Raw genomic sequence first — 115343 nt, 5'->3', positions numbered from 1 at the left:
TGCATGAGCCAAAGCCCGGACGGCACGGTCTACGCCATTCCCAACGACAAGGACGGCCGTTTCATTCAGTACCGCCTGGATGGCAGCGACGGTAAGGTCAGCGCCAGCGCAGTTCGCCAGTTCCGCACCGACACCCAGCCCGAAGGCTGTGTTGCCGACGACGCCCGCCAGCAGTTGTTCATCGGTGAGGAAGCCGTCGGTATCTGGACGCTGTCTGCCGCTGAAGGTCAGCCCACAGAGTTGACCTCGGTGATCAGCGTCGGCGATCTGCTGCACGACGACGTCGAAGGCATGGCGATCTACCAGCACTCACAGAAGCCGTACCTGATCGTCTCCAGCCAAGGCAACGACAGCTACGTAGTGCTGGACGCCTTGCCGCCCTACCGCGCGCACGGCGCCTTCCGCATTGGCCTGAATGCACTCTCCGGCATTGACGGCGTCTCGGAAACCGACGGCCTGGAAGTCAGCTCGGCCGACTTCGGCGCCGCCTGGCCCGGCGGGCTGCTGGTGGTCCAGGACGGTCGCAAGCGCCTGCCCGAGGGCAATCAGAACTTCAAGCTGGTGCCCTGGCAGCCCATCGCCGACCTGCTGCAACTGCCCTGAACCTTTTCTTTCATCAGCACGACAAGACCGGCCTCACGGGGCCGGCAGTGAGGTAAATATGTCCACAACCGATCACACCATCTGGTCGCTGGTACTCGAAGCCAGCCTGCTGGTCAAAGGCGTCATGCTGACGCTGCTGCTGGCGTCGCTGGCCACCTGGTTTATCATCGCCCAGCGCGGCCGTCTGTTTGCCCAGGCGCAAAACGCGTTAAAGCAGTTTGAAGCCCGCTTCTGGTCCGGCACCGAGCTTGCGCAGCTTTACAACGCAGAAACCAGCGCACCCGGCGTAGAGCAGATCTTCCGCGCGGGCTACAACGAGTACCGCCAGCTCAACCAGCGCGGTGATGGCGAACCCGAGGCCGTCATGCAGGGCGTACAACGCGCGATGCGGGTCGCTATCTCGCGCGAAGAAGAACGTCTGGATCGACACCTGCCGTTCCTCGCCACCGTCGGATCGGTCAGCCCATACGTCGGCCTGTTCGGCACGGTCTGGGGCATCATGAACTCCTTCATCGGCCTGTCGCAGGTACAGCAGGCCACCCTCGCGACCGTTGCACCGGGCATTGCCGAGGCGCTGATTGCCACAGCGATCGGTCTGTTTGCGGCCATCCCCGCGGTGATTGCCTACAACCGCTTCAGTACCCGCAGCGAAAACCTGCTTGGGCACTACTACAACTTCGCCGATGAGTTCAGCGCCATCTTGCACCGTCGTCTGCACAGCCAACACGCGGGGTAAGCAGCCATGGAAATGCGAGCAGGCCGAATCAAGCGCAAGCCCAAAGCTGAAATGAATGTGGTGCCGTATATCGACGTCATGCTGGTATTGCTGGTGATCTTCATGGTCACCGCACCAATGATGACCCAAGGCGTACAGATCGAACTACCCAAGGTCGCCGCCGAAGCACTGGAGCCGGAAAACCCGTCGTCCGTCGTCACCCTGTCCATTGATGCCGAGGGCGGTTACCACTGGAACATGGGCGAGAGCGTGCGGACCGACGACTACCAGCACAGCAGCGCCAGCCTGGAAGATCTTACCCGCGAACTGAGCGCCGCAATCCAAGCCCAGCCGGACACTCAGGTATTCATCCGTGCCGACGCGGGTGCGGGGTACGGAGTCGTGGTCGCAGGCATGGCCGCGCTACAACAGGCAGGCATCAGCCAACTAGGTCTGATTACGGAAGCCCCATGAGCGCAGCAACTCCACCCCTCATGCTGCTGCAGGAACGCAGTTCGGTACCGAGCGAGTCAAACCGCGGCATTGCAGCACCACTGCTGACGACGCTGGCGCTGCACGCTGCCGTCGCGGGACTGTTGTGGGCCGGCTGGGAACCAACCCGCTCGCCGGTACCTGCAGAACAAACCAGCATACGAACGCAGTTGGTGACGTTGCCGGTGCCCGCCCCTGAACCAACCGTCGCCCCGGTTACAGCGCCCTCCCCGCCGGCACCGGAACCACCGACGCCAGTTGTAGAGGCGCCGCCACCCAAGCCGGTGGTCGACGAGGCAGCCATCGCTCGCAAGCGCCTGGCCGAGCGACAGGAGCGCGAACAACAGCAGCGCCGCGAAGCCCTTGAACGGGAACAGGAGCGCGCCGAACAGCAGAGGCTCGCCGCCCAAGCTGCTGCTGAACAGCAGCGGCTGGATGAGCTTGCGCGCCAACAGGCAGCCGCAGATGCTGCAGCCGCAGCGGCCGCCGAACGCGCCGCAGCGCAACGCCAATATCTGCCGTTAAGCAAGCCCGAGCCGGACTACCCCAGACGTGCACTAACCCAGCGGCTGGAAGGCGACTGCACCGTTGAATACGACGTCAACGCCAACGGCCGCGTCGACAACCCGCGACTGGTCAGCGGGGCATGCGACAACCCGCTGTTCGCTCGGCCTTCGCTTGCTGCTGCCAAGGATTTCATCTATCAACCAAGGCTGGTCAATGGCCAGCCTGTAGCGGTTACCGGGGTGCGCAACACCTTCCGCTACCGCCTGTCACAGTGAGTCAAATATGAGCTGGCAAAACCCCGAGTTTCACCGTCAATTGGAAGCGGTCGACGACCAACGCATCAACCCCAGCCGGGCAGCCGATCTCGCCAGCGTTGCGGTCAACAGGCGCACCCTGCTCAAAGGAATAGGCGCTGCGTCATTGGCCAGCCTGCTACCGTCGCTGCTCAGCGCCTGCACCTCTGAGCAGAAAGAAATACGTAACTCTTTACTTGGATTTCAAAGCGTTGCAGCACAAACCTCAAGCTCATTTGATAGTGTAATTGTCCCGTCCGGCTATCGCGCCACGCCCTTCTTCAGTTGGGGTGACGCCGTACTGCCGGGCGCTCCAGCCTGGCGGAGTGACGCCAGCGACAGCTGGGAGGATCAGTTGATGCAGGCTGGCGACAACAACGACGGCATGCATTACTTTCCCTTTGCCGACCAGCCCAACGAGCATGGCCTGCTGGTCGTTAATCACGAGTACGTCAACCCAACCCTGCACCCCAACGGCATGCAGTTCACACAGCGAGAGGACAATAGCCGAGACCGCCCGGCCGAGCAGGTGTACAAGGAGATGGCTGCCCACGGCCTGAGCATTATCGAGATCCGCCGCGACGCCAGCGGCCAGTGGCAGCGGGTCGCAGATTCGAAATTCAACCGGCGCATTACCGCCACCACTCCGATGACTATCAGCGGCCCCCTTGCCGGTCATACGGCAATGCGCACAGAGAGCGATCCATCAGGGCTGGAGGTACTAGGGACCATCAACAACTGTTCGATGGGCGCCACCCCGTGGCAAACCTATCTGGCCTGCGAAGAGAACTTTCACAACTACTTTGTGAACCGCGACGAGGCGGACTACAACACCCGATCGACCCACAAACGCTACGGTATCGGCCTGAGTGGCAGCAGCCGGTACTACGCATGGGAATCAGTGGACCCGCGCTTTAACGCCACACCGGGCGCAGATCGCCCGTATCAGGGGCACGTCAATGAGCCAAACCGCTTTGGCTGGGTGGTAGAAGTCGATCCGTTCAACCCCAACGACAAGCCACGCAAGCGCACAGCAATGGGACGCCTGGGCCGTGAGTGCGCCACCTGCGTCGTCGACGAGCGTGGTCATATGGCGGTCTATTCCGGTGATGATGCGCGCGGTGAGTACGTTTACAAGTTCCTCCCCGAGCAGCCTTATAAAGCGGGCGACATCGACCGCAACCGCGATCTGCTAGACAGTGGCACTCTGTACGCCGCCCGCTTTGATGCTGACGGCCGTGGCGAGTGGTTGCCTTTGCGCTGGGGCGCGCCGGGGCTGACACCAGAGAATGGCTTTGCTGACCAGCATGCCGTACTGCTGAACGCCCGTGGCGCGGCCGATGCGATAGGCGCGACCCCGATGGACCGGCCGGAGTGGGTCGCCGCCCATCCGCAAACGCGCGAAATGTATGTCAGCCTGACCAACAACACCGAGCGCGGTAAAACCGATCCAACCGATGCGGCCAACCCCCGCGAGGAAAACGTCCACGGCCAGATCCTGCGCTGGCGCGAAGCCGGAGCCGATCCATGGGCAACCGAGTTTGAATGGGATCTGTTTGTACTGGCTGGAGAGCGCCAGAAAAGCGATGGCAGTGTTCCCGCCAATCGCATCGGCAACATCGAGGGTGACTTGTTTTCATCGCCGGACGGCATGGCCTTCGACCCGGACGGTCGCCTGTGGATTCTGACCGACGCCGATGAAACCACGCACTATACCGCCGACATCGGCTGTAACCAGATGCTTTGCGCAGACCCAGTCAGCCGCGAAATACGGCGCTTCCTTGTCGGGCCGCGCGGCGCCGAGATCACCGGTATCACCTGGACGCCCGATGCCCGCACCCTGTGGGTTAACGTGCAGCACCCGGGCATCAGTTACCCGGCCAGCGATGGAATAACCCGCCCCCGCTCCACCACAGTGATGATCAGGCGGGAAGACGGCGGCGTCATCGGAGGCTGAACGATCAGGCAGCTAGCGAGTCAGAATTCATGAAACTCCTGGACAAAAGGAAACCAAAGCATGGATCTGATTCGCGTACTGATCGCCATTTTGCTGCCACCGCTGGGTGTCTTCCTGCAAGTCGGTTTTGGCGGCGCCTTCTGGCTGAACATCCTACTGACACTGCTCGGCTATATTCCCGGCATCGTGCATGCGGTGTGGATCATCGCCAAACGCGACTAACCCAAAGCATCATGGACTGGCGGCCGCTTCTGCGGCCTGCAGCCAGCCACGAATGGAGAAGTCATATTCCTTACGCGCAGGATTGCAGACCTTACTGAAACGGCAATAGTTGACCTGTGGCCGCCCAGCGGCAAGATAATTCAGGTATACCTCTGCCATCTGCGGGTCAAAGAGCGCAAACATACTGCGCTCCATCTCAAGCCCTTCTGATTCAGCAAAATCAACCCCGTGGTCATAGTCGTACAAGACTACTAGCGCCCAGGCTGCCGCCAGGTGGTGCCCTCCAGCCATAGACTGCAACTCACCGTCGAGCAACGATCTGGTGGCGCGCTCGGTCATGTTGACGGTTGATACCAGAAGGTCACGGGCGGGCTTGAGCCCCGCACCACGAATGGCCTCCAGCGCGCCGAAGGCCATCAGGTCGCTACCCGTCCAGAGCAGCCGGGTACGAGGGTAGCGTTTGAGTAGAATCGGCGTCTGATAGCGAGCGATATCTCGCTGCCAGTCAGCATAGACCGTCTGACGCAGTGCCACCTGCGGATACTCGGCAACCGCCAGCTCCATGCCGTAGGTACGTCGCCGGGAGCTGTCGGTTGCACGATCACCGGATATAGCCAGCATCTCCAGCATCGCTTCGTCTGGCGACTGAAATTGGGCTAGCCCCTGCCTGATCAGAGCCTGTGCAGTCAGATACCCCGCCTCTTGTGCGTTTGGCACCAAACTTCCCAACCAGTAGTGCAAGTGCTCTCGCGGATAACCGAGCATGCCCCGCTCAGCGTCCTGCACCCCGTTGTAGGCAGAAAAAACACGAACACCAGCGCGCTCGGCAATCTCAAGCTGGCCCGGTAATGTCTGCTTGTCTGCAGCAACCAACAGATAATCCGGCCGCCGCTCCGCCGGCCGCCCGACCACTTCACGGGCGAGGCTGAGCTGGGCCAAGTGATTGCGCTCGGCATAGAGGATTTCAAGTTCAATGCCGAGACTGCCTGCCGCGTGCTGCAACCCTTCCGCAGCATCGACCCAGAAGGGTTCGTTGGACTTACCCGGGCTGATGAAGACGACCTGCATCGCCACCGCCGGCTGTGCTAGCAGCAGACACAGCAAAGCCAGCGAGCCGCAACGGCGGTAATAGCGTTGGTAATACAGGTAATTAAACAGACTGGACACGCCAGGAAACATGGTGCAACGACCGCATGCAGGTTTGAACAGAACCTCAGGGTGACACCCAAGCGCCAAACGGATAGTCTCGAGCCTCCCCTTCAAGCGCCGCAATGGTACCAGAGCAGCTAGCCTGGCGCAGCGTCGCAAGTCAGAACGAGCAGGAGAACCTGAAATGAAAAAACTGTTTGCTGGCGGTCTGTTGCTGCTTTCCAGCGTCGCCCAGGCGGCCGAAATAGACGTGTACCGTGACCCATCATGCGGCTGCTGCCATGCCTGGATTGAGCACCTGGAAGAAAACGGCTTCGAAGTCACCGACCACGTAACTTCGCAGGTAGTCGCACTCAAGCAGGAACTGGGCGTTTCACCAGCCCTGCGCTCCTGCCATACCGCCGTTTACAAAGGGATTTTTATCGAGGGCCACGTGCCAGCCAGCGACATTCTGGCCCTGGACGACACCAGCGACCTGCGTGGACTTGCAGTGCCGGGCATGCCTGTCGGCTCACCAGGAATGGAGATGGGAGACCGACACGACGCCTACCACGTCATCGCGGTTGGCGCTGATGGCAGCCAGCGCGTTTACAGCGAGCATTGACGCTCAACGCGCCTCATCAACCTCTTCGATGAACGGGCCGAACCAGCTGTCTGCACGGCGTCGGGCATCGGCCTGCACATCGCTGTCGATGTACATCGCAACCATCGCCAGCGCACTGGCAAACACGCCCAGATCATCGGTGAAACCGAGCAGCGGCGTGAAGTCCGGGATCGCATCCAGCGGAGCAATGAAGTACGCCAGGACACTGACGATGACCGCTTTAGCCCACGCAGGTGTCTCCGGGCGACGCGCAGCATAATAGAGGCACAGCGCCTTCTCGACGACTTCACGTCCTGCCAGCCGCGCATGAGAACTCAGCTTTCTCCAGAACTCGCGATCAGTAAAGGTTGCTTTCATGGGGTTACCCTCCATACCACGTATATCAGCCGATAGTAGAGAGGCTGCCGATCAGCTGCAAGCTGATGAACATCAGCGACCCGCAATAACCACGCAGTCACGGCCGGCATCCTTTGCCGCATAGAGACATTCATCCGCCTCCTTTAGCCAGTGCTCGCGCTCCGCGTGGGCACCCAGCAAACAACCACCGATAGACACCGTGACAGGCTTACCATCGGGGCGTTTCAATCCTTCACGCACGCACTGCTGGATCTTCTTCGCGATCCCGGATAGCCCCGCATCGTCAACCTTCGGAACCAGCAGGACGAACTCTTCACCCCCGAGACGAAACAAGCGGTCTGAGGCCCTACAGGCATCGCTGACCAGGCGCACAAAGCGAACCAGCACATCGTCCCCGGCCGCATGGCCAAACTGGTCGTTGATCTGCTTGAAGTGGTCCAGATCCATCACCAGCAAGCCAAAACTCAGGTCATAGCGCTTGCTGTCAGCCAGTGCAATATCCAGCTCGCGATCCATGGTCCGGCGGTTCCCTATGCCGGTAAGCGGGTCTTCCGTCGCCAACTGGGAAAGCTGTTTGCGCTGCGCCCTGCCACGAAAGGCGAACACAAAGGCAAACAGACTGGCCAGTTCATAAGTCACGATAAACGAGCCCATCTGATAGCCGCTCGCAAACACCTGCCCCGGATGCAGCCAGCCAAACAGGCACACCGCGGCCAACGTCACCTGAGTAACGATGACGCTCTGCAGCGGCGGAACCACGAAGAAGTTGAACAGAATCAGGACGTACATCCAGAACACGCCGTTGGTACCCAGCTTGATGCTGACCAGAAATGCGCCCAGTGAGTAAATGGCAGCAAGAAATTGTCCGGGCCGAATGGTATCGCCGGTACGCCAGGCGTAGAGCACCGCCATCAGCGTGCTGCTGACGAGAAAGGTATCGGTAAGCCCCACCAGCCAATTGCGTTCACCCAACCGGTAGACGGCATAGGGAGTCACGCCCAGAACGGCGAGGACACCGACCAGGGTAATGATGGACAACTGAAAGTCATCCCTCAGTCTGGACCAGAAGGTGCGCATTCAGAAAACTCTTATGTTGTTATTTTTATAGTCTGCCGCACGACATCAAGCCTGCGGGACAGGTCGCGACGCGACCATAGCTGTTGTCTCAGTCAAGCACAACCGTCACGTAAGCGACAGGCATAACGCTCAGGCTGCAGCTGCAGCCTGGATACGCTGAACCATCGCCCGCAGGCCATTGCCACGGGTCACGCTGAGGTGCTTGAGCAGGTTCAGTTGAGTGAAGTAGGCTTCAACGTCGAAGGCACGAATCTCCTCGACACGCTTACCGTTATACGCTGCAAGGACAACAGCAAGCAGCCCCTTGACGATAAAGGCATCGCTGTCAGCGTCAAAATACAGCCTGTCACCGTCGCGGCGACTGACCAGCCAGACCTGGCTTTGGCATCCACGCACCAGGTTTTCTTCAGTACGCTGGCTCGGATCCAGCTCGGGTAATTCCCTGCCCAGATCAATGATGTACTTGTAGCGGTCTTCCCAGCTGTCGAAAAACGACAGGGTATCAACGATATCCTCACTGGTGATTTCCGTACCAAATCGACTCATGTGCTGCCGTCCTCAGAAAAACATGCCGGTTTCGAGCTGCGCTTCTTCGCTCATCATATGCCGCTGCCAGGGTGGATCGAACACCAGGTCAACCTTGACCTCGTCGACGTTAGGCACCAGCTTGACGCGATACTCGACGTCGCCAACCAGTACCGTTCCCATCCCGCAGCCGGGCGCGGTAAGCGTCATCTGGATGGTCACCTTGTGGGCAGACTGGTCGACGGCGACATCATAAATCAGCCCCAGATTGACCAGGTCGACCGGAATTTCCGGATCGTAGACAGTCTTGAGGGCGGCCCAGACTTGCTCCTCCCGAATCTGTTCATCGACTGGCTCCGGGAAGGACAGCAGCTCGGGCTCCAGCCCAAGCGCCTCGGCATCGGTGCCATCAACACGCACCATCTGACCGTTGTAGGTCACAGTGTAGTTGCCGCCAAGCGCCTGGGTGATAGTCACGAAGGTATCTTTGGGGATGGTCAGGGGTGTTCCATCGGGAACTCGGCGTGCCGGACAATCGGCCCGGGCTACCACCATGCGACGTTCCATCGGGTTTCCTCGAAAAGATAACGGCCCGCCCCCGCAGGCGAGCCGTGAACAGGACAGATGATCAGTTGACGCTGAAGCTCTCGCCGCAGCCGCATTCGTCCTTGACGTTAGGATTGATGAACTTGATCTGCTGGTTGATGCCCTCGCGGACCAGGTCAATCTCGGTACCGGAGAGTACCTGCAGGCTGTTGCCGTCCACCAGCAACTCGACCTGATCGTCAAGCTGGTAGTGCAGGTCGCTATCGCTCGCCTGCTCCACCAGATCAATGGCGTACATGAAGCCGGTACAACCGCTCTTTTTCACGCTAAGACGGACAGCCTTGCCCTGCTGACCACTCAGCTGACGACGGAAATGTGCCAATGCAGCCGGAGTAACCGTAACCGCCTGCTGTTTGGGATCAAAGGATTCAACGCTCATCTGCAGTACTCCTTAAATCAGAAACTGCCGTACTTTTTCCAGCGCTTCAAACAGCCTGTCTATATCTGCACGGGTGTTATAGAAAGCCAAACTGGCCCGCACCGTGCCCGGAATACCGAGCTGCTCCATGATTGGCTGCGCGCAGTGGTTACCGGTGCGAACCGCCACGCCCTGCTGATCCAGCAGCATACCGACATCATTAGGGTGCGCGCCTTCCAGCAGGAAGCTCATCACGCTGGTCTTGTGTGCAGAAGTGCCAACCAGGCGAACACCGGGGGTTGCCCGTGCGCGCTCTTCGGCATAGTCCAGCAGAGCCTGTTCATGGGCTGCAGCCCCGGCGCGATCCAGCTGGTTCAGATAGTCGATGGCGGCACCAAAGGCGATCACCCCCGCAATATCCGGAGTACCCGCCTCAAACTTGTAGGGCAGCTGGTTGAAGGATGTGCCGGCGAAACTCACGGTCTCGATCATCTCGCCACCACCCTGATAGGGCGGCATGGCCTCCAGTAGATCACGCTTGCCGTACAGCACGCCGAGGCCGGTCGGACCAAACAGCTTATGTGCAGAGAAAGCGTAGAAGTCACAATCCAGCGCCTGAACATCCACTGGCCAGTGACTGACGGCCTGCGCACCATCAATCAAGACCAGCGCGCCCACCGCGTGGGCCAGACGCACCACATCGGCAACCGGATTGACGGTGCCCAAGGCATTGGAAACGTGGCCACAGGCAACCATCCTGACACGCTCATCGAGCATTGTTTCCAGCGCCGCCAGGTCCAACGTGCCGTTGGCGTCCACTGGAATAGGTTCAACGCTGGCCCCCTTCTCCGCCGCCACCAGTTGCCACGGTACGATGTTGGAATGGTGTTCCATCGCCGAGACCAGCACCCGATCTCCCGCCTGGAGGTTGGCTCGCCCCCAACTGGCGGCCACGAGATTGATACTCTCGGTGGTGCCGCGAGTCCAGATCACCTGGCGCGCTTCAGGCGCGTTGATAAACTCGGCGACCTTGACTCGCGCAGCCTCAAACTTCTGCGTCGCCCGGTCCGCCAGCGCGTGCGCACCACGGTGGACGTTGCTGTTGTCCTGCTCGTAATAGTCAACCAGGGCCTGAATGACCGCGCGCGGTTTCTGGGTAGTCGCGGCGTTATCAAGATACACCAGCGGGTGGCCGTTGACCTCCTGATTCAGAATCGGGAAATCGGCACGCACACGCTCGGCGTCAAACGGTAGCCGCTTCGTGAGATCATTCATAGCCAAGCTGCCCTACCATCTCGCTGGGTTGACCGAACAGCGAGACCAGGCGAGGACGCAGGTAATCCTGCACAGCCTGTTCCGGTACCTGACTCAGCAGTTCGTTGATAAAGCCAAAGCTCAGCATAGTGATCGCATCGGCCTTGGATACACCGCGACTCTGCAGGTAATACAGCGACGTCTCATCCAGCTGGCTGATGGTTGCACCGTGGGCACAGCGCACGTCGTCTGCGTAGATTTCCAATTCGGGCTTGGTATTGATCTCGGCGGAGCGCGAAGTCAGCAAGTTTTTGTTGCTGAGTTCAGCGAGCGTCTTCTGCGCCTGCGGATGAATGTGAATGCGGCCATTGAATACGGCCTTCGCCGAGTCACCGATGATGCCGCGAAACACCTCGTTGCTGGTGCAATGTGGCACGCAATGCTCAACATTGGTGTGATAGTCGATGACTTGGCGGTTACGCGGCAGGTAGATGCCGTTCAGATCTAGGTGCGCACCTTCGCCCAGCATGTTGACCTGATAGTCGATGCGCTTTAGGCGACTGCCCTGAGCCAGCGTAAAGCCGTGGAAACGGGCATCACGCTGCAGGTTCACATGCACACCACCAACATGCAGCAGGTCTTCCTGCTCCAGGTTGATACGATAGTGCTGCACTTGCGCATTGTTGCCCACAACCACTTCAGTCAGGCTGTTTACAAAGCCGTTTTGCGCATGCACATCTGATGCGTAATGCTCGATCAGTTCAGCCTCGGCGTTGTCTTCCAGCACCAGCAGCAGGCGCTGACTGGCAGCGACCGGTGTACGCTGTGGCGTACTGATATTGACAACGTACAGCGGTTTTTCCAGGCGCTGATTACGCCCGACATGCACCAGCACACCGTCAGCAGCCCAGGCATTGCTGAGCGCTGCGAACAGGTGCCGATCACTGTCGACTACCTGCCCCAAGTGCTGCCGAATCAACGCCTGCTGGGCGCTGTCAGCCTCACCAAAACGGACAATCCCCGTCGGCAAGCTGCTTGAATGCTCGGCACTGAATCGGCCGTTGATAAACACCAGACGGGTCGCATCCAGCTCAAGCTGTTCGACATCAGCCAGCGCCTGCGCGTCCGAGGTAGAACCCCAATCGAGCTGCGAGTATTGCTGCAGCGGAGCCAGCGACAGGTACTTCCAGTTTTCGGTCTTGCGGCCCGGCCAGCTGGCCTCGGCCCAGGTGCTGGCGCCCTGCTTGCGCAGGTCAGCCAACCACTCGGGAGACTGTTGCTGTGCAGCGAGCTGCAAGGCCGTCTGTTGAAAATCACTCATCGGATCAGACCACCTCGCTTTCAAGCCAGCCGTAACCCTTGGCTTCCAGCTCCAGAGCCAGACTCTTGTCGCCGGATTTGACGATGCGGCCACCAGCCAGGACGTGCACGTAATCCGGCACGATGTAGTCCAGCAGACGCTGATAGTGGGTTACCACCAGGAAGCTGCGCTTGCCGTCACGCATCGCGTTAACGCCGTCGGCAACCACTTGCAGGGCATCGATATCCAAACCGGAGTCAGTCTCGTCGAGAATGCACAGATCCGGTTCCAGCAGCATCATCTGCATGATCTCATTGCGCTTCTTCTCGCCGCCGGAGAACCCTTCGTTGACGCCGCGCTTCAGGAAGCTGGCGTCCAGGTTGACGCGCTTGCAGGTCTCGCGTGCCAGCTTGAGAAAGTCGACCGAGGAAATCTCATCCAGCCCCCGGTGCTTGCGCTTGGCATCAACCGCCGCCTTGAGGAATTCCATGTTGCTGACGCCGGGAATCTCAACCGGGTACTGAAACGCCAGGAACAAACCTTCACGTGCACGCTCCTCGGTTTCCATCTCCAGCAGGTCGTGCCCCTTGAAGGTGACGCTGCCGGCAGTGGCTTCGTAACCGGGCCGACCAGAAAGCACGTTACCCATGGTGCTTTTGCCTGAGCCATTGGGGCCCATGATGGCGTGAACTTCGCCTGGCTTGACCTCGATGGACAGGCCTTTGAGGATATCTTTCTCTTCAACTTTCGCGTACAAGTCTTTGATATTTAGCATCATTTATGCCTGATAAATTACTTTAACCGTTTTGAGCTGCACCAACAGGCAATCAGCCCACAGAACCTTCGAGACTGACCTCAAGCAGCTTGCCGGCTTCCACCGCAAACTCCATTGGCAACTCTTTGAACACCTCGCGGCAGAAGCCGTTGACGATCATTGAGACCGCCTTCTCAGCGTCAAGGCCACGCTGCTGGCACAGGAACAACTGGTCATCACTGACCTTGGAGGTTGTTGCCTCGTGCTCCACGACGGCGCTCGGGTTCTTGCTTTCGATGTACGGGAAGGTGTGCGCACCGCAGCGATCGCCGATCAACAGCGAGTCACACTGGGTGTAGTTACGCGCCCCTTCGGCACCTGGGTTGATACGCACCAGGCCACGATAGGCGCTATCACTGCGCCCGGCAGAAATGCCTTTGGCGACGATGGTCGAACGGGTGTTCTTGCCAAGGTGAATCATCTTGGTCCCGGTATCGGCCTGCTGGAAATTATTGGTCAGCGCAACCGAGTAGAACTCGCCTACGCTGTTGTCGCCCTTGAGGATGCAGCTCGGATACTTCCAGGTGACGGCAGAACCGGTTTCGACCTGGGTCCAGGAGATCTTCGCGTTGGTGTGGGCAATGCCACGCTTGGTCACGAAGTTGTAGATACCGCCCTTACCCTCCGCGTTGCCCGGATACCAGTTCTGCACGGTAGAGTACTTGATCTGCGCGTTATCCAGCGCGACCAGCTCAACAACCGCGGCGTGCAGCTGGTTCTCGTCACGCATCGGCGCAGTACAGCCTTCCAGGTAGCTGACATAGGAGCCTTCGTCAGCGACGATCAAGGTGCGCTCGAACTGCCCTGTGTTCATCTCGTTGATGCGGAAGTAGGTCGACAGCTCCATCGGACAGCGAACCCCCTTGGGGATGTAGACGAAGGAGCCATCGGAGAACACTGCGGAGTTCAGTGCTGCATAGAAGTTGTCTTTCTGCGGTACAACGCTGCCAAGGTACTGTTTGATCAAGTCTGGGTACTTGTGCACGGCCTCACTGATCGGGCAGAAAATGACGCCTGCCTCGTAAAGCTTCTCGCGGAAAGTGGTAACCACGGAGACCGAGTCAAAGACTGCATCAACGGCAACACCCGCAAGCATTTCCTGCTCATGCAGCGGAATGCCCAGCTTTTCATAGGTCGCCAGCAGCTCAGGATCAACCTCGTCGAGGCTCTTGGGCTTGCTGTCCATGCTTTTCGGGGCCGAATAATAGGACACCGCCTGGAAGTCGATCTCCGGGTAATGCACGTGAGCCCAGGTCGGCTCATCCATTTCCAGCCAGGACTGGAATGCCTTGAGTCGCCACTCGAGCAACCATTCAGGCTCGCCCTTCTTGGCCGAAATGAAACGGATCACGTCTTCATTGAGCCCCGGAGGCAGGGTTTCAGACTCGATGGCCGAGTGGAACCCCGCCGCGTAGTCCTTCCTGATCAGGCTTTCGACTTCTTCAGTCACGGTATCACCTCAATATTACAGCCGACGCTGATAGCGCGACTGCCACTTCTTGATTCAGGCACGCGTCCACCCGGTGGCGCTGCATGCGTGGAGAGTTCTACGACTCTTTAGATAATTCGCTCGAGCGCGCTGATGCTGCTACGCACGTTGGTAGCGCAATGATCCTGCCGCGAGCTGACGCGCTGAATATCTTCGCGCGAAACCAGATCGGCCAGACTGATCTCATCGAGAAACTGGCGCAGCCTGGCGCTCAGGTCAGACCAAAGATGGTGGGTCAGGCAGACAGCGCCGTCCTGGCAGTCGCCCTTACCCAGACAGCGCGTCGCATCCATCGAGTCGTTCACTGCCTCGACGATCTGCGCAACACTGATTGCCGCCGCCCCGCCTGCCAGCTTGTAGCCGCCGCCGGGGCCGCGAACACTCTCGACCAGCTTGCCGCGACGCAGCTTGGCAAACAGCTGTTCAAGATAGGAAATGGATACGCCCTGACGCATGGAAATGTCAGCCAGCGTGATGGGGCCCTGGTCCTCGTGCAACGCCAGATCCAGCATAGCTGTAACGGCGTAACGACCCTTGGTGGTCAATCGCATAGACGCTCTCGAGCGGATAAATTCACCGCTGCACTATGCAATATCCAAGCATTTCAGTCAAGTATTACCCCTGGCCGGCCGCCGTATTATAGAGCGATGCGCACGGTATCGAAAGGCAACACCAAAACGTCAATTACACTGCTTCACAAGAAATCAGCTGAAGCGCCACCAGCGACAATGCTATCGTTGATCGCCTCAGGGAGGCTCGACTCAGTTCTGCGCGCTGCGCTCAGCGCTCAGCGCTCAGCCGACGTCACAGCTTCGGCACACTGCCGGAGAAACGCTGGACTCGATCAGCCTCCCTCGACACACCTATAACAAGGAGCCATGCAGAATGAGCCATCACCAGCAGTTCTACATCAACGGTCAATGGGTATCGCCCAAGGGCACCCAAACCCTGGATGTCATCAACCCGGCCACCGAAGAAGCCGTTGCCACCATCGCGCTTGGCAACAAGGAAGACGTTGATCTCGCGGTAGCCGCCGCCAAAGCCGCCTTCGACAGCTACTCCAACACGACCCGCGAAGAACGCATTGCTCTGCTGGAGCGCATCATCGAGGTGTTCAAAAAGCGCATGGGCGACGTTGCCGTTGCCATCTCCCAGGAAATGGGTGCCCCGGCAAAACTGGCGAAAGCTGCACAGGCGCCGTCCGGACTGGGACACTTCGTTACCGCTCTTGGCGCACTGAAGGAGTTCGAATTTGAAGAAACCATCGGTACCACTCTGGTAACCAAGGAACCGATTGGCGTATGCGGCCTGATCACTCCGTGGAACTGGCCCATGAACCAGCTCACGTGCAAAATCGCACCGGCGCTGGCAACTGGCTGCACCATGGTGCTCAAACCCTCTGAAGTCGCACCGCTGTCGGCACTGATTCTCGCCGAGATTCTGGAAGAAGCAGGCGTACCAGCCGGCGTGTTCAACCTGGTCAATGGCGATGGCCCGACTGTGGGTGCTGCCATGTCTGGTCACCCGGACATCGATATGATGTCGTTCACCGGCTCTACCGCTGCTGGTCGTCAGGTGATGACCAACGGCGCGCAAACCATCAAACGTGTTGCACTGGAACTGGGCGGCAAGTCGGCCAACATCCTACTCGACGACGTCAACTTCGAGAAGATGGTTGCCCACGGCGTCATGTCCTGCATGAACAACAGTGGCCAGTCCTGCAACGCACCGACCCGCATGCTGGTTCCTAACAGCCGTATGGACGAAGTCGCGGCGATTGCCCAGGCCGCTGTTGCCAAAGTCAAGGCAGGCGATCCAAATGCAGCCGACACCGTTATTGGCCCGGTCGTTTCCAAGGCCCAATGGACCAAGATTCAGGACCTGATCACCGCTGGTATCGAAGAAGGTGCCAAGGTAGTCGCAGGTGGTCCTGGCCGCCCGGAAGGTCTGGACAAAGGCTATTACGTCAAGCCGACTATCTTCAGTCACGTCACCAACGAGATGACCATCGCCCGCGAGGAAATCTTCGGCCCGGTGCTGTCGATCATTGGTTATGAAGACGAGGACGACGCGGTACGCATCGCCAACGACACCCGTTACGGCCTGTCCGGCTATGTTTCCTCCAGTGATCTGGACCGCGCTCGCAAGGTTGCCCGCCGTATTCGCACGGGCATGGTGCACCTGAACGGCGCTCAACTGGATCCGCGTGCGCCCTTTGGCGGTTACAAGGAATCCGGTGTCGGCCGCGAATGGGGTCACTATGGCTTCGAAGACTTCCTCGAGGTCAAGTCGATCTTCGGTTACAACCAGGCCTGATCCTGCGGTACCGATAGCAAAAAGCCTCTGCCCTTACGGGCAGAGGCTTTTTTATTGCCACTACGTGGGCGCCGCAGCGCCCACGCCTTCTGATTACCGACTGAGTTCAACCAACAACGCGTTGAGACGTCGCACATAAGCCGCCGGATCATTCAGCGACTCACCTGCCGCCAGCGCCGCCTGATCAAACAGGATACGACTCAGGTCACCAAAACGTTCCTCATCCTGCTCTCCGTCCAAACGATCGAGCAGCGGATGCGCTGGATTGATCTCCAGGATCGGCTTGCTTTCTGGCGCCTTCTGCCCGGTAGCCTCCAGGATGCGGCGCATTTGCAGTCCCATATCATCCTCGTTGATTACCAGTACCGCCGGCGAGTCGGTCAGACGATGGGAGACTCGCACTTCCTGCAGGTCGTCCTTCAACACCTCCTGGATGCGCTTGACCAGATCGGCCTTCTCTTGAGCGGCCTTTTCCTGCTCCTGCTTGTCCTCTTCACCCTCCAGCTTGCCGAGGTCGAGGTCACCGCGAGCCACATCGACAAACTGCTTACCCTTGTACTCGCTCAGGTGGCTCATCAGCCACTCGTCAATACGATCCGTCAGCAGCAGTACTTCGATACCCTTCTTGCGGAAGATCTCCAGGTGCGGGCTGTTCTTAACCTGCGCGTAACGCTCGCCAGTCAGGTAGTAAATCTTGTCCTGCCCCTCAACCATTCGCTCGAGGTAGGCGTCCAGACTGACCACTTCACTGTCGTCAGTCTGCGCGGTTGATGCAAAACGCAGCAGGCCAGCAATTTTCTCACGGTTGCCAAAGTCCTCTGCCGGACCCTCTTTCATCACGCTGCCAAAGGCTTTCCAGAAGGTGGCGTACTGCTCCGGTTCCTTCTTGGCCATTTTCTCCAGCATGTCGAGCACCCGCTTGGTCAGCGCCGACTTCATGCTATCAATGGCCGGATCCTTCTGCAGAATTTCACGCGATACGTTCAGCGACAGGTCGTTGGAGTCGACCACACCCTTGATGAATCGCAGGTACAGCGGCAGAAACTGTTCGGCGTCATCCATAATGAACACCCGCTGCACATACAGCTTCAGGCCACGCGGCGCCTCGCGCTGATACAGGTCAAACGGTGCGCGGCCCGGCACATACAGCAGACTGGTGTATTCAAGCTTGCCTTCAACCTTGTTGTGACTCCAACTCAGCGGATCCTCAAAGTCGTGGGCTACGTGCTTGTAGAACTCCTTGTACTCGTCATCCGAGACCTCAGTACGGCCGCGAGTCCAGAGCGCGCTGGCGCGATTGACACTCTCCCATTCCGGCTCAGTCGGTGCATCCTTCTCCTCACCGTGGTGCTGCTTAGGCAATTCAATCGGCAGGGAAATATGGTCCGAGTATTTGGTTACGACATTACGCAGACGGAAGCCATCAGCAAACTCACTCTCAGCGGCTTTCAGGTGCAGCACAATGCGGGTTCCGCGCTCGGGCTTCTCAATTGTGGCGATACTGAACTCGCCCTCACCGGCTGACTCCCAGTGCACCCCCTCTTCCGCCGGCAGACCCGCGCGACGGGTAAAGACTTCTACCTTGTCGGCAACAATGAATGCGCTGTAAAAACCGACCCCAAACTGACCAATCAGCTGGGAGTCCTTTTTCTGATCACCAGTCAACTGCTGCATGAATGCGGCGGTGCCGGATTTGGCAATGGTGCCCAGATGGTCAATGACTTCCTGACGGGACATGCCAATCCCGTTGTCTTCAATCGTCAGGGTGTTAGCTGCCGGATCCGCGCTGATACGAATACGCAAATCAGGCTGATTCTCCAGCAGCGCCGGAGTGGCTATCGCTTCGAAGCGCAGCTTGTCAGACGCGTCCGATGCGTTGGAAATCAGCTCACGCAGGAAGATTTCCTTGTTCGAGTACATCGAATGAATCATGAGGTGAAGCAGTTGCTTGACCTCAGTCTGAAATCCGAGTGTTTCCTTATGAGCGTCCACGGTCATAACGAAGTGTCTCCATTGATGCAGTTCAGGGCGAGCCGGTCAGGCCGGCGATGCATCTAGAGATGGGGACAATTTGAGTACTTTCAAGGCCCTGCAAAAAAACGGCAGTACACATCAGCGACGTGCGCGAGTCTCGATCAGGACAACATCTTCAGGATGAAACTGGAAGTCCACCTGATTGGCACCCTGTGGCAGCGACAAAACGATACGTCGATCACCGGTGACCTCCTTCAACACACCTTCGTAGCTGCGCCCCGTGACAGTGAGCACTCGAGCGGACCGGCCAATGAAGCGTGCCGGGCTATCCAGCAACGTTTGCAGGTTCAGCTCCCGCCATCCGGCAGGTTCAACCGCGACCGGAGGTGGTTCGACAGGCGCTGGCGCTGGCGCACTGAGTGACTTGCCCAGCCAGTCAGGCTGACCATCCAGTAGAACCCGCCCACCAAGGCGCGTTGCATGGTCTGCGGGCAAGTGCAGATAAACGGTCATCTCAGTTTTGCTAGCGCCTACCGGAGCCAGAGCAATACTCAGGCTGTAAGCGGATGGGATACGGCGCAGACCGGGGGCTGTCAGGGCACCGGTGTACCATTGAATAACCAACTCGGGCCAGGGACCATCGTCACCGGGCAACAGGTCAATCGCCGTGCCGTGCAACAGCGCAGGTGCCTTGTCAAAACGGACCACCAGCGAACGCAGAGTCCGGTTAGCCGCGGTCTCGGCGAAAATCAGTTGATCACCACGCCAGTAGACGTTGTCAGGCACAAAGGGTTGCCCCATGAGCGTCCCGCTAAGCGCCGCCGACGCAGGCGTTTCCGCCCAGTTACCACTCAACAGGCGGTCAAAGCGTTCGGGTTGATCACGATACAGCAAGCCCACCCCGGCCACGACCGAGACCAATGCGATAACCAGCAACACCCGCGGCAACACGGGATAACCGCGACCACGCAGCAACGGTGTAATCACTGGCAGCAAGGTTGCGACCATCAAAGGCCCCGGGCCCAGACTCAGGCTGGCAAATACCAACCACGCCCAGGATACGGCTAGCGCAACCATCCCCCCCAGAATCAACAAGGCTTCCATGTCGCCTGATCTTCTCCGATTAGCGATCTAGTCCAGTTTGAAGTGCGCACGCGCCGTCGCGATCGGTTCGCTGGAGTGCGTTTGCCAAGCAGTGATAGCGACGTTACCTACCCGCCGACCCTGACGCCAAACCTGGCAGGTAGCGTAGGTATCACGGTACAGCCCGGCGCGCAGGTAATCCACCGAGAAGTCGATGATTTTGGGAAACACCTCACTGTTCATAAACATCATCAGGTGAAGCATCGCTGACTGCTCCATGAATCCGGCGATTACGCCACCGTGCAGCGCAGGCAATACCGGGTTGCCGATGTTGAGCTCCTGACGCGGTAGCGTAAAAAAAGCCTCGCTGCCCAGCCGCGTCACTTGCATGCCAATCATCCGGGCATAGGGAATCAGCTCAACCAGCGCGCTGTAGTCGCCAGTCTCGTGGGACCGGGTAATAAGCTCCTGAACCTGCTGCTCACTCAGACTCATGCTTCCCCCTGATCAATCTGTTTGCCCAGTTCCGCCTGATCAACGGCCTTGCCCATGCGCATGAAGGTGCCGACCACATGGGCAATCGGCTGCTCGCGATCATCCTGGTAGGCCACGCCACGGGTAAAGATGACCGTCGGCGTTACCCGATAACATTCAGCGAAACCGAAGATCGGTTTACCCGGCTCCGCCGGGTGCATGTAGTCGATGCGCAGGTCCAGCGTCGGACAGATTTCGAACTCCGGCAGGTAGCAGACGGTCGAGATACCGCAGCAGGTGTCCATCAGCGTGGTAATGGCCCCGCCGTGGATGACGCCGGTAACCGGATTTCCAACGATCTGTTCGCTGTAGGGAAGGCGCAGAACAAGCCCGCTCTGGTCGGCGCTCTCCACCGTTATCTGCAAATGCTGACAGTGACGCAACACGGATAGAAAATTGCGCGCGCGCAGTTCAATTTCGCTCATGAACGCTGTGACCTTGGCGTAGCTAGTCAATAAGGCTGAGCATAGTACCCAGAACCTGAACTAGACTCCATAAGTTGGCCTCAGATTGAACTTTGCCGCCGGCGGTGAGCACTAACTCCTTGAATCCACTGATCTGCAGGAGTATTCAGATGAATCGTAAAGGATATGTTGCCGCAGCACTGGCATTAACTGCGAGTCTTTGGCTAACCGGGTGTCAGCAAGAGCCCGAAGACAAGATGGAAGACGCCAAGCAGGAAATGTCGGATGCCGTAAACAGCATGGGTGACGCTGTCGAAAGCACTGGCGAGGCCATCGAACAGAAAGCCCAAGAAGCACAATAAGAAGGGGCAAAGGTATCGCCCTGACTATCAAGGAGAGAGCAAATGAAGAAAGTAGCTGCCGCAATGGTACTGATGGCGGGCGTAGGTCTTATGGCCGGCTGCCAGGAAAGTGCAGAAGACAAGATGGACGACGCCCGCGAGTCAATGTCGGAAGCAGTGGAGAGCATGAACGATGCCGCTCATGACGTCGCCGACGCGACCGAGCAAAAGGCACGTGAGATGACCGGCAACGAGCAGACTGCTGGTGAAGTAGTGCAGGAGAAGGTCGAGGCGGCTGGCGAGCAGGTTGAGGAAGCCTACGATGCGACCAAGGAAAACGTAGAGCAGGCGTACGACGCCACCAAGGAAAATGTCGAGCAGGCGTACGAAACATCCTCCGACTATGTAGAGGAGAAGGCAGACGCTGTGCAGGAAGCGGCTACCGAATCCAAAAACGAGATGGAGAAAGCCGTAGAGGAATAAACTCTATGGCGCAGGCATGCCGCCCGGCATGCCTGCCTTCACTCCCTCTTTTCACCCCAGCGCAGGGATCAGCAGCAATCCCAGGCAGCAGACAAAACCGACAATCCACGCCAGACTGCGCAGCGTTGCCAGGTTCATCAAATACAGCACGCTATAAGCTATCCGGCAGGTAATAAACAGCAGGCACAGCACGTTGGCCAGGCTGCCGCCAGTACCTGTTACCAGAACCACCAGCACCCCTGCTGCGAACAACGGAAACCCCTCGATCATATTCTGATGAGATGCCAGAGCCCGTGCGCCCCACCCGGTCAGTGCCGCCTGTTGCGCCCGCGGGTGGGCGTTGTCATATCCCTTGCCTGAGCGGCCCTGAGCGATGGCGACAGGAACCTTGGTAAACACCAGCAGCAACGCTGCAATAAACAAACACCAAAGAGGCACACTCATTCCGTTTTCTCCATTTGTGCAGACGGGGGTATCGGCGCCGGGCTGAACATCATGATGTGCAGCACATCCGAATGAAACTCACGGCGATACAGTACCACCACCACACCGGCGACGGTCAGAATGAACAACAGCGGATTGATGAACCAGGTGAGCGTCCCCAAAGCAAAATAGTATGAGCGAAGGCCCAGGTTGAACTCATTGCCGGCCATGGACAACACCCGAGCCATACGCTCGGCATAAGCGTTGCGCTCTGTCTCGGTCACATTCTTCTCACCTAGCAGCGGCGCAGATCCCAGCAGTACCGAGGCAAAATTGTACTGGCGCATGCCCCAGGAGAAGGTGAAAAACGCATAGACAAAGATCGCGGTCAGCACCAGTAACTTGAGCTCGAATATCTCGCGCCCCACTTGGGCAACAAAGGGCAGTTCGTGCAGCAGCACAACTGCCTTGTCTGATGCCCCGATAACGGTGATCAGGCCGGCAAGAATCAGCAGCGTACTGGATGCGAAAAACGACGTGTTGCGCTCCAAATTGCCGATAACGCTGGCATCGGCCATACGCTGCTCGCGCATCAGCAAACGGTTCATCCAGTCTCGACGATACAGATGCAAAACACTGGCAAGGCAAGCAGTATCTCTGCCCTTGCGCAATGCATATAAGGTGTAGCCCACCCAGCAAAGCAAAAACCAGCTGACCGCCAGCAGGTTGATCCAAACACTTCCCGCATCCGGAATCGACAGCATTACCTCTCCTCAGATACCACCAGTACATCTGTAGCTGGGCACCCCATGGCACCCGGCCCGTTACCGTCGCAGACTACCGTAACGCAGATACTCGACGAGTATAGCTGCCAGCAGGGTCACAGCGACCGGCAGCAGCCATCCGAGACTTTTATCTGACAACGGTAATGCGTCAATCCATGCCCCGGCACTGCTGATCAGTCCCGCGGCCTTCAAACCATCAATCACACCAAACACCAAGGTAACCAGCATCGCCGGGCGCATCAGATTCTGCGGGCGAGCCATGGAGGCACACAACAGGCTCATGCTTACCAGCACGATCGCCAGCGGGTAAAGACCGACCAGCACCGGGATTGAAAAGCTGATCAAACTATCCAGCCCCTGGTTAGCCACGGCCATGCTGAACAAGCCAAACACCCACACTACCAACTGGTAGCTGACCGGCAGCAGGCGGCTGAAGTACTCACCACAGGCAGTTAGCAAGCCGACCGCTGTGGTCATGCACGCCAGGATGATCACCAGAGCCAGTAGCGCGCTGCCAGCAGTACCAAATCGGTGCTGCACGTAAGAGGCCAGAATCTGCCCACCATTTACCCCCGACTCGACCAGCGCACCGCTGGTGGCGCCAAGGTAGAACAGTGCCAGATACACCATCGACAGGCCCGCAGCAGCGATCACTGCGGCCAACACGGTGTAACGAGTAATCAGACGATTCTCGCTTACCTGACGGTCACGAATAGCGGTAGTAATAACGATGCCGAACACCAGCGCGCCGAGTGTGTCCATCGTCAAATAGCCCTGCAGAAAGCCCTGAATCAGAGGCGCAGAGCGGTACTGCTCGGTCGGTGCGTGCACCTCACCCGCAGGGAACAGCAACGCAGCGATGCCAAGCAAGAACAGTCCCGACAGCAGTACAGGGGTAATGTACTTACCGATTCGGTCGACCAACTGTCCTGGCTTCAGGGCGAGGAAGATAACCACTGAGAAATAGACAACCGAATAACCCAGCAAAGCTAGCCAGCTATCCTGAACAAAGGGCGCCACACCAATCTGGTAGGAGACCACCGCCGTGCGCGGCGTGGCAAACAGCGGCCCGATAGCGAGGTACACCAGAACGCTAAGCAGCACACCGGCAACCCGTCCAAGCGGTCCCGTCAGCTGTACAAGACCACCGCCGACGCGCGCAAGCGCAATCAAGGTCAGCAGCGGCAAACCGACGGCCGTAATCAGAAAGCCAAAAGCCGTCGGCCAGATATTCTCACCGGCAGCCAGGCCTGCACTCGGTGGAAAAATTACGTTGCCTGCACCAAGAAACAGGGCAAACGTCATGAAGCCGAGAGCCAGTACATCAATGGGAGTAAGTTGTTTGGTCATAGAATCTTGTTTGGGTGTTCGCTGTACGAGTGATTGCTCCCTGCACCCTCGAACATGGATAAAGGCAAAGGACGCTACCGGCAACCGCCGGCAGACCAGATAGTCGTGGGAATCCGGAACTGATCAAAAATCACGTCCCGTAATTTTTTGGCGGCAAATTCTACCTTGTTCTGTACAACCGCATCGAACAAAGCCGCCGGGCGGTAGTCCGCTGAACTGCATCCATCGAGCGATTGGGCTGCTCCGAGGCGGCCTCGCATCTGCCACTCGCCCTGCTCGTTAGTCAGCCAGATTCTTCCGAATGGCGGCACATCCTGCACGTCGCGGCTGAGCACAACGAACCCCTGCTCACCCTCTTCCTGCAACCTCACCGCCCATATCAGGCAACCGTTACCATCGGCCACCTGAGCGCGACAGCCAGCCATGGCAGGTTGCTCCAACAACTTGTCGAGCAGCGATTGCGGCACTACCTCGCCCCGGGGAAAAACCGGCAAGGACGCCAGCTTCTCTTCCAGATGGGTGCGAGTGTCACGCGTTCGGCCCAACGCCTGCAGCGCCATCGCTGCAAGCCTGGCAGAGGATCCACCACCATCAACCGGCTCTCTGGCCAGCTCCATCAGAGCAGCAACGCCGTACCCTGCCCCCTGCCTGGTGAGAAAGTTGATCAACGCCTGATCATCAACCTGCCCACGGTGCATGCGCTCCATCTGGCTATCAACACTCAGGCGCCGTGGATCAAGCGGCCCACCCAACAACAGAACCACCGCGAGCACCGTTGCTGCCGATGCCAGCACGTTGGTCGCCGGCATAAGCCTGCCAGGCAAACGGCCAAGCAACGTCGCCAGGGCGTCCAATGCATATCCGCCGACCAGCAAACCGATAATCAGCACCACCAGCACGGCCCAGATACGCTCCGGCGTCAGACCATACTGGTCGATACGCAGGCTTAGAGAGTAGCCCGCAACGATCACCATCGGGAGCAAGGCCAGCTTGCCAACCGCGGTGAGAAGGCGCATTGCCCGATGCCGTGAGGTCATTTGCGCGCCCCCACGGGAGGCAAGGTTGAGGAGCAACAAACTTAGCGCCGCAAACCACAGCAACAGCGTTGCCGCTCGCCCCGTCGACAGCAGGCGATCAATGCCCTGCACACCCCAGCTCGCAACAAAGCAAATCCCCAGCAACGCGGCCAAGGGATACAGCCAGCCACATAGCTGCTGCGAACGCTGATACACAAAGTCAGTCACCCGGTGCGTGCGCACAACAACCGACACGGCGTGGGAAAACACCAGGGTACTCAAAGGAATGGAGAACCAGGCCTGCTCTATCAGATCGGACAGAAAGCGCAACTCAATCAACTTGAACAGCCCGGCCGCCGAGGCCAGAACGCCCCAGAACAAAGCCAGCACCAGCGCGGATTGAGCGAGCAACAGCGCGTTGCGCAGCAACGCATCTACCCAGCGCGCATAATCAATACGCCACCTGCCCCGCTGCAAAAGGGCCAGCGCAGGCACCAGCAGAAAGGCAACGATCCCCAGAATCAGAGCTGGCGCGAGATAATCACCCACCTGCGCCGGCGTCCAGCCCGCGGCATCACTTCGTCGCCCCAGGCTGCTGGCTGTCAGCCCTTGATGCAGGCCAATCAGCGCGGTTACCAGCGCAACGCCAATACTCAGCAACCAACGCCGCACCGCCGTTGCCTCGCTGGCGCAGTAGAAACTCAGCGGCAGAAAGATCATGACCATGAACAGCGGAATATAGGCCGCAGCATGGGTGGCAGGCCAGACGTGCAACTCTGCCGACTGATACAAACCATAGGCCAACATGGCCTGCAAGCCGCCCACCATCAGATGCAACACACTGATCCGGTCAAAAGCTTTCATGTGAACTCTTCCTGCGCGCAACGCGTCCGTTCCTGCCAACGTGCATAAAAAGCATGGCAGATAAAACAAAACCCCGCCGAAGCGGGGTCTTGTCACTACCTGTGACCAATGACGCTTACTTCATGGTCCAGCCAGTCAGTTCTGCCAGCGCAGCGCCGATTTCGGCCAGCGAGCGAACAGTTTTAACGCCTGCGTCTTCCAGAGCAGCAAACTTCTCGTCTGCAGTGCCCTTACCGCCGGAGATGATCGCACCAGCGTGACCCATACGCTTGCCTGCCGGAGCAGTAACACCAGCGATGTAGGAAACAACCGGCTTGGTGACGTTGGCCTTGATGAACGCAGCCGCTTCTTCTTCAGCGCTACCGCCGATCTCACCGATCATGACAATCGCTTCGGTCGCCGGATCTTCCTGGAACATCTTCAGGATGTCGATGAAGTTGGAACCCGGGATCGGGTCACCACCGATACCAACGCAAGTGGACTGACCGAAGCCGGCGTCAGTGGTCTGCTTGACCGCTTCATAGGTCAGGGTGCCGGAGCGAGATACGATACCGACCTTGCCCGGCAGGTGGATGTGGCCCGGCATGATACCGATCTTGCACTCGCCGGGGGTGATAACACCCGGGCAGTTCGGGCCGATCAGACGTACACCTAGCTCGTCACACTTGACCTTGGCATCCAGCATGTCCAGCGTCGGGATGCCTTCGGTGATGCAGACAATCAGCTTGATGCCGCTGTTGGCCGCTTCAAGGATGGAGTCCTTGCAGAACGGAGCCGGAACGTAGATCACGCTGGCTTCGGCGCCAGTTACTTCAACTGCTTCGGCAACGGTGTTGAACACCGGCAGACCCAGGTGAGTGGTACCGCCCTTGCCCGGTGTTACGCCACCAACCATCTTGGTGCCGTAGGCAATCGCCTGCTCGGAGTGGAAAGTGCCCTGCGAGCCGGTGAAGCCCTGGCAGATGACCTTGGTGTCTTTGTTAATCAGGATGCTCATTATTTACCCTCCGCGGCCTTGACGACTTGCTGGGCAGCGTCGGTCAGACTGGTTGCAGCGATGATGTTCAGGCCACTCTCGGCCAGTACCTTGGCGCCGAGATCGGCGTTGTTGCCTTCCAGACGAACAACAACCGGTACCTTAACGCCTACTTCTTTAACGGCGCCGATGATGCCTTCAGCAATCATGTCGCAGCGTACGATACCGCCGAAGATGTTAACCAGAACGGCCTGTACGTTGGAGTCGGACAGAATGATCTTGAACGCTTCGGTAACGCGCTCTTTGGTCGCGCCGCCGCCCACGTCCAGGAAGTTGGCCGGCTTGCCGCCGTGCAGGTTGACGATGTCCATGGTGCCCATGGCCAGACCGGCACCGTTGACCATGCAGCCGATATTGCCTTCCAGAGCAACGTAGTTCAGTTCGAACTTGGCAGCGTGGGCTTCACGCGGATCGTCCTGAGACGGATCGTGCATGGCGCGCAGCTTGGGCTGACGATACATGGCGTTGCCATCGATGTTGATCTTGGCGTCCAGGCAATGCAGGTTGCCGTCTTCCTTGATCACCAGCGGGTTGATTTCCAGCAGAGCCAGGTCGTAGTCGGCAAACAGCTTGCCCAGGCCTACGAAAATGTTGGTGAACTGCTTGATCTGGTCGCCTTCGAGGCCCAGCTTGAATGCCAGCTCACGGCCCTGATAGGGCTGCGGGCCAACCAGCGGGTCGATGGTTGCCTTGAGGATCTTCTCGGGGGTTTCTTCCGCAACCTTCTCGATCTCGACACCACCTTCGGTGGAGGCCATGAAGACGATACGGCGAGTGGAACGATCAACTACCGCGCCCAGGTACAGTTCCTTGGCGATGTCGGTGCAGGACTCAACCAGAATCTTGCTGACCGGCTGACCATTGGCATCTGTCTGGTAAGTAACCAGACGCTGACCCAGCCACTTCTCGGCGAAGGCTTTTGCATCTTCCTTGCTCTTGACCAGCTTTACACCGCCGGCTTTACCGCGGCCACCAGCGTGAACCTGAGCCTTGACGACCCACATGTCGCCGCCAATCTTGTCACAGGCTTCAGCCGCTTCTTCCGGAGTGTCGACAGCAAAACCCTTGGATACTGGAAGGCCGTATTCAGCGAACAGCTGCTTCCCCTGATATTCGTGAAGATTCATGCTTTTCTACCGTTTTGATCGTGTAGGAATTACGTTTTATAGCCACTGTCCTAGGGGACCGTAACCACCAATGCCGTTCTGCCGGAGACCTGCTGACCCGCACATGTCTCATCCTTTACATGCCCTGCTACCTGCACTCGCCCTTTTCGACGGGCTCGTGACGGGCAAACCGGCATCCGGCAACACGGCTGACCACCCTATCGTGGCCTGGCCGATTGCTCGGCCAAAGTTGTCCTTTAAGCTGCGCCGTTGACCCGACTGTCGCACTGCGACCGCCGGGTCAGCGCGCTATATTAACGCTTCTTGCGGTTGGCGACATGAATTGCGTGGCCATTTACCGCCAGTGCCGCTTCATGCAGGGCCTCGGACAGCGTCGGGTGCGAGAAGACCATCATGCCCAGATCTTCAGCGCTGGTACCGAATTCCATCGCAATGGCGCCCTGCTGAACCAGTTCGGCAGCGCTTGGGCCAATAACGTGAACGCCCAGCACGCGGTCGGTCTTGGCATCGGCGATCATCTTGACGAAGCCACCGGTGTCGTTGGCAGCAACCGCGCGACCGCTGGCAGCAAACGGGAAGACACCAACGTTGAACTCGACGCCTTCGGCCTTGAGCTGCTTCTCGTTCTTGCCGACCCACGCGATTTCCGGGTGGGTGTAAATAACAGACGGGATCAGGTCGTAGTTCATCGCGGCCTTGTGGCCGGCAATGCGCTCGGCAACCATTACGCCCTCTTCCGACGACTTGTGGGCCAGCATTGGGCCGCGAACCATGTCACCGACTGCGTATACGCCCGGCACGCTGGTTGCGCAGTAGTCATCAACATACACCATGCCACGCTCGTCCAGATCGACACCACAATCGGACGCCAGCAGGTTTTCGGTGTACGGACGACGGCCAACGGCCACGATCAGCTTGTCAAAGGTCAGTTGCTGCTCGCCTTCGCTGTCGGTAAACGACACGGTGACCTGCTTGCGCTTGATCTCGGTACCGGTAACCCGAGCACCCAGGCGAACCTGCAGACCCTGCTTGGTGAAGGTCTTCAGCGCTTCCTTGGCAACCTGCTCATCGGCCAGGCTAAGGAACGAATCCAGTGCTTCGAATACGACCACTTCAGCGCCCAGACGGCGCCATACCGAACCCAGTTCCAGACCGATCACACCAGCGCCGATAACGCCCAGTTTCTTCGGTACAGAGGTGAAGTCCAGAGCACCAGTGGAATCAACGATAATATCGTCGGTCAGCGGTGCCGGCGGAATATTGATCGGCACGGAGCCGGAGGCCAGAATCACGTTCTCAGCATCCAGTACAGTCACGGTACCGTCGGGGGCGGTGACTTCAACCTTCTTGCCGGCCAGCAGCTTGCCGTGACCTTCGATGCTGGTCACGCCGTTGGCCTTGAACAGGGTGGCAACGCCGCCGCTGAACTGCTTGACGATCTTGTCCTTACGCTCGACCATCGCCGGGACATCCATGCTGATGCCCTTGACGTCGATACCATGGACCTTGTAACCCTCTTTGGCCTCATGGTACTTCCAAGTGCTGTCCAGCAGCGCCTTGGACGGAATGCAGCCAACATTCAGGCAGGTACCACCAAGGGCGTTCTTGCCGTCCTTGCCGACGTATTTTTCGATACAGGCGGTCTTCAGACCCAGCTGCGCCGCGCGGATGGCAGCGACATAACCGCCGGGGCCCGCGCCAATGACTACCACATCGTATTTCTGACTCATGAGCAAATCCTCTGTTGGCAGCAGAACTCAAAGCGGAGCCCGGCACTAGGTGCCGGGCGAGTAATCTACTGCGGAAAACCCGTGTTACCGATCAAACGTCCAGCAGCAGACGAGCCGGGTCTTCCAGCAGGTCCTTGATGGCAACCAGGAAGCTCACTGCTTCCTTGCCGTCGATCAGGCGGTGGTCGTAGGACAGCGCCAGATACATCATCGGCAGAATGACGACCTGACCGTTAACCGCCATCGGACGGTCCTGGATCTTGTGCATGCCCAGAATGGCAGCCTGCGGGGGGTTGACGATCGGGGTGGAAACCAGCGAGCCAAACACGCCACCGTTGGAGATGGTGAACGTACCGCCAGTCATCTCTTCCATGGTCAGCTTGCCATCACGTGCCTTGCGGCCGTAATCAGCGATGGTGCCTTCGATGTCCGCCAGGCCCATGCTCTCGGTGTTACGCAGAATCGGCACAACCAGACCGCGGTCGCTGGATACGGCTACGCCGATATCCTGATAACCGTGGTAGACAACATCGTTGCCGTCGATCGAGGCGTTGACCGCCGGATAGCGCTTGAGCGCTTCGGTAGCTGCCTTGACAAAGAAGGACATGAAGCCCAGACGTACGCCATTGTGCTTCTTCTCGAATAGATCCTTGTACTTGCTGCGCAGATCCATGATCGGCTTCATGTTGACCTCGTTAAAGGTGGTCAACATGGCCATGCTGGACTGGGCGTCAACCAGACGCTCAGCGATCCGGGCGCGCAGGCGAGTCATCGGCACGCGCTTCTCGACGCGATCACCTTCAGCTACGGCAACAGCCGCAGCCGGTGCAGCCGGTGCCGCAGCAGGCTTGGCAGCCGGCGCGTTCTTCTTGGCTTCGATGGCGTTCAGCACGTCTTCCTTGGTGACGCGCCCACCCTTACCGGAGCCGGTGATGTCGGCAGCGGCAAGGCCGTTCTCTTCGGCCAGTTTGCGTGCAGCCGGCGACAGCAGCGGTTCTTCACCGCCCGCCTCGGCTTCGGGGGCTGCCTCAGCCTTGCTTTCGGCAGGTTTGGCGGCCGGCGCAGCCGCTTTTTCGCCAGCTTTCAGGGTGCCCAGCACTTCGCCGCTGAGCACGGTATCCCCTTCAGCCTTGGCGATGTCACCCATTACGCCATCAGCTTCTGCCAGTACTTCCATTACAACTTTGTCGGTCTCGATATCAACCAGCAGTTCGTCGCGCTTTACCGCATCGCCAGGCTGTTTGTGCCAAGTGGCAACCGTGCCGTCAGCAACTGATTCCGGAAAAGTAGGGGCTTTGATTTCAATAGCCATTGTCGATCCTTATTAATCTCTGTTGTCTGGCGTAGCTCAGACGGTAAAGGCGTCTTGCAGGAGTTTTTCCTGCTGTTCGGCGTGCATGGAAGGATGGCCGCAGGCAGGCGCGGCAGAAGCCTCACGTCCAGCGTAGTCCAGATACAGATTCTTGGTCTTGTGCTGAGCAACGACCCGACGCATGTGATGCTGGCTGCAGTACCAGGCACCCTGGTTCATCGGCTCTTCCTGACACCAGACAACCTTCTTCAGGTTTTTGTAAGGTGCCAGTGCATCAGCCAAGTCATCTTCAGGGAACGGATACAGCTGCTCGATACGAATCACAACGGCGTTATCCAGCTCTTCGTTGCGACGCTTCTCCAGCAGGTCGTAGTACACCTTGCCGCTACACATGATCACGCGATCCACCTTCTTCGGATCGATTGCATCGATCTCGGGGATCACAGTCTGGAAGGAGCCTTCGGCCAGCTCTTCCAGCGTCGAGGTAGCGAGCTTGTGGCGCAGCAATGATTTCGGTGTCAGGGCGATCAGCGGCTTGCGCAGCGGACGAATGACCTGACGGCGCAGCATGTGATAAACCTGAGCAGGCGTTGAGGGTACACACACCTGAATGTTGTGCTCGGCGCTCAATTGCAGGAAGCGCTCAAGACGTGCAGACGAGTGCTCCGGGCCCTGCCCTTCGTACCCGTGTGGCAGCAGCATGGTCAGACCACACAGACGCCCCCATTTGTGCTCACCACTGGTAATGAACTGATCAACCACCACCTGAGCACCGTTGAAGAAGTCACCAAACTGGGCTTCCCAGATAACCAGTGCGTTCGGCGTGGTCGTCGCGTAGCCGTATTCGAACGCCAGCACGGCTTCTTCGGAGAGCAGCGAGTCGTAAATATCGAAACGCGGCTGGTTGTCGCTCAGCTTGCGCAGCGGCACATAGGCGCGGCCATCGTTCTGACTGTGCAGCACGGCATGACGGTGCGAGAAAGTACCACGACCGACGTCCTGACCGGTGATGCGCACCGGGTGACCTTCGTGCAGCAGCGTGGCGTACGCCATGGTCTCGGCGAAACCCCAGTTCAGAGCGAGCGCACCGGCAGCCATCTTGCGTCGGTCTTCAACAATCTTGCCAACCTGACGCTGCAATACTAGGCCATCCGGCAGATCAGTCAGGCGGTTAGCCAGTTCCTGCAGGGTTTTCAGGTCAAAGCTGGTGTCGTGACGCGCAGTCCATTTGTGGTTCAGATAAGGCGCCCAGTCAACAAACGAACTGCTGTCCGGCTCCTTGACCAAGCTCTTGACCACGTGGTCACCGTTATCCAGCGCGTTGCGGTATTCCTCGAAGTAATCCTGAACGTCTTCCTTGCTCAGCACACCCTCGGCGACCAGACGCTCGGCGTACAGCTCACGGGTAGTCGCGTGCTTGGTGATCACTTCGTACATCAGCGGCTGGGTACCGGACGGCTCGTCGGCCTCGTTGTGGCCGCGACGACGGTAGCAGACCATATCGATGACGACGTCACGCTTGAACTGCATGCGGTAATCAACGGCCAGTTGAGTGACGAACAGAACCGCTTCCGGGTCGTCGCCATTGACGTGGAAAATCGGCGCCTGAATCATCTTGGCGACGTCGGTACAGTACTCGGTGGAGCGCGCATCGTCCTGACGGCTGGTGGTAAAACCAACCTGGTTGTTAATGACGATGTGGATTGTGCCGCCGGTCTTGTAGGCACGGGTCTGGGACATCTGGAATGTCTCCATGACCACACCCTGCCCCGCAAACGCCGCGTCACCATGGATGCTGATCGGCAGTACCTTGTCACCGGTGACATCCAGGCGACGGTCCTGACGGGCACGCACGGAACCTTCCACCACCGGAGAGACAATCTCCAGGTGAGACGGGTTGAACGCCAGCGCAAGATGAACTTCGCCACCGGAGGTCATGACGTTAGAGGAGAAGCCCTGGTGATACTTCACGTCACCAGACCCCATATCGACCTTCTTCTTGCCTTCGAACTCGTCGAACAGGTCGCGGGGGTTCTTGCCGAGGGTATTGACCAGGACGTTCAGGCGACCACGGTGGGCCATGCCAAGCACAACTTCCTGAGTACCATAGGAGCCGGACCGCTGAATGATTTCGTCCAGCATCGGAATCAGGCTCTCGCCACCTTCCACACCAAAGCGTTTGGTGCCGGGGTACTTGGTGCCCAGATACTTTTCCAGACCTTCAGCAGCAGTCAGGCGCTCCAGCAAATGACGCTTGGTATCTGCGCCGAGCTGCGGCTTGCCACGTACACTCTCCATGCGCTGCTGGAACCAGCGACGCTGGGTTGAGTCGACGATGTGCATGTACTCGGCCCCGAAGGTCGAGCAGTACGTGGACTTCAGCGCATCCAGAATGTCGCGCAGCGTAGCCTCGTCCTTACCGATATGCATCTCGCCGGTACGGAACACGGTGTCCAGGTCGGCTTCAGTCAGGCCGTAGTCGGCCAGTGTCAGATCGACGATTTCTTCGCGTTTCCAGAGTCCCAGCGGATCCAGATTCGAGGCCTGATGGCCACGCATCCGGAAAGCCTGAATCAGGCGTAGGACATCAATCTGCTTCTTTTCGTGTTCGCTGCTGACGGCGCCGCCGCTGACAGCCTGCGGACGACGATTGCTCTTGGCGAGAAGGAGAAATTGGTCGCGAATCGCGGAGTGAGGAACGTCCGAACCGGCGTGACCGTTTACCTGGGGCAGCTTTTGGAAATAGCTACGCCACTCTTCGGAAACACTGTTCGGATCTTGCAGATAGAGCTCATAAAGCTCTTCAACATAGGACGCATTCCCACCGTCAAGGTGAGAGGTGCTCCACAGCTGCTGCATTACGCTGTCTGGCATGCTTGGTCACCCTCTATAAGGGGACACCACCTGGCGCAAAGACCATTAATTGGCGAGTAAAAACTCAGCCATCCGCGCGAAACTGCTGGCGTTGATTTGGGGGCAGTGTCGCTGCCTCAAATCCTGCCGCCACCTATTCCGTCAAACGGAAAATTGCCGGCCCCGACAGATAGTTCGGGTGTTACCCGAGTGCCCCTGCTGGTTTAGGTACATACAAATCGCTGCTTTTTGGGCTGCGATTCGTTAAAAAACTGTCCGGCTCCCTATGGCAGGAGCCGGCACAGGCCAACTTAATGCAATTTCAGCCGATCAGGTACCACTTTGCAGCAGCATGTTGCGGATGTGTCCAATAGCGCGGGTCGGATTCAGACCCTTCGGGCACACATTCACGCAGTTCATGATGCCGCGGCAGCGAAATACGCTGAACGGATCATCCAGGGACGCCAGACGCTCGTCGGTCTTTTCATCACGGCTGTCCGCCAGGAAGCGGTAAGCTTGCAGCAGACCAGCCGGGCCGATGAACTTGTCCGGGTTCCACCAGAAAGAAGGACAGGCAGTAGAGCAGCATGCACAGAGAATACACTCGTACAGGCCGTCCAGCTTTTCCCGCTCTTCGGGTGACTGCAGACGCTCGATAGCAGGCGCCGGCGTGTCGTTTTGCAGATACGGCTGAATTTTTTCGTACTGCTTGTAGAAGATGCTCATATCTACAACCAAGTCACGAATTACCGGCAAACCAGGCAGCGGACGCAGAACAAGCTTGTTGTTCTTGACCACAGCGGACAGCGGCGTGATGCACGCCAGGCCGTTCTTGCCGTTGATGTTCATACCATCAGAGCCACAAACACCCTCGCGGCAGGAACGACGGTAGGAGAAACCACCGTCCTGTTCCTTGATCAGGGCCAGCACGTCAAGAACCATGATGTCCTTGCCGTCGGTATCAACCTGAAAGTCCTGCATGTACGGGGCGTTGTCGCTCTCCGGGTTGTAACGATAAACACTCACTTGCAACATATCGGTCACCCTTAGTAAGTACGTACTTTAGGTTGGAACGCCGGAACAGTCTTGGGCGCGAAGTTAACTGCGCGCTTGTTGAGCTGCTTGGTTTCGGGCATGTACAGGCTGTGGCACAGCCAGTTTTCGTCATCGCGATCTTCGAAATCTTCACGAGCGTGGGCACCGCGGCTTTCCTTGCGGGCTTCAGCTGCAATCGCGGTGGCTTCAGCCACTTCCAGCAGGTTCTGCAGTTCCAATGCTTCGATACGAGCGGTGTTGAATGCCTGACTCTTGTCGTCGATCTTGACGTTGGCGATACGCTCACGCAAATCAGCCAGCTGGGCAATACCCTTCTGCATGTATTCACCAGTACGGAATACACCGAAATAGTTTTGCATGCAGTTCTGCAGTTCTTTACGAAGCGGAGCAACGTCTTCGCCAGTGGTACGTTCGTTCAGACCGGACAGACGCGCCAGGGAGGCGTCGATATCGGACTCGGACGCACCGCGGTACTCGATACCGTCCTTCAGAGCAGACTCCAGGTGCAGACCGGCAGCGCGACCGAAGACAACCAGGTCGAGCAGCGAGTTACCGCCCAGACGGTTCGCACCGTGCACGGATACGCAAGCGACCTCACCAACAGCGAACAGACCTTCGACGATCTTGTCGTTGCCGTTAGCGTCCTGAGTGATTGCCTGACCGTGGATGTTGGTAGCAACACCACCCATCATGTAGTGGCAGGTCGGTACAACCGGAACCGGAGCAGTAACCGGATCAACGTGCGCGAAGGTCTTGGACAGTTCACAGATACCCGGCAGACGGCTGTGCAGCACTTCTTCGCCCAGGTGATCCAGCTTCAGCAGTACGTGATCCTTGTTCGGACCAACGCCGTTGCCGGCCAGAATCTCTTTGACCATGGAGCGCGCGACAACGTCGCGACCAGCCAGGTCTTTCGCGTTCGGAGCATAACGTTCCATGAAACGCTCGCCGTGAGCGTTGATCAGGTAACCACCCTCACCACGGCAACCCTCGGTGACCAGTACACCAGCGCCGGCGATACCGGTCGGGTGGAACTGCCACATTTCGATGTCCTGCACCGGCACGCCAGCACGCAGGGCCATACCGACACCGTCACCAGTGTTGATCAGGGCGTTGGTAGTAGAGGCATAGATACGACCAGCGCCACCGGTAGCCAGCACAGTTGCCTTGGCACGGATGTACACGGTCTCGCCGGTTTCGATGCAGATGGCAATAACGCCAACGACAGCGCCGTCCTGGTTCTTGACCAGATCAACGGCATACCACTCGTTCAGGAACGAGGTGTTGTGCTTGACGTTGTTCTGATACAGGGTGTGCAGCAGAGCGTGACCGGTACGGTCAGCGGCAGCACAGGTACGGGCAGCCTGAGTCGGGTTATCCGGACCTTTGGACTGACCGCCGAACGGACGCTGGTAGATACGACCGGTTTCAGTACGGGAGAACGGCAGTCCCATGTGCTCAAGCTCGAAGACCGCTTCCGGGCCGACAGAACACATGTATTCGATAGCGTCCTGGTCACCGATATAGTCGGAGCCCTTGACGGTGTCGTACATGTGCCAGCGCCAATCGTCATTCGGATCAGCAGAAGCGATGGCGCAGGTGATACCACCTTGAGCCGAAACGGTGTGCGAGCGAGTCGGGAATACCTTGGTTACCACAGCAGTCTTGTGACCACCTTGAGCCAGCTGCAGCGCAGCGCGCATGCCAGCACCACCACCACCTACGATGATGGCATCAAAAGTCAGTGTGCGAATAGTAGACATTTAGTTACCCCAGAGAATCTGCACGCCCCAGACGAAAAGTACAAACATGACCAGACCGCAGACCGCCTGGAACAGGAAGCGGACAACAGTGGCAGACTTGCCGAGGGCCATGGGAGTCAGGTAATCGGTAGAGATGGTCCACATCCCTACCCAGGCATGCACACTTAGCGCGACCAGGGTCAGCAGGCTGAAGATGCGCATCCAGCTCTGGGCAAACAGACCTTGCCAATCGGCAAAGGTCAGCCCGGGATTGCAAATCAGATAGCCAAGCAGAAACAACACATAAGCAGCGAGAACTACAGCGGAGACGCGTTGCGCCATCCAGTCATACAGACCGCTGCGAGACAGGTTGGTGACATTCGTTACCATATCCAAACCCCCAGAAGAACAATCACGATGGCAGAAACTACGATCACTATCTGTGAACCAAGCTTGCCGCTTTCTAGCCCTTCACCAATACCAGCATCCATGACCAGGTGACGTACACCGGCAATGAGGTGGTACAGAAGCGCAGACAGAATGCCCCAGATGACCAGTTTGGCCAGCGGGTTCGCCAGACAGCTCTTGACCTGCTCAAAGCCGCTCTCGGAACTGAGAGAGGTGTCGAGCATCCAGAGCAGTGCTGCGATTGCGACAAACAGAATGACGCCAGAAATGCGATGCAAAATTGACGTATAGGCGGTTACAGGAAGCTTGATTGTCCTGAGGTCGAGGTTGACGGGTCGTTTGCTATTCACGGCTATATTCACACTCAGGGCCCTGTGGACAGGGCTGGATTATAGGAAGGCGTACTCTGACGCCTTTAATGACCCGCCCCAGCAGCTTCTGGCGAAGCCCTGCGGGTCACTTTGCCGGTCAAGGAGTATAGTGACTTAGGCCATTGATTACAACGGAACAGCCTGCGGGAAACGCTCTGTTTCCGCGCTGTAAAGTCTAGCCCCTCAACACAAAACGCTTGCAATTAAAGCTTTTAATTGCACTCATTTCCTTTCACTATCCGCACAATTGACAAACCGATTTATCACCTTATAGTGATGCGGGCCCTGCGTGGGGGGTCACCTTTTCGATACAGCAAAACAGGAGGCCATCAATGGCTGACAAAAAGGCGCAGTTGATCATCGAGGGCGCGGCCCCCATCGAGCTGCCAGTCTATTCCGGGACCATGGGCCCCGATGTTGTGGACGTACGCGGCTTGACCGCCCAAGGCGTATTCACCTTCGATCCTGGCTTTATGGCCACCTCGTCCTGTGAATCCAAGATTACCTATATTGATGGTGAGAAAGGCGTACTCCTGCACCGCGGCTACCCAATCGACCAACTGGCAGAGAAGTCCGACTTCCTGGAAACCTGCTTCCTGCTGCTCAAGGGCGAGTTACCCAACGCAGAAGAAAAAACCAAGTTCGACAACACCATCAAGAACCACACCATGGTTCACGAGCAACTGAAGAACTTCTTCAACGGCTTCCGCCGCGATGCTCACCCTATGGCCATTATGTGTGGCGTCGTCGGCGCCCTCTCCGCCTTCTACCACGACTCTCTGGACATCAACGATCCGCACCATCGCGAAATTTCCGCAATTCGCCTGATCGCCAAGATGCCGACTCTGGCCGCCATGGTCTACAAGTACTCCATGGGCCAGCCCATGATGTACCCGCGCAACGACCTGAGCTACTCCGAAAACTTCCTGCACATGATGTTCAACACACCCTGTGAAGAGAAGAAGATCAGCCCGGTACTGGCCAAGGCCATGGATCGCATCTTCGTCCTGCATGCCGATCACGAACAGAACGCCTCCACCTCCACCGTCCGCCTGGCCGGCTCTTCCGGCGCCAACCCGTTCGCCTGTATCGCAGCCGGCATCGCCGCCCTGTGGGGACCGGCACACGGCGGTGCGAACGAAGCCGTACTGCGTATGCTGGACGAGATTGGCGACGTGTCGAACATCGAGAAGTTTGTTGCCAAAGCCAAAGACAAGGACGACCCGTTCAAGCTGATGGGCTTTGGTCACCGCGTTTACAAGAACTTCGACCCACGCGCCAAGGTCATGAAAGAGACCTGCGACGAAGTGCTGGCTGAGCTGGGCATCAACGATCCGCAGCTGGAACTGGCCATGAAGCTGGAAGAGATCGCACGCAACGATCCCTACTTCAAAGAGCGCAACCTGTACCCCAACGTCGACTTCTACTCCGGCATCATCCTGAAGGCCATCGGCATTCCGACCGAAATGTTCACCGTTATCTTTGCTACCGGCCGAACTCCAGGCTGGATTGCGCACTGGAACGAGATGATCAGCGGTCCGTACAAGATTGGTCGTCCGCGCCAGCTGTACACCGGCTCCACCCAGCGCGACTACCCCAGCAAGTAAGTCGCCTGCAGCCAATAAAAAAACCCGCCTCGGCGGGTTTTTTTATTGGCTCTATCTTATCCCTCATCATTCAGCGTCGACGCGTACCCCACCCCGGCCTAGCTCAATCCGCACCCCATCCTAAAACCCGAAAACGACCAGCCGCCCCCCCCAATTCTGGCGATCACCTGAGGCAACGCCAGAGCTTGCGCACTCCGCGCCGTATCGCTCGGAACAACCAGAAAGGCGGCATCGCCGGCATATAGAAATCATGCTGAGATGGTGATGTCGGAATCTGTCTTTTGCGCGATTCGTGCTTCTCGTTGCAACTCATGGCTCAGCCTCCTGCGAAAGTGAAGCACTACCTTCTCGCGCCATCATTGTTCAATCCAGCGAATTTAAATAACATGCAAATTCAATTTAATTGAACGAGACATTCATGACTGCCACCCCAAACAGCGCAACCCTGCCGCTACTGGAGCTGGATGTATTGCGTAGCTTCATTGCCATTGCCGAGACCGGCAGCTTCTCTACCGCTGCAGCGCAGGTACACCGCACCCCGTCTGCCATCAGCATGCAGATCAAGCGCCTGGAAGAATTGCTTGGCTACCGACTACTAAAGCGCGAGCCACGTCGCGCCAGCGTCACGGTCGAGGGCGAGGCATTGCTCGGCTTTGCCCGGCGCATGCTCAACCTCAACGAGCAGGCCCTGAGCCGGTTTTACCACCCAGAGCTCAATGGCAGCGTGCGCCTCGGCACCTCCGATGACGTAGGCACACGCATCCTGCCCACCGTGCTGAGCAGCTTTGCGCGCAACTACCCAGGCGTGCAGGTTGATGTAGTGATGGCGCGCAGCAAAGACATGAGCGAACAAATACGCCAAGGCGAACTGGATCTGGCATTGGTTACCTCTGGCAGCCATGCTCCCAATGGCGAGGTAGTCCACACCGAGCAACTGGTCTGGGCAGAATGCGCGGGCGGACAAGCAGCAACGCAGCGCCCCTTACCGCTCTCGCTTGCCGGCCCCGGCTGCGTATGGCGAGAAGCCGCCCTGGCCGCACTCGATCGCGCCGGCATGGCGTATCGGATTGCCTATGTAAGTGAGCACTGCGCGGGCCAGCAGGCGGCCATGGAAGCGGATTTGGCGGTAGCCCCTTTCCCGCGCAGTCTGGTGAGAAAACCCCTCAAAATCGTCGACAACGCCGCCGGTCTGCCACCAATGGGCAGTTACCAGATCGTACTTGAACGCGGCAGTAAGGGCAGCCCGCTGGTCGACGCACTGCAGAGCTTTGTCATCCAGAGCTTTGCAAACCTATGACAGTTACCAACTGAACTCCCCCGGAAACCGGGCAGCACTGTACAGGTCATTGCGAATGCCACTGTACCGCAGCAAAAGTCGCCGATCATGATTGTATAGGCAGCTCCACCCCACATCCCGACGGAGCCCGCCACATCATGTCCGCAAGAGACCTTGGATTCGCCTTGCTGGTCATCCTGATCTGGGGGCTCAATTTTGTCGTAATCAAGCTGGGACTTGATGAACTCCCACCCATGCTGCTCGGCGCCATGCGCTTCACACTGGCAGCCATTCCGGCCGTATTTTTCGTTCGCCGCCCCCAAATCCCGCTGCGCTGGCTGGTCGCCTACGGAATGACGATCTCCTTTGGCCAGTTCGCCTTTTTGTTCAGCGCGATGGCTAACGGTATGCCCGCAGGGCTGGCTTCTCTAGTGCTGCAGTCGCAGGCGTTTTTCACCTTGCTGCTGGCGGCCCTGCTACTGAGCGAAAAAGTCAGAGCCCATAATCTGGCGGGGCTGTTGACTGCCGCAGCCGGACTACTCCTGATCGGCTTGCGAAGCGGTTCAAGCATGACCGCGATCGGCCTCCTACTGACGCTGTGCGCCGCACTGATGTGGGCCTGCGGCAACATCATCACCAAACAGGTCGGGCAGATTGATCTGACCAGTCTGGTCGTATGGGGCAGCCTGATCCCGCCACTGCCATTTCTGGCGATGTCACTCTGGCTGGAAGGCCCGCAGCAGATCGGCCAAGCCCTGTCACAGATCAGCTCCACCGCCATTTTCGCCCTGTTCTATCTGGCGTTTGGTGCGACACTGATCGGCTATGGCCTATGGAGCCGCTTGCTGTCTCGCTATCCTGCGGGCCAGATCGCTCCATTCTCGATGCTGGTTCCGGTTATCGGCCTCAGTTCGGCCAACATATTGCTGGGTGAAACACTGGACGAGATGCAACTGCTAGGCGCGCTTCTCATCCTGCTTGGACTAACCATCAACGTTTTCGGCGGCACCTTGCGTCGGCGCAGAAGCCAATTGCGTGAAAGCTAGGACGCGCCAGTTTCAGACTCCAGCCAGCCAATAATCCGCAGGGCATCGGCCCGCGTGTTGCCGCACACGCTTTCTTCCGGTAAAAAGCCGGCACAGACCGCCGGACGGTCGGGAGAACCGAAGATCGCGCAGCGCATGTCCGGCAACAGCTGAATGCAGGGCACACCAGCAGGTTTACCGCCCGGCATGCCCGGAATTGGCGATGTGATCGACGGCGCAGTGCAGCACGCACCGCAGGCTGCACGACACTCCATCAGTCGCCTTTCTGTAGGCGGGCAATCAGGCTTGACGTATCCCAGCGCCCGCCGCCCATTGCCTGAACATCAGCATAGAACTGATCAACCAGAGCAGTGACAGGCAACTGCGCGCCGTTGCGTCGGGCCTCTTCAAGCACGATGGCAAAATCCTTGCGCATCCAGTCGACAGCAAACCCGAAATCAAACTCGCCATTGAGCATGGTCTGGTAACGGTTTTCCATCTGCCAGGACTGAGCAGCCCCTTTGCTGATCACAGAAACGACCGCATCGCCATCCAGGCCCGCGCGCTGAGCAAAATGCATCGCCTCCGACAGCCCCTGTAATAGCCCGCCAATACAAATTTGATTGACCATTTTGGTCAATTGGCCGTTACCTGACTCACCCATACGGCGCAGCATTTTCGAATAGCAATTCAGAACCGGTCTCGCGAGGTCGAATACGGACTCATCACCGCCAACCATGATGGTCAACTGACCTTTCTCGGCACCGGCCTGACCACCGGAAACCGGCGCATCCAAGAAGCCCACGCCGTAGTTGGCAGCAGCCGCAAAAAGCTCGCGCGCAACGCCCGCCGACGCCGTGGTGTGATCAACCACCACCTGCCCCTGGTGTGAGCCGGCGAAGACGCCCTGCTCACCACAGACCACGTCGCGCAGGTCATCATCATTGCCTACACACATGAGCACAAAGTCCTGGCCTCGCGCAGCGGCGGCCGGCGTCTCGGCTGACTTGCCACCGTACTCTTGCACCCAGCGTGCCGCTTTTTCGGCGGTCCGGTTGTAGACCGTGACCTGATGCCCTGCCCGTTGCAGATGCCCCGCCATGGGATAACCCATAACACCTAGACCGATAAACGCAACGTTTGCCATAACTCACCCCATTGTTGTCGGATGCCGACTTCAAGTCGTCCGAAGATTCAAACCCACAGCGACGCAATTGCCCGAAAGATCGGCCCTCGGCATAATGACCGCCCTTTCATCTGCAGGAGTATTGCGCGTGTTTCAGGTAAATCAGTATTTCGATGGTCAGGTTGCCTCAATTGCCTTCAAGCAACCCGAAGGCGCAGCCACCGTCGGCGTGATGGCTCCCGGCGAATATGAGTTCGGTACCAGCCAACTGGAAATCATGCACGTTATCAACGGCGCCCTGACCGTCAAGCTGCCAGGCAGCGACGAATGGAACACCTACAATACCGGCGACCAGTTCACCGTGCCGGCCAACAGCCGCTTTAACCTGAAAGTCGAACGCGATACCGCCTACCTGTGCGAGTACCGCTGAGCATCACCCCGGCGCCCGGCGCCGGGTTCTCTCAAAACCCTTCAGGGGTTTCAGTCATTCCTTTGCGATACCCCTCAATGAACGCCTCAGGCATGCGCTTTGGCCGCCCTGTCGACAGTTCGATGCAGACAAACGTGGTTCGCGCCCGCAGCAGTGTCAGTCCGTCACGCTTGCGGCACAACTGAAAGTGCCGCGTCATGCGCAGCTTGCCATCCCAGCTGATGATCCAGGTTGCCATCTCCAGCTCGTCACCCTCGTAAGCCGACGCCAGATAATCGATCTCGTGGCGCACGACCGCCATGGCCCGATCCAGCTCCCGATACTCCTCCAGACCCAGGCCAAGCGCGTTTGAATGCCGCCAGGCACAACGCTCAAGCCAGCGGACATAAACAGCATTATTGGCGTGCCCCAACTCGTCGATATCGTCAGACATCACCGTAATCGGCTGGGTAAAGGGGGTTGGCAGATCCCAGTTCACAGGCTTGCATCTCCTTGGCAGCGGACGTAAAGCAGTTTGATGGGAGATGGTACTACAAAGACACACTGCAACCCGCAATGCAAAGCCCACAAACCTGCATTAGGCTGAGAGCAGCCACCAGCAACAGGGACGCGTCATGTTCAAACAGCTGAATTTCCCGATCTTGATCATTCATCCAGCCATCGGTCAGAGCAATGTTGCAGGACGTCAACTCGCCGCATTGATTGATGCCATTTCCGGCGAAGGGTTCCAAGTACTGGGCGCAGAGCAACTGGAGGAAGGCAAGCTAATCGCCGAAGCGCATCGGGGTCTGTCATGCATTCTGTTTACACCGGAAGCCCAGAGCGACCTGTCCCAGGTCGAAGCCCTGTTCAATGCCGCTCACAGCCGCTCCCCGGAATTGCCGATCATGGCACTTAGCACCCGCCAGACCATTGATCCAGAGCTGCTGTCAGCGCTGCGCGAACTGCATCAGATTCGCGGCATAATCTACCTGTTCGAAGACACCCTCCCCTTCATTGCAGGGCAAATCGCCCGCACCGCTCGCAGCTATTTGGGACAGCTGTTGCCACCGTTTTTCAAGGCACTGCTGGAATACAGCAGTCGTGCCAGTTACTCATGGCACTCACCCGGACACGGGGGCGGCGTCGCTTTTCGAAAAAGCCCGGTTGGGCGCGCCTTTCACGATTTCTTCGGCGAAAATACCCTGCGCTCGGACCTTTCTGTATCGGTGCCAGGGCTTGGCTCACTGCTGGACCACACCGGCCCCGTCGCCGAAGCAGAGACCAATACGGCCCGCGTCTTTGGTGCAGATCACGCCTTCTATGTGGTCAATGGCACCTCAACCTCAAACAAGATCATCTGGCATGCCTACGTTACTCGGGACGATGTCGTACTGGTCGACCGCAACTGCCACAAGTCGATCTTGCACGCGATCATCATGACCGGCGCCATCCCGATCTATCTGACCGGCTCACGCAACGATTACGGCATTATCGGCCCGATCACACACGACAGCTTCAGCATGGAAAGATTGAACCAGCAGCTCGCCGAACACCCCTTGCTGCAAGATCGAACAGAGCCCCCACGCATTCGCCTTGCGGTGCTGACCAACTCAACCTACGACGGCCTCTGCTACAACACCCACATGATTGCCGAACAACTGCGCGACCGGGTTGATGTCCTGCACTTCGACGAGGCCTGGTACGGCTATGCCGCCTTCCATCCCTTCTACCAGGGGCGCCACGGCATGAGCAGCAGTAGCCCAAGACGCAGCGACCACCCTCTGGTATTCGCCACCCAGTCACCTCACAAGGTGCTGGCAGCACTCTCCCAGGCATCCATCATCCTTGCCCGTGACAGCGCAGACCAGCAACTCGATAGCGAGCGCTTTAACGAGTCGTACATGATGCACACCTCCACCTCGCCACATTACGGCATGATTGCGTCGATTGATGTTGCTACCGGCATGATGGCCGGCCCTGCCGGCGAATCACTGGTCCAGGAAACACTCGACGAGGCCCTTTCCTTCCGCCGCGCGATGCAGCAGACCGCAGACCAGATGGATGAAGATGAATGGTGGTTCGATGTCTGGGAGCCCGAGCATGCATTGACCTCCGACGCCCTGACCGCGCAACACTGGACGCTCGCCAATAACGCACAGTGGCATGGGTTTGGCGCAATGGCAGAGGACTATGCGCTGCTCGACCCGATCAAGGTCAGCCTGCTGACTCCCGGCGTAGAGGACAAAGGGCGACTAGCGAAAAGCGGCATCCCGGCGGCAGTGGTAACACGCTTTCTCGCCTCACGCGGCCTGGTTGTTGAGAAAACCGGGCTCTACTCCTTTCTGATTCTGTTTTCGCTGGGGATCACCAAGGGCAAGTGGAGCACGCTACTGTCGGAACTCCGCGAGTTCAAACGCCTATATGATCGCAATGCACCGCTCGACACCACGCTACCCGAGATAGCCCAGCGCCCCGAGTACGCGAACCTCGGGCTACGCGATCTATGCCAGCAATTGCACCAATGCTACAAGCAGCACGCCCTGGTACACCTGCAGCGCGCCATGTATACAGACCTCCCAAGCATGAGCCTGCGCCCGGCTGACGCCTATCAGCAAATGGTTCGCGGCAGGGTGCAAGCTACGCCCATCGATGAACTCAATGGCCGCCTCGCTGCCGTCATGCTCGTGCCGTATCCGCCGGGCATCCCCGTCATCATGCCTGGTGAACGCTTCCCGGAGGACAATAGCATTGCCGCCTATCTGGCAGCAGCAATCGACCTGGAAACCCGTTTCCCCGGCTTCGGTAATGACATACACGGATTGCGCCACGACAACGTCGACGGCGAGCCGCGCTGGCAGGTGGACTGTTTGATAGAAGATTGAGCGCAGAAAACAAAAAAGGCCGGCGAATTCGCCGGCCTTTTTGAATTGGTGGAGCTAAGCGGGATCGAACCGCTGACCTCCTGCATGCCATGCAGGCGCTCTCCCAGCTGAGCTATAGCCCCAGGTCTTGCGACCCTGATACGCTTTCACGCATCGGTAAAAATGGCGTCCCCTAGGGGACTCGAACCCCTGTTACCGCCGTGAAAGGGCGGTGTCCTAGGCCACTAGACGAAGGGGACGCAATCCCTTCTCTGAACAGGCTGGAATCTGTTCAGCAGTGTAGAAAACAGGTCGACGCGAACGTCGACCAAAAAAACTTGGTGGAGCTAAGCGGGATCGAACCGCTGACCTCCTGCATGCCATGCAGGCGCTCTCCCAGCTGAGCTATAGCCCCGTCTCAATGACGGTGCGCATATTAAGATTGACGCCTTCGGGTGTCAACAGAAATTTACGCAAAACAGCAACTTATCTTGAAACCAGCCGCAAGCTGCAAGCCATAAGCCGCAAGCTGATTGGTGGGGCGGCGAACCGCGGCGCTAGGATCCCTCCGCGCCGCTTTCAGCTGGAGGCTAGATCGCCGCCAGCTCCTTCTGCCAGGCCTTGTTCTCTTTCTTCGAGGTGCCTCCCAGCAGCTCGACGGTCTGACGCAGGCGATAGCGGGTCAGGTCCGGGCCAAGGTGCGCCATGGCATCCAGCACTGATACTGAGCTGGCTTGGCCGGTAATCGCCGGGAACAGCAGCGGCATCAGATCGCGCAGTTTCAGCTCCATGTAGGCTGCGACAGCCTGAATGACACTGGTAATGTTGTCCTTGTCCCAGTCGCGCAGCGCTTCAAGCTTCCACAGCAACAACTGCAGCGCCTTGCGCACACCGTCGGCGTCCAGTTTTTTGTGCACAAACAACTCAGGTGCAGGATCAACCTTGCCGGCCATAAAGAAGCCCAGCAAGTTCGGCAGATCGCTGAAGGTTTCCACACGGGTCTGCGCCAGCGAGATCATCGGCTTGAGGTACGCCGGATTCAGCGCCCACTGCTGCACTGCTGCGGCAAACTGATCCTCGGACAGCTCACGAATCCACTGTCCGTTCAGCCACGACAGCTTGTCGATGTCAAAAATCGGCCCACCCAGCGAGACACGCTGAATGTCGAAGTGCTCAACCATTTCAGCGAGGGTGAACTTTTCGCGTTCGTCAGGCATCGACCAGCCCATCCGGCCGAGGTAGTTCAGCAGTGCTTCCGGCAGGTAGCCCATGCGCTCGTAAAAGGTAATGCTGGTCGGATTCTTGCGCTTGGACAGCTTGCTCTTGTCCGGGTTGCGCAACAGTGGCATGTGGCACAGCTGCGGCATGTCCCAACCGAAATACTGGTACAGCAGGATGTGCTTGGGCGCGGAGTTGATCCACTCCTCACCACGCAGGACGTGGGTAATGCCCATCAGGTGATCGTCCACCACGTTGGCCAGGTGATAGGTCGGCAGACCATCAGCCTTCATCAGCACCTGCATGTCGACCTGCTCCCACGGGATGTCGATCTCGCCACGCAGCATGTCCTGCACCTTACAGATACCTTCGTTCGGCACCTTCATGCGCACAACGTGCGCTTCGCCTGCAGCTACGCGGGCGTTCACTTCATCCTCAGTCAGGTTCAGGCAGTGGCCGTCATAGCCGGGCGTCTGCTTGTTCGCCATCTGCTCGGCCCGCAGCGCATCAAGACGCTCGCTGGAGCAGAAGCAGCGGAAGGCATGGCCCTTCTCGATCAGCGCTTCGCTGTGCTCGTGATAAATGGCGCTGCGTTCACTCTGACGATAGGGGCCATGCGGGCCACCCACATCCGGACCTTCGTCCCATTCCAGACCCAGCCAGCGCAGGGAGTCGAGAATCTGCTTTTCAGAGGCAGCGCTGGAACGCACCTGGTCGGTATCTTCAATACGCAGGATGAACTGTCCGCCGTGCTGGCGGGCAAAACACTGGTTGAACAGCGCAATGTAGGCGGTGCCGACGTGCGGGTCACCGGTTGGGGAAGGCGCAATGCGGGTACGAACAGTCATGAATTCTCTCGATCTGGCGACCCGGCAAACCCGGGTCGGACTACAGGATAACGGCCGATTTTATCAGGGCTTAGCCCTCAACCTCTATATGGCTCGACGAGCGTAATCGCAGCCGGTCGACGACAAAATCAAGAAACGCCTTGACCTTCATCGCTTGGAAGCGACGCGACGGGTACAGCGCATACAACTCACTCGACGGCAGCTCGGTTTGCTCCAGCACTCGGACCAAAGTGCCCGACTCGACACAAGGTTCGGCGATGAACGCAGGAACATTGATGATGCCGACACCCGCCAGTGCGGCTTCCCGGGCGAAGGTGATGTTATTGACCAGCAGCACCGGGTTGATCGGAACGCTGACGGCGGGTTGATCAAAACGCCATTTGCGTGACCCGTCTACCAGCGCGTGGATGCAGCGGTGGTTGGTCAGCTCCTCAGGCGCTTGCGGCATGCCATAACGTTTAATGTAATCCGGGCTGGCATACAACTGCCGGGGGCTTGTCATCAAGCGGCGGGCGACCAGACTGGAGTCCTGCGGGCGGCCAAGGTAAATGACCACATCCACACCCTCCTCGACCGGATCCACTGCACGAGTCGTCAGCTCGACCTCCACCTGAATCGCCGGATAGCTGCGCATGAATTCCCCAACCACTCCGCCGAGAAACAGCTGACCGAATTCGATCGGCGAACTGACCCGCAGCAACCCGGTTGGCTCGCGCTGCAGCTGCATGATCGCCTGCTCAGCCTCAGAGAACTCCTGCATGATCTGGCGGCAACGCTCGTAGTAAGCTTGCCCGACCTCGGTCAGGCGCAGCTTGCGTGTCGTGCGATTGAGTAGCCGCACGCCCAAACGGTCCTCCAGCTGGGCGATGCGCCGACTGACCGTTGACTTCTGCATCCCCAACGTCGCCGCCGCACTGGTAAAACTGTGACACTCAACGACTCGAGTGAAGACCAACGCATCATCCAGACCCATGCCTACTGTTCCCCTGCTGCAACAAAGTTTCCAGATTCTAGCGCCTCCGGCTGTCCGGGGAACAGTGTTAGAGTGCAGGCAGAAAAATAATTGAGAAATGGTATGTCCGCCCGAGTTAGAGCACGTCTGTTCGTATTTCTCCTCATCTGCGCCGTGGCAGGCGTGGCTGCCTTTGCCCAGTGGTGGTTCGTTGGCCGCTTCTACGAAGAAACCGACAACGCCTACGTTCAGGGTGACATTACCCCGGTGTCCAGTCGGCTGTCCGCACAGGTCATCGAAGTGCTGGTCGACGATAATCAGGCGGTTGTACCCGGCGATTTACTCGTGCGACTGGACGCCCGCGATTTCGAAATTGCCCTCGCCGAAGCCAATGCCAACCTTGCGACCCGGCGAGCCGAACAGCAGCAGGCACAGTCACGGCTGATCCAGCAGGACAGTCTGATCGCGGCCGCCTCAGCCAACGTCGACGCCAGCCAGGCCGAGCAGCGCCGGGTCGAACTCGACATCAAACGTATTACCCCGCTGCGCCAGTCCGGTTACGCCTCGGAAGAGCAGTTGAGCAACTACCGTGCTCAACTTGAAGTAACCCGAGCGCAGGTCAGCAAGGCGCAGGCAGATCTGCAGACCCAGCGACTGGCCAAAGACACGCTGGCCGCCGACATTGCCCGACTAGGCGCCCAGATTCAGGCCGCAGAAGCGGCGGTCAGGCAGGCCCAGCTTGATCTTGAACGCACCGAAATACGCGCCCCGATTGCCGGACGCGTTGGCCAGCGCAATGTCCGGATCGGCCAGAACGTGTCCCCGGGCAGCAACCTGCTTGCGGTCGTGCCCGATGCCGAGCTGTGGATCAAGGCCAACTTCAAGGAAACCCAGATCAGCCGCATGCACGAAGGGCTCAAGGCCGAACTGGTATTCGATACCTTCCCTGATCAACCCGTAAGCGGGACACTGCAGAGCCTGTTTCCGGCATCCGGTGCCCAGTTCAGCTTGCTGCCGCCGGACAACGCCACCGGCAACTTCACCAAGGTGGTTCAGCGGATTCCAGTGAAATTGGTAGTTGATGAGAACAGCCCGCTGGCAGGGCTGATCCGGCCAGGCATGTCGGTACACGTCAAGGTCGACCTGCGTGACTGAAGCTGGCTCTGCCCACGATATACCGCCGCCTGGCAGGCGCGACTGGATCGCGCTGCTCAGCGCTATTCTGGGCGCCTTCATGGCGATCCTCGATATCCAGATCATCAATTCGTCGCTGAAGGATATTCAGGGTGCGTTGTCGGCCACCATTGAGGAAGGCTCCTGGATTTCAACCTCATATCTGGTTGCCGAAATCATCATCATTCCGCTTGCAGCCTGGTTGACGACTATCTTTTCGCCACGTCGATTCGCGGTAGGGATCTCCGCGATGTTCGTTATCGCGTCACTGTTGTGCTCGATGGCCTGGAATCTCGAAAGCATGATCGTATTCCGCGCCCTGCAAGGCCTCGCCGGCGGCGCGCTGATTCCGTTTGCCTTTACCCTGATCCTGATCAAGCTGCCGCCAGCATCCCGCCCCAAGGGCATGGCGATGTTCGCAATTACCGCGACCTTCGCCCCCTCCATCGGCCCAACCATTGGCGGCTGGCTGACCGAGCATTTCGGTTGGGAGTACATCTTCTACATCAATATCGTACCGGGCATTCTGATGGCGACAGGCCTGATGTACGGTCTGGACAAATCGCAGCCGCGCTGGGAACTGCTGCGTCAGGGCGACTATATCGGCATCATCACCATGGCGGTCGGGCTTGGTTGCCTGCAGGTTTTTCTGGAAGAAGGTCACCGCAAGGATTGGCTAGAGTCGAATCTCATGGTCGCGCTGGCGGTCATCAGCTTTATCAGCCTGGTTAGCTTCGTCATCATCCAGCTTACCCGGGACAATCCGTTGGTAAACCTGCGCCTGCTGAAGGATCGCAACTTCCTGCTCGGCAGCCTGGCCAACATCGGCCTGGGGGTCGGTCTCTATGGCACCGTGTTCGTGCTGCCTGTTTACCTTGCCCAGATTCAACAGTACAACGCCCTGCAAATTGGTCAGGTCATCATGTGGATGGGGATCCCCCAGCTGCTGATTATTCCGCTGGTACCTGTTCTCATGCGCTTTGTAGATGCACGCCTGATCTGCGCTGCCGGCTTCTTTCTGTTTGCCTTTGCCAGTTTCTACAGCGGCAGTCTGAATCTGGACTTTGCTGGCGATCAGTTTATCGCCATCCAGATTTTCCGCGCATTCGGGCAACCCATGGTCCTGGTCCCCATGTCGATCATCGCCACCGCCATGATCGCGCCGTCGCAAGCCGGTTCCGCGTCGAGTCTGTACAACATCCTGCGCAACCTCGGGGGTGCCATCGGCATTGCGGCACTGGCCACCATTCTCGATAGCCGAGCCAAGTACTACTTCGACTTTCTCCGCGAATACGTTACCCCGGGCAACCCGGCGTTCGAGGAGCGCATGCGCCTTTTAACCCATCAGCTCGGCAACGAGCAAAGCGCCCTGCAGCTGCTCAGCAATCAGGTTCATCAGCAGGCAGCCATCCTCGCCTACAACGATGCCTTTCACCTGATCGCATTCATGCTGGGCTGCTCCATGGTCTTTGTGCTCCTGTGCAAACCGCTGCCCAAAGCCCCGCCCCAGGGCGCGCCCGCCGAGGCAGAACCAGCCCACCCTTAGCTGTGGTTTTTTTTGATCACCCTATGGCAATAGGGCATTCCAAAGGGTAGCATCGGCCAATATTGTCAAATATTTTAAACAAACATTTGCACAGGTGCCCTCATGGCCGAGACCCAACACACAACCTCCTACTACGCAGCCTCAGCCAACCCCGCTCCCGAACGCCCGCCCCTGCAGGGCAGTCATGAGACCGATGTCTGCATCATCGGTGCAGGATTTACCGGCATCTCTGCCGCTCTGCACCTCGCGGAGCAAGGCTTCAAGGTAACCGTCCTTGAAGCGGTCAAGGTTGGCTTTGGCGCTTCTGGCCGCAATGGCGGCCAAATCGTCAACAGCTACAGCCGCGACATTGACGTGATCGAGCGGACGCTAGGCGCCCAGCAGGCGCGACTGCTGGGGGACATGGCTTTTGAAGGAGGCCGTATCATTCGTGAGCGCGTAGCCAAGTACGACATCCAGTGTGACCTGAAAGACGGCGGTGTCTTTGCGGCATTCAACAGCAAGCACATGCAGCACCTTGAAGCTCAAAAGAAACTCTGGGAGCGCTATGGCAATACCCAGCTTGAGATGCTCGACAGCAAACGCATTCGCGAAGTGGTCAACACCGATATCTACGTCGGCGGCATGCTCGACATGAGCGGCGGCCACATCCACCCCTTGAATCTGGTGCTTGGCGAAGCTGCCGCATTCGAATCACTGGGCGGAGTAATCCATGAACTGTCGCCAGTCACCCGCGTCGAGCAGGGTGAGAACCCGGTCGTGCATACCGCCCAAGGTCAGGTCAAGGCGCGCTTCGTGATCGTGGCCGGCAATGCCTACCTCGGTGACCTGCTGCCACAATTGGCGGCCAAATCCATGCCCTGCGGCACCCAGGTGGTTACCACTGAGCCGCTGTCGGACGAGCTGGCTGCATCGCTGCTGCCGCAGGACTATTGCGTGGAAGACTGCGCCTACCTGCTCGATTACTACCGTCTATCTGGCGACAAGCGCCTGATCTTTGGTGGCGGTGTCGTTTACGGTGCCCGCGACCCGAGCAACATTGAAGCGCTGATTCGCCCCAACCTGATCAAGACCTTCCCACAGCTCAAGGATGTGAAGATCGATTACGCCTGGACAGGTAACTTCCTGCTGACCCTGTCACGCCTCCCGCAGATGGGGCGGATCGGCAACAATATTTATTACTCGCAAGGTTGCAGTGGCCACGGGGTTACCTTTACTCACGTCGCTGGCCGGGTGCTGGCGGAGGCGCTTCGCGGCCAGGCTGAACGCTTCGACGCCTTCGCTGCGCTGCCACATTACCCCTTCCCAGGCGGGCGACTGTTCCGAATCCCGTTCACCGCGATTGGCGCTTGGTATTACCAGATGCGTGACAAACTCGGGATCTAACAGGCCGTGAACCAGATCACAGCGGCAGTGGCATTGTGGAACCTGTACAGCTTGTATGAGTCGGTTATAGGGAGCGCTTCTTGCGCAACGACGAAAGCCACCTATCGTGGTTAACAGCTTCCAAGCAGGGAAGCCACAACAAACCGAGGTATGCCCGATGACTTTCATGCGAACAACAAAGCGTTATCTGTCCATCATGCTCACCGCCCTGTTCCTGCTGACTTCCATGGCCAGCATCCAGGCTCAGGCCGCCATGATCGGCACCGGAGAAGCCGTAGCCCAACAGCAGCTCAGCGTCGACCGCGCCGAACTCAAAAGCATGCTCGATGACAAGGCGGTGCAGGACAAACTGGCAAGCATGGGTGTAACCCAGGATCAGGTTGAGAAGCGTATCGACAGCCTGACCGCTGACGAACTGGCGCAATTCAACAGTCAACTCGATCAGGCTCCGGCCGGCGCCGGCGTGGTGGGTATCATCGTGCTGTTCCTAGTCATCTTCATCATCACCGACATGCTTTGCGCAACCAACGTCTACAGCTTCGTCAACTGCGTAAACTGACACCATGTACAAGGCCATTCGCCTGGCCTTGGCACTTGGGCTGACAGTACTGCTGTCAGCCTGTGCCGGGCTTCCCCCCACCCAACAGCAAAGCATTCCGGACGATCTGCCGCCCAACCGGCTGCTGACCAACCTTCCGTTTCATGCTCAGGACGAGTATCAATGCGGCCCTGCGGCTCTTTCGATGCTGCTCGGACAGCGCAACATCAGCATTGCCCCGGAGCAACTGAAAGACCGCGTCTACCTACCGGAACGCAAGGGTAGCCTGCAGGTTGAAATGGTCGCCGCCGCCCGGCAACAAGGCCTGCTGGTCTACCCCCTGGCGCCGGAACTGAAAGCTATCCTGCGCGAAATCGATGCCGGCAATGCAGTGCTAGTCATGCAGAACCTCGCCTTTAACTGGTATCCACAGTGGCACTACGCTGTGGTGGTTGGGTATGACCTCAATACCCGGGAGCTGATCCTGCATTCAGGACTGAACGCACGCCAACGCGAACCCTTTGGCCTGTTCCTGCGCACCTGGCAACGAGCTGACAATTGGGCGGTCGTCGCCATGCCAGCCGGCAAGCTGCCGGCAACCGTCGAACCACTTCCCTACCTGAAAGCAGCAACTGATCTTGAACAGGTCGGGCAGACCGCCAGCGCAGAGGCCGCCTATCAGGCAGCAAGCGAACACTGGACCGACCAGCCCGCCGCCCTGCTGGGCCAAGGCAATATCGCCTGGAACAGTGGCCGCCAGAGCGAGGCCGTCGACCATTTCAGTGAACTGGTACGACGCTTCCCCGACTACCCGGCCGGCTGGAATAACCTGGCCACCGCCATGGAAGAAATGGGCTGTCGGGAAGCGGCAGAGCAAGTCCGTAACTGCGCCACCGCGCAGCAAGTAAACGACAGCAAGGTCAGTACCAAGGCTGATTGCCTGATCCCCGTCTGCCGCTGAGCCGCGGGCTTGCCTGACGGCGAGCCCACTCCGGCGACAAGCATCCCGCAGAGACGCTGACAGCGTGACAACCGACGATGAAATCAAGCAATGGTGACAGCGGGCAGGTCGCACCTATCAGAGACGCTCGATCATCAAGCGGACTAGCCCAGCCATCCGTGCGCTGATTTTTGCCATCCTGCATCCTCCGAAAACACCGCTCGCGCTTCATGAGTCGCCCCCCGCCATAGACACACCCCGGTAAACCGCTGAGCCTGAGTAACCTTGATGAAGCGAGGCGCATATCCGTCGATATCAACACACAGGGTTGCGCCATTTGCTCTCAGCGCTGCGCAATCTCTTGCGCACAGCGCCGAGACATCAGTCACAAGAGCCCACAGCAGAAACCTGGTAAAAGACATAACCAATTGATTTAACTGATATATATGAAGAAGGAACGAAGTTTGCCATAACAACTGAAACGCGGGTCAGGACGACTCGCACCGGACCTGCAATGGATTGGCTATGCCGCACACACCACCTTTGTATCGAGCGTTGCTGCTCTCGCTGCTCTGCCTGCTTGCCGGGTGCAGTGGCAATATGCGTTTTGACGATGACCAGTATCGCCCGCTCAACAAGCAGATGCCGCAACCGCTCCCGGAGCGTCGCGCATGGAACTGACGCTGGAAGTCATCCACCCTCCCCGTCACAACGGCGAGCCGCCTCTGAGCCACACCTTCAGAGCTGCAGGCGGCATCATCGGCCGCGCCAGCCAGTGTGACTGGATACTGGAAGATCCCTCGCGGGTTCTTTCCGGCCAGCACGCCGAAGTACATTTTGACCAGCAACGCTATCAACTGATCGACCTGAGCAGCAACGGGGTTACCCGTAAACACGATAGTCTGCGCCTGCCCAAGGGAACGCCGGTACCCATTGAGCATGGCGAGGTCTACCGGATGGGCGAATTCGAGATCCGCGCAAGACTGCATGCGGCTTCAGCGTTGCCGCCCCACGCGCTCATTCCCGACGACGCATTCCTTGAACTTGATAGTGACAGCGCGGCTACCAGTAGCGGTGATCTGCTTGACCTGCTGTCGTCCGGCAGCGGGCACCCCACCCCGTCGACCGTCAACGCCGCCGTCACGACTGAAGGAGAGCACCACCGGATCGAGTCGGAGCACATCCGCCTGCCACGTGAAGCTGTTCCCCCTCAGTGCACGCAGCCGGCGTCTGACGATCTTGCCCAGCAGGTCTGCCAACGGCTTGGACTGGAAGGCCAGCATAAATTTGCCCGACATTACGCCCTCCAAGCAGCAACCCTGCTAAGAGTCTTGATCGGCGAGATTCGGCAGAGCCTGCACACTCAGCAGCAGTTGGATAGCCAGCTTGACTGCAGCACCGAGCCACACCCATGGTCGCGCAGCGAGTCACCTGAGGCCTGCCTGGCGCAATTGCTACAGCGTAGCGATGATGCCGCCAGCCTATTGCGCAGCGCCTGCAATCGTCTGCGCGCACAAACACTGGCACTGCACCAGGCCAGCCAGCACAGCGCTGAACGCCTTCCGCTGCTACTGGCTCCCCATCAACTAACCACAGCTCTGGGCGCACTGCGCACCGACGGGGCGCGCTGGCGCGCACTTTGCCAACTCTACGCCCAGCAGCCGGAGCAGGTGCAACAGCGCTATCACAACGCCTTCAACGCAGCCTACCGCGAGCAATCCCGGATTTTGAGCTCACTACACCAGCACTTCGGATAACCGCATGCCCTGTTTTCGCTACCTACTGCTGATACTCGCCTGCAGCGTGCTCAACGCTTGCAGCGTGCTATCCCCCTACTCCGACCTGACCAAGCTGGAGCTGCATATCAACGCCTCCGAACAACTAAACCCGAATTTGCATGGCCGGCCGTCGCCCCTTGTGCTCCAACTGGTTGAACTCAGTCACCCGACGGCGTTTGAGCAAGCCGACTACTTCGCCCTGCAGCACCGTGCCCCTCAGTTGCTAGCAGCCGACCTGCTGGCGATGGAGGAGCTGGAGCTGCGTCCAGGCGAACAGCGAATGCTGAAACTCGCACTGCAACCGCAAACACGCTATCTCGGCCTGGTAGCAAGTTACCGTGACCTGAACAGCAGTCGCTGGCGTATTACTCTCGATGTGCAACAGCGTGAACGCAACGCAGCGCAAATACAGCTCAACGCCTACGGCTTCGGTCAGGCAAACAGCGATGGGGCGCCATAGCATGCAGGCGCAGAAGATGGTCTGGCACGAGGGCATGCTGCTGCGCCCCCAGCACTTTCAGCAGCAGGACCGATACCATGAGCAGCAGCTCGCGCTCCGGGTACAGGGGCTGTACGCCGACGCCTGGGGCTTCCACACACTGGAGCTTGATGAGCAGTTTTTACCGCTCGGCAAACTGGTCGTCAGCAGAGCCCACGGTCTACTGCCTGACGGCACCCTGTTTCAACTGAACGCCGAGCTGGCACTGGATATACCCGCCAACCTGAGCGACGCCGACGTTTACCTCACTCTGCCCCTGCAGGCAGGCGAACACATCGAAGTTGGCAGCGCAAAACGCGACAGCTCACTCGCCCGTTTCACCGCAATCGAGCAAGAGCTTAGTGACAACGCGGGTAGTCCAGAACTGGGTAGCTCTCTGCTCTTTGCACAACCCAACTTCAGGTTGCAGCTAGACGCCGATGAGCAGTCAGCCGGTTTGGTTCGTCTGCGGGTCTGCACGATTCGCGAGAGCAACGGCGATGGCGCCATCAGCCTTGATGAGCGCTTCCCGCCAACATTTATCCACTGTCAGAGCAGCCCATACCTGAAACGTTGCCTGCAGGAGGTACTCAGTCTGCTGCAACAACGCGCTGACACCCTTGCCGAGCGCTTACGCGCCCGTGGCAAAGCTGCCGGTGCTGAACTGGGAGACCTGTTGACCCTTCAACTAATCAATCGCTACGAGACTGTACTGCGGCATCATTTGCACGGTAGCCATACGCCAGCCAACCAGCTATTTGCCCTGCTGCTAGCGCTGCAGGGCGAGCTGGCAACATTTTGCGCTGACAGCAGACGGCCGCTGACCGGCCTGCAATACCAGCATTCTTCTCAGAGCCAAAGCTTCAGCGCACTGATGCAGGCCTTGCGGCAGGCGTTGTCCAGCGTTCTTGAACAGCATGCAGTAGAGCTGCCGCTGCAGCAGCGCCAGTACGGCGTGCAGGTTGCGCCCATTACCGATCCGGCGCTCATCGAAGGAGCGCGTTTTGTACTCGCCGCCAAGGCCAGCTGCAGTGGTGAAGAGCTGCGCAACCGGCTGCCCAACCATCTCAAAATTGGGGCCGTCGAGCATATCCGTCAGTTGGTGAACCTTCACCTGCCGGGTATCCGGATCCAGCCCTTGCCGGTTGCCCCCAGGCAATTGCCTTACCATCGGGACCACTGCTATTTCGCCCTTGAACCAAGCAGTGACGAACGCGCGCACCTTACCAGTTCAGGCGGCATTGCCTTCCATGCCGCTGGCGACCTGCCTGATCTGCACCTGGCATTCTGGGCCATCAGAGACTGACCTTCATGTATACCACCAACCACTACCCCAGCGACGATCGCACCGTCGTCCTTTCGGCTTACCATGCCTGGGATACCCGGCTGCCACTGACCGATCCCATGGAGCGACAGCCACTGCCCGCAAGCAGCACCGCTGACAGCAGCTGGTTGCCCGGCGCGCCACAGCCAAATGTAGTGCTTACAGCCGCAGCCCCCCTGTTGTCCGAACTGGTACGGATAAGAAACAGCAATACCGAGCCCGAACCCACCGATATTCTTCGCGTCACACTTGAAGCAGGTGTCCAGCAGTTCGATCAGCAGTGCCGTGCGCTAGCCATCACCCCAGCGAACCGCCAGGTCGCCCGCTACCTACTCTGCACCGCACTGGATGAGGCAATTCTCACCACGCGCTGGGGTACTGACAGCGACTGGTCCAACCGCAGCCTGCTAAGCGCCTTTCATCAGGAGACCTTTGGTGGTGAAAAGTTTTTCCTGCTACTCACCCGCCTATCACAGGACACCGCCCGGCATATCGATATCCTTGAGCTGATGCTGGTTTGCCTCTCCCTCGGTTTCGAAGGACGCTACCGTCTACAGATGCGCGGTCACATTGAACTCGAGCGCATTCGCACTCGCCTGCATGCCGAACTGCAACGCTACCGGCCAACGCCAGACATGGAGTTTGCTCAAAACTGTTGCCAGCCGGAACGCAACGATGTCAAGCGTCCGCCACCACGCTGGCTGATAGCAGCCGCCACCGCCGGCTGCGTAGCTTCATTATTCCTGGCGTTCAATTATCACCTAGAACAACGTCGGGACATGGCATTGCAACCCTACCTCAGCAGCAGCGGTATACAGGTGGCCACACCCGGAGCAGTACAATGAAACCGGTTCTAATCCGCCTGCTGACACTGCTGCGAAAACCGGCCTGCTGGTCAATCCTGTTGCTGCTGCTCCTGGCTGTTACGGTCTGGTTTACTGGTCCAAGTATTGCTGTGAATGGCACGGCGATCTGGGCGCCCCCCTACAGCCGGGTGATCACCATCGCAGCACTGCTTCTGCCCTGGCTGGGCTGGCAAGCTATCCGCTACTACCAGCAACGGCCTGACAGGCGCAGCGCCCGGACAGCCGATACCGAGGCGATCCATACGCGCATTGCCCTTGAACAACGCCACCAGTTGAACCAACAACTGCTGGCTGACCGCGGTATCAGTCGCCGCCAGCAAAAGCGCTGGCCCTGGCTTGTGCTGCTGGGTCCTGCCGCTGCCGGTAAAAGCAGCCTGTTCAATGACACCCGACTGGCAGCCAGCTGCAGCACCGCAGCATCGCCAACGTCTGGCTACGGACACAGTCCTGTCGAGTGGCATAACCTGGACCAGTGCAGCTGGCTGGAAACCACCGCCGCCTGCCTGCCGGACGCCGAACAAGGGCCTCCCCCAGCGGCCTGGCAGGCCCTGCTCGGCCTTCTTCGTCAGCGCGCCGAACCCGCCATCAGCGGCGTCGCACTAATACTTCCGGTAGACCTGCTACTCGACCACAACCCGCTGGAGCTGGACCTTCTAGCGCGCCGCTACCGGCGTGCCCTGAGCGAACTTCGCCACGCGCTTGGACTGGACCTGCCGGTATTCCTGCTGCTGAGCAAGGCTGACCTGCTGCCCGGGATTACCGAGCTGTCTCAGCAATTACCCGCGGCCCAGCGCGAGCAGCCGTTCGGCGTCACGCTGCCTGCAGCTTCAGAGCCAAATTCGACGCTTTCCAATACGCTAGCCCCCCTGTTGAGCCAATTGAACCGTCAGGTGCTGTATCGCATTCAGCAGGAGCCTGACAGTACTCGCCGCGGGCGTATCTATGACCTCCCATACCAATTGGCCAAACTGGAGGGGCCGCTACGGAGCTTTCTCAGCCAGGCCGTTGACAGCAACAGCTACCAGCAAGGCAGTCGGCTGCATGGGGTGTACCTCACCGTTGCCGGTAACCAACACCAGATCGCACACCCCGGAGATCCGAGCGAGCCCGTGGTGCAACCCGCCTTCGTCAAGCAACTGTTGGAAAATACACTGCTCGCACGGTCGGGCGGCGTCACCATCACCACAGAGCACCAGCGCCGGCAACGTGCCAGGCACCGGCTGGTGACGGGGATCGCCGCCGCTTGCATCACAGTCTGCACTGCCATATGGGCACTGCAGTACGACCGGGAAGCGGAACAACTGCAGCAACTTGCTCAGCTGGGACAGCACTTCACAACCAGTCCTGTCCGCATCCAGGCTCATACCCGGATTGAACCACTCCTCCAGCAACTCGATACGCGCTACGCTGCAACCCTGATTCCGCAGCCATCCCATACCCCTTCGAGCCTGCATCAGCTCAGCCTGCAACAATCAGCCGTGACGCTTCCAGTGGTCAGGAAGGCCTATGCCGAGAGTCTTCAGGTGTTCCTTGTGCCGCTGATACTTCGGCAGCTCGAACACCGGCTGCAAACCGATCTAAACGATCGTCAGAAGCTGATTGGCCACCTGCGAGCCTATCTGATGCTGTCCTTGCCCGATCGACGAGACAGCAGCTACTTGCAGAACTGGATGCGCTCGGAATGGTTGCGTCGCTACCCGGCTCAGCCAGAAGTCAGACAGAGCCTGGATGCCCACCTAACCCGGCTGCTTGCGGCGTCACTACAGGCGCAGACAGTCGATGATGCGCTGATAGCCGATACCCGTGCACTACTGCTGCAGGAGCCGCTGGCGCAGCTCTGTTATCGATTGCTGCTGGAGCAATCCAGATCGCTACCCAGTTATCGACTCGATACCCGACTTGGCCGTCACCACCAATTGCTCGCACCAAGACCCGTCGAGATCCCAGGGTTCTACGTGAAAGCCGGATACGAAAGCCTGCTACGGGCAAAGGGGCCAGCCCTGATCAACGACCTGCTGGCAGATGACTGGGTTCTTGGCAGTGGCACACATGTGCGTGACAAGATCGGCGAGCAACTGCTTGCGGAGCTGGAAGCCATGTACTTTCAGGACTACACCGAGCACTGGATCCGCGCCCTTGCCAGCCTGCAGTTAAAGCGCCTGGCAAGATACGACGCACCTGACGATCTGGCTGCGCTGTCGTCCGCCGACTCGCCATTACTGGCACTGTTGCAACAGATCAGGCTGCATACTGGCCTGATCAGTAATGGGGAAACCAACCCTAGCCGCGGCAAGCAAGCCCTGCAACAGCACTTCAGCCAGCTGCATCAACTGCTTGACGAGACAGCCACGCCCCAAGCGGAGTTGGCTCAGGTACTGCAGAACCTGGGCGCATTGCAGCTCCAGCTCGCCCAGTTGGAAGACGCCAGTACCCGCGGACTGCTCGCCTTCAAAATGGCCAGCGCCCGAATGCAACGCCGGAACGATGTCATCAGTGCAACCCGCAACAGCGCTGCGCAACTACCTGCACCGCTGCAAGGCTGGATCCGACAACTGGCAGACCAGAGCTGGCAGAGCGTGCTCGCCAGCTCTGCCGACTACCTAAATAGTCGATACCGCAACGATGTTTACGCCCCCTACAAGGAAGCTCTGGCCGATCATTACCCCTTCTCGCCGAGCAGTCAGAAGGACGTCGAGCTCGGCGATTTCAAGCGTTTCTTCCAGCACGAGGGCACCATACAACGCTTCACCAGTCAGTATCTTGAGCCGTTTTTGATCAGCACTGGCGGAGGTTACCGCCTGCGCCTGGTTGATGGCAGAGCACTGCCCTTGTCGGCCCAACTGCTCGCCCAGCTGAACCAGGCCAACGCCATTCACAACAGCTTCTTTGCCGCTGATCCATTTGAACCGTCAGTCGGGTTTCGCCTGGAGCCCTACTCGCTTGATGCAAGCCTGGGGCGTGCCAGTTTTGATTATGGCAACCAGCAACTGGAATACCGCCACGGCCCAATCGTCCCTATGGCATTTCGCTGGCCTGCGCCACTGGATGACAGCCGGGTAACCCTGACGCTTGAGGACCTCGGCGGTCGGCGAATGAGCCTGCAGCAGCATCAGGGCATTTGGTCACTGTTCCGCCTGCTCGATCAAATGACCCTCGAGCGCCAGGAGCAACGTGACGCGCTGCAATTAAGAGCTAGCATCGGTGGCATGCGCGCCCATTATCTACTGCACAGTCAGCGCTCGCCCAACCCGTTCGCACCGGGCCTGCTGGCGGGTTTCAACCTGCCTGCGCGCTTGTGATGATCTGGTCTTGCAGCCATCACACCGACTCGGGCAAGCAGCGCCGGCACAACGAAGATGCCGTGCTGGCTCGCCCGGATGCGGGGCTTTGGGCTGTCGCGGACGGAATGGGCGGCCACCGCAATGGTGGGCTGGCCAGCCGGCTGATTGTCGACACCCTTGGCGCAATGACACTGGGCAGCAACCTTGATCAAAACCAGCGACGTGTGCGTCAGTTACTGCAACAGATCAACCGCCGCCTGAGCCAAGATATGACCCGACTGGCAGGCAAGCCGTCAGGCCCTGTTGGCAGCACCGTGGTCGCCTTGCTGCTGAGTGCCGATCGGGCGATCTGCCTGTGGGCCGGCGACAGCCGCTGCTACCTCTGGCGACACAAGCAGCTTCACCTGTTGACCCGTGACCACTCATTGCTACAACAGTTGATTGATCGCGGCTGTGTAGATGCCCGTCAGGCTGCCGCTCACCCCTGCGCGCATGTACTCACCCGGGCAGTGGGTGCTCATGAAAACCTGCAACTGGAAAGCACTGCATTCTCAGTTCAGCCTGGGGACGCACTGCTGCTGTGCAGCGATGGCCTGTACCGCGAACTGTCGGAGGCGCAACTGGCTTCGGTACTAGAACTGCGTACCACAGGTAATCCCGCCGCACAGCTGATCCAGCTGGCGATGCAAGGGCCGGCACGGGACAACCTAAGCGCGGTAGTCATCACGACTGCCAGGGAATGACACAAAATGCCACCCACTACGACCGCCGATGCCATTCCTCCCTTGCCTGAACTGTTGAGCAACCGCTATCGGGTTGAGCGACTGCTCGGGGTCGGAGGCATGGGCGCGGTGTATCAGGTTCGCGACCTGCTGCGAGACCAGTTTCATGATCCACAGCCCCGGATCGCACTGAAAGCGCTGAACGACAACTTCGCAGCCCACCCGGACGCCAACGCCCTGCTCTACAGCGAGTACGCCTTGACCTGTCGTCTCAATCACCCTCACATCATCAGGCCATACAGCTATCATATCGACCCGGTCAGCCGGCGCGCCTTTCTTACTCTTGAGTTGCTGGACGGTCCAACCCTCGACCAGGTCATTGTCGACCGAGCCGATGGCATGCTCTGGCCCCAGCTGCAACAGATCGCGATAGCGCTGCTGTCTGCCCTGGCTCACGCACATGCCGCAGGAGTGCTGCACGGCGATCTCAAACCGGGCAACGTCATGCTGACGACGGCCGGCTTACGCCTGTTTGACTTTGGCCTGGGACAGGCCTGCGCGGGCAACCTGCAACGCCTGCCGCGCCTGAGCCGACGTCTGGCAGCCTGGACTCCACGCTACGCCGCACTGGAATTGCTCGACGGCGGTGAACTGACGCAGGCCAGTGACGTATATGCCATTGCCTGCGTGCTTTACGAACTCGCCAGCGGGCACCATCCATTCAGTCGGCTGACAGCGCGCCAGGCGCTGCGCATGCAACAGGACAAAAGCTTGCAGAAACCGGGAAATATGCCATCCAGCGTATGGCGAGAACTGCGGGCGGCGCTGGCATTTGAGCCGACGCAGCGCAATTCCAGTGCCGCGGCGTTACTGCAAGCGTTTACAGAGGGGAAGCAGAGCTGGTGGTCACCGGCGAGGCGGTGGAGATTGCGACCGACGGGAACGCCGTCGGTCGCAGAGGCATCAGAGTGACAGGTCGCGATTGGACGCCGCAATGAAGGCCTTCTTCAGGTCTTCGTAGGTATGCACGGCCGGGAACTGCGGAAACTCGCGGATAACGTTGTCCGGCGCGTGGAACAGGATACCGGCATGGGCTTCGGACAACATGGTGGTGTCGTTGTAGGAATCACCGGCGGCAATAATACGATAGTAAATACTCTTCAGTGCGATGACCGATTGACGCTTCGGGTCTTTCTGACGCAGTTGGTAGTCGACAACACGATCAGTCTCGTCGGTGATCAGGCGGTGACACAGCAGCGTCGGGAAACCCAGCTGGCGCATCAACGGCTGCGAGAACTCGTAAAAGGTGTCAGAGAGAATGACCACCTGGAAACGCTCGCGAAGCCAGTCAACAAACTCGACGGCGCCGTCCAGCGGCTTCAACGTCGCGATCACTTCCTGGATATCCGACAGTTTAAGGCCATGCTTGTCCAGAATGGACAGGCGCTGCTTCATCAGCACATCGTAATCCGGGATGTCGCGGGTGGTTGCCTTGAGTTCCTCGATGCCGGTCTTCTCGGCAAAGGCAATCCAGATTTCGGGGACCAGCACCCCTTCCAGGTCAAGGCAAGCGATTTCCACACGACACTCCTGATATTCAAGGTTGAGACTGGCGCACAATCTACCGGCAAGCGGGTCGCCGCGCAATCACAAGGGCGGAGCAAGACCCTCCGCATAAGTCGAAAAACGCATAAAAATATAACCAAATAAAAGAGGATGGACTAAAGCGCCCTTTGCTAGACTGCCCGCACAGAACGGTGGCACATCGATCCACCGCCGGATAGAGAGCCTGATATCCATGAGCAACTTTGACATCGACCAGCTGGCCACTAACTACGCCGGCAAATCCCCACAGCAGATTCTGGAGCTGGCATTCGCCAACTTCGACAATCTTTGGCTGTCCTTCAGCGGCGCCGACGATATCGTCGTCCTGGACATGGCCTGGAAGATCAACCCGAACATCAAGGTCTTCACCCTCGACACCGGCCGTCTGCATGCAGAGACCTACCGTTTCCTCGATCAGGTGCGCAAACACTATGGCATTCAGCTCGAGGTGTTGTCGCCTGACCATCAGCAGCTTGAAGCGTATGTCCGCGAGAAGGGGTTGTTTGACTTCTACGAAAGCGGCCATGGCGAATGCTGCGGTGTGCGCAAGATCGCCCCGCTGCGCCGCAAACTGTCTACCGTAGATGCCTGGATTACCGGTCAGCGCAAGGACCAGAGCCCGACCCGTGTCGATGTGCCGGTAGTCCAGCTGGACAGCGGCTTTTCTACCCCCGAACATCAACTGGTCAAGTTCAACCCGCTGGCCAATTACACCAGCGAAGACGTATGGAACTACATTCGGATGCTGGAAATACCCTACAACCCGCTGCATGAACGTGGCTTCATCAGCATCGGCTGCGAACCCTGCACCCGGCCGGTATTGCCCAACCAGCACGAACGTGAAGGGCGCTGGTGGTGGGAAGAAGCGACCAAAAAGGAATGCGGCCTGCACGGCAGCAACCTGATCGCCAAATCATAAAAAAAACCGGCGCAGATACGTCTGCGCCGGCTTACTTGTACCGGACCTTACCCTGATCAGAGTACCGGAAGCTCCACCCCCTCGAACAACGCCTCCAATTCTAGCTTGCTGCTGCACTGCAGCGCCCGATCAATCATGTCCCGGGTCAGGTGTGGCGCAAACGCCTCAATAAATTCGTACATGTATCCACGCAAAAACGTGCCTCGGCGGAAGCCAATCTTGGTGATACTCGACTCAAACAGCTGACTGGCGTCGATGACCTCCAGGTCCGGATCCATCTCAGGGTCGATAGCCATGTGAGCGACAATACCGACGCCAAGCCCCAAACGTACATAGGTTTTGATCACGTCCGCGTCGGCCGCAGTAAACACGACTTTCGGTGACAATCCCCGATTGTTGAAGGCGTCATCCAACTTGGAACGACCGGTGAAACCGAACACATAGGTAACCAGCGGCCATTCGGCCAGCGCCTCCAGGGTGAGCTCTCCCCCGCTGGCAAGCGGATGCCCCTTGGGTACGATTACGCAACGGTTCCAGCGATAGCACGGCATCATGACCAGATCGGCAAACAACTCCAACGCCTCGGTGGCAATGGCAAAATCGGCCGTGCCGTCAACGGTCATTTCGCAGATCTGCATCGGCGTGCCTTGATGCATGTGCAGTGACACGTCAGGGTAATTCTTGATGAACTTCTGGATGATCGGCGGCAACGCATAGCGCGCCTGGGTATGGGTCGTTGCCAGTGTCAGCGTGCCTTTGCGTTCATTGCTGAATTCCTGAGCAATCTGCTTGATGCTGTCGACCTTGCGCAGGATCTCACCAGCAGTCGCGATGATCTGCTCACCTGCAGGCGTAATGCGCGTCAGATGCTTACCACTGCGCGAAAATACTTCAACTCCCAGCTCGTCCTCAAGCAGCCTGATTTGCTTGCTGATCCCCGGCTGCGAGGTATACAGACTCTGAGCCGTTGCCGACACGTTCAGGTCGTGGTGTGCTACTTCCCAGATGTAGCGCAGTTGCTGCAGTTTCATGGATATTTTCCCCTTACGCCCCTGAACACCACAGGCTGTGACGCCGGTGGTTAACGTCATGCTTATAACCAGATAGGCTCTTATGACAGCAAGGTTAGTCCATAAATTCCTGCACGCATACGAATTACCGCCGGACAAACCGACCGGTGGCAAAAACAATGCCGACTCAAGCGGAGCCAGATGACTTCAAGTTACTGATTCCGTGCGGCACGTGCCCCGTCGGAACCACATCGACGGCACGCCGGCAGTGTCCTTCCTGATCATCGAAAAACAGGTCAGCACCAAAGGCCTGAAGAAACTGGGACTTGTCCAGGCCGCCAAGAAACAGCGACTCATCCAGCCGGATATCCCATTCGCGCAGGGTCCGAATCACCCGCTCATGCGCCGGGGCGCTGCGGGCAGTGAACAGCGCAGTGCGGATTGGGCACTGCGCGCCGGCAAACTCGGTCTGAATACGGTTCAGGGCGGCGAGAAACGCCTTAAAAGGTCCACCACCGAGCGGCTCGCGTGCTGCGGCCTGCTCGCTGGCCTGAAAGGCGGCCAAACCTTCGCGCTGAAAAACCTGCTCAGATTCATCGGAGAACAACACCGCGTCCCCGTCGAAGGCAATGCGTAACTCATCACGCTGTTCGCGGGCACGCTTGGCCGGGAAGATAGTGGCGGCGGCGAAGCCGGCCTCCAGTGTCGCCCGAACATCTTCGGCATGGGTCGACAGGAACAGCTGACAGCCAAACGCAGGGATGTAGGTAAACGGACTACGGCCGCCGGCGAAGGCCGCACGGGTAATACCCAGACCGTAATGCTGAATGGAGTTGAATACCCGCAAGCCGGTATCCGCACTGTTGCGTGAAATGAGGACAACCTCGACCCGGCTGTCCCCTTCAAGCAGGTTGTTGATTCGAAGTAGCTTCTGAACCAGCGGAAAGGCCTCCCCCTGCTCCAGCGGGATGTCTTCCCGGGCAATCTGATATTGCCGATAGGCTTCCAACCCCTCCTGCTCGAAAACCTGGTGGCTTTCGTCCAGATCAAATAGTGCTCTGGACGAGATGGCAATTACCAGTTTGTCTCCGAGCAGGCTGGGCATGAATATTCCCTATTCGTTGGTCAGATAGCGGGCTTGAATGAACTTCAGCTGATCCAACATTGCCTCGATTTTCGGCAGGCTGCAACCGACCTCTGCAGCCAAACGGAGCAGTACACCATAAAGCGCATCCAATTCCATCGGGCGCTTGTGCAGCCAATCGTGATACATGCTCGGATGGTAGTCAGGCATGGCCTCGGTACCCTTGAACATGAACTCGATGGCACCGTCTTCCACGGCCACACCGCGCGCCCGTGCGGTTGCCACGACTTCCTGCATCATTTCAGTAATGAGCTTGCGGCTGGCCGGGTTGCCAACCAGCTCACGGGTACCGGCATTCAAGACAACCGAAATCCCGTTGAATGGCGCATTCCAAATGAGTTTTTTCCAGCGTGCTTCATCAACGCCGGGCAGCAGACGTGTTGGGATATTGCCGGAGTTGAGCAACTCTGCACCTTCCTGCAGCAACGCCTGTTGCTCCTCTGCCGAGGCAGCGGGACCGGAATGGTAGCCCAAATCGATCATGCCGCTGGCCTGATGCTTGACTACGCCTGGCCCCTCGCGGAACAGACATACGTAGCACAGGCCACCGATCAGGTGCATGCTGTCAGGCAGGAAAGGACGCAGGTGATCCTCGTTGTTCAGTCCGTTCTGCAGCAGCACGACCTTGGCATCCGGCTTGCCCGCCGTAGCAATGATCTCGCCAAGGTTATCGGCAGTGGATTTTGCGCCAACAAAGATCCAGTCGCACTTGGGCATGTCTGCCGCATCCTTGTAGGCCTGTACCGGATGCAGGTGGAGAGTTGGGTTGACCAGACTGTCGATGGTGATGCCCTTTTCCTTTACCGCGTCAAACTCACTGCGCAGCAGGAAGTGCACGTCATTACCGCCGTTGGCCAGCATCGCGCCATAAAACCCGCCAATGGCGCCGGTGCCAATGATCCCTACCTTCAGATTACTCTGACTCATACAACCCTCATTTGGATGATGTGTTATTGGTATATCGCCATGGTAATCGCCTCATCTGTCAGGAGACAGTCAACAACACGACAAACCTGCGACCGAATGACTCATCATTCAGCGGAGCGCCAATTTATTTTGTTTTTCAGGGCAATAGCCTGCTGGCGGGGTAGCCTAAGGCGGCAAGCTTGATTAAGCTGTGTGGCACTCAAAATGCGCCGCAACGCCGTGGCAAGCAATACTTTCCGGGATGACTGATGGCTGATTTACCTATTGATGACTTGAACGTAACCTCCAACGAGATTCTGATCACGCCCGAGCAACTGAAGGCGAAGATTCCCCTCAGCGAGGCTGCCCAGGCAACCGTGGTGGAAAGCCGCCAGGTTATTCGCGACATTCTCGACGGCAAGGATCATCGCCTGTTCATTGTCATCGGTCCGTGCTCCATCCACGACGTAGAAGCCGCCAAGGACTATGCCTCCCGGCTGAAAGAGCTGGCTGCAGAAGTCAGTGACACCCTTTATCTGGTCATGCGGGTGTATTTCGAGAAGCCGCGCACCACCGTTGGCTGGAAGGGCCTGATCAATGATCCCTACCTGGATGATTCGTTCAAGATTCAGGACGGCCTGAAAATTGGTCGCGAGCTGCTGCGAGACCTGACCGAGATGGGGCTGCCGACCGCCACCGAGGCGCTCGATCCGATCTCTCCGCAATACTTGCAGGACCTGATTTCCTGGTCGGCCATCGGTGCACGCACCACCGAGTCGCAAACCCACCGCGAAATGTCCTCCGGCCTGTCGTCAGCCGTTGGCTTCAAGAACGGCACCGACGGCGGACTGGCAGTGGCGATCAACGCGCTGCAATCGGTATCCAGCCCGCACCGTTTCCTCGGCATCAATCAGCAGGGCCAGGTCTCGATCGTGACTACCAAGGGCAACCCTTATGGTCACGTCGTCTTGCGTGGCGGTAATGGCAAGCCGAACTACGACTCGGTCAGCGTAGCGCTGTGCGAGAAGGATCTGGAGAAGGCCGGTATCAGCAAGAACATCATGGTCGACTGCAGCCACGCCAACTCCAACAAGGATCCGGGCTTGCAGCCGCTGGTCATGGATAACGTCGCCAACCAGATTCTGGAAGGCAATGACTCCATCATCGGTTTGATGGTTGAAAGCAATATTGGTTGGGGCAACCAATCGATTCCGAAGGACCTGTCCCAACTGCAGTACGGCATCTCCGTTACCGACGCCTGCATCGACTGGGCTACCACCGTACAGAGCGTTCGCTCCATGCGCGACAAGCTCAAGGATGTTTTGCCCCGCCGGGCCCGCCTGCAACAGGACTGAGCCTCTCGGCCATAAAAAAACCGCCCAATGGGCGGTTTTTTTATGGCGATATGTACTGAATAACTAACTGACTGCAACGGCATTACGTTCCATGTAGCGTTCAACGTACGAGCAGGACGGAATGACCGTATACCCGTGTTCCTGCGCAAAAGCCAGTGCGTGAGCGGTTAGCCGAGCGGCCAATCCCTTGCCACGCAGGCTGTCTGGAACGAAGGTCCGATAGATATCCAAAGTCTTCTTGCCCAAATCCATATAAGCCAGATATGCTCGCATACCGCCCAATGTAATATAGAACTGCTTGCCTTCCCTATCGTGCTGGATGGTCGCATTCATATTCATTGTCTGTCTCCCAGGCAGAAAGCGTCGAGCGAAGAGTTATCCACTATAGACCGAGATCGGGCGGAATGTTTCCCCGCCCGTCTCAAAAAAAGTGAATTACGCTCAGGACACCATGCCCATGCCCAGCGACATCAGCAGGGCAATGGAGGCCAGGCAGGCAATGACCGGGACAGCGACGGTTACCACGAAGATATCCCGGTAAGCTTCCTTGTGGGTAATACCCATGATCATGAAGGTCGCAATCACCGCGCCACAGTGCGGCAGCGAATCCAGCCCACCAGCGGCGATGGCAGCGATACGGTGCAGGATCTCGGGGTCAACACCCATCTCGATGTAATGCGGCCCCAGCGACTGCATAAAGATCTGCAGGCCACCGGACGACGAGCCGACAATCGCCGAGACCACACTGACCGAAGCAAATACCGACAGCAACGGCGGCAGGTCGACATTGAGAATCCAGTTGGCAAACTGGGCAAACCCGGCGGTCTGGGTCACTACCCCACCAAAGCCAATCACAGCTGCGGTATTGAGCAAAGGCATGATGGAGTCATCGGCGCCCTGGCCAAATGCCTGCGCAGCCTTGCGACGCAACGCCGGAAACAGCAGCACGCAGGTAAGCGAACCGAGAATGAGCGAGATACTCGGCCAGATGATCGGCTGGGCCGCGCTGAACATCAGCACCCGAGCCACAATGCCGTCACTTTCGGACCAGTCAGCCAATCCCAAAACCGCACGGGGCAGCATGATCGAGCCCAGCACGACTACCATCGGGATCAACGCCATCCACCACACCGGTGCATCATTCGGATCACCGATAAGCTGCTCCATGCGGCGGTCCTGGGCATTCTCGACAAACCCCTCGCCACGCGCCTGAGCACGCTTCCACTGGCTTTCCACATACCACATGCCAAGGCCAGCCATGAGCAGCGCGGCAAAGATCCCGATCCAGCCACCGGCAAACAGATCGGTGCCCAACGCACTGGCCGAAATTACGTTGTGAATCGACGGTGTTCCCGGTAGCGCGGTCATGGTGAAGGTGCCGGCACCCACCGAGGTCGCCGCAGCCCAAAGCCGCTTGGGCAGATTGGCCTCACGCATCAGGGTGATACCCAGCGGATACATGGTGAACACCACGACGAACACCACCACGCCGCCGTAGGTCAGCAAGGCGCAGACGATCATGCCAACCAGCAGCGTATGACGGACACCCAGCGCGCGGGTGATCGATAACGCGATACTCTTGGCCGCCTGGCTGGTCGCCATCACCTTGCCGAAAATGGCACCACAGAGAAACAACAAAAAGAACTTGCCGGCGAAGGTGAACGCACCCAGCGGGCCAAACGGGAAGAACTCGAGGAAGGTTTGCGAGATCAGCATGCCGTTGGTTAGAGCCACCACCAACGCACAAACCAGCGACGCGATGAAGATGTTGATCCCCCGCAGCGCCAGATAGATCAGTAGAGTTACTCCGGCGAGAAGGCCGATATTTCCGAGCATTGTTTTTATCCTTGTAGTGAACTGCGTGGCTACATTACCCCACACCAGATACACCACAAAGCCTTCGGCACCCGAATCAGAGCTCTTTATTGTTGTTCATTGGTAACAGAATTATTGCTCCCCCACTTCCAACCGGTGATGCAACTGCTACTATTAACGGCGCTATCAGGAACGCACAGCAGAGGGCCGACGGAACTTTGCCGCCATAATCCGGTCTTCCGCTGTGCGTTCTTGAAGCAGGACTTTTTACACAAGGGGAAAGTTATGAAAACTGCACTGAAAGTATCTGCCGTAGCTCTGGCCGCACTGGTTGCAGCTGGCTGCAGCAACAGCATGGAAAAGGAACTGAGCGCTCGCGTTGCCGCTAACGAAAACGCTACTGCCAGTGCCCAGGCCCGTGCTGACGAAGCATATCGCAAGGCTAACGAAGCTCTGGCTGCCGCTCAACGCGCCCAGCAGACTGCTGACGAAGCCAACGAGCGCGCTCTGCGTATGCTTGAGAAAGCCAGCCAGAAATAAGGCCAGCTTTGCCGATCCGGATCACATGGTCCGGATCGGTTGCCCAATGACTCCCGGAATACCACTCTCGGCGTAAACCAGATCACGGATCGCCGTCCAGTCCAGTCTGAATCCCTGCACCTTTTCGTGCTCATCCGCAAACAGTTTCTGAATCGCAGCCTGCTTGTCGAGGGTTGACGGCATGCCGTGCTCATCCAGCGCCGTATGCACCTCCAGGTAGAGCAATCCGTCCTTGATACCCAGCTTGTATGGCTGATTGACGATGGTTACCGGCGTACCAACGGGCACCTGCGGAAACAGCTCGGTGATGTCTTCGTTGCGCATGCGGAAACAGCCATGACTGACCCGCGTGCCGATACCAAATTTCTTATTGGTTCCGTGGATCACGTAACCGCTGAGCGCCAGATTCATCTTGAACGGCCCCATCGGGTTGTCCGGCCCTGGCGGTACAACCGACGGCAACGGATCACCGTTGGCGGCGTGTTCCTCAAGAATCGATTTGGGCGGATACCAAGACGGCCTCTCTTCCTTGCGCAGAATGCGTGTCTCGCCGATGGGCGACGACCAACCTTCACGACCGATACCAACCGGATAACTGGATACCAGCTCGCCTCCCTTGTGGAAGTAGTACATGCGAAACTCGGGCAGATTGATCACCACCCCTTCACGCGTACCGGCAGGCAGCACATGCTCGCCCGGCAGCACAATCTCGACGCCCTCTCCCGGCAACCAGGGATCAATTCCGGGATTGGCTGCCGTCATCTCCAGATAACCGAACCCCCGAGCACTGCCGAGATCCGCAAAGGTATCCTCGTAGCGTGCCTGATAGCGCGATACTTCGCCAATCAGATCCTGATCAGGTGACAGCAGCGGGTAATCATTGGCCTGCACCGAACCAACTGCCCATGCGGCAAATACCAACCCGGCGCCAATCCTGCCCAGTCGAGAACGCCCACTCAACATCAATTCAGCTCCCACTCAGCTCATGATCAAATCAAACTGCTGCATCGCAGTCTGACCACTGGCGCTGCGTGCAGTGGCTGGCCTCCGGCCGGCGCTCCTGGCCTGCTCTGCGAGATCCATGCAAGCCGGGCAGAGCGAGCGCAGGTCCTTGCGCGTCAGCTCTCGATATATCGGCGACGACGGCAGCAAATCTCCACACAGCGTGCGCTCTCTCGGTACGTCGAGGCGCAGATTTATATCAACCAGGTGAACATGCCAGGGATCTTCAACAAACAGATCCCGCTGCTCATCCTGTTCCACCAGACACCAGCGTCTGGCCATCCAGGACACACTCAATTCAGGGCTCCACCTTAATCATTTGTCGCAGCCTGTGGCTGCGCCAGAACCCATTCACGTATTACCGGCCAGACATTCTCGAGAATATCTGGCTGTCCTTGCGCGTTCGGATGAATGCCATCGGCCTGCATCAATTCACTGCGCCCAGCCACCCCTTCCAGCACAAATGGCATCAATGCCACGCCCTGCTGCTCAGCGACCGTTCGAAAGACCTGTTCAAAGGCTCGGGTATAACGAACACCGTAATTCGGTGGAATACGCATACCCAGCAGTATGACGTCAGCCCCAGCCGCACGCGAGCGTTCGACCATGGCAGTAAGATTCTGTTGCATATTATCTGGTGGCAGGCCGCGTAGGCCATCATTGCCACCCAACTCGATCACCACCAGCTCGGGAGAATACTGCGCTAGCAGCGATGGCAGACGGGCCAGACCACCTGCAGTCGTGTCCCCGCTCACCGATGCGTTCCGCACCTCCAGCGGGCGATTCTCGGCCTCAAGCCGCTGCTCCAGCAGTGCAGCCCAGCCATCGCTGATTTCCAGACCGAAAGCGGCGCTGATACTATCACCGACGATCAGGATCCCCTGTGCTGCCGCGGGAACAGAGAGCGAACACAGCAGCATCGCTCCCAGCCAGTTTCTCAAGACATTCATCAGGCCCGTATACCATGTCAGACACCGTTGTAATCGCCCGCCACCTTAGCAAAGTCGTGACCAGCTCGGAAGCGCCGCTACAGATACTGGACGACGTTTCCATCGCCATCGAACGGGGCAGCAGTCTGGCCATTGTCGGTGCCTCCGGCTCAGGCAAGTCAACCTTGCTCAGCCTGCTGGCCGGCCTGGACCTGCCGAGCAGCGGCGACGTTATCCTCGCCGGTGAGAACCTAAGCGCCCTGAACGAAGACCAGCGTGCCAGCCTGCGCGGCCGTGAGGTTGGATTCGTCTTCCAGTCCTTTCAGTTGCTGGACAGCCTGACCGCACTTGAGAATGTCATGCTCCCGCTGGAACTGCATGGCCGGGCAGATGCTCGCGAGCGAGCTGGCGAGCTGTTACAACGGGTAGGGCTGGAAGCCAGACGCCAGCATTACCCGCAACAGCTATCGGGTGGCGAGCAGCAACGCGTCGCCATCGCGCGCGCCTTCGCCAGTGAACCCAGCATCCTGTTCGCCGACGAACCCACCGGTAACCTCGACGCCGCAACGGGCGAACGGATCAGCGACCTGCTGTTTACCCTCAACCGTGAACGCGGCACCACTCTGGTGCTGGTAACCCACGATGCTCGTCTGGCTGCCCGCTGTCAGCGCGCGGTGCAGATGCAAGCGGGCCGCCTGCAGGATGAAAACGCGTGAGCCGCGCCAACCTGCCGTTGCTCGCCTGGCGGCTGCTCCGTCGCGAATGGCGTGCAGGGGAGCTTGGCGTACTGCTCAGCGCCCTGCTGATCGCCGTGACCATCAGCACCGCCATCAGCCTGTTCACCCAGCGACTCGAGCACAGCATGACGGACCGCGCCGCTGAGTTTCTCGGTGCAGATCTGGTGGTGTCATCACGCAGCCCCCTGCCTGCCAGCTATGAGGAGCACGCTAAGGCGCGAGGCCTGCAGTTGAGCAGGCAAGTCGAGTTTTCCAGCGTCATGGCCAGCGACACTCAGATGCAGCTGTCCAGCGTGAAGGCGGTCGACAGCGCCTACCCGCTGCGTGGAGAACTGCGCATCAGCGCTGCCGCCTTTGCCGAGGAACGCCGTACCAGCGAAATTCCGCCACAAGGCGAAATCTGGATTGAGCCACGCCTGCTGAACCAGTTAGATATCCAGATCGGTGACACCCTTGAGGTCGGCTACGCCAATCTGCGGGTCAGCGCGCTGCTAACCCACGAGCCCGACCGCGCCAGCGACTTCTACAGCCTGACACCGCGGGTATTGATGAACCTTGAGGATCTCGACGCCACGGGCATCGTGCAACCCGGAAGCCGAGTGAGCTATCGCCTGCTGCTCAGCGGCGAGCGAGCCGCATTGAAAACCTACCGCGAGTGGATCGAGCCGATTCTGGAGGTCAACCAGCGCCTGACCGGCGTCGACGACGGTAACCGGCAGGTCGGCAATGCACTATCGCGGGCCAATCAGTTTCTCGGCCTGGCCAGCATCGCCGCGATCATTCTCGCCGGCGTCGCAGTTGCGCTGTCATCCGGTCGGTTTGCCGTACGCCATTTTGATACCAGCGCGCTACTGCGCTGCATGGGGCTGCAGCGCCGGCAGGTACTGATGCTATTTACTCTGCAGCTGCTTTACATCGGAGTGCTGGCAACGGTCGCCGGCATCGCCCTTGGCCTGCTGGTGCAATGGGGGCTGCTGCTCCTGCTCAGCGACCTGCTGCCGCCAACGCTGCCCGACGCAGGACTGCTGCCGCTGGCAGTCGGTGCCGCAACCGGTTTCAGCGCGCTGCTCGGCTTTGCCCTGCCACCCTTGCTGCGGCTCGGGCGCGTAGCCCCGCTGCGAGTACTGCGCCGTGATCTTGAGCCGATGCCGGGCAGCAGCTGGCTTATCTACGGGCTAGCGCTAGGCGTACTCAGCCTGCTGATGTGGCAGTTTACCGGCGACTTGCGTATCACCCTGGCGATGCTGTTTGGTGGCGCAGTCGCCGCATTGCTGCTTGGCTGTCTAGCTTGGCTGCTATTGCGGGCCGTGGCCGGGCGCCTGCGCGACGCGGGACTTGCCTGGCGGCTCGGCAACGGCGAGCTGCTCAAGCGCCCCGCCGCTGCCGCGACCCAGATCCTGTCGTTCGGACTGATCTTCATGTGCATGCTGGTAGTGCTGATTCTACGTACCGAGCTGCTCAGTTCCTGGCAAAGCCAGCTGCCGGAGGACGCCCCCAATCACTTTGTCCTGAACATCCTGCCGTCCGAACAGGACACCTTCAATGAAGCACTTGCGCAGATCGGTGCGCGCAGCGCACCACTGTATCCGGTGACCCCAGGCCGGCTCGTCAGCATCAACAACGAGCCAGTGCGCGCCGACGTCAGCAAGGAAAACCGCAACCGGGATCGCGGCACCCGAGCCGTCAACCGCGACCTCAGTCTGACCTGGTCTGCCCACTTACCGGCAGATAACGCGCTGCGTGAAGGCCGCTGGTGGAGCGCCACAGAACAATCCGGCAGTGCTCGGGTTTCGATAGAAGCAGAGCTTGCCGACAGTCTTGGCGTAAAGCTCGGCGACACGCTGGGTTTTGTGATCGAGGGCCGTGAGCTGTCAGCCCAGGTCAGCAGTATCCGCACCGTGGAGTGGGACAACTTTACGCCCAACTTCTACATGATTTTCGCGCCCGGCGATCTGGCTGGGCTGCCCGCCACGCTGCTGACCAGTTTTTACCTGCCCGCAGCACAGCGCGACCAGCTGCGTCAGTTGAACCGACAGTTCCCGGCCATGACCCTGCTTGAGGTCGAGCCGCTGCTGGAGCAAATCCGCGGCATACTCAAACAGGTTACCCTCGCTGTCGAGTATGTGCTGCTGTTTGTCTTGCTGGCTGGCCTGACGGTGCTGTTCGCTGCACTGCAGGCCACACTGGATGAGCGCCTGCATCAGGGCGCGCTGCTGCGGACACTCGGCGCCGGGCGCTCCCTGCTGCGCCGTGCCAGTTGGATGGAGTTTCTACTCCTGGGCCTACTCGCCGGCCTGCTTGCGGTCATTGCCGCCGAACTGGCGACCTGGGCGCTGTATCGCTTTGCGCTGAATCTGGATTGGGCTCCGCACCTGCTGTTCTGGTTGGCAACCCCGGCCAGCGCAGCCGTGCTGATCGGCTGCGCCGGCGTATGGGGCACCCGCGCGGTGCTGCAACAGAGTCCAATGCGCCTGATTAACCGCAGTAGTTAGCGGAAGCCGGACCTGGCAACGGAGCCGATCAACCGCAGCGCGGTTCGGTTGCCAAAACCCGCATTAGATCAACCCCGGCAGCGGCCATCTCTGGCATACTGCCGCTCTGTTTCGCAGTCAGAACCGGCTCCCCCATGAAAGGATTCAATCCGTTTTCGCGTATCTCGGCGTCCCCTACCCGCCCTGTCAGTCAGGCGTCGTCCAGCGCCAGCTTCGATGTAGCTGCGCTGGTCAACGGACCATTCGGTGACCCCGAGCAGTCAGGTACTGTACCCGCGCTCGAGTTGGCCGAAAAGCTGCGCCAGGCCTACTTCTGGATCGTCAACCACGCAGTGATCAGCCCGCACTACGACGTTGAGTACAACCTCTCGCCGCCGCAGCCCATCCACTTCGGTGACAGCCAAACACCACTTTATCTGCCGACCGACCAGAGCTACTCCAGCTTTATCCTGCTGCCGATTCTGACCTTTGCCGCCCGTCGCAAGTGCCTGTTCATCGGCGGCCCCGGTCGCGGCAAGACCGCCTCCGCACTCCTCATGGGTCTGCTCGCGGGGTACAGCCCCAAGCAGGTACGCCGCGCGATGCAGCACGGCCATCCACAGATGACAGTTGCCGACCTGCTCGGCAACCCGATGCCGATGGACATCATGAAAGCGGATCAGCAGTCGGACATTCGCATCAGTTGGCGCAGCTGGCTGGACATGCGTGTAAAGATCGTTGACGAGTACAACCGCATCCCGACGCGCACCCAAAGCGCGCTGCTTACGGTAATGGGCGACAACTACGCCGAGATGTTCAACCAGATTCACGAGTGCCCGCCGGCGGCCTGGTACCTGACCGCCAACGATGACCAGGGCGGCGGTACCTACCCGGTTATCGAAGCCTTGAAAGACCGGATCGACGTGGTGGTGCAAGCGCTGCCGTTCAACCCACGTTTTCTGGATGAACTGCTGATACGTATCGAGGAAGGGGTCGACCCGGCGGACTGTTTGCCAGAGGTGCTGCAGTTCAGCGAGGCCGAGATGGCGCAAATGGAGACAGACATCCGCGCGGTTACCCTGCCGGCGGACCTGCGCCAGCGGCTGGAGTTTTTCGCCAGCCAATTTGAGTTCAGCGAGTATTCCGGGCAACAGTTCGAATACAAGAGCAAGGACACCTCGCGCCTGGCTGGCGTTGCCCGTCACCAGTTGGCCATGCTCGAGAACGGTCGCGATCGGCTTGCCGATCTGGGCTGCCAGACCCGCAACGGCCTTTCGGTTCGCAGCCTGATGTCATTGATCGTCTTCGCCAAGGCGATGGCGTATTTTCGCGGCAACCGCGAGGTCGAGTTGAACGACCTGACTCAGGTGCTGCCTTTCGTGCTGCACTCGCACCTATTTGCCGACGAAGATGCGCCGTTCTTTCAACAGCCGGAGAATGCCGCTTTCCTCAGCGACAAGATCGGCTGGCTGCGTCATTTGTTCCAGCTCAGCTGTCGTGAGTTCGAACGCCAGGGTCGCCACCGGAGCGACGATGTCGCCGCGCTCAAGGCTGAGCTGGATGAAGGGTTGGAAGGGCTTTCGCTCAAGGACTGTCGCAAGCGCCTGCAACGCATCGAGCGCACGCTGCAACAACTGGCCAGCGGCAACAAGTTGTCCGGCGCAGTACACGACGACGCCATGACGCTGAAATACCTGCACCAGCGCTACAGCAACTACCTGCGCTGGCTGACGACTCAGGGCTGACATGCGCTCCGAATGGCTCGCACAGTATCTGTTAAAACAGGCTGACACGCTCAACCAGAGCTATCGCCTGGCTCGTCAGGGCGACCAGGCCGAGTTCGCCCGCTGCTTCAGCGGCTTTCTGCTCGACGCGCTCGACCCACTGATGGCAGCCTTGGACCATTGGCCCTCAGTGAACAAGGCAGGGCTCACAGAAGTAACCTACCAGGCAGGGCTGACGCTGGTGCAACGGGGCTGGCTGGCAGCACAGCAGCGCGACCTGACCCTTGCCCTGTTTACCCGCGTGCTGCCGCAGTGGCTAGCGCCCTATCCGGCGGATGCGCCGCAGCTGCTGGTGCAACTGCTCAATACGTTGTCGCATCTGCCGACAGCAGCGCAGCGCAGTAACCTGCTGAGCCAATGGCAATGCTGCCGCCCTACCCCGGCCGCCGCCCCAGATTATCTGCTGATACTCGGCTGGATGGCCGGGCTGCCCGAGTTTCGCACGGCAGCGGTCGCCGCCCTCAGCCGTCAACCTGCGCTGGTGGCGCAATTGCAACTGGGCGCGCCGGAGCACTTTGCCCATCCCTGGTGGCGAGGCCCAGAACGTGGCTGGCAAACCGAACCGGTTGCCTTAGGCGCGGCAACCTGGCTGGGCGGCGAATTCAGTGAGTTACCGGTGTTGCTGATGGCCGGCGGGCACACCCTGATCCAGGCCGGCGACGACTGCTGGCAACTGCACGTCGATACCTGGGGGCATAAATTGCTGCCGCACTCGCCGGAGCAGGCAACGCCAGTGCCAACGCAGGACCTGCTGCAGCTCCCGGCCGCACTGGGCACGCCCTGGCGCAGCTACGATCAGGTACGACAGTGTCTGGAGCGCCGCCACGAGTGGGTCGTCAGCTTTCACAACAGCTATCGCCTGATGATCATCCCGAAAACCAGGGACCACTCATGAGCGCCGATCCGCAACTGGCCCATTGGCAGGCACAATGGCAGCAAGCTCTGCTGCTCTGGAGCGACCATCTGCAGCTGCAAGAGCCCCTGTGGCTGTTCGATGTCGAAGCGGCCGAAGCCGCGGGCCTGACCGAGAGCTTTGCCGCCATTCGCCTCACCTCACAGCGGGTGATGGTGAACCTGCAGGAAATCACCGAGCGCAGGCTGGACGACTACGCACTGGAAGTACTGGCACATGAGATCGGCCACCACGTTTATGCCCCTGCCAACATGACGCAACACCTGCAGCTATTGGCCGTCATCCGCCAGTCACTGCCCGGCAGCGAGCAACTCGCCCCCCTGGTCGCCAACCTGTATACCGATCTGCTGATCAATCACCACCTGCAGCGGCATACCCCGTGTCAGATGGAGGCCATCTACCTGCGCCTCAAACCGGCCAGCGCCACACCGCTATGGCAGCTGTATATGCGCATTTACGAACGCCTGTGGCAGTTGCCAGCAGAAACCCTGACTTCTGCCCCACTCGGCAACTCAGAGGAAGGCGACGCCTGGCTGGGTAGTCGCATTATCAAGGTCTACGGCAAGGACTGGCTGACCGGCGCCAGCCGTTTCGCCACCCTGCTGTTGCGCTACCTGCAGGATGACGAACAAGCGGCAAATGACGCCTTCGGTGTGCTGGCCGACACCGCTGACGCCGGCAACGGTCACACCGGCACCAGTGTGCCATCGCTACCGGCCATCGACGTGCTGCATCCTAGCCAAGACCCAGAGTTGAGCGAGCAGACGCCGGGCGCACCCGTAACCGACAGCGCTTGCAATGCGGTCGCAGCCAAGCGCTCCCCCGGGCAGTCGCTGGAGCCACAGGAATACTATGAAGTGCTGCGCGCCGCCGGCGTCGATATCTCCCGGCACGATGCCACGGTCAACTATTACCGCGACGCCGTACGCCCCTACCTGCTGCCGTTTCCTGCCAAATCAACACCTGCCCCCAGCGAACCCGAGCGTGAAGGCACGGCGCTCTGGGAACCGGGTGACGACCCCGGCGAACTCGACTGGTTTGCAACCCTGCTGGCCGGCGCGGATCCCATCCCCGGCGTCACCACCCACAAGGCGGTGTACAGCGTCGACACTAGCGAACAACCACGACAGCAGGTCTGCGATCTGGACCTGTACGTGGACAGCTCCGGTTCCATGCCCAATCCGCAGTATCAACTGTCCTATCCGGCACTGGCCGGTGTATTGCTCTGCATATCAGCACTGCGCGCCGGCGCCCAGGTGCAGGTCACGCTGTGGAGCGGGCCGCGCCAGTGTCTGAGCACCGATGGTTTCATTCGCGATGAGGCCGGCGCGCTGCGCGTTCTGACCGGCTTCTTTGGAGGCTCGACCAGCTTCCCGCTGAAGCTGCTGCGCGAAACCTACGATCAGCCACGCCAAACGCCGACACAGGTTGTGGTGCTGTCAGACGATGGCGTCAGTTCCATGTTCTCCGAGGATGAGCGCGGCACCGCGGGTGCCGAGATCAGTGCACGTACGCTGCGTCACTGCGGCGGTGCGGGTCACTGGGTGCTCGACCTGCCGATGGAGCTGGACAGCCAGACCGGGCACGCCTGGCTGCAGGATGCCTATGAGAAGATGCGACTGGGCAGGGATCAAGGCTGGCAGGTCCATCGCGTCAACGGGCTTGAGCCCATGCTCAGCTTCGCCCGGCACTTTGCCCGACAATACTATCAGGCCAGTGAATCCACCTCGCAGCGAGCGGCCCGCCCATGAGCAATCTGCAGTCCGGCCCGTCCATGCACTACCTGCACCAGCGCTTGCTGGCCTACCCCGCTGGCCAGGCACCCGCCGGACAGAGCCTCATCGCCCTACTGAACGATCTGCTCGTACGGCTGGAACCCGCAGTCACAACGGCAACGCTGCTGCCGATTTACTCACTGCCCCTGTGGGACGACCCCGAGGGTCACGACCGAGCGGACACGCTGTTGCTGATGGTCTGGTTGCTGGCAGATGATGCCTTTTGCGAGCTGACGCTGTACGCCGATGAAATCATCAGCCTGCTGGCGTCAAGTAACCAACTGATGGATACCACGCATCCCAACCTGGATGACGAAGACCAGCGTGAAGAACTTATCCGCCTGACCCTCAACGGCCTGCGCCTGAAACCACAGAACGAAACCGACCAGCAGGCGCAGGATCGCTTGCTGATGGTCAGCTCCAGCGAACGGGCACGGGTCGTGGCAGCCTCCAGAGCCGCCGAAGAGCGCGCCGAAGCCATTCGCAAGGCACTGGCAGAAAAGCGCGCACGCGAAGCGGCAGACAAGTACACCCGCGAATGACCAGTCAGACTACAGACCTCGCCCCCTGGCTCGATACCCGGCGACTGCCAAACTTGAGCGTGCGCGCCGCAGAACGGCTGCAGCGCTGCTTGCAACACCCTGCTGCGCCGTCTTTGAGCGGTCGCAGCGGACACCATCTGGACGCCGTTGCGCTGTCACAGCTGGCCGCCGACAAACGAGCACTGCAGCACCCGGAAGCAAACTGGCTGGCCGCCTTTCTTGATCGCTGTCGCCGTCAGGTACCGCGCTATCGCGACTATCCGTGGCACCAACCGCTCGAAGCGCTACCCTGCACATCCCGCCAGGATCTGAGCTGCGAGATCGCAACGTTTGTACCAGACGACATCGACCCGCGACAGCTGATCGTGTTTGAAACCAGCGGCACCACCGGGCACCCGCTGCGCGTGCCTTCCCTACCGCTGGTAGCGGCGCGTTACCACTGCTTTCACGAACGGATTGTCGGCTGGCACGGGATCGACCTGCAGAGCTTGCCCGGCGACACCGGCGTGATGCTGGTCGGCGATCAGCAGCGTTGCTTCACCTACGCATCGGTCTTGCCCTATTGGGACGACAAGGTGCTGCTGAAGCTGAACATGAACCCTGCCGACTGGCCGAGCGCTGAGGCCCGCGGGCGCTATCTGGATCAAGTCAAACCGCTGCTGATGACCGGGGACCCGCGCAGCCTGAGCACTCTGCTGAACATCGAGTTCGCCCACCGCCCCGCAGCCATCCTGTCAACCTCCATGACATTGCTGCAGGGCCTGAAGGACCGGCTGACCAGTCGCTTTGAGTGCCCGGTCATCAATCTGTATTCGATGAACGAGGCCGGACCGATAGCCGCCGATGACGGCAGCGGCCACGGTCTGCGGCTGATCCAAAACACACTCAAGGTCGAGCTGCTCAACCGCCAGGGGCGTCCCGTCGCCGCCGGCGAGCGCGGCGAAATCACCCTGACCGGCGGCTTCAACCCGTGCCTGCCGCTGCTGCGCTATCGCACCGGCGATTACGCCTGCCTGTATGAAAGCGCTGAGGGCCACCGCTACCTGCAACAGCTCGATGGCCGCCCGCCAGTGCGCTTCCATGCCGCCGGCCGTTGGCTCAACAATGTCGACATCACGCACCTGATGCAGCCGTTCGAGCTGGCCCAGTATCAACTGCATCAACAGGCCGACGGCTCGCTGATAGTGCGCCTGCGCGGTCACACCGACGAGCCGGCCCTGCGCCAGGCTCTGCTCGACACCTTTGGTATCGACTGCGACATTCGCTTCGCCCCCTTTCCGCTCGATGCCGACAAACTCATTCAATACACCAGCGATTACCCCGGAGCCCACGACGGATGAGCAGCCTTACTCTGCTGGAATACAGCGCGAATGCCTTCTTTCTGATCAGCGTATTCCTCGCTGCTCGCAACCACCGACACACCTGGACACTGGGTATCGTCGGCTGCGTGCTGTTTGCCATCCTGTTCTTTCAGGTCCAGCTGTATGCGGACGCGACCTTGATGCTCTTTTACATCTGCACCAGCATAATCGGCTGGCGGCAGTGGCAGCGCGGCGCCAGCGCCGAAGCCATCAGCAGAAGCTCGTGGCCGCAATTGGCCCTGTACCTGCTGGCGGCCGTCGCGACCCTGCTGGCCTATGGTGCGCTGCTGCACCTGCATACCGATGCCTACGCCCCCTTCGTCGACTCTGCCGTATTGACCTTCAGCGTGACCGCGCAGCTGTTGCTGATGAAGCGTCGGGTTGAAACCTGGTGGTTCTGGCTGATCGTCAACACCATTGCCGTGCCGCTGTACGCTTCCCGTGAGCTGATGCTGACCTCGCTGGTTTACGTCGGTTTCTGGATCAATGCCTGTTACGGGCTCTGGCGCTGGCACCAAGAACTGAGCAAAGCATGTCAAAGCCCTACCGAACCGGCCTAGTCGTCGGCAAGTTTTCGCCACTGCACAGCGGTCATCGATACCTGATCGACACCGCAACAGCGGCTTGCGAGCAGGTACTGCTCCTGAGTTACTCGCGTCCGGAATTTGCTGGCTGCACCAGCGCCCTGCGCCAACAATGGCTCAATGACGGCTGGCCGCAGCATCAGTGCGTGGTGCTCGATGCCGCGCAGGCCTGCCGGCTCGGGCTGGCAATGCCCGACAATGACGCCAGTGACCTGCCGCAGCGCCAATTCTGCGCCGAGCTGATCGACCGCACCCTCGGCGAACCGGTCAACGCGGTGTTCAGCAGCGAAGACTATGGGCAAGGGTTCGCCGACTACCTCGCCGCGCATTGGCAGCGACCGGTTGATTCGGTGCTGGTGGATCGCGAACGCCAGCGCTACCCGATCAGTGGCTCAACCCTGCGCGCCGCACCCGACGCCAACTGGCAGACAGCAGACGTACTGGCAGCCCAGCGCTGTCAACGGATCGCCCTGATTGGCGCCGAGTCGACCGGCAAGACCAGCCTCGGGCAGTGGCTGGCGCAGCACAGGGGCTGGCGCTGGGTCGCTGAATTTGGCCGCCAGCACTGGCAAGACTGCGACGGCGTACTGACATCGGATGATCTGCTGCACATCGCCCGCACCCAGGTCGAACTTGAAGATCAGGCCGTTGCCCTCGCGCTAAACGACGGCCAACCTGCGGTCGTCTGCGATACCACGCCGTTGACCACGCTGATCTATCACCGGTTGCTATTCCCCGAGCCGCCCCCGGATGAGCTGATCGCCCTCGCCGAGCGCCCCTATCACCAACTCTGGCTATGTTCGGCCGATTTTCCGATGGTGCAGGACGGCACCCGCAGCCCGGAGACATTTCGCCAACAACAGCAAGCGCTGTACGCGTCAGAACTGGCCAGCAGGCAACTCAGGCCGATGAGGCTGCAGGGCTCCATAAAGCAACGACGGGCGCGGCTCGCGGCCATGACGCCATCGGACCCACCAAGGGAAAACAACAAAACAGACCGAAAAACGCCGTCCTAGAGAGATCGAAGACTTGAACACCGGCAGCCGATCGCGCTAGTTTGACCCGAACTGAGGGCCGCGCCGGAGCGTATTGACCGGTATCAACACCCTATGCCCGGTATCATATAGAATGGACCTCGTAGCAGCGATCATCCGCGATCTGCCTGCATACAGGATAAGGAATCGTCGTGCAGAAACCTCCCCGCAACCTCGTCCGTGGCCTACTGGCCGTAGCCGCCCTTGCCGCCATTGCTGTCATTGCCTGGCTGGAACTCAAACCTTCCGGGTACGGTGATGGCTTTGCCAGCGGAAACGGCCGCATCGAAGCGACCGAAATCAACGTTGCAACCAAGCTTGGTGGGCGCGTTGCCCGGATTCTGGTAGATGAAGGCGACTTTGTTAACGCCGGTGAACTGCTGGCAGAGATGGACACCAGCACCCTGCAGGCTCAACTGCAGCAGGCGCAGGCCCAGTCGCGCCAAGCCGAAAACGCCATCCAAACTGCTCAGGCTCTGGTCAGCCAGCGTGAGAGCGAGCGCGCCACGGCAGAGGCACTGCTGTCGCAACGCCAGGCGGAATTGAATGCCGCGCAAAAACGCTATGAACGGATCAAGGTACTGGTTCAGCGCAATGCCATGTCGCGCCAGCAACTCGACGACGCGCTCGCCGCGCTCGAGAGCACTCAGGCAGCAGTGGCGTCGGCCCGTGCCCAGATTCAGTCTGCCGAGGCCGGCATTGCTGCCGCACGCTCGCAGGTCATTGGCGCCGAGTCCGCGCTAGATGCCGCCCGCGCAGCGGTAGACCGTATTGCCGCCGACATCAAAGACAGCAGCCTGACCGCAGACCGTCACGCGCGGGTCCAATTCCGTACGGTTGAGCCGGGTGAGGTGCTGGGCGCCGGCGGCCGGGTGCTAAACCTGGTTGACCTTACTGATGTCTACATGACCTTCTTCCTGCCGGAGCGACTGGCTGGACGTGTGGCCATGGGCTCCGACGCCCACATCATCATCGACGCCGCACCGCAATACGTCATTCCCGCTACTGTCAGCTATGTCGCCAGCGTTGCGCAGTTCACACCCAAGTCGGTAGAAACCGAGCGGGAACGGGAAAAGATGATGTTCCGTATCCGTGCCCGTATTGATCCCAAGCTGCTTGAGCAGCACATAGAGCAGGTCAAGACCGGGCTGCCCGGTGTAGCCTGGTTGAAACTGGACGCAGACGCCGACTGGCCGGCGGACCTTGAAGTCAACGTCGGAAACTGAGCATGGACACGCGCGCCCCAGTCGCTCGACTGGAAGGCATCAACCTGAGGTACGGCACGGTAGCCGCACTGGATTCGCTCACCCTCGATTTGCCCGCCGGCTGCATGGTCGGCCTGATCGGCCCCGATGGTGTCGGCAAGTCCAGTCTGCTGTCACTGGTTGCAGGCGCTCGCCGCCTGCAACAGGGAAAGTTGCAGGTGCTGGACGGAGACATGCGCAGCGCAGGGCATAGGCGGCGAGTATGTCCGCGCATCGCCTTCATGCCACAAGGGCTTGGCAAGAACCTCTACCCGACCCTAAGCGTATCGGAGAACCTCGAGTTCTTTGGCCGCCTGTTCAACCAGGACAGGCAGGAGCGCAAGGCCCGGATCAGCGAGCTGCTCGCCAGCACCGGCATGAGTCGCTTTATTGACCGCCCGGCCGGCAAGCTATCTGGCGGCATGAAGCAGAAGCTCGGACTGTGCTGTGCGCTGATTCACGACCCCGACCTGTTGATCCTCGACGAACCGACTACGGGCGTCGACCCGCTGTCTCGCAGCCAGTTCTGGGACCTTATTCGCCGAATCCGTGCTGCGCGGCCGCAGATGAGCGTGCTGATCGCCAGCGCCTACATGGACGAAGCGCAAAACTTCGACTGGTTGGTAGCCATGGACGCCGGCAAAGTACTTGCGACCGGCACACCGCAGGAAATCCTGAAACAGACCGGGTCCAGCAGCCTTGAGCAGGCTTTCGTCGCCCTGCTTCCGGAGGAAAAGCGCCGCCAGCACCAGCAACTGATCATCCCGCCGCGGACCCAGCAGACCGGCATCGCCATCGAGGCCCACAACCTGACCCGCCGCTTTGGCGATTTCGTGGCGGTCGACAAGGTCAACTTCCGTATCGAACGGGGCGAAATATTTGGCTTTCTCGGCTCCAACGGGTGTGGCAAGTCGACGACGATGAAAATGCTCACCGGCCTGCTACCGTTCAGTGAAGGTGAGGCGTCAGTACTCGGCAAACCGGTCGACCCCAATGACATCTCGGTGCGCATGCGCGTTGGCTACATGTCGCAGGCATTCTCGCTGTACAGTGAGTTGACCGTACGTCAAAACCTGGTGCTGCACGCCAAGCTGTATCACCTCTCAGCGGAACAAGGGCCGCTGCGCGTGCATGAGCTACTGGATCAGTTCAATCTGCACGACGTCGCCGACAGCTTGCCAATGGACCTCCCGCTTGGAGTCCGCCAACGACTGTCACTGGCGGTCGCAGTCATCCACAAACCAGAGATTCTGATCCTCGACGAACCGACCTCCGGTGTCGATCCGGTTGCCCGCGACATGTTCTGGGCGCTGCTGGCCAAGCTGTCGCGCGAAGATGGTGTGACCATTTTCATATCCACCCACTTCATGAACGAAGCTGAACGTTGCGACCGCATGTCGCTGATGCACGCGGGGAAGGTACTGGTCAGCGGCGCGCCCGAGGAGCTGCGCAAGCAGCGCGGCAAGGACTCACTGGAAGAAGCCTTCATCGACTGGCTGCGCGAGGCCAGCGGGCCGGACGAGAGCGCACCTGCGGCCGTCAGGCTAACACCACCGGGCGCAAGCGAAGAGCCTGCAAAAGGACCTCGCTTCAGCCTTCGCCGGCTGCTCAGTTACACCCGGCGCGAAACCATGGAACTGCGCCGTGACCCGGTACGGGGCATGCTGGCGCTGGCAGGCAGCGTGTTTCTGATGATCATCATGGGTTACGGCATCAACATGGACGTGGAGAACCTGACCTTTGCCGTGCTGGATCGAGACCAGACGACCTACAGCCAGAACTATGCGCTGGAGCTATCCGGCTCACGTTACTTTATCGAAAAACCGCCGCTGCACAGCCATGCCGAGCTGGATGAGCGCATGCGCGCGGGCGACATTAGCCTGGCATTGGAGATCCCGCCGGGCTTTGGTCGTGATCTGCTGCGCGGCGACAACCCTCAGGTTGCCTACTGGATTGATGGCGCCATGCCGATGCGCGCAGATACCCTCCGCGGTTACGCCCAAGGCATTCATCTGAACTACCTGCTGACGCTCGCTGCCCATCAGCCAACTACCTACAGGACCAGCCTGGTCAACGTCGAAACGCGCTACCGCTACAACCCCGATGTGGAAAGTTTGCCGGCCATGGTTCCTGCGGTCATTCCAATTCTGTTGATGATGATCCCGGCGATGTTGACGGCTCTGGCGGTAGTTCGCGAGAAGGAGCTTGGCTCAATCACCAACTTCTACGTCACACCGGTGAGCAAGCTCGAGTTCCTGCTCGGCAAGCAATTGCCCTACGTTGCACTGGGCTTCGTCAACTTCATCGCCCTGCTGCTGCTAGCCGTATTTGCCTTTGACGTTCCTATCAAGGGCAGCCTCGCCACCCTGCTGCTCGGCGGACTGCTCTATCTCATCTGCGCAACCGGTCTCGGCCTGCTGGTATCGTCACTGCTGAAGAGCCAGATTGCGGCCATTTTCGGCACGGCGATCGCAACCCTGATTCCGGCCATCCAGTTTTCCGGGATGTTGCACCCGGTATCAGCCATGGAGGGGGCCGGTGCATTGATCGGCCAGCTCTACCCGACGACGCACTTTCTGATCATCACCCGCGGCGTCTTTTCAAAGGCGCTGGGGTTTGCGGATCTGCACAGTTATTTCATCCCGCTGCTGGTGTCCATCCCGGTACTGACGCTTGCCAGTATCGCGGGCCTGAGAAAGCAGGAGAAATGACATGATGCGATCTCTCGGCAACATTCTTCAGCTCGGCATCAAGGAGCTGCGCAGCCTGGCACGCGACCCTGCGCTGGTGCTGCTGATCATCTATGCCTTCAGCCTGAGCATCTACTCCTCTGCCACCGCCATGCCGGAAACCCCGAATCGGGCGACCATTGCGGTCGTCGATGAAGACCGCTCACAGGTTTCTGCCCGGCTGATTGACGCGTTCCAGCTGCCCTACTTTCTGCCCCCGACGCTGATCGACCACCGTCAGATGGATCAGGGCATGGACGGTGGCCTGTACACCTTTACGCTGAACATTCCACCCGACTTCCAGCGCGACCTGCTCGCAGGCGAGCAACCATCCATCCAGCTGAATGTGGATGCGACTCAGGTAAGTCAGGCGTTCAGCGGTGCCGGTCATATTCAGCAAATCATCCAGCGGGAAGCAACCGCCTTCGCACAGCGCTATCAGGGCACCGCCAGCCAGCCGGTCGAAGCGGTGGTGCGTGTAGCCTACAACCCCAATCTTGATGCCAGCTGGTTCGGTGCCATCACCGAGGTCATCAACCAGATCACCATGCTGTCGATCATCCTGACCGGCGCGGCGCTGATACGCGAACGCGAGCACGGCACCATCGAGCACTTGCTGGTGATGCCGGTTACGCCGTTGGAGATCATGCTGGCCAAAGTGTGGGCAATGGGCTTGGTGGTGCTGACAGCATCGGCACTTGCGTTGCAATTCATCGTCGAAGGCTGGCTACAGGTGCCCATTCAAGGCGCGATGGCCCTGTTTCTGGCTGGCACAGCACTGCACCTGTTTGCCACTACCTCAATGGGGATTTTCCTCGGCACGGTTGCCCGCTCGATGCCACAGCTTGGGCTGCTGATCATGCTGGTTCTGATCCCGCTGGAGATTCTGTCCGGGGCTGTAACGCCACGCGAAAGCATGCCGGTCCCGGTACAACTGATCATGTCGCTGGCACCAACCACACACTTCGTCGAACTGGCCCAGAGTGTCCTGCTGCGCGGCGCGGGCCTCGAAATCGTTTGGCCTAAGCTACTGGCATTGACGGCCATTGGTGCCGTGTTCTTTTGCGCTGCCCTGCGACGCCTGCGCAGCACTCTGCAGTAGTAACCAAACAACGCATCAGTCGATGTGATAACGAATGGATTCGATGTCCCAGCTTTTCACCGACTCGGGTGTGCGCACGATAACTTCGTCGCCCACCGCCTTGCCCAGACAGGCTCGAACAATAGGCGCATTGACCGAAACGTAGTCCTTGCGACCGTATATTTCGTCAGGGCCGACAATACGAAACAGCAGCTCCCGCCCGTCTTCATCGACCAGCGCCACCCAGGCGCCAAAGAATGCCCGACCTTCCTGAACCGGGCTGTACTCGACGACGCGGAGCTTATCAAGGCGGTTGCGAAGGAAGCGTACCCGCCGATCAATTTCTCGCAGGCGCTTCTTGTTGTACTGGTAATCGGCGTTCTCCGAGCGGTCACCAAGACTGGCCGCCCATTGAACCAGTCTGGTGACCTCTGGGCGCTCCTGCCGCCAGAGCTGATCCAGCTCCTGCTTGAGCGCAGCGTGCCCTTCCGGGGTGATGACGTTGGTATCCATAGCGCTATCCGAAAAGTACCGAAGCCACCGGACCTGATGGTCCGGCGGTGCAAAGACGGCATTGTCGACTTAACGCCCTGACGCTGTCGACATTCACTGCGCCGTCTGTGGGCTGTTTTCAGCGCCCTCGGACTCACGGCTTGCCTTGCCGTTTTCCGTGGCTGTCTCCAGGTAGATCAGCGTCCAGTCGGCCTCCGGCTCAATCGTCTGCTCCGGCGAGAAGACCCGCAACCGCCGCTCAGGCGTCAGGGCCAGCAATGGCGTACGCCCCTTGCCCGCTTCTTCCCGCCATTGGGCGTAACTGAAGCCCTCGGTCAGCGTCGTGGCCTTGAAGCGCGCCCCTTGACTGATCAGGCTCGACAGCTTGCTGAACGTCATGCCATCCGGGCCAAGCGGTGCGCCCTCGTGCTTGGCTGATATTTGCAAACGCTCGTTGGCACCGCTACGTTCGTTACGTACGGTGAAAATGCGGTGTGCGACAAAGTCACGCTGAAAATGCTGATTGAGCAATGCATTGCGCTCGCGCTCCGGCGTGATCGTAAGCAAGGTGCCCAACCCGGTCAGATCGAGGCTGCTGTCCACCTGGGCCGACAACGGGTTGCCGCGCACAGTGCGCAAGCCTTTCATCCGGGCCTGACTGATTGACTCCCAATGGGTATCTACCATCAGCAGCGGGACATCCAGCTTCTGCAAAACTTCCCCAAGTGCACGGGCAACCGCGTTGGCCCCAATAATCAGAACACCACGGCGCTCGGGCTCGGTTACTCGCAACAATCGGGCAACGGTTCGCGCCGTCGCACTCTGAAAGACAACAGTACCAATGATGACGGCAAAGGTCAGCGCACTTACCAGCGCGGCATTTTCATAACCGGCCTGCTCCAGACGCAGCGCAAACAGTGCCGATACCGCCGCGGCGACGATACCCCGTGGCCCGATCCAGGCAATCAGTGCCCGCTCACGCCAGTTCAGCTCGCTACCCAGGCTGCTGATCCAGACTGCCAGCGGTCTGGCGACAAACTGGATCACCAGCAGCAACGCCAGCGCTGGCCAGCCAAGCGCCAACAGCGCGCCCAGATCCAGTCGCGCCGCCAGCAGGATGAACAGGCCAGAGATGAGCAGCACCGACAGGTGTTCCTTGAACACCAGAATCTCTTCAATATCGACACCACGGGCATTCGCCAGCCAGATTCCCATGACCGTCACCGCCAGCAGGCCGGACTCATGCGCCAGTTCGTTGGCTAGGGTAAAGGTCACCAGCACCACGGTCAGCGAGGCCAGGACTTCGAGGTATTCAGGAATCCAGTGTCGCCGCATGGCGGTTGCCATCAATGCTCCACCGGCAACACCGGCGATGGTGCCGTAGCAGACCACCTTGGCAAATATCAGCAAGCCGGCGATAAAGCCGCTGTCACCGGCGCTCTGCGCCGCAATCCACTCGTAAACCAGCACCGCCAGCAAGGCGCCGATCGGGTCGATCAAAATACCCTCCCAGCGCAACACCCGTGAAATGCGCTGGGTCGCACGCAGCGTCCGCAGCATCGGAACAATGACTGTAGGGCCGGTTACCACAACCAATGCGCCGAACAACGCCGACAGGCCGGGCTCCAGGCCGATCAGCCAGTAACAGGCAACACTGATCACCCCCCAGGTAACCAGCGCACCGACTGTCACCAGCCGCCTTACCACACTACCGGTTTCCTTCAACTGGTCGAACTTGAGCGTCAGGCTGCCTTCGAACAGGATCAGCGCGACACAGAGCGATACCAGCGGAAACAGCAGGTCACCAAGAAACTCATCGGGCGACAGCACACCGACGACCGGTCCCAGCAGAATACCGGCAAGCAGCAGAAACAAAATCGCAGGCAGGCGCAAACGCCAGGCACTGAGCTGGCAGACAAGGCTAACCAGGGCAACCCCCGAAAACGTTAGTGCCGGGGTAATCAGATGTTGAATGTCTGTCACGTTTAGCTTTCCTGCTGCTCTGTTGCGTACACCTTGCGGTCACGTTGATGCGGTACATGCAGGTCTGGCCCCATGCCCAGCGCAACGATCCGATTCGGATTGATGCTGGAGTGACTGTAATAGTAATGTTGCTTGATGTGCTCGAAGTCGACGGTGTCGGCAATACCCGGCCACTGGTAAAGTTCGCGCAGGTAACCGAGCAAATTCGGATAATCTTCGATACGCTGCAGGTTGCACTTGAAGTGCCCGTGGTAGACCGGATCAAAGCGCACCAGCGTGGTGAACAAACGCCAATCAGCCAAGGTCAGCTCGCTACCAGCCAGATAGCGGCGCTCACCGAGCAACACCTCCACCCAGTCCAGAGCGGCAAAGAGTTCGCGACAGGCCTGCTCGTAGACATCCTGCTCGGTAGCAAACCCGGCCTTGTAAACCCCGTTATTAATATCACTGTAGACGCGCTCGTTGATCCACTCGATTTCGTTCTGCAACGCGCTCGGATAATAGTCATCACGATTGCCAGTCACGTCATCAAACGCGCTGTTGAAAATGCGGATGATCTCGGCCGACTCGTTGTTGACGATCGTCTCTTCCTGTCGATCCCATAGCACCGGCACGGTGACTCTGCCGGTGTAGTCCGGGCGGGTATGGGTATACAGCTGGTGCATGCAACGATAACCGTACAGCGGCTCGGGCTCGGCAAACTGCCAGCCCTGATCAAGCATGTGCGGGTGCACGACCGTGACGCCAATATGCGACTCCAGCCCCTTGAGGTGACGCATGATCAGCGTGCGATGAGCCCAGGGACAGGCCAGCGAGACATACAGATGGTAACGCCCGGACGCTGGCGCAAAGCGCGCACCTGGCTCAATCCAATCACGAAACCCGGCATCCTCACGCTTGAAGGCGCCACCCGTACTGCTGGTGTCATACCACTGATCGACCCATTGGCCGTCAATCAGACGTCCCATGCCCTGCTCCTTGATCCTGTCACTTGGCCTCTAAGCCTGACACTTTGTGCTACCGCTGAACAGGTCAGACAAAAGGCAGAGGTATTTTGCCCATAAAACACGTATAATACGCGGCTATCTCTTCCCTAAGGTTCACTTCCCGTATGTCCGATACCGCTCCGGCCCGGCAATTTGCCGATCTCGGCCTGCCTGCTCATCTCCTCGAGGCCCTCAACAGCCTCGGCTACGAAACCCCCTCCCCAATCCAGGCGGAAGCTATCCCCACGCTTCTGGCTGGCAAAGACCTGCTCGGTCTGGCGCAGACCGGCACTGGCAAGACCGCAGCCTTCGCGCTGCCTGTACTGGCTGGCATTGACGTCAGCCTGCGCGCAACTCAGGCACTGATCCTGACCCCGACCCGCGAGCTTGCGCTCCAGGTTGCCGAAGCATTCCAGCGCTACGCCCAGAACATGCGCGGCTTTACCGTTCTTGCCCTCTATGGCGGTTCGGCGTTTGCCCCCCAGTTCAAGGCGCTTGAGCGCGGCGCTCACGTCGTCGTGGCGACGCCAGGCCGTCTCACCGACCACCTGCGCCGCGGCAGCCTCAAGCTGCAAGACCTGCGTTATCTGGCGCTCGATGAAGCTGACGAAATGCTCAAGATGGGCTTCGCCGACGACCTTGAAGCCGTCTTTGAAGAAGTGCCGGATACCACCCAGAAGGCGTTGTTCTCCGCGACCATGCCGCCGGGCGTGCGCAACGTAGCGCGCAATCATATGAAAGAGCCTGCTGAGATCCGCTTGCACAGCGGCGCGAGCAGCAGTCTCGAGACCATCACCCAGAAAGTCTGGGAAGTCTCCAACCACCACAAGCTGGACGCCATGACCCGCCTGCTCGAAGTCGAGCCAGTCGAAGCCATGATCGTCTTCGTACGCACCAAGACTGCCAGCCTCGAACTGGCGGAACGTCTTGAAGCCCGCGGCTTTGCTGCCGCCGCGCTGAATGGTGACCTAACCCAGCAACTGCGCGAGCAGGTCGTTGACCGCCTCAAGCGTGGCTTGCTGGACATCGTGGTTGCGACCGACGTTGCCGCCCGTGGCCTGGACGTTGAGCGAATTACTCACGTACTGAACTACGACCTGCCGCACGACAGCGAAAGCTACGTACACCGCATCGGTCGTACCGGCCGCGCCGGTCGCCAGGGTACTGCGATCCTGTTCGCTACCCCGCGCGAGCGTCGTCTGCTGCACGTACTGGAGCGCGCTACCGGCCAGAAGATCGAGCCGCAGGCACTGCCGACCGCCGACGCCGTGCGCAGCGGCCGTCTGAACAAGCTGGCATCGCGCCTGAACGACGCCCGTGAACAGGCCACTTCGTTGCACCAGCAACTGGTCAGCGACCTGCAGGAACTCACCAGCCTGGACGCAACCGAACTGGCTGCCGCCCTGCTGACCTTGCTGCCGAGCGCCAAGACCTTGCTGGAACCGGTGGCGGACCTGCCCAGCGCACCGCCGCGCCGTGAGCGCGAGTTCGATCGCGACAGCGGCCTGACCCGTTACAAGGTGCAAGGTGGTCGCAAGACCGGCCTGATGCCCAAACCGCTGGTCGACGTGCTGGTCAAGGTTGGTGGCCTGCAACGCCAACAGATTGGTCACATCAAACTGTTCAACGAACACACTGGTGTCTTCCTGCCGACGCTGGATCAGGCGGTAATCAACCGTCTGGCTGGCGCCGAAATCAACGGCGTAACCTTGCAGATCAAGGCCTGGCCGCTGCCGGAAGGCGAGCTGCCGCCACGTGACCGCGCGCCCCGTGGCAAGCCGCCGCGCCGCGAATACGCAGGCAAGCCGAAGGGCCCGCGCAAGGCCTGAGGAACGCACTGCAGATGGAATGGGTCGACATCGGCGTCAATCTGACGGACAAAGCCTTCAATAGTGACCGCGACGCGGTACTAGAGCGGGCCCGTCAGGCCGGTGTCAGCCAGCAGTTGCTGACCATGACCTCGCTGGAGCAGGCAGAACAGTTGCTTGCTCTATGCGCGGACCACCCCGAACACCTCTTTACCACTGCTGGCGTGCACCCGCACGAGGCCCGTCATTGGACCGCTGACAGCAGCCGTCAGCTACGTGAGCTAAGCAACCAGCCCGCCGTTCGTGCCATTGGCGAATGCGGCCTGGACTACAACCGCGATTTCTCCCCCCGCTCCGCTCAGCTGAGCGCACTCGAAGAGCAACTTGCAGCAGCCGCCGACACCGGTCTGCCGGTATTTCTCCATGAGCGCGACGCAAGCGATACCCTGATCGCTGTCCTGCGTGACTTCCGCGACCGTCTTAGCGGTGCCGTGGTGCACTGTTTTACCGCAGACAGGAAAGCCCTCTATGCCTATCTGGATATGGACCTCTACGTCGGCATTACCGGCTGGATCTGTGACGAACGCCGGGGCACTGACCTCCAGGGCCTGGTGAAGGACATTCCTGACAATCGCCTGTTACTGGAAACGGATGCACCCTGGCTATTGCCGCGTACGCTGTCACCCAAGCCGAAAAATCGCCGCAACGAGCCGGCCTTCCTGCCGGAAGTCGCACGCATGGTGGCTGACTGTCGCCAGCAATCGATTTCCCACCTGAGCCAACATACCTGCGATAACGCTCGCCGCCTCTTTCAGCTTCCAATACCGAACCGATAGTCTATATTTGCTGCACCATAGCAACGGAAATGCAGCCAGGGACTAGCATGCCTGAAACGAAACGGACGGCCACCGGGCGATTTCTTCTCGCACCCTTGCTGGGCATGCTGCCGCTGCTGCTGCTCGGTATCACGCTCAGTCTGTTTCACTACCAGCAACTCAATCGTCTGATGCACGCCGATGGCAACGCCATCTTCCAGCGCATCGTGCAGCAGGTCACCCGAGAACTGGAGAATGTCTACCATCCGCCGATGCAGGCGCTGAACCTGCTCGCGCTCAGTAAACTGGTCAATACCGACAGCCTCTCCCAGCGCATGGACTACCTGCCCATGCTCGCCCAGGTTCTGACCGACAACCCGCAACTCAACTCTGTCTATGCGGGCTGGCACGACGGTGATTACCTTATGCTGCGGCCACTGGGTAGCCGCATCAACCAACAGCGTTTCAGTGCGCCACAGCGGGCACGCTGGATGGCCTGGCACATCGATATCGACGAAGAGGACAACCGGCACAACAGCTATCTGTTTTTGGATGAGAACCTGAAAATCGTCGAGGCTCGCCTGGCAGCTGACGAAGGCTACGATCCGCGTCAACGCCCCTGGTATGCTGCGGCCAGCAAGGCTGATCAGCGCATGATTACCACCCCCTATCTGTTTTTCTCCACCCGAGAATTTGGCACTACCCTTGCCCGGGCCAGCGGGAGCATCGCCGTGTTCGGCGCCGACCTCACCCTTGACCGCCTCTCGGAAACCCTTCGCCAACAGCGAATGACTCCCTCTTCAGAGCTGGTTCTCTACACCTCGGACGGCGTCGTGGTCGCCTATCAGGATCCCCATCGTCTGCAGCACACCACCCAGGGCAGTAGCTACCTGGAACCAAGACACTTCAACGAACTCGGCAGTACCTTGCTGGCAACCCTCGCTCTTGACGGTTACACCAGAGAACGCCAGACGATCAAGACGCTGGAGGGGCAGCGCTGGGTCATTCAGCAGCAGCGCATCGACATCATGGGCACACCCGACGTCTACCTGGCGGTGCTGGTGCCGGAAACAGAGTTACTGTCGGAGGCCTATCGGTTACGCACACTCGGATTCTGGCTCTCGCTGGGCATCAGCGCGTTGCTGTTACCACTAAGCTGGGTGCTGTGGCGGGTACTGCTGGATCCACGCAATCGTGACCGTTGATCTAACAAATTACTTTAACCCCTTGGCGCAAATCGTTATTTAAGTGATGATGCAAGAATACGGGGACTGACGAACACGCGGTTCTGCTGTCAGCAATCCAAAGGCTACGGAGCTGGATACCATGTCCAATCTTTTCGCACGCACCCTGCTCTGTCTGGTCCCGACGATCAGCCTGCTGGCCAGCCTGCCGCTGCAGGCAGCAGACAGCGGCACCCTGCCAGGCCGCGTCAACAGCGCCCTGCAAGCTGCCAAGATTCCCGCCGACGCACTGTCTCTGGCTGTTATCCCGCTGGAAAACCAGGGCATGGCCCAGTTCGTCAACGCCGATCAGCCAGTCAACCCCGCTTCCACTATGAAGCTGGTGACAACCTACGCTGCGCTGGAAATCCTTGGTCCGACCTATCACTGGAATACCGATCTATTCGCTGACGGTGACGTTGTTGACGGCACTCTGCAAGGTGACCTGATCTTCCGCAGCGGCGGCGACCCCAAGCTGACACTCGAGCGCATGTGGCTGATGCTGCGCGACCTTAAGGCCGCAGGCATTCGCCATATCAATGGCAACCTGGTGCTGCAGCCGGCCGACATGCGTTTCCCCGCCGACATTCCGCCGTTCATTGATGACAGCGGCAACCAGAACCGTCCGTTTCTGGTTGAACCAGATCCGCTGTTGACCAACCTCAAGGTGTTCGTACTGAGCAGCTTTGCTGAAGAAGGTGGCGTGCGTATCAATCTCGAGCCGGCGCTGCCTGAAGTCAAGGTAGTCAACCAGATCGCCCTGCTGCCCGCCCCCACTCGCAGTTGCCCGGCGCCGGACGTTGAGTACAACATTCAGGACAGCGGCCACGAAGCTGTTGTTACCCTCACAGGTAACCTGCATGAGGGCTGCATGGCGCAGCGTTACCTGACCGCGCTGACCGCGACCACTTACACCGCCAGCACCCTGCGCACGCTGTGGGCGGAAATGGGCGGCACTATTCGCGGCGACAATCAGATTGGCCGGGCTCCGCGCAGTGCCCGCCTGGTCTCACGCAGCACCTCTCCGGACCTGGTTGAAGTAGTGCGGGATATCAACAAGTGGAGCAACAACACCATGGCCCGACAGTTGTTCCTCACTATCGGCCGGGAAAACCGTATTGCCACGGATCGTGACGATCACAAAGCTGCCGTCCGCGTCATCGACGAGTGGCTCAACAATAAGGGTATTCGCGCCAATACGCTGGTGCTGGAAAATGGATCGGGGCTATCCCGTATGGAACGCCTGACCGCGCGCGACATGGCACAACTGCTGGCTCAGGCCTGGCAAAGCCCGTACAGCGCCGAGTTTATCGCCTCCATGCCGCTGGCGGCCATGGACGGAACCATGCGTCGTCGCCTGCGCAATACGCCAGTTGCCGGCCAGGCTCACATCAAGACGGGCTCACTGCGCAACGTCAAGGCGATTGCCGGGATCACCCGAGACGCCAACGGCCAAAGCTGGGCCGTCGCCGCCATCGTCAACCATGCCGCTGCCGGCGGTAGCGGACAGGCGCTTGATCTGGTGCTGCAAGACGTCTATCGCCGCGCACCGACAGACATCGCCAGCGCCAGCGGTCATTGATGAGTCACCGCCCTCAGGGGCGGTGACTCAGCTTCCAGGTCCGGTGAATACGCGCATTGCGCTGAAAATCACGATCCAGCGTCTGGGTTGAAATATCCTCCACCAGATACCGCGCCTCCACCGACTCATCCATGCGGAAACGACGGAAGTTGTTGGAAAAGTACAGCACTCCGCCCGGCGCCAACCGTTTCATCGCCAACTCGAGCAGTCGCGGGTGGTCGCGCTGCACATCGAACACCCCTTCCAGCTTCTTCGAGTTCGAGAAAGTTGGCGGATCAATGAAGATCAGATCGAACTGCTGATCCCCGGCCTGCTCCAGCCATGCCATCACATCGGAACGCACCAGCTTGTGCAGGTCAGACAGACCGTTAAGCGACAGGTTGCGCCGCGCCCAGTCCAGGTAGGTATTGGATAGGTCCACGCTGGTAGTTGAGCGCGCGCCTGCGGCCGCTGCATGCACGGTCGCCGTCGCGGTGTAGCAGAACAGGTTAAGGAAACGCTTGCCCTTGGCCTCGCCAGCGATGCGCAAACGCATCGGCCGGTGATCGAGGAACAGCCCGGTATCAAGATAGTCGGTCAGGTTGACTAGCAAACGTACCTGACCTTCGTGCACCTCGAAAAACTCGCCCTGTTGGGCCATTCGCTGATACTGCTGTTTGCCGGACTGACGCTGACGCTGCTTCAGGGCAATATGCTCCGGCGGGACACCCAGCACCTGCGGCAGCGCCGCCATGACATCCTGCAGGCGCGCCTCCGCCTTGTCTTCATCAATCGACTGCGGCGGCGCATACTCCTGCACATGCACCCGGTCACCATACAGATCAACCGCAACGGCAAACTCTGGCATATCGGCATCGTAAACGCGATAACACTCAATACCCTGCTGGCGTGCCCATTTACCCAGATTCTTGAGGTTCTTTTTCAACCGATTGGCAAACATCTGCGCCGACTCGCTGAGTCGGGCCGCCTCAACCGCTGCAGCCTCGCCCGCTGGCGCATCAGCCGCCTTGGTGACAAAGCGTTCCGACTGCAGATCCATCAACAGCAGCTTGCACGGCAGCGCGCCGTTAAACAGATTGTATTGCTTGTGACTGCGAATCCCCATGCGTTTGCCCAGGTCCACATTGCCGGTGAAGATCGCAGCCTGCCAGCCCTGACACTGCTGGCGCAGCACTTCGCCCAGCTTCTGATAGAGATACACCAGACTCGCGGTCGTGCCCAGGCGCTCACCGTAGGGCGGGTTACAGACCACAAGACCTTTCTGCCCACGATCCGGGTTGGGAGCAAAGGTCGCCAGCTCACCCTGGAACACCTTGACCCACTCCCCCACACCGGCACGCTGAATGTTGTTACGAACCGGCTGCAATAGGCGGGGATCAGCCTCATAGCCACGGATCCACAATGGCGGACGCGCCAATCCACGCTCGGCGCGCTCGCGGGCGTCGGTCAGCACCTTTTGCCAGAGCACAGGCACGTGCTGCTGCCAGCGGCTGAAGCCCCAGTGCTCACGCTGCAGGTTGGGAGCCACATCGGCAGCCATGAGCGCCGCCTCGACCAGGAAGGTACCCGACCCGCACATCGGATCGGTCAGCGCACCGCCGGCTTCAGCCAGTGCCGGCCAGCCGGAACGGATCAGAATGGCCGCTGCGAGGTTTTCCTTGAGCGGCGCAGCCCCCTGCTGCAGGCGATAGCCGCGCTGATGCAGGCTGGCGCCGGACAGATCCAGCGCCAGCTGCACCTCACCGCGGTGGCAGTGCACATTAATGCGCAGGTCAGGCCGCACCTTGTCCACGCCCGGACGGGTACCATCAGGGCGCCGCAGTTGGTCAACAATCGCGTCCTTGACCTTCAGCGCGCCAAAGTGGGTGTTGTCCACGCCCGCCAGCGAGCCGGTGAAATCAATAGCCAGGGTGCCATCCGGCGCCAGATGGTCACGCCAATCGATCAGCTGCACCCCGGCATACAAATCTTCGGCCGTCCCGGCCAAAAAACGCTTAAGGACCAGCAGTACCCGGTTACCGAGGCGCGACCACAGACACAGGCGATATCCGAGCTCGATATCGCCCTGCGCCGACACGCCGGCAACGGTTTCTTTGGCCGACTCCGCGCCCAAGGCAAGCACTTCATCTCGCAGCAGACCCTCCACTCCCTTCGGACAGGTAACAAAAAATTCAAGGATCTCGCGCATGTCGTTGATTTCCGGAATACGATGACGTTTATATTTCAGTGACAGCTAACCAGCTGCCTCAGGTATGCTAAATCGGTCTTTGTAGCGGTGACGGCCGATAGGGTACAACAGGGTATGACTTGAGCGGTGACAGTATTCGAAGCCGGGCCAATACACCCTATCCGACCGGCTTCCTTGCAGCGTAGTCAACAACCGATTACGCGCTACTTTGGAACGATTCGGATCGTTCAGAAAATGTCATACCACACGAGGACGCTACCCTATGAGAAGACTCAAGCGTGATCCGATGGAACGAGCATTTCAACGCGGTTACCAGCACGGAGTGAGTGGCAAATCCCAGGACACCTGCCCTTTTAACAACCCCTCTACCAGACAGAATTGGATCAATGGTTGGCGCGAAGGCCGCGCGGACCGTTGGGATGGCTTCACCGGCATCTCCGGCGTGCACCGACTCAATGAGATGCACGCGGTAGGCTAAACTCTCAAGCCGTTCTTCATTTTCCCCAAAGGCGCTCGCCCACAGCGCCGGGCCTCATGAAGGCCCACCCAGCCCCCGCTCTGCGGGGGCTTCCATTTTCAGCGCGGCATCACTGCAATCGCGTCAGCGCATTCACGGATCAGTTCTGGCCCGCGATAGATGAAGCCGCTGTAAAGCTGCACCAGGCTCGCGCCAGCGGCGATCTTGTCGGCCGCATCGGCACCACTGAAGATCCCGCCCACCCCAATGATCGGTATCTGCCCCTTCAATTCTGCGGCCAGCAGACGAATCACTTCAGTCGACATGTCGGTCAACGGCGCACCAGAAAGGCCACCAGCCTCGCTGGCATAGGGCGAATCGGCGACGGCGGTGCGATCAAGCGTTGTATTAGTCGCGATGACCGCATCCATACCCGCTTCCAGCAGCGTCGCGCCGACCAGCGCGACTTCTTCTTCATTCATGTCCGGCGCAATCTTGATAGCAATCGGCACGTACCGTCCACGCTCCTCGGCCAGCGCCGTCTGGCACTGTTTGATCTGGCCAAGCAGCACCTTGAGCGTTTCACCGTATTGCAGGGTACGCAGACCAGGGGTATTCGGTGACGACAGGTTGACGGTGACATAGCTGGCCCGGTCATAAACCTTGCGCAGGCAGTAGAGATAATCGTCCACCGCATTCTCGACCGGAGTGACCGCGTTCTTGCCGATATTGATGCCCAACACGCCGCTGTAGCGCACGCCCGACAGCCGCTCAAGCATGGCATCAACACCCTCGTTGTTAAAACCGAAGCGGTTGATGATTGCCAACTGCTCAGGCAGACGGAACAGGCGCGGCTTGGGGTTACCCGGTTGTGGGCGCGGCGTGACGGTGCCGACTTCCAGAAAACCGAAGCCCATCGCTGCCATCCCGTCGACAGCAACCGCGTTCTTGTCCAGTCCGGCAGCCAGCCCGACCGGGTTGTCAAAGGTCAGCCCCATCACCTCAACCGGCTGAGTCGGCACCGGGCGCACCAGCTTGTCGGCCAGCCGCAACCGCCCGGCAGCGCCGATCATGTCCAGTGCAAGGTCGTGGGAAGTTTCCGCGGGCAGGCGGAACATCAGCGAGCGAAGCAGTTCGTACATGGCGGGTATCCGGGGCAGAAAATCAGGTTGCAGAGTATACCTGAATCGAGCGCCTGCGCTCAGCCCGCCAGCCGCTCCAGTTTAAGCAGTTGGCCGTCATCGGTGAATTGCATGAGAAAGCTGCCGTACACACCCTGATGGGTCAGAAAAGGCCGCAAATGATGGGCCGGCAAACTGACACGCCGGCCATCACGGCTGTACATCATGACCCGCTCGGCGCGCCCCTGATACCAGGCCAGGTAGCGCTCGGCGGGTAACGCCAGATCTATGATCAACTGCTGCATGCATCGTCCTGAACAACCAGACGGGCGTGCTGAGCCAAATCCAGCAGCTCACGCATCGCTACCGCCACCATGGGGTAATCACCGGCGCCAGCACTCTTCAGCTCACCCAGCATGGTCTGCCAGCGCAACACCATCGCCTGATTGCGCTGCACCCAGTCAGCAACCAGTTCATCGACCGGCGTTGCCTCATCACCGCCCTGCAGCGCCGTAACAGTGATGCTGCGTGCCTGCCAGTCAAGATCATCGCGGTAACTTTCCCGTGCCAATGCCTGCCAATGGTTGTCGACCTGCAGCCCGGTCACCTGCTGACCGAACCAGGGCAGCTGCAGATGACTGCCGAGTGCGAAGAACACTTGCGCCACGCGCTCGGCATTCTGCCCGGTTGCATCGGCCGCTTCAACGATCCCCAGCAGCGTGTAGGCATGTCCAGTTCCGGCCACCACCCGCGCAATGGCCTCCGGTACACCTTCGTCAACGTAATGCTGATAGCGCTCATCCCACAGGTGCCGCACATCCCCTTCCAGCAACTGGTCAAAGCGCTCGGCCAGCGTCCGCACGCACGGCGCGAAGTGGGCGACCTCACGCTCCGGCAGCAGCTCGCTGCGACGGTTGCGAATGAACCACCGGCTGGCGCGGCGGCCAAGCCGCATGAGTTCTTCCATCAACTCCAGCTGGACCTCGGCCGAGACCTGATGATCGAGTGCCTCTATGCCGGCGAAGTGCTCCTGCAGGTGGAAAACATCCCGTGCGACAACCCAGGCCCGTGCGACATCACTGACCGCAGCGCCGGTGGACTGTTCCAGTCGTCGCAGGAAGGTAATGCCCATGTGGTTGACCAGATTGTTCGCCAGTTGAGTCGCGACAATTTCGCGCCGCAGCCGGTGGCGACCCAGTGCATCACTCCAGGATTTGAGCAGTACCGCCGGGAAAGCGGTCTCCAGCTCCCGAGCCAGGTAAGAGTCTTCCGGCACATCAGAGGCTACCAGCGCCTCTTTGAGATCAGCCTTCGAGTAAGAGATCAGCACCGACAGCTCGGCCCGGGTCAACCCCTTGCCGGTCGCCTTGCGCTCGGCAAGCTGGTCGTCCTCGGGCAAAAACTCCAGCGCCCGGTTGAGCTTGCCGCTGCTCTCCATTGAGTTGATGAAGCGTTGGTACTCGCCCATGGTCTGGGCGGCCTGGCGCTGGGCCAGACTGATGGCCTGGGTCTGCTTGTAGTTGTTGCCGAGCACCAGCTCGGCTACCGCGTCGGTCATGCTGGCCAGCAGCTTATTGCGCTGCTTGGCCGTCATGTCCTGGGCGGCGACCACTTCGTTGAGCAGAATCTTGATATTGACCTCGTGGTCGGAGCAGTCGACGCCACCGGCATTGTCAATAAAGTCTGTGTTGAGCGCACCGCCGTTGAGGCAGTACTCGATACGCCCGAGCTGGGTCAGCCCCAGGTTGCCGCCCTCGCCTACGATCCGGCAGCGCAGGTCGCGACCGTTGACCCTCAGCGCGTCGTTGGCTTTATCACCCACATCGGCATGGGTTTCGCTGCTGCCTTTGACGTAGGTGCCGATCCCGCCATTCCAGATCAGGTCCACCGGTGCTTTCAACAGTTGATGGATCAGCTCGGTCGGCGTCAAGCGCTCGGCGCTGATATCGAAGCGCGCGCGCATCTGCGGCGTCAGGGTGATCTGCTTGAGGCTGCGCGAAAAGACGCCGCCCCCCTCGGATATCAGGCTGGCGTCATAATCGGCCCAACTCGAGCGCGGCAGGGCAAACAGGCGCTCGCGCTCCGCGTAGCTGCGCTCGGGGTCAGGGTCGGGATCGATAAAGATATGCTGGTGGTTGAACGCAGCCACCAGTTTGAGCATGCGCGACTGCAACAGACCATTGCCGAAGACATCGCCGGCCATGTCGCCAATGCCGATCACGCTGACCGGATCAGTCTGCACGTTGATACCCAGCTCACGGAAATGCCGCTGTACCGACACCCAGGCGCCGCGTGCGGTGATGCCCATCTTCTTGTGGTCATAGCCTGCCGAGCCGCCGGACGCGAAGGCGTCACCCAGCCAGAAGCCGTAGCCCGCAGCAATTTCGTTGGCGATATCCGAGAAGGTTGCCGTGCCCTTGTCAGCGGCCACCACCAGATAGGGATCATCGGCGTCGTGCCGTACCACGTTGGCCGGCGGCACAACGTTACCGTCGGCCAGGTTGTCGGTAATATCCAGCAGCCCCTGAATGAACAAGCGATAGCAGGCAATGGCTTCTTGCTGCACTTCATCGCGGCTTCCCCCCAGCGGCAGCCGGCGCGGAACGAATCCCCCCTTCGCGCCGACCGGCACGATCACCGCATTCTTCACCTGCTGCGCCTTGACCAGACCAAGCACTTCGGTACGGTAGTCCTCTTCGCGATCAGACCAGCGTAATCCACCGCGGGCAACTTTGCCGCCACGCAGGTGGACACCCTCGACCCGCGGCGAATAGACAAATATCTCGAACATCGGCCGCGGCAACGGCAACTCGGGAATTGCCGACGGGTCGAACTTCAGGCTCACATAGTCCTTGCTCTGACCCGCTGCGTCAGGCTGGAAGAAGTTGGTGCGTAGCGTTGCCTTGATCAGATCAAGGTAGCGCCGCAGGATACGGTCTTCATTGAGCACCGCCACCTCATCCAGCGCGCCAAGAATCGCCTTTTCCAGCTTCTGCTGCATATCGCCCAGATCCTCGGCACTGAGCTTGCGCGCCAGATAAAAACGGGTACGGAACAGACGTACCAACTCGCGCGCGATATCGGCGTGGGCAACCAGGGTGCTGGCGATGTAAGGCAGCTCAAAGCCCAGTCGAATCTGCTTGAGATAGCGGGCATAGGCGCGCAGCAGCGCCACATCACGCCAGGGCAAACCGGACAGCAGTACCAGGCGGTTGAACCCGTCATTCTCCGCCTGCCCGGACCAGACCGCCTTGAAGGCGTCACGGAACAGCTCGTTGGCTTCCTGGATATCCAGCGTGGCGCCACCAACAAAGGTAAATTCGAAATCATGGATCCAGAACGTCGTGCCATCGGCCTGGGCAATGCGGAAGGGAAACTCGCCCAATACCCGCAGCCCCAGGTTCTCAAGAACCGGGATCACATCCGATAACGGCAGCGACTCGTTCAGGTGGTACAGTTTGCAGTGCAGCACGCCCTGGGTCTGTGCCAGCGGCTGATAAAAACTCATCGCCAGCGGCGCCTCAGGCGTCAACTCCAGCAGCGTCTGCAGGTCAACTACCCCGGTGGCAGCAGTAAAACGATCGCTATACCCCGCTGGAAAGCCATCCCCCAGGTGGGCCAGCACATCGGTAGCTCGCGCCTCGCCCAGACTCTCCAGCAACCGATCACGAAACTCGTCCTGCCAGTTACGGCAGGCGCGCACCACTTCCTGTTCTATTTTCACGGGGTCAATGTCCGGGGTCTTGGTCGGGTCAACACGCAGGATGAACTGAGTGCGCGCCAGAATGGATTCGGAGAAGTAAGTCCAGAACTCGCTTTCCGTTGCCTGCAACCGCTCCAGCAGGACTGCCTGGATCTTCAGCCTGATGTCGGTCGAGTACACATCCCGCGGGACAAATGCCAGCGCGTAGTAGAAGCGACCGTAATTACCACGACGCAGAAATAGCCGAATCTGGTTACGCTCCTGCATCTGCACGATGTTAAGCGCGGTTTCGGCCAGCTCGTCGACCGACATCTGGAACAGGTCGTCGCGCGGCAGCACCTGCAGCACCTGCTCCAGTTCCTTGGCCAGATGGCTGCTCGGCAGGAATCCGGAAACCGAACGCACATGTGCCACCTTGCGCCGAACGTGGGGAATGTTATCGACCAGCGCCGAATAGACGCGCGAGGTATAGAGCCCCATGAAGCGATGTTCCTGCACCACGTTGCCGTCCAGATCGACTTCCCGCACCGAGACATAATCTGGATAGGCCGGACGATGTACACGGCTCAGCTGCGAAGCCTTGGCAAACGAAAGCAACAGCGGCGCCTGCAGATAGCCGATCACCTGCTCCGGCAAGCCGTCGACGCTCTCATCACGCGGGTTCAGAGCCAGCGCGCCGAGGCTCGCGCCGGAGCGCAGGCCAAGGCGTTGCTCCGGCAAGCCTTCGTTGATGGAAAAACACTCATAACCAAGAAAGGTGAAGTGGTCATCCAGCAACCACTCCAGAAAGGCAACGGCTTCAGTCCGCTCCTCCCGAGCGAAGTAGTGTTTGCGTCGACTGCCCAGCATGGCGATCAGCTCAACCACCCGCGCGCGCATGGCGGGAAAATCGTGAACCGTCGCCCGGACGTTGCTCAGCGCTTCGAGCAGGCTATCCTGCAAGGCACGCAAATCCGCACTGGTTGTCGCGCGGTCGATCTCGATATACATCACCGACTCGGCCCGCGCTTCCTTTTTGCCTGCGCCGTTGGCCAGCAACTGCACAAGCTTGCCATCTTCCCTGCGCTCAACCGTCATGATGCTGTTGTAGAGATTGTGGATAGCGTAGCCGCGACGGCCAAGCTCCATGCGTACTGAGTCGACCAGAAACGGCAAATCACGGTGCACCACCTCAACCACCGTGTGCGTGCTCTGCCAGCCGTGCTGCTGGGTATCCGGGTTGAACACCCGCAACTTGACCTCACCGCCAGGTAGCGTTTGCAGGAAGCGCCACGCCGAAAGAGTGCAACCGAGCAGGTCGTTATCCTGCCGAGACGCCAGCTCCGCATGTGAGGCAATACCAAAGAAGTTACTGCAAAACAGGCCGATCGCATCACGGTCAGCCTTGGTAACCAGCGCCTGCAGGCGCTCGGTCAGTGATTCAATAAACGCCTGTTTGGAACTGGCCATGATCAACGCCATCTTGCCGACCTCCAGAATCGCGGGTGTATCGGCAGCACCGCTCTGAACGCACTCTGACGCTTTATTCCAGCGGTGCCGCATTAATTGTGATGTGAGGATAGTCTAGACCAAAGGGATTTCGTTAAAGTGACGTACACTGACGCCAGCCAGCGAACCAGAACAACGGAAAACACATGACCCATCGGGAATCCCTGCTGCAGTTGAAGGCCTTTATGGGCCAGCACATTTTCGGCCAGGAGCATTTGATTGATCGCATGCTGATCAGCCTGCTCGCTGGCGGCCACGTGCTGGTCGAGGGTGCCCCGGGCCTGGCCAAAACCAAGGCGATCAAGGCGCTGTCCGAAGGCATCGAAGCGGACTTTCACCGGATTCAGTTCACCCCTGACCTACTGCCGGCCGACATTACCGGTACCGAGGTCTACCACCCGGAAACAACGACCTTCAGCTTCCAGCAGGGACCGATCTTCCACCATCTGGTGTTGGCCGACGAGATCAACCGCGCGCCGGCCAAGGTGCAGTCGGCACTGCTTGAGGCAATGGCCGAGCGCCAGGTCAGTATCGGCCGCCAGACCTACGCCCTACCCGAGCTGTTCATGGTCATGGCGACCCAGAACCCGATTGAGCAGGAAGGTACCTACCCACTGCCCGAAGCACAGCTCGACCGTTTTCTGATGCATGTACGCATCGGTTTCCCGGACGCGGCACTGGAGCGTCAGATCCTGCAATTGGCCCGCGGTGAAGCGCGCGGCGACGAACCGAAGATGGCCGAGCGCATTACCCAGCAGAGCATTCTGGCTGCCCGCCAGGAGGTGCTCGACCTGTTCATGGCTGACGCCGTGGAGGAATATCTGATCCAGCTGGTGATGGCAACCCGCCGGCCGGACCAGTACAACCCGCAGCTGGCCGAATGGCTGGAAATGGGTGCCAGCCCGCGCGGCACCATCGCGCTGGATCGCTGTGCCCGTGCTCACGCCTGGCTGGCCGGGCGCGACTTCGTCAGCCCGGAAGACGTGCAAGCCATCGCCCACGACGTGCTGCGTCACCGGGTTCTGCTCAGCTTTGAAGCGGAAGCGGCCGGCATCGACAGTGACCAGGCGATCAACCTGCTGATCGACTCGGTCCCCGTTGTCTGAACCATGACGGTCAGCCTTGATCCGACCCTGCACACCAGTCTGGAGGCGCTGCTCGCAACTCGCAGGCATTGTCACGAACTGCCCCTGTTCAGCCGACCGGTGCGCAACGGACGACAGACCGGCCAGCAGAACTCGCGCCTGCGCGGCCGCGGCGTCGACTTCGATCAGGTGCGTGCCTACCTGCCGGGCGACGACATTCGCAACATCGACTGGCGCGTCACCGCACGCAGTCAGAAGGTACACACCAAGGTATTCAATGAGGAACGGGAACGTCCGGTCTTTTTGATTGGTGAGCAGAGTCCCCGACTGTTCTTCGGCAGCCAGCGCTACCTCAAGTCAGTACTGGCTGCGGAGACCTGCGCATTGATTGCCTGGACGGCTTTGGCCCACCATGACCGGGTAGGTGGCATGGTATTCGGATCAGGGCAATGCCATGAAGTGCGCCCGCGCCGGGATCGCAAGGCCCTGCTGCAGCTACTACAGCTTTTGGTGCAAGCCAATCACGCCCTGGCACCGGAACACGCAGACCCCGCCGACCCGGTCAGCGAGGCGCTCAACATGGCGCTGCGTCACAGTCGCGAGATCATCCGCCCCGGCAGTATTCTGTATATCGTCTGCGACCACGCGGCAATCGACGGCCTGAACCAGAGCTTGCTGATTCCACTGGCCGGCCATAATGACCTGATCCTGCTACCGGTGTTCGACCCGCTCGACAGTGAGCTGCCCGCCAACGGCGCACTCGATTTTGTGCAAGGCAAGCAACGGTTAACCCTGAACAGCAGCGACGATGCTACCCGCGCGGCATACGCTGCCCAGTTTCAGGCCCAGCGCCAGGCCTGGATGCGCCTAGCGCGCCGACTACGCTGCAGCCTGCTGCCACTCGATACCCGCGCACCGGCCCACGAGCAACTGCGCGACAATCTCGGCGGCCACCCGAAGGCGGCGCAGACATGAGCAGTCCACTGGAAGGCAGCCTGCTGCTGCCCACCCTGCCGCCACCGATCAGTTGGTGGCCTCCTGCCCCGGGCTGGCTCGCTCTCGCTGCGTTGCTGGTAGTGCTGCTGATCCTCGCTCCACTGGCGATACTGCTGAACCGTCGGCGTCAACGGCGCCGACTGAAGGCTCAGCGCATTCTCTGGGAAATACCCGATGGCCTGTCCGATCACGACTGGCTAGCCGCGCTCAATACCCAGATCAAACGGCATCTGAAAAGCCGTGGAGAGATCTCCGCCACCCGACTGTACGGTGCCAGCTGGGTTGAATATTTATGTCAACACTACCCACGCCCACGCGCGGACCTGCTTGCACCACTGGGCGGCAGCCTGTATCAGGCTGACGTGCAGCTGAGCAGCGCAGATCGCCGTATATTGCAGCGCGAGCTGCTGCGCTGGATAAGGCACAACCATGTTTGAACTGGCCTGGCCCGCGAGCATTCTGCTGCTGCCATTGCCCTGGTTGCTGCGCTGGCTGCTGCCGCCTGCGAAGCGGCCAGAGGCGGCCTTGCAGATTGGCTTCATGGCACGCCTGCAACGGCTCGACGCCAGTCAGCCCAGCCGCCCTCACCCGGCAAGGCGAACCGCGCCGCTGATCCTGATGTGGCTGCTGCTGGTTTTTGCCAGCGCACGACCGCAGTTGCTCGGCGCGCCGCTGCCACCGCCCAGCAGCGGTCGGGACATGATGCTGGCGGTCGATCTATCGGCAAGCATGGATACCCGCGATCTGACACTCGACGATAAACCGGCAAATCGTCTCAGTGTCGTCCAGCACTGGCTGGACAGCTTGATCGAGCAACGCAGCGGTGACCGTATCGGGCTGATCCTGTTTGGCACCCGTGCCTATGTGCAGTCGCCCCTGACCTACGATCTCGACAGCGTTCGGCAGTGGCTGGATGAGGCCTTTATCGGTCTGGCTGGCCGCGACACGGCGATCGGCGATGCTATCGGCCTGGCGATCAAGCGGCTGATGGCACAACCGGCCAACAGCCGGGTGCTGCTGCTAGTGACCGATGGCGCCAACACCACGGGAGGTATCTCGCCGGTCCAGGCCGCGCGACTGGCAGCCGATGAGCATATTCGTATTTTCACCATTGGCGTGGGAGCTGAGAGCAAGGGCAACAACGATCTGATGAGCCTGCTTGAAGGTAATGCAGATCCGGCCAGTGACCTTGACGAGGCAACCCTGCAGGAAATCGCCAACGTCACCGATGGCGCCTATTTCCGGGTCCGCGACAGCGCCTCACTGGCCGCCGCCGTGCAACGTATCGAACAGCTCGAGCCCAGCCTGCGTAGCGGCCCGGCCAGCCGCAAGGCGTTGCCGTTGTACCACTGGCCGCTGGCTGCCGCCTTGCTGATCAGCCTGCTCTGGAGCAGCCCAATGCTGCGCAGGAGGTTGAATGCTGGCTGATCATGCCCTGCCCCTCACCTTTCTGCGCCCGCTTTGGCTACTCGGTGTTCTGCCCGCTTTGGCCCTGTGCGGGTATCTGTATCGGCATCGACGCCAGCGTTCCGGCTGGGACAGCCTACTGCCGTCAACGCTGCGCAAGGCGCTTGTCGAGGGCCAGCCTCGGCGGCTATACGCCGGCCGCTATATGCTGCTCGCCGCAATCTGGACACTTAGCCTGATTACCCTCGCCGGCCCGGCCTGGGAATCGACCGATACCGTGCAACGGGAAGACAGCGCCAGCCTGATTCTGGTCCTGCAGGTGTCGCGCAGCATGCTGTCCAATGATCTGCAGCCCACCCGGCTGGAGCGTGCCAAGCGCAAGATTCGCGACATCCTGCAACGCTATCCGGACCGCCGCGTCGCGCTCATTGCCTATGCTGGCAGTGCTCATCTGGTCGCCCCGCTGACTCGGGACCATACAACGCTGATCAATCTGCTTGACGCCCTGCACCCGGACATCATGCCGGCACGCGGTCAACAGGCCGATCAGGCGCTGCTGCTTGCTGCCAACCTGCGCGCCGAACATGGCGACAGCGCCACCCAGGTGTTACTGCTGAGCAGCGGTATCGACGACATTGATCCCGAACGCCTAGAACTGGCGGCTGACCGGCTGGGCCAGAGCCTGCAGGTCATTGGAATCGGTACCGCCGACGGAGCCCCCGTCCCGCTGGCCGAGGGCGGCTTCATGCGCGACGACCAGGGCCGCATCCTGCTGCCGCGTCTGAACGAACCCGAGCTGATCGAATTTGCCCGTTCAGAGGGCGGACGCTACGCTCGCATGAGCCTCGATGACAGCGATATAGGGCAGTTGCTGGAATCCGATTTCGCGGCCCAGCAAGCCAACGCCGAGCAGCGTCAGCGCAGCGACCAGGGCCACTGGCTGTTGCTGCTGCTATTACCCCTGGTTGCACTCGGCGCACGGCGCGGCTGGCTGCTGGTTGCGGTTTGCGCACTCTGGTTACCGCAACCCGCCTCAGCCATGAGCTGGGCTGACCTCTGGCAACGGCCAGACCAGCAAGCTGCCGCCCTGCTGGCCAACGGCAAACCGGCAGCAGCAGCCACGCTGTTCGAAGACCCGCAATGGCGCGCACAAGCGCTGCTGGACAGTGGCGACTACGCAGCGGCAGCAGCCATCTGGGGCGCACTGGCCGAGCAACAGCCGGACAACGCCGAGCTGCACTTCAATCACGGCACAGCGCTTGCCCTGGCTGGCGACTACCAGCAAGCACTCGCAGCTTTCGAGCAGACACTCACCCGCGCCCCGGATCACACCGCCGCCCGTCACAACCGCCAACAAGTAGAAGCCTATCTGGCCGAGCAGCAGGCACAGCAGAACGAAGCCGAAGACCAAGCCAGCGAGCCGCAACCGCAGCCCGGGGACACCAGCGGCGGCACGGGAAGCGAAACCGAAGACAATGCCGGCGCAGTTGCCGATACCACCACCGAAACCAACCCGGGCAGCGACAGCAGCAGCTCCGCCAGCGCGACCGGTAACCGCACCGACGGTGATGAAACCGGCACTGAAACCCGCAATGACGGCACAGCAGGCGGCGAGCTGACCGACAGCCCCGAGCTGGAGGGCAGCAGCTCTGCCGCTGTCGGTGGTGGAGCCGGCAGTCGCCGACAGATCGAACAACGCCAGGCTGTGCAACAATGGCTGCGGGATATTCCCGACAATCCGGCGGAACTGCTGCGTCGCAAGTTCCTCTATCAGCACCTGCAACAGAACGACGGACGCCCCCGATAATGCGCAAGTTGCTTTTCACCCTGCTCCTGCTGACCACCAGCCTGCCCGGCTTTGCCGCGCTGCAGGCCAGCGTCGATCGCACTCAGCTGGTTGAACAGCAGCCGCTGGAGCTGACGCTGGAAAGCACCCTGGCCAAGCGGACCGACCAACCGGACCTGAGCCCGCTTGAAACCCATTTCCAAATTGAATCCAGCCGCAAGCTCAATCTGGTCAGCACCATCAACGGCCGCAGTCTGCCCGTCACGCGTTGGGTAATACACCTGCTGCCACTGCGCACCGGCTATGTCGTCATCCCGCCGCTGGAGCTTGCCGGCGAGCGCAGCGAACCGGTCACCCTGCATGTCCTGACCCAGACCCAGGCCAGCGATATCAGCCCGACGGATATCGCACCGATCTTTATCGACAGCGAACTCGACACCCACACACCCTATGTACAGGCTCAGGTGCTGCTGACGCTGCGCATTTACCACTCGGTGTCACTGTATGACGACTCGACTCTCAGCGGGCTGGAAATTCCCGACGCCCGGGTCGAAGCGCTTGGTGCGCCGAAAACCTACGAACGGGACATCAACGGCGTCGTCCACGGCGTGATCGAGGTCCGCTACGCCATCTATCCGCAACACAGTGGTGTGCTCGACATACCATCCCAACTGTTCAGCGCTACCGCGGTTCAGTCACGCAGCACCGCCAGCCAGTCCGGCAGTCACAACGCGCGGTTCATCCAGCTGCGCTCACCCAGTCAACAGCTGCAGGTCAAACCCATACCTGAAAGCTATCCGGCGGGTGTGCCGTGGTTGCCCGCCCGGCAGGTGAGACTGAGCCAAAACTGGCAACCCGACCCATCAGGCGAGCTGACTCGCGGCGAACCGTTGACCCGCACGCTGTCCATTCAGGCGGATGGGCTGACTGCGATGCAGCTGCCAGAGCTGAATACCCTCGCCGACGATCAGGACGAGCTGCGTCAGTACAGTGATCAGCCGCAACTGGAAAACCAACTGTCCAGCACCGGCGTACTCGGCCTGCGTCAGGAAAGCTCGGCGGTCGTCGCACGCCACGCCGGACGTCACATCGTGCCCGCCATTCGTGTGCCATGGTGGAACACGACAACCGACCAGTTGGAAACATCCGAGCTAGACGCCGTCACCCTGAATATCCGCGGCAACAACAGCTTCAATGACACCAGCAACACCTACACCGGTCCGCCACCAGCAGAACTGCCAGTGCTCTGGCCCTGGCAACTTGCCACCGTCCTGTTGCTCGCCGCACTGACTTGGGCGCTAGTCAAGTTGCATGGCGCACGCCGTGCGCTCACCGCCCTTGATGAGCTGGGTGAGGATACCGTCAGCCTCGACACCGATGAGCCCGGCAACCCGCTGGCCGACCTGCAAACCGCCTGCCGCCACAACCAGCCTGCAGAAGCACGCAAGGCACTGGAGCACTGGGCCAAGCAGCAGGAAAGCGACCTCATTGCCCTCAGCCACGCTCATCCCATCCTCGCCGATGCGCTGGATGATCTGAACGGCTGCCTGTTTGGCCAGACCGAACATGCTTGGCGCGGCAAACCGCTCTGGCGCGCCGTGCGCAAGGTGACCCAGGCCCGCCAGCGCGAGACTGAAGCGCTGGGTGAGAATGCGATTGAGCCGCTATATCCGGATGTGTGAGTAACGTTCGGTTCGAGGCCAATTATCAGCATCGCCGCGTGCTGCGCCCACCACATCGACATCATCTCAACCGGGCAAATTGAGCTACCGCACTGGCAATACCCACGCGCACATCACAAGCCAGCCACATAAGTACGCACACTTTCGCTGTTGTCGAGCCCTCTTTTCGCCTTC

Annotated in this window: 103 protein-coding genes and 3 tRNA genes (1 of these 106 running past the window's edge); 54 read left to right on the top strand and 52 right to left on the bottom strand. The window is 59.6% G+C overall.

The window, feature by feature from the left end:
• The 6 genes in view from C1949_RS11005 to C1949_RS10980 are tightly spaced (at most 60 nt apart) and all read left to right on the top strand, a layout consistent with a single transcriptional unit that may run on beyond the window.
• Positions 1-603, top strand: the final stretch of a protein-coding gene (locus tag C1949_RS11005; RefSeq protein ID WP_170063059.1) for a phytase. 1323 nt of this gene lie to the left of the window's left edge; the window shows 603 of its 1926 coding nt (coding positions 1324-1926); its start codon lies beyond the left edge, outside the window; the stop codon is at positions 601-603.
• 58 nt (positions 604-661) lie between these two features.
• A complete protein-coding gene (gene tolQ, locus C1949_RS11000) occupies positions 662-1339 on the top strand; it encodes a protein TolQ (protein ID WP_104738529.1) in 678 nt (225 codons plus the stop codon).
• A 12-nt stretch (positions 1340-1351) separates the two neighbouring features.
• Entirely contained in the window at positions 1352-1792 is a 441-nt protein-coding gene (gene tolR / locus C1949_RS10995; RefSeq protein WP_104738528.1) for a protein TolR, read from the top strand.
• Positions 1789-2592 carry an energy transducer TonB gene (locus C1949_RS10990; protein WP_104738527.1) on the top strand — a complete coding sequence of 268 codons (804 nt, stop codon included), beginning with the start codon at positions 1789-1791 and terminating at the stop codon, positions 2590-2592. The genes tolR and C1949_RS10990 overlap by 4 nt, the downstream gene beginning before the upstream one ends.
• Before the next feature lie 7 nt (positions 2593-2599).
• The gene (locus C1949_RS10985) at positions 2600-4567 is read left to right on the top strand and encodes a PhoX family protein (protein WP_104738526.1); all 1968 of its coding nucleotides are present in this window, start codon (positions 2600-2602) and stop codon (positions 4565-4567) included.
• A gap of 60 nt (positions 4568-4627) precedes the next feature.
• Positions 4628-4789, top strand: a complete 162-nt coding sequence (locus C1949_RS10980; RefSeq protein ID WP_104738525.1) for a YqaE/Pmp3 family membrane protein — start codon at positions 4628-4630, stop codon at positions 4787-4789.
• A 9-nt stretch (positions 4790-4798) separates the two neighbouring features.
• Here C1949_RS10980 and C1949_RS10975 read toward each other — a convergent pair whose 3' ends face one another.
• Positions 4799-5956, bottom strand: a complete 1158-nt coding sequence (locus C1949_RS10975; RefSeq protein ID WP_170063058.1) for an ABC transporter substrate-binding protein — start codon at positions 5954-5956, stop codon at positions 4799-4801.
• 166 nt (positions 5957-6122) lie between these two features.
• On the opposite strand from C1949_RS10975, the gene C1949_RS10970 reads away from it, so the two are divergent.
• Positions 6123-6542 (top strand): DUF411 domain-containing protein, encoded by a 420-nt coding sequence (locus C1949_RS10970; protein ID WP_104738523.1) that lies wholly within the window; start codon positions 6123-6125, stop codon positions 6540-6542.
• A gap of 3 nt (positions 6543-6545) precedes the next feature.
• Here the strand turns inward: C1949_RS10970 and C1949_RS10965 are convergent, their stop codons facing one another.
• The 10 genes from C1949_RS10965 to iscR all read right to left on the bottom strand — a co-directional run bounded on the left by C1949_RS10965 (position 6546) and on the right by iscR (position 14873).
• Complete coding sequence (locus tag C1949_RS10965; protein WP_104738522.1) at positions 6546-6899, bottom strand: YkvA family protein; 354 nt, start codon at positions 6897-6899, stop codon at positions 6546-6548.
• Between the two features lie 72 nt (positions 6900-6971).
• On the bottom strand, positions 6972-7976 hold the full coding sequence (locus C1949_RS10960) for a GGDEF domain-containing protein (protein WP_104738521.1): 1005 nt from the start codon (positions 7974-7976) through the stop codon (positions 6972-6974).
• A gap of 129 nt (positions 7977-8105) precedes the next feature.
• The gene (locus tag C1949_RS10955; protein WP_104738520.1) at positions 8106-8522 is read right to left on the bottom strand and encodes a SufE family protein; all 417 of its coding nucleotides are present in this window, start codon (positions 8520-8522) and stop codon (positions 8106-8108) included.
• Positions 8523-8534: 12 nt separating this feature from the next.
• The gene (gene sufT / locus C1949_RS10950) at positions 8535-9068 is read right to left on the bottom strand and encodes a putative Fe-S cluster assembly protein SufT (RefSeq protein WP_211287121.1); all 534 of its coding nucleotides are present in this window, start codon (positions 9066-9068) and stop codon (positions 8535-8537) included.
• A 61-nt stretch (positions 9069-9129) separates the two neighbouring features.
• Entirely contained in the window at positions 9130-9486 is a 357-nt protein-coding gene (locus C1949_RS10945) for a HesB/IscA family protein (RefSeq protein WP_104738519.1), read from the bottom strand.
• A 12-nt stretch (positions 9487-9498) separates the two neighbouring features.
• Positions 9499-10740, bottom strand: a complete 1242-nt coding sequence (locus tag C1949_RS10940; RefSeq protein ID WP_104738518.1) for an aminotransferase class V-fold PLP-dependent enzyme — start codon at positions 10738-10740, stop codon at positions 9499-9501.
• A complete protein-coding gene (sufD, locus tag C1949_RS10935; protein ID WP_104738517.1) occupies positions 10733-12040 on the bottom strand; it encodes a Fe-S cluster assembly protein SufD in 1308 nt (435 codons plus the stop codon). The genes C1949_RS10940 and sufD overlap by 8 nt, the downstream gene beginning before the upstream one ends.
• A 4-nt stretch (positions 12041-12044) precedes the next feature.
• Entirely contained in the window at positions 12045-12794 is a 750-nt protein-coding gene (sufC, locus tag C1949_RS10930; RefSeq protein ID WP_104738516.1) for a Fe-S cluster assembly ATPase SufC, read from the bottom strand.
• A 52-nt stretch (positions 12795-12846) separates the two neighbouring features.
• Entirely contained in the window at positions 12847-14283 is a 1437-nt protein-coding gene (gene sufB, locus C1949_RS10925) for a Fe-S cluster assembly protein SufB (RefSeq protein WP_104738515.1), read from the bottom strand.
• A 107-nt stretch (positions 14284-14390) separates the two neighbouring features.
• Positions 14391-14873, bottom strand: a complete 483-nt coding sequence (gene iscR, locus C1949_RS10920; protein ID WP_104738514.1) for a Fe-S cluster assembly transcriptional regulator IscR — start codon at positions 14871-14873, stop codon at positions 14391-14393.
• A gap of 334 nt (positions 14874-15207) precedes the next feature.
• On the opposite strand from iscR, the gene C1949_RS10915 reads away from it, so the two are divergent.
• Positions 15208-16638: an aldehyde dehydrogenase family protein gene (locus C1949_RS10915; RefSeq protein WP_104738513.1), complete on the top strand. Its 1431-nt coding sequence runs from the start codon at positions 15208-15210 to the stop codon at positions 16636-16638.
• A gap of 93 nt (positions 16639-16731) precedes the next feature.
• Here the strand turns inward: C1949_RS10915 and htpG are convergent, their stop codons facing one another.
• The 4 genes from htpG to C1949_RS10895 form a co-directional block, all read right to left on the bottom strand.
• Positions 16732-18636, bottom strand: coding sequence for a molecular chaperone HtpG (htpG, locus tag C1949_RS10910; protein ID WP_104738512.1), 1905 nt, complete (start codon positions 18634-18636; stop codon positions 16732-16734).
• A 114-nt stretch (positions 18637-18750) separates the two neighbouring features.
• Positions 18751-19716, bottom strand: coding sequence for a hypothetical protein (locus C1949_RS10905; RefSeq protein ID WP_104738511.1), 966 nt, complete (start codon positions 19714-19716; stop codon positions 18751-18753).
• Between the two features lie 27 nt (positions 19717-19743).
• Positions 19744-20184, bottom strand: coding sequence for a PaaI family thioesterase (locus C1949_RS10900; RefSeq protein ID WP_373289811.1), 441 nt, complete (start codon positions 20182-20184; stop codon positions 19744-19746).
• Positions 20185-20186: 2 nt separating this feature from the next.
• Positions 20187-20654, bottom strand: a complete 468-nt coding sequence (locus tag C1949_RS10895; protein WP_104738509.1) for a PaaI family thioesterase — start codon at positions 20652-20654, stop codon at positions 20187-20189.
• Between the two features lie 149 nt (positions 20655-20803).
• On the opposite strand from C1949_RS10895, the gene C1949_RS10890 reads away from it, so the two are divergent.
• Both C1949_RS10890 and C1949_RS10885 read left to right on the top strand, forming a co-directional pair.
• Positions 20804-20995, top strand: a complete 192-nt coding sequence (locus tag C1949_RS10890) for a hypothetical protein (protein WP_104738508.1) — start codon at positions 20804-20806, stop codon at positions 20993-20995.
• Between the two features lie 42 nt (positions 20996-21037).
• Positions 21038-21457 (top strand): hypothetical protein, encoded by a 420-nt coding sequence (locus C1949_RS10885; RefSeq protein ID WP_104738507.1) that lies wholly within the window; start codon positions 21038-21040, stop codon positions 21455-21457.
• A gap of 51 nt (positions 21458-21508) precedes the next feature.
• Here C1949_RS10885 and C1949_RS10880 read toward each other — a convergent pair whose 3' ends face one another.
• The 13 genes from C1949_RS10880 to sdhC all read right to left on the bottom strand — a co-directional run bounded on the left by C1949_RS10880 (position 21509) and on the right by sdhC (position 37521).
• Positions 21509-21901: an MAPEG family protein gene (locus C1949_RS10880; RefSeq protein ID WP_104738506.1), complete on the bottom strand. Its 393-nt coding sequence runs from the start codon at positions 21899-21901 to the stop codon at positions 21509-21511.
• The gene (locus tag C1949_RS10875) at positions 21898-22644 is read right to left on the bottom strand and encodes a DUF599 domain-containing protein (RefSeq protein WP_104738505.1); all 747 of its coding nucleotides are present in this window, start codon (positions 22642-22644) and stop codon (positions 21898-21900) included. The genes C1949_RS10880 and C1949_RS10875 overlap by 4 nt, the downstream gene beginning before the upstream one ends.
• A 60-nt stretch (positions 22645-22704) precedes the next feature.
• The gene (gene brnQ / locus C1949_RS10870; protein ID WP_104738504.1) at positions 22705-24015 is read right to left on the bottom strand and encodes a branched-chain amino acid transport system II carrier protein; all 1311 of its coding nucleotides are present in this window, start codon (positions 24013-24015) and stop codon (positions 22705-22707) included.
• 74 nt (positions 24016-24089) lie between these two features.
• Complete coding sequence (locus C1949_RS10865) at positions 24090-25895, bottom strand: DUF4153 domain-containing protein (RefSeq protein ID WP_104738503.1); 1806 nt, start codon at positions 25893-25895, stop codon at positions 24090-24092.
• A gap of 115 nt (positions 25896-26010) precedes the next feature.
• Entirely contained in the window at positions 26011-26892 is an 882-nt protein-coding gene (gene sucD / locus C1949_RS10860) for a succinate--CoA ligase subunit alpha (RefSeq protein WP_104738502.1), read from the bottom strand.
• Positions 26892-28058 (bottom strand): ADP-forming succinate--CoA ligase subunit beta, encoded by a 1167-nt coding sequence (sucC, locus tag C1949_RS10855; RefSeq protein ID WP_088274119.1) that lies wholly within the window; start codon positions 28056-28058, stop codon positions 26892-26894. The genes sucD and sucC overlap by 1 nt, the downstream gene beginning before the upstream one ends.
• A gap of 293 nt (positions 28059-28351) precedes the next feature.
• The gene (gene lpdA / locus C1949_RS10850) at positions 28352-29788 is read right to left on the bottom strand and encodes a dihydrolipoyl dehydrogenase (protein ID WP_104738501.1); all 1437 of its coding nucleotides are present in this window, start codon (positions 29786-29788) and stop codon (positions 28352-28354) included.
• 91 nt (positions 29789-29879) lie between these two features.
• On the bottom strand, positions 29880-31100 hold the full coding sequence (gene odhB, locus C1949_RS10845; RefSeq protein ID WP_104738500.1) for a 2-oxoglutarate dehydrogenase complex dihydrolipoyllysine-residue succinyltransferase: 1221 nt from the start codon (positions 31098-31100) through the stop codon (positions 29880-29882).
• Positions 31101-31136: 36 nt separating this feature from the next.
• Positions 31137-33974 carry a 2-oxoglutarate dehydrogenase E1 component gene (locus C1949_RS10840; protein ID WP_104738499.1) on the bottom strand — a complete coding sequence of 946 codons (2838 nt, stop codon included), beginning with the start codon at positions 33972-33974 and terminating at the stop codon, positions 31137-31139.
• Positions 33975-34283: 309 nt separating this feature from the next.
• Complete coding sequence (locus C1949_RS10835; RefSeq protein ID WP_104738498.1) at positions 34284-34988, bottom strand: succinate dehydrogenase iron-sulfur subunit; 705 nt, start codon at positions 34986-34988, stop codon at positions 34284-34286.
• Between the two features lie 11 nt (positions 34989-34999).
• Positions 35000-36772 carry a succinate dehydrogenase flavoprotein subunit gene (gene sdhA / locus C1949_RS10830; RefSeq protein WP_104738497.1) on the bottom strand — a complete coding sequence of 591 codons (1773 nt, stop codon included), beginning with the start codon at positions 36770-36772 and terminating at the stop codon, positions 35000-35002.
• Positions 36773-37141 (bottom strand): succinate dehydrogenase, hydrophobic membrane anchor protein, encoded by a 369-nt coding sequence (sdhD, locus tag C1949_RS10825; RefSeq protein ID WP_104738496.1) that lies wholly within the window; start codon positions 37139-37141, stop codon positions 36773-36775.
• Positions 37135-37521 carry a succinate dehydrogenase, cytochrome b556 subunit gene (gene sdhC, locus C1949_RS10820; RefSeq protein WP_188656531.1) on the bottom strand — a complete coding sequence of 129 codons (387 nt, stop codon included), beginning with the start codon at positions 37519-37521 and terminating at the stop codon, positions 37135-37137. Before sdhC ends, sdhD begins: the two co-directional genes overlap by 7 nt.
• Before the next feature lie 341 nt (positions 37522-37862).
• Here sdhC and gltA point away from each other — a divergent pair, with 341 nt between their 5' ends.
• The 3 genes from gltA (at position 37863) to C1949_RS10805 (ending at position 41459) form a co-directional block, all read left to right on the top strand.
• Positions 37863-39137 (top strand): citrate synthase, encoded by a 1275-nt coding sequence (gltA, locus tag C1949_RS10815; RefSeq protein WP_104738494.1) that lies wholly within the window; start codon positions 37863-37865, stop codon positions 39135-39137.
• Between the two features lie 418 nt (positions 39138-39555).
• Positions 39556-40434: a LysR substrate-binding domain-containing protein gene (locus tag C1949_RS10810; RefSeq protein ID WP_104738493.1), complete on the top strand. Its 879-nt coding sequence runs from the start codon at positions 39556-39558 to the stop codon at positions 40432-40434.
• Positions 40435-40571: 137 nt separating this feature from the next.
• The gene (locus tag C1949_RS10805; protein ID WP_104738492.1) at positions 40572-41459 is read left to right on the top strand and encodes an EamA family transporter; all 888 of its coding nucleotides are present in this window, start codon (positions 40572-40574) and stop codon (positions 41457-41459) included.
• Here the strand turns inward: C1949_RS10805 and C1949_RS10800 are convergent.
• Both C1949_RS10800 and C1949_RS10795 read right to left on the bottom strand, forming a co-directional pair.
• The gene (locus tag C1949_RS10800; RefSeq protein WP_104738491.1) at positions 41456-41713 is read right to left on the bottom strand and encodes a YkgJ family cysteine cluster protein; all 258 of its coding nucleotides are present in this window, start codon (positions 41711-41713) and stop codon (positions 41456-41458) included. The genes C1949_RS10805 and C1949_RS10800 overlap by 4 nt on opposite strands.
• A complete protein-coding gene (locus C1949_RS10795; protein WP_104738490.1) occupies positions 41713-42585 on the bottom strand; it encodes an NAD(P)-dependent oxidoreductase in 873 nt (290 codons plus the stop codon). Before C1949_RS10795 ends, C1949_RS10800 begins: the two co-directional genes overlap by 1 nt.
• Before the next feature lie 127 nt (positions 42586-42712).
• Between C1949_RS10795 and ppnP the strand changes: the two genes are divergently transcribed.
• The gene (gene ppnP / locus C1949_RS10790) at positions 42713-42994 is read left to right on the top strand and encodes a pyrimidine/purine nucleoside phosphorylase (protein ID WP_104738489.1); all 282 of its coding nucleotides are present in this window, start codon (positions 42713-42715) and stop codon (positions 42992-42994) included.
• Between the two features lie 31 nt (positions 42995-43025).
• Here the strand turns inward: ppnP and C1949_RS10785 are convergent, their stop codons facing one another.
• A complete protein-coding gene (locus C1949_RS10785; RefSeq protein WP_104738488.1) occupies positions 43026-43472 on the bottom strand; it encodes an acyl-CoA thioesterase in 447 nt (148 codons plus the stop codon).
• A 136-nt stretch (positions 43473-43608) separates the two neighbouring features.
• Between C1949_RS10785 and C1949_RS10780 the strand changes: the two genes are divergently transcribed.
• Positions 43609-45858 (top strand): Orn/Lys/Arg family decarboxylase, encoded by a 2250-nt coding sequence (locus C1949_RS10780; RefSeq protein ID WP_104738487.1) that lies wholly within the window; start codon positions 43609-43611, stop codon positions 45856-45858.
• A gap of 46 nt (positions 45859-45904) precedes the next feature.
• Here the strand turns inward: C1949_RS10780 and C1949_RS10775 are convergent.
• From C1949_RS10775 to C1949_RS10755, 5 genes are all read right to left on the bottom strand, one after another.
• Positions 45905-45980, bottom strand: a tRNA-Ala gene (locus C1949_RS10775).
• A gap of 41 nt (positions 45981-46021) precedes the next feature.
• Positions 46022-46097 (bottom strand) — tRNA-Glu (locus tag C1949_RS10770).
• 79 nt (positions 46098-46176) lie between these two features.
• Positions 46177-46252 (bottom strand) — tRNA-Ala (locus tag C1949_RS10765).
• 175 nt (positions 46253-46427) lie between these two features.
• On the bottom strand, positions 46428-47903 hold the full coding sequence (gltX, locus tag C1949_RS10760) for a glutamate--tRNA ligase (RefSeq protein ID WP_104738486.1): 1476 nt from the start codon (positions 47901-47903) through the stop codon (positions 46428-46430).
• 70 nt (positions 47904-47973) lie between these two features.
• Positions 47974-48876: a LysR family transcriptional regulator gene (locus C1949_RS10755; protein WP_104738485.1), complete on the bottom strand. Its 903-nt coding sequence runs from the start codon at positions 48874-48876 to the stop codon at positions 47974-47976.
• A gap of 102 nt (positions 48877-48978) precedes the next feature.
• On the opposite strand from C1949_RS10755, the gene C1949_RS10750 reads away from it, so the two are divergent.
• From C1949_RS10750 to C1949_RS10690, 13 genes are all read left to right on the top strand, one after another.
• A complete protein-coding gene (locus tag C1949_RS10750) occupies positions 48979-50010 on the top strand; it encodes an HlyD family secretion protein (protein ID WP_104738484.1) in 1032 nt (343 codons plus the stop codon).
• Positions 50003-51574, top strand: coding sequence for a DHA2 family efflux MFS transporter permease subunit (locus tag C1949_RS10745; protein ID WP_229744423.1), 1572 nt, complete (start codon positions 50003-50005; stop codon positions 51572-51574). The genes C1949_RS10750 and C1949_RS10745 overlap by 8 nt, the downstream gene beginning before the upstream one ends.
• A gap of 102 nt (positions 51575-51676) precedes the next feature.
• Positions 51677-52960, top strand: a complete 1284-nt coding sequence (locus C1949_RS10740) for an NAD(P)/FAD-dependent oxidoreductase (RefSeq protein ID WP_104738483.1) — start codon at positions 51677-51679, stop codon at positions 52958-52960.
• Between the two features lie 166 nt (positions 52961-53126).
• Entirely contained in the window at positions 53127-53519 is a 393-nt protein-coding gene (locus tag C1949_RS10735) for a PA2779 family protein (RefSeq protein WP_104738561.1), read from the top strand.
• A 4-nt stretch (positions 53520-53523) separates the two neighbouring features.
• Positions 53524-54459, top strand: a complete 936-nt coding sequence (locus tag C1949_RS10730) for a PA2778 family cysteine peptidase (protein ID WP_104738482.1) — start codon at positions 53524-53526, stop codon at positions 54457-54459.
• A 504-nt stretch (positions 54460-54963) separates the two neighbouring features.
• Positions 54964-55119 (top strand): type VI secretion protein, encoded by a 156-nt coding sequence (locus C1949_RS19660; protein ID WP_104738481.1) that lies wholly within the window; start codon positions 54964-54966, stop codon positions 55117-55119.
• Entirely contained in the window at positions 55110-56195 is a 1086-nt protein-coding gene (locus C1949_RS10720) for a type VI secretion system-associated FHA domain protein (protein WP_104738480.1), read from the top strand. Before C1949_RS19660 ends, C1949_RS10720 begins: the two co-directional genes overlap by 10 nt.
• Before the next feature lie 4 nt (positions 56196-56199).
• The gene (gene tssJ / locus C1949_RS10715) at positions 56200-56676 is read left to right on the top strand and encodes a type VI secretion system lipoprotein TssJ (RefSeq protein ID WP_104738479.1); all 477 of its coding nucleotides are present in this window, start codon (positions 56200-56202) and stop codon (positions 56674-56676) included.
• 1 nt (position 56677) lies between these two features.
• A complete protein-coding gene (tssK, locus tag C1949_RS10710; RefSeq protein WP_104738560.1) occupies positions 56678-58000 on the top strand; it encodes a type VI secretion system baseplate subunit TssK in 1323 nt (440 codons plus the stop codon).
• Positions 58001-58005: 5 nt separating this feature from the next.
• Positions 58006-58863 carry a type IVB secretion system protein IcmH/DotU gene (gene icmH, locus C1949_RS10705; RefSeq protein ID WP_104738478.1) on the top strand — a complete coding sequence of 286 codons (858 nt, stop codon included), beginning with the start codon at positions 58006-58008 and terminating at the stop codon, positions 58861-58863.
• A complete protein-coding gene (gene tssM / locus C1949_RS10700; RefSeq protein WP_104738477.1) occupies positions 58860-62183 on the top strand; it encodes a type VI secretion system membrane subunit TssM in 3324 nt (1107 codons plus the stop codon). Before icmH ends, tssM begins: the two co-directional genes overlap by 4 nt.
• Entirely contained in the window at positions 62183-62908 is a 726-nt protein-coding gene (locus C1949_RS10695; protein ID WP_104738476.1) for a PP2C family protein-serine/threonine phosphatase, read from the top strand. The genes tssM and C1949_RS10695 overlap by 1 nt, the downstream gene beginning before the upstream one ends.
• Positions 62909-62914: 6 nt before the next feature.
• Entirely contained in the window at positions 62915-63859 is a 945-nt protein-coding gene (locus C1949_RS10690) for a serine/threonine-protein kinase (protein ID WP_104738475.1), read from the top strand.
• On the opposite strand, the gene thrH is transcribed toward C1949_RS10690, so the two are convergent.
• Positions 63851-64468, bottom strand: a complete 618-nt coding sequence (gene thrH / locus C1949_RS10685; RefSeq protein WP_104738474.1) for a bifunctional phosphoserine phosphatase/homoserine phosphotransferase ThrH — start codon at positions 64466-64468, stop codon at positions 63851-63853. The two genes, C1949_RS10690 and thrH, sit on opposite strands and share 9 nt — an antisense overlap.
• Positions 64469-64685: 217 nt before the next feature.
• On the opposite strand from thrH, the gene C1949_RS10680 reads away from it, so the two are divergent.
• On the top strand, positions 64686-65411 hold the full coding sequence (locus C1949_RS10680) for a phosphoadenylyl-sulfate reductase (RefSeq protein ID WP_104738473.1): 726 nt from the start codon (positions 64686-64688) through the stop codon (positions 65409-65411).
• Between the two features lie 56 nt (positions 65412-65467).
• Here the strand turns inward: C1949_RS10680 and cysB are convergent, their stop codons facing one another.
• The 3 genes from cysB to C1949_RS10665 form a co-directional block, all read right to left on the bottom strand.
• On the bottom strand, positions 65468-66442 hold the full coding sequence (gene cysB / locus C1949_RS10675) for an HTH-type transcriptional regulator CysB (protein WP_104738472.1): 975 nt from the start codon (positions 66440-66442) through the stop codon (positions 65468-65470).
• A gap of 166 nt (positions 66443-66608) precedes the next feature.
• Positions 66609-67526, bottom strand: a complete 918-nt coding sequence (locus C1949_RS10670; protein WP_104738471.1) for a 5'-nucleotidase — start codon at positions 67524-67526, stop codon at positions 66609-66611.
• A gap of 9 nt (positions 67527-67535) precedes the next feature.
• Positions 67536-68492: a putative 2-dehydropantoate 2-reductase gene (locus C1949_RS10665; RefSeq protein ID WP_104738470.1), complete on the bottom strand. Its 957-nt coding sequence runs from the start codon at positions 68490-68492 to the stop codon at positions 67536-67538.
• A gap of 248 nt (positions 68493-68740) precedes the next feature.
• Between C1949_RS10665 and C1949_RS10660 the strand changes: the two genes are divergently transcribed.
• Entirely contained in the window at positions 68741-69826 is a 1086-nt protein-coding gene (locus C1949_RS10660) for a 3-deoxy-7-phosphoheptulonate synthase (protein ID WP_104738469.1), read from the top strand.
• A gap of 63 nt (positions 69827-69889) precedes the next feature.
• On the opposite strand, the gene C1949_RS10655 is transcribed toward C1949_RS10660, so the two are convergent.
• Together C1949_RS10655 and C1949_RS10650 are read right to left on the bottom strand one after the other, a co-directional pair.
• A complete protein-coding gene (locus C1949_RS10655) occupies positions 69890-70165 on the bottom strand; it encodes a GNAT family N-acetyltransferase (protein WP_104738468.1) in 276 nt (91 codons plus the stop codon).
• A gap of 102 nt (positions 70166-70267) precedes the next feature.
• On the bottom strand, positions 70268-71662 hold the full coding sequence (locus C1949_RS10650; protein WP_104738467.1) for a GntP family permease: 1395 nt from the start codon (positions 71660-71662) through the stop codon (positions 70268-70270).
• A gap of 264 nt (positions 71663-71926) precedes the next feature.
• Between C1949_RS10650 and C1949_RS10645 the strand changes: the two genes are divergently transcribed.
• Positions 71927-72181: an Lpp/OprI family alanine-zipper lipoprotein gene (locus tag C1949_RS10645; protein WP_104738466.1), complete on the top strand. Its 255-nt coding sequence runs from the start codon at positions 71927-71929 to the stop codon at positions 72179-72181.
• Between the two features lie 21 nt (positions 72182-72202).
• Here the strand turns inward: C1949_RS10645 and C1949_RS10640 are convergent, their stop codons facing one another.
• The 3 genes from C1949_RS10640 to C1949_RS10630 are packed head-to-tail and all read right to left on the bottom strand — an operon-like array spanning position 72203 to position 74124.
• On the bottom strand, positions 72203-73144 hold the full coding sequence (locus tag C1949_RS10640) for a L,D-transpeptidase family protein (protein WP_104738559.1): 942 nt from the start codon (positions 73142-73144) through the stop codon (positions 72203-72205).
• Positions 73145-73159: 15 nt separating this feature from the next.
• Entirely contained in the window at positions 73160-73480 is a 321-nt protein-coding gene (locus C1949_RS10635) for a hypothetical protein (protein WP_146040312.1), read from the bottom strand.
• Positions 73481-73494: 14 nt separating this feature from the next.
• Positions 73495-74124 carry an arylesterase gene (locus tag C1949_RS10630; RefSeq protein WP_373289810.1) on the bottom strand — a complete coding sequence of 210 codons (630 nt, stop codon included), beginning with the start codon at positions 74122-74124 and terminating at the stop codon, positions 73495-73497.
• Between the two features lie 23 nt (positions 74125-74147).
• Here C1949_RS10630 and C1949_RS10625 point away from each other — a divergent pair, with 23 nt between their 5' ends.
• The 12 genes from C1949_RS10625 (at position 74148) to C1949_RS10570 (ending at position 90388) form a co-directional block, all read left to right on the top strand.
• Positions 74148-74828 carry an ABC transporter ATP-binding protein gene (locus C1949_RS10625; RefSeq protein WP_104738463.1) on the top strand — a complete coding sequence of 227 codons (681 nt, stop codon included), beginning with the start codon at positions 74148-74150 and terminating at the stop codon, positions 74826-74828.
• The gene (locus tag C1949_RS10620; RefSeq protein WP_104738462.1) at positions 74825-77341 is read left to right on the top strand and encodes an ABC transporter permease; all 2517 of its coding nucleotides are present in this window, start codon (positions 74825-74827) and stop codon (positions 77339-77341) included. The genes C1949_RS10625 and C1949_RS10620 overlap by 4 nt, the downstream gene beginning before the upstream one ends.
• Positions 77342-77475: 134 nt before the next feature.
• The gene (locus tag C1949_RS10615; RefSeq protein WP_104738461.1) at positions 77476-79065 is read left to right on the top strand and encodes an AAA family ATPase; all 1590 of its coding nucleotides are present in this window, start codon (positions 77476-77478) and stop codon (positions 79063-79065) included.
• A 1-nt stretch (position 79066) separates the two neighbouring features.
• Positions 79067-79999: a hypothetical protein gene (locus tag C1949_RS10610; protein WP_104738460.1), complete on the top strand. Its 933-nt coding sequence runs from the start codon at positions 79067-79069 to the stop codon at positions 79997-79999.
• Entirely contained in the window at positions 79996-81768 is a 1773-nt protein-coding gene (locus C1949_RS10605) for a hypothetical protein (RefSeq protein WP_104738459.1), read from the top strand. The genes C1949_RS10610 and C1949_RS10605 overlap by 4 nt, the downstream gene beginning before the upstream one ends.
• Positions 81765-82334: a hypothetical protein gene (locus C1949_RS10600; RefSeq protein WP_104738458.1), complete on the top strand. Its 570-nt coding sequence runs from the start codon at positions 81765-81767 to the stop codon at positions 82332-82334. Before C1949_RS10605 ends, C1949_RS10600 begins: the two co-directional genes overlap by 4 nt.
• Positions 82331-83674 (top strand): phenylacetate--CoA ligase family protein, encoded by a 1344-nt coding sequence (locus C1949_RS10595; protein WP_104738457.1) that lies wholly within the window; start codon positions 82331-82333, stop codon positions 83672-83674. The genes C1949_RS10600 and C1949_RS10595 overlap by 4 nt, the downstream gene beginning before the upstream one ends.
• Positions 83671-84255, top strand: coding sequence for a nicotinamide riboside transporter PnuC (pnuC, locus tag C1949_RS10590; RefSeq protein WP_104738456.1), 585 nt, complete (start codon positions 83671-83673; stop codon positions 84253-84255). The genes C1949_RS10595 and pnuC overlap by 4 nt, the downstream gene beginning before the upstream one ends.
• Positions 84228-85295, top strand: a complete 1068-nt coding sequence (locus C1949_RS10585; protein WP_104738455.1) for an AAA family ATPase — start codon at positions 84228-84230, stop codon at positions 85293-85295. Before pnuC ends, C1949_RS10585 begins: the two co-directional genes overlap by 28 nt.
• A gap of 170 nt (positions 85296-85465) precedes the next feature.
• A complete protein-coding gene (locus C1949_RS10580) occupies positions 85466-86539 on the top strand; it encodes an HlyD family secretion protein (protein ID WP_104738454.1) in 1074 nt (357 codons plus the stop codon).
• A 2-nt stretch (positions 86540-86541) separates the two neighbouring features.
• Positions 86542-89268 carry a ribosome-associated ATPase/putative transporter RbbA gene (rbbA, locus tag C1949_RS10575; RefSeq protein ID WP_104738453.1) on the top strand — a complete coding sequence of 909 codons (2727 nt, stop codon included), beginning with the start codon at positions 86542-86544 and terminating at the stop codon, positions 89266-89268.
• Positions 89269-89272: 4 nt separating this feature from the next.
• Positions 89273-90388: an ABC transporter permease gene (locus C1949_RS10570; protein ID WP_104738558.1), complete on the top strand. Its 1116-nt coding sequence runs from the start codon at positions 89273-89275 to the stop codon at positions 90386-90388.
• Positions 90389-90403: 15 nt separating this feature from the next.
• Here the strand turns inward: C1949_RS10570 and greB are convergent, their stop codons facing one another.
• From greB to C1949_RS10555, 3 genes are all read right to left on the bottom strand, one after another.
• Positions 90404-90880 carry a transcription elongation factor GreB gene (gene greB, locus C1949_RS10565; protein WP_104738452.1) on the bottom strand — a complete coding sequence of 159 codons (477 nt, stop codon included), beginning with the start codon at positions 90878-90880 and terminating at the stop codon, positions 90404-90406.
• Between the two features lie 93 nt (positions 90881-90973).
• The gene (locus C1949_RS10560) at positions 90974-92842 is read right to left on the bottom strand and encodes a cation:proton antiporter (RefSeq protein ID WP_229744422.1); all 1869 of its coding nucleotides are present in this window, start codon (positions 92840-92842) and stop codon (positions 90974-90976) included.
• A 2-nt stretch (positions 92843-92844) separates the two neighbouring features.
• A complete protein-coding gene (locus C1949_RS10555; RefSeq protein WP_104738451.1) occupies positions 92845-93810 on the bottom strand; it encodes a glutathione S-transferase family protein in 966 nt (321 codons plus the stop codon).
• 143 nt (positions 93811-93953) lie between these two features.
• On the opposite strand from C1949_RS10555, the gene C1949_RS10550 reads away from it, so the two are divergent.
• From C1949_RS10550 to dacB, 4 genes are all read left to right on the top strand, one after another.
• On the top strand, positions 93954-95657 hold the full coding sequence (locus C1949_RS10550; RefSeq protein ID WP_104738450.1) for a DEAD/DEAH box helicase: 1704 nt from the start codon (positions 93954-93956) through the stop codon (positions 95655-95657).
• Positions 95658-95671: 14 nt separating this feature from the next.
• Positions 95672-96472 carry a TatD family hydrolase gene (locus C1949_RS10545; protein ID WP_104738449.1) on the top strand — a complete coding sequence of 267 codons (801 nt, stop codon included), beginning with the start codon at positions 95672-95674 and terminating at the stop codon, positions 96470-96472.
• Positions 96473-96519: 47 nt separating this feature from the next.
• Complete coding sequence (locus tag C1949_RS10540; RefSeq protein ID WP_170063057.1) at positions 96520-97656, top strand: cache domain-containing protein; 1137 nt, start codon at positions 96520-96522, stop codon at positions 97654-97656.
• A 121-nt stretch (positions 97657-97777) separates the two neighbouring features.
• Entirely contained in the window at positions 97778-99256 is a 1479-nt protein-coding gene (dacB, locus tag C1949_RS10535; protein WP_104738447.1) for a D-alanyl-D-alanine carboxypeptidase/D-alanyl-D-alanine endopeptidase, read from the top strand.
• A 13-nt stretch (positions 99257-99269) separates the two neighbouring features.
• Here the strand turns inward: dacB and rlmKL are convergent, their stop codons facing one another.
• Complete coding sequence (rlmKL, locus tag C1949_RS10530; RefSeq protein WP_104738446.1) at positions 99270-101444, bottom strand: bifunctional 23S rRNA (guanine(2069)-N(7))-methyltransferase RlmK/23S rRNA (guanine(2445)-N(2))-methyltransferase RlmL; 2175 nt, start codon at positions 101442-101444, stop codon at positions 99270-99272.
• A gap of 262 nt (positions 101445-101706) precedes the next feature.
• Here rlmKL and rmf point away from each other — a divergent pair, with 262 nt between their 5' ends.
• Entirely contained in the window at positions 101707-101922 is a 216-nt protein-coding gene (rmf, locus tag C1949_RS10525; RefSeq protein ID WP_088274068.1) for a ribosome modulation factor, read from the top strand.
• Between the two features lie 98 nt (positions 101923-102020).
• Here the strand turns inward: rmf and C1949_RS10520 are convergent, their stop codons facing one another.
• From C1949_RS10520 to C1949_RS10510, 3 genes are read right to left on the bottom strand one after another with little or no spacing between them, the layout of a single operon-like run.
• Positions 102021-103043 (bottom strand): quinone-dependent dihydroorotate dehydrogenase, encoded by a 1023-nt coding sequence (locus tag C1949_RS10520; RefSeq protein WP_104738445.1) that lies wholly within the window; start codon positions 103041-103043, stop codon positions 102021-102023.
• 59 nt (positions 103044-103102) lie between these two features.
• A complete protein-coding gene (locus C1949_RS10515; RefSeq protein ID WP_104738444.1) occupies positions 103103-103327 on the bottom strand; it encodes a DUF2835 domain-containing protein in 225 nt (74 codons plus the stop codon).
• A complete protein-coding gene (locus tag C1949_RS10510; RefSeq protein WP_104738443.1) occupies positions 103315-108186 on the bottom strand; it encodes an NAD-glutamate dehydrogenase in 4872 nt (1623 codons plus the stop codon). Before C1949_RS10510 ends, C1949_RS10515 begins: the two co-directional genes overlap by 13 nt.
• Before the next feature lie 173 nt (positions 108187-108359).
• On the opposite strand from C1949_RS10510, the gene C1949_RS10505 reads away from it, so the two are divergent.
• Genes C1949_RS10505 through C1949_RS10480 form a run of 6 tightly spaced genes read left to right on the top strand, consistent with a single transcriptional unit; the run spans position 108360 to position 115169 of the window.
• Positions 108360-109319 carry an AAA family ATPase gene (locus tag C1949_RS10505; protein ID WP_104738442.1) on the top strand — a complete coding sequence of 320 codons (960 nt, stop codon included), beginning with the start codon at positions 108360-108362 and terminating at the stop codon, positions 109317-109319.
• A gap of 3 nt (positions 109320-109322) precedes the next feature.
• On the top strand, positions 109323-110273 hold the full coding sequence (locus C1949_RS10500) for a DUF58 domain-containing protein (RefSeq protein WP_104738441.1): 951 nt from the start codon (positions 109323-109325) through the stop codon (positions 110271-110273).
• A complete protein-coding gene (locus C1949_RS10495) occupies positions 110270-110731 on the top strand; it encodes a DUF4381 family protein (RefSeq protein WP_104738440.1) in 462 nt (153 codons plus the stop codon). The genes C1949_RS10500 and C1949_RS10495 overlap by 4 nt, the downstream gene beginning before the upstream one ends.
• Complete coding sequence (locus C1949_RS10490; RefSeq protein ID WP_104738439.1) at positions 110724-111722, top strand: VWA domain-containing protein; 999 nt, start codon at positions 110724-110726, stop codon at positions 111720-111722. Before C1949_RS10495 ends, C1949_RS10490 begins: the two co-directional genes overlap by 8 nt.
• Positions 111712-113508 carry a VWA domain-containing protein gene (locus C1949_RS10485; RefSeq protein WP_104738438.1) on the top strand — a complete coding sequence of 599 codons (1797 nt, stop codon included), beginning with the start codon at positions 111712-111714 and terminating at the stop codon, positions 113506-113508. Before C1949_RS10490 ends, C1949_RS10485 begins: the two co-directional genes overlap by 11 nt.
• Positions 113508-115169, top strand: coding sequence for a BatD family protein (locus tag C1949_RS10480; protein WP_170063056.1), 1662 nt, complete (start codon positions 113508-113510; stop codon positions 115167-115169). Before C1949_RS10485 ends, C1949_RS10480 begins: the two co-directional genes overlap by 1 nt.
• Positions 115170-115343: the final 174 nt, after the last annotated feature.

The organism is Halopseudomonas oceani, from assembly GCF_002903165.1.
In the GTDB taxonomy this organism is placed as follows: Bacteria; Pseudomonadota; Gammaproteobacteria; order Pseudomonadales; family Pseudomonadaceae; genus Halopseudomonas; species Halopseudomonas oceani.
The sequence above is the reverse complement of the archived record's forward strand: the minus strand, read 5'-3'. Positions and strand labels throughout refer to the sequence as shown.

Coding starts and splice junctions, on each gene's coding strand:
- tssK (WP_104738560.1), top strand. CDS start 56,678: ATGCAGGCGCAGAAGATGGTCTGGCACGAGGGCATGCTGCTGCGCCCC.
- C1949_RS10485 (WP_104738438.1), top strand. CDS start 111,712: ATGCTGGCTGATCATGCCCTGCCCCTCACCTTTCTGCGCCCGCTTTGG.
- greB (WP_104738452.1), bottom strand. CDS start 90,880: ATGGATACCAACGTCATCACCCCGGAAGGGCACGCTGCGCTCAAGCAG.
- C1949_RS10750 (WP_104738484.1), top strand. CDS start 48,979: ATGTCCGCCCGAGTTAGAGCACGTCTGTTCGTATTTCTCCTCATCTGC.
- C1949_RS10615 (WP_104738461.1), top strand. CDS start 77,476: ATGAAAGGATTCAATCCGTTTTCGCGTATCTCGGCGTCCCCTACCCGC.
- C1949_RS10755 (WP_104738485.1), bottom strand. CDS start 48,876: ATGGGTCTGGATGATGCGTTGGTCTTCACTCGAGTCGTTGAGTGTCAC.
- icmH (WP_104738478.1), top strand. CDS start 58,006: ATGTATACCACCAACCACTACCCCAGCGACGATCGCACCGTCGTCCTT.
- C1949_RS10805 (WP_104738492.1), top strand. CDS start 40,572: ATGTCCGCAAGAGACCTTGGATTCGCCTTGCTGGTCATCCTGATCTGG.
- C1949_RS10660 (WP_104738469.1), top strand. CDS start 68,741: ATGGCTGATTTACCTATTGATGACTTGAACGTAACCTCCAACGAGATT.
- C1949_RS10945 (WP_104738519.1), bottom strand. CDS start 9,486: ATGAGCGTTGAATCCTTTGATCCCAAACAGCAGGCGGTTACGGTTACT.
- C1949_RS10505 (WP_104738442.1), top strand. CDS start 108,360: ATGACCCATCGGGAATCCCTGCTGCAGTTGAAGGCCTTTATGGGCCAG.
- dacB (WP_104738447.1), top strand. CDS start 97,778: ATGTCCAATCTTTTCGCACGCACCCTGCTCTGTCTGGTCCCGACGATC.
- tolQ (WP_104738529.1), top strand. CDS start 662: ATGTCCACAACCGATCACACCATCTGGTCGCTGGTACTCGAAGCCAGC.
- sufC (WP_104738516.1), bottom strand. CDS start 12,794: ATGCTAAATATCAAAGACTTGTACGCGAAAGTTGAAGAGAAAGATATC.
- iscR (WP_104738514.1), bottom strand. CDS start 14,873: ATGCGATTGACCACCAAGGGTCGTTACGCCGTTACAGCTATGCTGGAT.
- sufD (WP_104738517.1), bottom strand. CDS start 12,040: ATGAGTGATTTTCAACAGACGGCCTTGCAGCTCGCTGCACAGCAACAG.
- C1949_RS10740 (WP_104738483.1), top strand. CDS start 51,677: ATGGCCGAGACCCAACACACAACCTCCTACTACGCAGCCTCAGCCAAC.
- C1949_RS10895 (WP_104738509.1), bottom strand. CDS start 20,654: ATGAGCGAAATTGAACTGCGCGCGCGCAATTTTCTATCCGTGTTGCGT.
- lpdA (WP_104738501.1), bottom strand. CDS start 29,788: ATGAGTCAGAAATACGATGTGGTAGTCATTGGCGCGGGCCCCGGCGGT.
- pnuC (WP_104738456.1), top strand. CDS start 83,671: ATGAGCAGCCTTACTCTGCTGGAATACAGCGCGAATGCCTTCTTTCTG.
- odhB (WP_104738500.1), bottom strand. CDS start 31,100: ATGGCTATTGAAATCAAAGCCCCTACTTTTCCGGAATCAGTTGCTGAC.
- C1949_RS10990 (WP_104738527.1), top strand. CDS start 1,789: ATGAGCGCAGCAACTCCACCCCTCATGCTGCTGCAGGAACGCAGTTCG.
- C1949_RS10905 (WP_104738511.1), bottom strand. CDS start 19,716: ATGGAAGCCTTGTTGATTCTGGGGGGGATGGTTGCGCTAGCCGTATCC.
- C1949_RS10640 (WP_104738559.1), bottom strand. CDS start 73,144: ATGTTGAGTGGGCGTTCTCGACTGGGCAGGATTGGCGCCGGGTTGGTA.
- rmf (WP_088274068.1), top strand. CDS start 101,707: ATGAGAAGACTCAAGCGTGATCCGATGGAACGAGCATTTCAACGCGGT.
- C1949_RS10510 (WP_104738443.1), bottom strand. CDS start 108,186: ATGGCGTTGATCATGGCCAGTTCCAAACAGGCGTTTATTGAATCACTG.
- C1949_RS10965 (WP_104738522.1), bottom strand. CDS start 6,899: ATGAAAGCAACCTTTACTGATCGCGAGTTCTGGAGAAAGCTGAGTTCT.
- gltA (WP_104738494.1), top strand. CDS start 37,863: ATGGCTGACAAAAAGGCGCAGTTGATCATCGAGGGCGCGGCCCCCATC.
- sucD (WP_104738502.1), bottom strand. CDS start 26,892: ATGAGCATCCTGATTAACAAAGACACCAAGGTCATCTGCCAGGGCTTC.
- C1949_RS10960 (WP_104738521.1), bottom strand. CDS start 7,976: ATGCGCACCTTCTGGTCCAGACTGAGGGATGACTTTCAGTTGTCCATC.
- C1949_RS10600 (WP_104738458.1), top strand. CDS start 81,765: ATGAGCAATCTGCAGTCCGGCCCGTCCATGCACTACCTGCACCAGCGC.
- C1949_RS10665 (WP_104738470.1), bottom strand. CDS start 68,492: ATGAGTCAGAGTAATCTGAAGGTAGGGATCATTGGCACCGGCGCCATT.
- C1949_RS10835 (WP_104738498.1), bottom strand. CDS start 34,988: ATGTTGCAAGTGAGTGTTTATCGTTACAACCCGGAGAGCGACAACGCC.
- sucC (WP_088274119.1), bottom strand. CDS start 28,058: ATGAATCTTCACGAATATCAGGGGAAGCAGCTGTTCGCTGAATACGGC.
- C1949_RS10520 (WP_104738445.1), bottom strand. CDS start 103,043: ATGTACGAACTGCTTCGCTCGCTGATGTTCCGCCTGCCCGCGGAAACT.
- C1949_RS10970 (WP_104738523.1), top strand. CDS start 6,123: ATGAAAAAACTGTTTGCTGGCGGTCTGTTGCTGCTTTCCAGCGTCGCC.
- C1949_RS10645 (WP_104738466.1), top strand. CDS start 71,927: ATGAAAACTGCACTGAAAGTATCTGCCGTAGCTCTGGCCGCACTGGTT.
- C1949_RS10915 (WP_104738513.1), top strand. CDS start 15,208: ATGAGCCATCACCAGCAGTTCTACATCAACGGTCAATGGGTATCGCCC.
- C1949_RS10610 (WP_104738460.1), top strand. CDS start 79,067: ATGCGCTCCGAATGGCTCGCACAGTATCTGTTAAAACAGGCTGACACG.
- C1949_RS10810 (WP_104738493.1), top strand. CDS start 39,556: ATGACTGCCACCCCAAACAGCGCAACCCTGCCGCTACTGGAGCTGGAT.
- C1949_RS10570 (WP_104738558.1), top strand. CDS start 89,273: ATGCGATCTCTCGGCAACATTCTTCAGCTCGGCATCAAGGAGCTGCGC.
- C1949_RS10780 (WP_104738487.1), top strand. CDS start 43,609: ATGTTCAAACAGCTGAATTTCCCGATCTTGATCATTCATCCAGCCATC.
- C1949_RS10880 (WP_104738506.1), bottom strand. CDS start 21,901: ATGAGTGTGCCTCTTTGGTGTTTGTTTATTGCAGCGTTGCTGCTGGTG.
- C1949_RS10625 (WP_104738463.1), top strand. CDS start 74,148: ATGTCAGACACCGTTGTAATCGCCCGCCACCTTAGCAAAGTCGTGACC.
- C1949_RS10735 (WP_104738561.1), top strand. CDS start 53,127: ATGCGAACAACAAAGCGTTATCTGTCCATCATGCTCACCGCCCTGTTC.
- C1949_RS10955 (WP_104738520.1), bottom strand. CDS start 8,522: ATGAGTCGATTTGGTACGGAAATCACCAGTGAGGATATCGTTGATACC.
- sdhD (WP_104738496.1), bottom strand. CDS start 37,141: ATGGTAACGAATGTCACCAACCTGTCTCGCAGCGGTCTGTATGACTGG.
- C1949_RS10795 (WP_104738490.1), bottom strand. CDS start 42,585: ATGGCAAACGTTGCGTTTATCGGTCTAGGTGTTATGGGTTATCCCATG.
- gltX (WP_104738486.1), bottom strand. CDS start 47,903: ATGACTGTTCGTACCCGCATTGCGCCTTCCCCAACCGGTGACCCGCAC.
- C1949_RS10515 (WP_104738444.1), bottom strand. CDS start 103,327: ATGCAGCAGTTGATCATAGATCTGGCGTTACCCGCCGAGCGCTACCTG.
- C1949_RS10800 (WP_104738491.1), bottom strand. CDS start 41,713: ATGGAGTGTCGTGCAGCCTGCGGTGCGTGCTGCACTGCGCCGTCGATC.
- rlmKL (WP_104738446.1), bottom strand. CDS start 101,444: ATGCGCGAGATCCTTGAATTTTTTGTTACCTGTCCGAAGGGAGTGGAG.
- C1949_RS19660 (WP_104738481.1), top strand. CDS start 54,964: ATGCCGCACACACCACCTTTGTATCGAGCGTTGCTGCTCTCGCTGCTC.
- C1949_RS10595 (WP_104738457.1), top strand. CDS start 82,331: ATGACCAGTCAGACTACAGACCTCGCCCCCTGGCTCGATACCCGGCGA.
- C1949_RS10720 (WP_104738480.1), top strand. CDS start 55,110: ATGGAACTGACGCTGGAAGTCATCCACCCTCCCCGTCACAACGGCGAG.
- C1949_RS10875 (WP_104738505.1), bottom strand. CDS start 22,644: ATGCTGTCGATTCCGGATGCGGGAAGTGTTTGGATCAACCTGCTGGCG.
- C1949_RS10490 (WP_104738439.1), top strand. CDS start 110,724: ATGTTTGAACTGGCCTGGCCCGCGAGCATTCTGCTGCTGCCATTGCCC.
- C1949_RS10730 (WP_104738482.1), top strand. CDS start 53,524: ATGTACAAGGCCATTCGCCTGGCCTTGGCACTTGGGCTGACAGTACTG.
- sufT (WP_211287121.1), bottom strand. CDS start 9,068: ATGGAACGTCGCATGGTGGTAGCCCGGGCCGATTGTCCGGCACGCCGA.
- C1949_RS10885 (WP_104738507.1), top strand. CDS start 21,038: ATGAAGAAAGTAGCTGCCGCAATGGTACTGATGGCGGGCGTAGGTCTT.
- rbbA (WP_104738453.1), top strand. CDS start 86,542: ATGGACACGCGCGCCCCAGTCGCTCGACTGGAAGGCATCAACCTGAGG.
- tssM (WP_104738477.1), top strand. CDS start 58,860: ATGAAACCGGTTCTAATCCGCCTGCTGACACTGCTGCGAAAACCGGCC.
- C1949_RS10555 (WP_104738451.1), bottom strand. CDS start 93,810: ATGGGACGTCTGATTGACGGCCAATGGGTCGATCAGTGGTATGACACC.
- C1949_RS10680 (WP_104738473.1), top strand. CDS start 64,686: ATGAGCAACTTTGACATCGACCAGCTGGCCACTAACTACGCCGGCAAA.
- C1949_RS10695 (WP_104738476.1), top strand. CDS start 62,183: ATGATCTGGTCTTGCAGCCATCACACCGACTCGGGCAAGCAGCGCCGG.
- tolR (WP_104738528.1), top strand. CDS start 1,352: ATGCGAGCAGGCCGAATCAAGCGCAAGCCCAAAGCTGAAATGAATGTG.
- C1949_RS10480 (WP_170063056.1), top strand. CDS start 113,508: ATGCGCAAGTTGCTTTTCACCCTGCTCCTGCTGACCACCAGCCTGCCC.
- C1949_RS10650 (WP_104738467.1), bottom strand. CDS start 71,662: ATGCTCGGAAATATCGGCCTTCTCGCCGGAGTAACTCTACTGATCTAT.
- brnQ (WP_104738504.1), bottom strand. CDS start 24,015: ATGACCAAACAACTTACTCCCATTGATGTACTGGCTCTCGGCTTCATG.
- C1949_RS10690 (WP_104738475.1), top strand. CDS start 62,915: ATGCCACCCACTACGACCGCCGATGCCATTCCTCCCTTGCCTGAACTG.
- C1949_RS10655 (WP_104738468.1), bottom strand. CDS start 70,165: ATGAATATGAATGCGACCATCCAGCACGATAGGGAAGGCAAGCAGTTC.
- C1949_RS10985 (WP_104738526.1), top strand. CDS start 2,600: ATGAGCTGGCAAAACCCCGAGTTTCACCGTCAATTGGAAGCGGTCGAC.
- tssJ (WP_104738479.1), top strand. CDS start 56,200: ATGCCCTGTTTTCGCTACCTACTGCTGATACTCGCCTGCAGCGTGCTC.
- C1949_RS10495 (WP_104738440.1), top strand. CDS start 110,270: ATGAGCAGTCCACTGGAAGGCAGCCTGCTGCTGCCCACCCTGCCGCCA.
- C1949_RS10980 (WP_104738525.1), top strand. CDS start 4,628: ATGGATCTGATTCGCGTACTGATCGCCATTTTGCTGCCACCGCTGGGT.
- sdhA (WP_104738497.1), bottom strand. CDS start 36,772: ATGTCTACTATTCGCACACTGACTTTTGATGCCATCATCGTAGGTGGT.
- htpG (WP_104738512.1), bottom strand. CDS start 18,636: ATGACCGTGGACGCTCATAAGGAAACACTCGGATTTCAGACTGAGGTC.
- C1949_RS10840 (WP_104738499.1), bottom strand. CDS start 33,974: ATGCCAGACAGCGTAATGCAGCAGCTGTGGAGCACCTCTCACCTTGAC.
- C1949_RS10605 (WP_104738459.1), top strand. CDS start 79,996: ATGAGCGCCGATCCGCAACTGGCCCATTGGCAGGCACAATGGCAGCAA.
- cysB (WP_104738472.1), bottom strand. CDS start 66,442: ATGAAACTGCAGCAACTGCGCTACATCTGGGAAGTAGCACACCACGAC.
- C1949_RS10865 (WP_104738503.1), bottom strand. CDS start 25,895: ATGAAAGCTTTTGACCGGATCAGTGTGTTGCATCTGATGGTGGGCGGC.
- C1949_RS10500 (WP_104738441.1), top strand. CDS start 109,323: ATGACGGTCAGCCTTGATCCGACCCTGCACACCAGTCTGGAGGCGCTG.
- C1949_RS10890 (WP_104738508.1), top strand. CDS start 20,804: ATGAATCGTAAAGGATATGTTGCCGCAGCACTGGCATTAACTGCGAGT.
- C1949_RS10550 (WP_104738450.1), top strand. CDS start 93,954: ATGTCCGATACCGCTCCGGCCCGGCAATTTGCCGATCTCGGCCTGCCT.
- C1949_RS10940 (WP_104738518.1), bottom strand. CDS start 10,740: ATGAATGATCTCACGAAGCGGCTACCGTTTGACGCCGAGCGTGTGCGT.
- C1949_RS10540 (WP_170063057.1), top strand. CDS start 96,520: ATGCCTGAAACGAAACGGACGGCCACCGGGCGATTTCTTCTCGCACCC.
- C1949_RS10585 (WP_104738455.1), top strand. CDS start 84,228: ATGTCAAAGCCCTACCGAACCGGCCTAGTCGTCGGCAAGTTTTCGCCA.
- C1949_RS10670 (WP_104738471.1), bottom strand. CDS start 67,526: ATGCCCAGCCTGCTCGGAGACAAACTGGTAATTGCCATCTCGTCCAGA.
- C1949_RS10545 (WP_104738449.1), top strand. CDS start 95,672: ATGGAATGGGTCGACATCGGCGTCAATCTGACGGACAAAGCCTTCAAT.